110 protein-coding genes (2 of these 110 cut by a window edge) are annotated in these 114,413 nt (G+C 59.8%); 48 read left to right on the forward strand and 62 right to left on the reverse strand.

Annotated features, from left to right (window positions below):
• Positions 1-319, reverse strand: partial view of a DUF2868 domain-containing protein gene (locus BMZ24_RS00510; RefSeq protein ID WP_161948994.1) — the 5' end (the start) only. 1,196 nt of this gene lie to the left of the window's left edge; only the first 319 of its 1,515 coding nucleotides appear in the window; the start codon lies at positions 317-319; the stop codon falls past the left edge of the window.
• 156 nt (positions 320-475) lie between these two features.
• On the opposite strand from BMZ24_RS00510, the gene BMZ24_RS00515 reads away from it, so the two are divergent.
• The 11 genes from BMZ24_RS00515 (at position 476) to dapA (ending at position 12,404) form a co-directional block, all read left to right on the forward strand.
• Positions 476-2,359 (forward strand): ATP-binding protein, encoded by a 1,884-nt coding sequence (locus BMZ24_RS00515; protein WP_092188198.1) that lies wholly within the window; start codon positions 476-478, stop codon positions 2,357-2,359.
• A complete protein-coding gene (locus tag BMZ24_RS00520; protein ID WP_092188200.1) occupies positions 2,356-3,237 on the forward strand; it encodes a radical SAM protein in 882 nt (293 codons plus the stop codon). Before BMZ24_RS00515 ends, BMZ24_RS00520 begins: the two co-directional genes overlap by 4 nt.
• Before the next feature lie 256 nt (positions 3,238-3,493).
• Entirely contained in the window at positions 3,494-4,537 is a 1,044-nt protein-coding gene (locus BMZ24_RS00530; RefSeq protein ID WP_092188204.1) for a PilZ domain-containing protein, read from the forward strand.
• Between the two features lie 184 nt (positions 4,538-4,721).
• Entirely contained in the window at positions 4,722-5,411 is a 690-nt protein-coding gene (locus BMZ24_RS00535; RefSeq protein ID WP_225940159.1) for a hemolysin family protein, read from the forward strand.
• Between the two features lie 7 nt (positions 5,412-5,418).
• Complete coding sequence (gene lnt / locus BMZ24_RS00540) at positions 5,419-6,930, forward strand: apolipoprotein N-acyltransferase (RefSeq protein WP_161948995.1); 1,512 nt, start codon at positions 5,419-5,421, stop codon at positions 6,928-6,930.
• An 11-nt stretch (positions 6,931-6,941) separates the two neighbouring features.
• Positions 6,942-8,052, forward strand: a protein-coding gene (prfB, locus tag BMZ24_RS00545; RefSeq protein WP_192622514.1) for a peptide chain release factor 2 whose coding sequence is annotated in 2 segments (ribosomal slippage) — positions 6,942-7,016 and positions 7,018-8,052 — 1,110 coding nt in all. Because the reading frame shifts where the segments join, the coding sequence is not laid out codon by codon here.
• The gene (locus BMZ24_RS00550; RefSeq protein ID WP_161948996.1) at positions 8,039-8,881 is read left to right on the forward strand and encodes a GGDEF domain-containing protein; all 843 of its coding nucleotides are present in this window, start codon (positions 8,039-8,041) and stop codon (positions 8,879-8,881) included. Before prfB ends, BMZ24_RS00550 begins: the two co-directional genes overlap by 14 nt.
• A 13-nt stretch (positions 8,882-8,894) precedes the next feature.
• Positions 8,895-9,701, forward strand: coding sequence for a MinD/ParA family protein (locus BMZ24_RS00555; protein WP_092188213.1), 807 nt, complete (start codon positions 8,895-8,897; stop codon positions 9,699-9,701).
• A 10-nt stretch (positions 9,702-9,711) separates the two neighbouring features.
• Entirely contained in the window at positions 9,712-10,563 is an 852-nt protein-coding gene (locus tag BMZ24_RS00560; RefSeq protein ID WP_425266255.1) for a UshA-like (seleno)protein family 2, read from the forward strand.
• Between the two features lie 72 nt (positions 10,564-10,635).
• On the forward strand, positions 10,636-11,475 hold the full coding sequence (dapF, locus tag BMZ24_RS00565; RefSeq protein WP_092188217.1) for a diaminopimelate epimerase: 840 nt from the start codon (positions 10,636-10,638) through the stop codon (positions 11,473-11,475).
• 50 nt (positions 11,476-11,525) lie between these two features.
• Positions 11,526-12,404: a 4-hydroxy-tetrahydrodipicolinate synthase gene (gene dapA / locus BMZ24_RS00570; protein ID WP_092188219.1), complete on the forward strand. Its 879-nt coding sequence runs from the start codon at positions 11,526-11,528 to the stop codon at positions 12,402-12,404.
• A 78-nt stretch (positions 12,405-12,482) separates the two neighbouring features.
• Here dapA and pyrR read toward each other — a convergent pair whose 3' ends face one another.
• Complete coding sequence (gene pyrR, locus BMZ24_RS00575) at positions 12,483-13,013, reverse strand: bifunctional pyr operon transcriptional regulator/uracil phosphoribosyltransferase PyrR (RefSeq protein WP_092188221.1); 531 nt, start codon at positions 13,011-13,013, stop codon at positions 12,483-12,485.
• 116 nt (positions 13,014-13,129) lie between these two features.
• Here pyrR and BMZ24_RS00580 point away from each other — a divergent pair, with 116 nt between their 5' ends.
• Positions 13,130-14,266, forward strand: a complete 1,137-nt coding sequence (locus BMZ24_RS00580) for an SPFH domain-containing protein (protein WP_092188222.1) — start codon at positions 13,130-13,132, stop codon at positions 14,264-14,266.
• Positions 14,267-14,268: 2 nt separating this feature from the next.
• Positions 14,269-15,483: a TFIIB-type zinc ribbon-containing protein gene (locus tag BMZ24_RS00585; RefSeq protein ID WP_143077804.1), complete on the forward strand. Its 1,215-nt coding sequence runs from the start codon at positions 14,269-14,271 to the stop codon at positions 15,481-15,483.
• Between the two features lie 73 nt (positions 15,484-15,556).
• On the opposite strand, the gene BMZ24_RS00590 is transcribed toward BMZ24_RS00585, so the two are convergent.
• From BMZ24_RS00590 to deoC, 4 genes are all read right to left on the reverse strand, one after another.
• Positions 15,557-15,970 carry a response regulator transcription factor gene (locus BMZ24_RS00590; RefSeq protein WP_092188226.1) on the reverse strand — a complete coding sequence of 138 codons (414 nt, stop codon included), beginning with the start codon at positions 15,968-15,970 and terminating at the stop codon, positions 15,557-15,559.
• A gap of 86 nt (positions 15,971-16,056) precedes the next feature.
• Positions 16,057-17,229 carry an AI-2E family transporter gene (locus BMZ24_RS00595; protein WP_092188227.1) on the reverse strand — a complete coding sequence of 391 codons (1,173 nt, stop codon included), beginning with the start codon at positions 17,227-17,229 and terminating at the stop codon, positions 16,057-16,059.
• 9 nt (positions 17,230-17,238) lie between these two features.
• Positions 17,239-18,480, reverse strand: a complete 1,242-nt coding sequence (locus BMZ24_RS00600; RefSeq protein WP_092188229.1) for a phosphopentomutase — start codon at positions 18,478-18,480, stop codon at positions 17,239-17,241.
• On the reverse strand, positions 18,477-19,229 hold the full coding sequence (gene deoC, locus BMZ24_RS00605; protein ID WP_092188231.1) for a deoxyribose-phosphate aldolase: 753 nt from the start codon (positions 19,227-19,229) through the stop codon (positions 18,477-18,479). The genes BMZ24_RS00600 and deoC overlap by 4 nt, the downstream gene beginning before the upstream one ends.
• A gap of 211 nt (positions 19,230-19,440) precedes the next feature.
• Here deoC and BMZ24_RS00610 point away from each other — a divergent pair, with 211 nt between their 5' ends.
• Together BMZ24_RS00610 and BMZ24_RS00615 are read left to right on the forward strand one after the other, a co-directional pair.
• Entirely contained in the window at positions 19,441-20,190 is a 750-nt protein-coding gene (locus tag BMZ24_RS00610; RefSeq protein WP_092188233.1) for a type 2 periplasmic-binding domain-containing protein, read from the forward strand.
• A gap of 24 nt (positions 20,191-20,214) precedes the next feature.
• A complete protein-coding gene (locus BMZ24_RS00615) occupies positions 20,215-20,643 on the forward strand; it encodes a hypothetical protein (RefSeq protein ID WP_092188235.1) in 429 nt (142 codons plus the stop codon).
• Positions 20,644-20,661: 18 nt separating this feature from the next.
• On the opposite strand, the gene BMZ24_RS00620 is transcribed toward BMZ24_RS00615, so the two are convergent.
• The 3 genes from BMZ24_RS00620 to recQ are packed head-to-tail and all read right to left on the reverse strand — an operon-like array spanning position 20,662 to position 25,027.
• On the reverse strand, positions 20,662-21,618 hold the full coding sequence (locus tag BMZ24_RS00620) for a TolB-like translocation protein (protein WP_092188237.1): 957 nt from the start codon (positions 21,616-21,618) through the stop codon (positions 20,662-20,664).
• Between the two features lie 17 nt (positions 21,619-21,635).
• Positions 21,636-22,784 (reverse strand): hypothetical protein, encoded by a 1,149-nt coding sequence (locus BMZ24_RS00625; protein WP_092188239.1) that lies wholly within the window; start codon positions 22,782-22,784, stop codon positions 21,636-21,638.
• The gene (gene recQ, locus BMZ24_RS00630; RefSeq protein WP_092188241.1) at positions 22,781-25,027 is read right to left on the reverse strand and encodes a DNA helicase RecQ; all 2,247 of its coding nucleotides are present in this window, start codon (positions 25,025-25,027) and stop codon (positions 22,781-22,783) included. The genes BMZ24_RS00625 and recQ overlap by 4 nt, the downstream gene beginning before the upstream one ends.
• A 466-nt stretch (positions 25,028-25,493) precedes the next feature.
• Here recQ and BMZ24_RS00635 point away from each other — a divergent pair, with 466 nt between their 5' ends.
• From BMZ24_RS00635 to BMZ24_RS00670, 8 genes are all read left to right on the forward strand, one after another.
• Positions 25,494-25,937 carry a FecR family protein gene (locus BMZ24_RS00635; RefSeq protein WP_092188243.1) on the forward strand — a complete coding sequence of 148 codons (444 nt, stop codon included), beginning with the start codon at positions 25,494-25,496 and terminating at the stop codon, positions 25,935-25,937.
• A complete protein-coding gene (locus BMZ24_RS00640; protein WP_092188245.1) occupies positions 25,934-26,530 on the forward strand; it encodes an OmpA family protein in 597 nt (198 codons plus the stop codon). The genes BMZ24_RS00635 and BMZ24_RS00640 overlap by 4 nt, the downstream gene beginning before the upstream one ends.
• A gap of 26 nt (positions 26,531-26,556) precedes the next feature.
• Positions 26,557-28,521 (forward strand): CHASE2 domain-containing protein, encoded by a 1,965-nt coding sequence (locus BMZ24_RS00645; protein WP_092188247.1) that lies wholly within the window; start codon positions 26,557-26,559, stop codon positions 28,519-28,521.
• Between the two features lie 121 nt (positions 28,522-28,642).
• Positions 28,643-29,527 (forward strand): ABC transporter permease, encoded by an 885-nt coding sequence (locus BMZ24_RS00650; protein WP_092188249.1) that lies wholly within the window; start codon positions 28,643-28,645, stop codon positions 29,525-29,527.
• Entirely contained in the window at positions 29,524-30,315 is a 792-nt protein-coding gene (locus tag BMZ24_RS00655) for an ABC transporter ATP-binding protein (RefSeq protein WP_092188251.1), read from the forward strand. The genes BMZ24_RS00650 and BMZ24_RS00655 overlap by 4 nt, the downstream gene beginning before the upstream one ends.
• Positions 30,316-30,361: 46 nt before the next feature.
• Positions 30,362-31,669, forward strand: coding sequence for a sensor histidine kinase (locus BMZ24_RS00660; RefSeq protein ID WP_092188253.1), 1,308 nt, complete (start codon positions 30,362-30,364; stop codon positions 31,667-31,669).
• Positions 31,666-33,006 carry a sigma-54-dependent transcriptional regulator gene (locus BMZ24_RS00665; RefSeq protein ID WP_092188255.1) on the forward strand — a complete coding sequence of 447 codons (1,341 nt, stop codon included), beginning with the start codon at positions 31,666-31,668 and terminating at the stop codon, positions 33,004-33,006. The genes BMZ24_RS00660 and BMZ24_RS00665 overlap by 4 nt, the downstream gene beginning before the upstream one ends.
• 174 nt (positions 33,007-33,180) lie before the next feature.
• A complete protein-coding gene (locus BMZ24_RS00670) occupies positions 33,181-34,317 on the forward strand; it encodes a DUF6515 family protein (protein WP_092188257.1) in 1,137 nt (378 codons plus the stop codon).
• 58 nt (positions 34,318-34,375) lie between these two features.
• Here the strand turns inward: BMZ24_RS00670 and BMZ24_RS00675 are convergent, their stop codons facing one another.
• Together BMZ24_RS00675 and BMZ24_RS00680 are read right to left on the reverse strand one after the other, a co-directional pair.
• On the reverse strand, positions 34,376-36,175 hold the full coding sequence (locus tag BMZ24_RS00675; protein WP_092188259.1) for a bifunctional homocysteine S-methyltransferase/methylenetetrahydrofolate reductase: 1,800 nt from the start codon (positions 36,173-36,175) through the stop codon (positions 34,376-34,378).
• The gene (locus BMZ24_RS00680) at positions 36,172-37,011 is read right to left on the reverse strand and encodes a nitroreductase family protein (RefSeq protein WP_092188261.1); all 840 of its coding nucleotides are present in this window, start codon (positions 37,009-37,011) and stop codon (positions 36,172-36,174) included. Before BMZ24_RS00680 ends, BMZ24_RS00675 begins: the two co-directional genes overlap by 4 nt.
• A gap of 153 nt (positions 37,012-37,164) precedes the next feature.
• Here BMZ24_RS00680 and BMZ24_RS00685 point away from each other — a divergent pair, with 153 nt between their 5' ends.
• The 4 genes from BMZ24_RS00685 (at position 37,165) to BMZ24_RS00700 (ending at position 40,401) form a co-directional block, all read left to right on the forward strand.
• A complete protein-coding gene (locus tag BMZ24_RS00685) occupies positions 37,165-38,163 on the forward strand; it encodes a metal ABC transporter solute-binding protein, Zn/Mn family (RefSeq protein ID WP_092188263.1) in 999 nt (332 codons plus the stop codon).
• Between the two features lie 74 nt (positions 38,164-38,237).
• Positions 38,238-39,122 (forward strand): metal ABC transporter ATP-binding protein, encoded by an 885-nt coding sequence (locus BMZ24_RS00690; RefSeq protein ID WP_092188265.1) that lies wholly within the window; start codon positions 38,238-38,240, stop codon positions 39,120-39,122.
• A complete protein-coding gene (locus BMZ24_RS00695; protein WP_092188267.1) occupies positions 39,119-39,928 on the forward strand; it encodes a metal ABC transporter permease in 810 nt (269 codons plus the stop codon). The genes BMZ24_RS00690 and BMZ24_RS00695 overlap by 4 nt, the downstream gene beginning before the upstream one ends.
• Positions 39,925-40,401, forward strand: a complete 477-nt coding sequence (locus tag BMZ24_RS00700) for a Fur family transcriptional regulator (protein WP_161948997.1) — start codon at positions 39,925-39,927, stop codon at positions 40,399-40,401. Before BMZ24_RS00695 ends, BMZ24_RS00700 begins: the two co-directional genes overlap by 4 nt.
• Before the next feature lie 82 nt (positions 40,402-40,483).
• Here the strand turns inward: BMZ24_RS00700 and BMZ24_RS00705 are convergent, their stop codons facing one another.
• From BMZ24_RS00705 to BMZ24_RS00770, 13 genes are all read right to left on the reverse strand, one after another.
• Positions 40,484-41,881, reverse strand: a complete 1,398-nt coding sequence (locus BMZ24_RS00705; protein ID WP_092188271.1) for a TRAP transporter large permease — start codon at positions 41,879-41,881, stop codon at positions 40,484-40,486.
• Entirely contained in the window at positions 41,878-42,426 is a 549-nt protein-coding gene (locus tag BMZ24_RS00710) for a TRAP transporter small permease (protein ID WP_092188273.1), read from the reverse strand. The genes BMZ24_RS00705 and BMZ24_RS00710 overlap by 4 nt, the downstream gene beginning before the upstream one ends.
• Before the next feature lie 12 nt (positions 42,427-42,438).
• Positions 42,439-43,428 carry a TRAP transporter substrate-binding protein gene (locus tag BMZ24_RS00715; protein ID WP_092188275.1) on the reverse strand — a complete coding sequence of 330 codons (990 nt, stop codon included), beginning with the start codon at positions 43,426-43,428 and terminating at the stop codon, positions 42,439-42,441.
• Between the two features lie 1,837 nt (positions 43,429-45,265).
• Positions 45,266-46,666, reverse strand: coding sequence for an NADPH-dependent glutamate synthase (gene gltA / locus BMZ24_RS00725; RefSeq protein WP_092188279.1), 1,401 nt, complete (start codon positions 46,664-46,666; stop codon positions 45,266-45,268).
• The gene (locus BMZ24_RS00730) at positions 46,667-47,500 is read right to left on the reverse strand and encodes a sulfide/dihydroorotate dehydrogenase-like FAD/NAD-binding protein (RefSeq protein WP_092188281.1); all 834 of its coding nucleotides are present in this window, start codon (positions 47,498-47,500) and stop codon (positions 46,667-46,669) included.
• Between the two features lie 352 nt (positions 47,501-47,852).
• Entirely contained in the window at positions 47,853-48,557 is a 705-nt protein-coding gene (locus BMZ24_RS00735; RefSeq protein WP_092188283.1) for an ABC transporter ATP-binding protein, read from the reverse strand.
• Entirely contained in the window at positions 48,550-49,329 is a 780-nt protein-coding gene (locus tag BMZ24_RS00740; protein WP_092188285.1) for an ABC transporter ATP-binding protein, read from the reverse strand. Before BMZ24_RS00740 ends, BMZ24_RS00735 begins: the two co-directional genes overlap by 8 nt.
• A complete protein-coding gene (locus tag BMZ24_RS00745; RefSeq protein WP_092188287.1) occupies positions 49,326-50,363 on the reverse strand; it encodes a branched-chain amino acid ABC transporter permease in 1,038 nt (345 codons plus the stop codon). Before BMZ24_RS00745 ends, BMZ24_RS00740 begins: the two co-directional genes overlap by 4 nt.
• Positions 50,363-51,256: a branched-chain amino acid ABC transporter permease gene (locus tag BMZ24_RS00750; RefSeq protein ID WP_092188289.1), complete on the reverse strand. Its 894-nt coding sequence runs from the start codon at positions 51,254-51,256 to the stop codon at positions 50,363-50,365. The genes BMZ24_RS00745 and BMZ24_RS00750 overlap by 1 nt, the downstream gene beginning before the upstream one ends.
• 75 nt (positions 51,257-51,331) lie before the next feature.
• On the reverse strand, positions 51,332-52,471 hold the full coding sequence (locus tag BMZ24_RS00755) for an ABC transporter substrate-binding protein (RefSeq protein WP_092188291.1): 1,140 nt from the start codon (positions 52,469-52,471) through the stop codon (positions 51,332-51,334).
• A gap of 197 nt (positions 52,472-52,668) precedes the next feature.
• Complete coding sequence (locus BMZ24_RS00760) at positions 52,669-53,436, reverse strand: IclR family transcriptional regulator (RefSeq protein WP_092188293.1); 768 nt, start codon at positions 53,434-53,436, stop codon at positions 52,669-52,671.
• A 331-nt stretch (positions 53,437-53,767) separates the two neighbouring features.
• Positions 53,768-54,265, reverse strand: a complete 498-nt coding sequence (locus BMZ24_RS00765; RefSeq protein ID WP_092188295.1) for a hypothetical protein — start codon at positions 54,263-54,265, stop codon at positions 53,768-53,770.
• A 28-nt stretch (positions 54,266-54,293) separates the two neighbouring features.
• Positions 54,294-55,076: a C1 family peptidase gene (locus tag BMZ24_RS00770; protein ID WP_092188297.1), complete on the reverse strand. Its 783-nt coding sequence runs from the start codon at positions 55,074-55,076 to the stop codon at positions 54,294-54,296.
• A gap of 342 nt (positions 55,077-55,418) precedes the next feature.
• On the opposite strand from BMZ24_RS00770, the gene BMZ24_RS00775 reads away from it, so the two are divergent.
• From BMZ24_RS00775 to BMZ24_RS00785, 3 genes are all read left to right on the forward strand, one after another.
• Positions 55,419-55,883: an NfeD family protein gene (locus BMZ24_RS00775; RefSeq protein ID WP_092189492.1), complete on the forward strand. Its 465-nt coding sequence runs from the start codon at positions 55,419-55,421 to the stop codon at positions 55,881-55,883.
• A gap of 9 nt (positions 55,884-55,892) precedes the next feature.
• On the forward strand, positions 55,893-56,753 hold the full coding sequence (locus tag BMZ24_RS00780) for an SPFH domain-containing protein (RefSeq protein WP_092188299.1): 861 nt from the start codon (positions 55,893-55,895) through the stop codon (positions 56,751-56,753).
• A 161-nt stretch (positions 56,754-56,914) separates the two neighbouring features.
• The gene (locus BMZ24_RS00785; protein WP_092188301.1) at positions 56,915-57,535 is read left to right on the forward strand and encodes a DUF1294 domain-containing protein; all 621 of its coding nucleotides are present in this window, start codon (positions 56,915-56,917) and stop codon (positions 57,533-57,535) included.
• 136 nt (positions 57,536-57,671) lie between these two features.
• On the opposite strand, the gene BMZ24_RS00790 is transcribed toward BMZ24_RS00785, so the two are convergent.
• Both BMZ24_RS00790 and BMZ24_RS00795 read right to left on the reverse strand, forming a co-directional pair.
• Positions 57,672-58,895, reverse strand: coding sequence for a type II toxin-antitoxin system HipA family toxin (locus BMZ24_RS00790; RefSeq protein WP_092188303.1), 1,224 nt, complete (start codon positions 58,893-58,895; stop codon positions 57,672-57,674).
• On the reverse strand, positions 58,892-59,194 hold the full coding sequence (locus BMZ24_RS00795; protein WP_092188305.1) for a helix-turn-helix transcriptional regulator: 303 nt from the start codon (positions 59,192-59,194) through the stop codon (positions 58,892-58,894). Before BMZ24_RS00795 ends, BMZ24_RS00790 begins: the two co-directional genes overlap by 4 nt.
• A gap of 295 nt (positions 59,195-59,489) precedes the next feature.
• Between BMZ24_RS00795 and BMZ24_RS00800 the strand changes: the two genes are divergently transcribed.
• Both BMZ24_RS00800 and rsgA read left to right on the forward strand, forming a co-directional pair.
• Positions 59,490-59,765, forward strand: a complete 276-nt coding sequence (locus BMZ24_RS00800) for a CD3324 family protein (RefSeq protein ID WP_092188306.1) — start codon at positions 59,490-59,492, stop codon at positions 59,763-59,765.
• Positions 59,766-59,847: 82 nt separating this feature from the next.
• Positions 59,848-61,020 carry a ribosome small subunit-dependent GTPase A gene (gene rsgA, locus BMZ24_RS00805; RefSeq protein WP_244150255.1) on the forward strand — a complete coding sequence of 391 codons (1,173 nt, stop codon included), beginning with the start codon at positions 59,848-59,850 and terminating at the stop codon, positions 61,018-61,020.
• A gap of 10 nt (positions 61,021-61,030) precedes the next feature.
• Here rsgA and BMZ24_RS00810 read toward each other — a convergent pair whose 3' ends face one another.
• From BMZ24_RS00810 to BMZ24_RS00820, 3 genes are all read right to left on the reverse strand, one after another.
• Complete coding sequence (locus BMZ24_RS00810) at positions 61,031-61,900, reverse strand: 4Fe-4S binding protein (protein ID WP_341864724.1); 870 nt, start codon at positions 61,898-61,900, stop codon at positions 61,031-61,033.
• 444 nt (positions 61,901-62,344) lie between these two features.
• A complete protein-coding gene (locus tag BMZ24_RS00815; protein WP_092188308.1) occupies positions 62,345-62,845 on the reverse strand; it encodes a 4Fe-4S dicluster domain-containing protein in 501 nt (166 codons plus the stop codon).
• Between the two features lies 1 nt (position 62,846).
• On the reverse strand, positions 62,847-63,923 hold the full coding sequence (locus tag BMZ24_RS00820) for an FAD-dependent oxidoreductase (protein ID WP_092188310.1): 1,077 nt from the start codon (positions 63,921-63,923) through the stop codon (positions 62,847-62,849).
• Positions 63,924-64,136: 213 nt separating this feature from the next.
• Here BMZ24_RS00820 and hcp point away from each other — a divergent pair, with 213 nt between their 5' ends.
• From hcp to mdoH, 6 genes are all read left to right on the forward strand, one after another.
• Positions 64,137-65,744 carry a hydroxylamine reductase gene (gene hcp, locus BMZ24_RS00825; RefSeq protein WP_092188312.1) on the forward strand — a complete coding sequence of 536 codons (1,608 nt, stop codon included), beginning with the start codon at positions 64,137-64,139 and terminating at the stop codon, positions 65,742-65,744.
• A gap of 169 nt (positions 65,745-65,913) precedes the next feature.
• Entirely contained in the window at positions 65,914-67,287 is a 1,374-nt protein-coding gene (locus tag BMZ24_RS00830) for a YihY/virulence factor BrkB family protein (RefSeq protein ID WP_092188314.1), read from the forward strand.
• A 259-nt stretch (positions 67,288-67,546) separates the two neighbouring features.
• Positions 67,547-69,136, forward strand: coding sequence for a sigma 54-interacting transcriptional regulator (locus BMZ24_RS00835; RefSeq protein ID WP_092188316.1), 1,590 nt, complete (start codon positions 67,547-67,549; stop codon positions 69,134-69,136).
• 253 nt (positions 69,137-69,389) lie between these two features.
• Positions 69,390-70,952 carry an OpgD/OpgG family glucan biosynthesis protein gene (locus BMZ24_RS00840; protein ID WP_092188318.1) on the forward strand — a complete coding sequence of 521 codons (1,563 nt, stop codon included), beginning with the start codon at positions 69,390-69,392 and terminating at the stop codon, positions 70,950-70,952.
• A gap of 26 nt (positions 70,953-70,978) precedes the next feature.
• Entirely contained in the window at positions 70,979-71,446 is a 468-nt protein-coding gene (locus BMZ24_RS00845; protein ID WP_143077805.1) for a hypothetical protein, read from the forward strand.
• Positions 71,447-71,558: 112 nt separating this feature from the next.
• Positions 71,559-73,655, forward strand: coding sequence for a glucans biosynthesis glucosyltransferase MdoH (gene mdoH / locus BMZ24_RS00850; protein WP_092188322.1), 2,097 nt, complete (start codon positions 71,559-71,561; stop codon positions 73,653-73,655).
• Positions 73,656-73,903: 248 nt separating this feature from the next.
• Here the strand turns inward: mdoH and pal are convergent, their stop codons facing one another.
• The 9 genes from pal to cutA all read right to left on the reverse strand — a co-directional run bounded on the left by pal (position 73,904) and on the right by cutA (position 80,953).
• Complete coding sequence (gene pal, locus BMZ24_RS00855; protein WP_092188324.1) at positions 73,904-74,443, reverse strand: peptidoglycan-associated lipoprotein Pal; 540 nt, start codon at positions 74,441-74,443, stop codon at positions 73,904-73,906.
• Positions 74,444-74,482: 39 nt separating this feature from the next.
• A complete protein-coding gene (locus BMZ24_RS00860) occupies positions 74,483-75,802 on the reverse strand; it encodes a PD40 domain-containing protein (RefSeq protein WP_092188326.1) in 1,320 nt (439 codons plus the stop codon).
• Positions 75,803-75,815: 13 nt separating this feature from the next.
• Positions 75,816-76,787: a cell envelope integrity protein TolA gene (gene tolA / locus BMZ24_RS00865; protein WP_092188328.1), complete on the reverse strand. Its 972-nt coding sequence runs from the start codon at positions 76,785-76,787 to the stop codon at positions 75,816-75,818.
• A gap of 14 nt (positions 76,788-76,801) precedes the next feature.
• The gene (locus BMZ24_RS00870) at positions 76,802-77,212 is read right to left on the reverse strand and encodes an ExbD/TolR family protein (RefSeq protein ID WP_015772810.1); all 411 of its coding nucleotides are present in this window, start codon (positions 77,210-77,212) and stop codon (positions 76,802-76,804) included.
• Between the two features lie 3 nt (positions 77,213-77,215).
• A complete protein-coding gene (locus BMZ24_RS00875) occupies positions 77,216-78,007 on the reverse strand; it encodes a MotA/TolQ/ExbB proton channel family protein (RefSeq protein WP_092188330.1) in 792 nt (263 codons plus the stop codon).
• A 55-nt stretch (positions 78,008-78,062) separates the two neighbouring features.
• Positions 78,063-78,716, reverse strand: a complete 654-nt coding sequence (locus BMZ24_RS00880; protein WP_092188331.1) for a histidinol phosphate phosphatase domain-containing protein — start codon at positions 78,714-78,716, stop codon at positions 78,063-78,065.
• Positions 78,717-78,723: 7 nt separating this feature from the next.
• Positions 78,724-79,218: a bifunctional nuclease family protein gene (locus BMZ24_RS00885; RefSeq protein WP_092188333.1), complete on the reverse strand. Its 495-nt coding sequence runs from the start codon at positions 79,216-79,218 to the stop codon at positions 78,724-78,726.
• A complete protein-coding gene (gene miaB, locus BMZ24_RS00890) occupies positions 79,212-80,546 on the reverse strand; it encodes a tRNA (N6-isopentenyl adenosine(37)-C2)-methylthiotransferase MiaB (protein WP_092188335.1) in 1,335 nt (444 codons plus the stop codon). The genes BMZ24_RS00885 and miaB overlap by 7 nt, the downstream gene beginning before the upstream one ends.
• 77 nt (positions 80,547-80,623) lie before the next feature.
• Complete coding sequence (gene cutA / locus BMZ24_RS00895) at positions 80,624-80,953, reverse strand: divalent-cation tolerance protein CutA (protein ID WP_092188336.1); 330 nt, start codon at positions 80,951-80,953, stop codon at positions 80,624-80,626.
• Positions 80,954-81,045: 92 nt separating this feature from the next.
• On the opposite strand from cutA, the gene nth reads away from it, so the two are divergent.
• The 3 genes from nth (at position 81,046) to BMZ24_RS00910 (ending at position 83,806) form a co-directional block, all read left to right on the forward strand.
• Positions 81,046-81,726 carry an endonuclease III gene (nth, locus tag BMZ24_RS00900; protein WP_092188338.1) on the forward strand — a complete coding sequence of 227 codons (681 nt, stop codon included), beginning with the start codon at positions 81,046-81,048 and terminating at the stop codon, positions 81,724-81,726.
• 2 nt (positions 81,727-81,728) lie between these two features.
• Complete coding sequence (tgt, locus tag BMZ24_RS00905) at positions 81,729-82,841, forward strand: tRNA guanosine(34) transglycosylase Tgt (protein WP_092188339.1); 1,113 nt, start codon at positions 81,729-81,731, stop codon at positions 82,839-82,841.
• Between the two features lie 383 nt (positions 82,842-83,224).
• Positions 83,225-83,806, forward strand: coding sequence for a nitroreductase family protein (locus BMZ24_RS00910; RefSeq protein ID WP_092188341.1), 582 nt, complete (start codon positions 83,225-83,227; stop codon positions 83,804-83,806).
• A gap of 68 nt (positions 83,807-83,874) precedes the next feature.
• On the opposite strand, the gene BMZ24_RS00915 is transcribed toward BMZ24_RS00910, so the two are convergent.
• From BMZ24_RS00915 to BMZ24_RS00985, 15 genes are all read right to left on the reverse strand, one after another.
• Positions 83,875-84,291 (reverse strand): RrF2 family transcriptional regulator, encoded by a 417-nt coding sequence (locus BMZ24_RS00915; RefSeq protein ID WP_092188342.1) that lies wholly within the window; start codon positions 84,289-84,291, stop codon positions 83,875-83,877.
• A gap of 23 nt (positions 84,292-84,314) precedes the next feature.
• The gene (locus BMZ24_RS00920) at positions 84,315-85,838 is read right to left on the reverse strand and encodes a hybrid sensor histidine kinase/response regulator (protein WP_092188344.1); all 1,524 of its coding nucleotides are present in this window, start codon (positions 85,836-85,838) and stop codon (positions 84,315-84,317) included.
• 74 nt (positions 85,839-85,912) lie between these two features.
• On the reverse strand, positions 85,913-86,266 hold the full coding sequence (gene divK, locus BMZ24_RS00925) for a DVU0259 family response regulator domain-containing protein (protein ID WP_092189498.1): 354 nt from the start codon (positions 86,264-86,266) through the stop codon (positions 85,913-85,915).
• A gap of 26 nt (positions 86,267-86,292) precedes the next feature.
• Positions 86,293-87,213, reverse strand: a complete 921-nt coding sequence (locus BMZ24_RS00930; RefSeq protein ID WP_092188346.1) for a universal stress protein — start codon at positions 87,211-87,213, stop codon at positions 86,293-86,295.
• Positions 87,214-87,279: 66 nt separating this feature from the next.
• Positions 87,280-88,662, reverse strand: a complete 1,383-nt coding sequence (gene hmcF / locus BMZ24_RS00935) for a sulfate respiration complex iron-sulfur protein HmcF (protein ID WP_092188348.1) — start codon at positions 88,660-88,662, stop codon at positions 87,280-87,282.
• 17 nt (positions 88,663-88,679) lie between these two features.
• The gene (hmcE, locus tag BMZ24_RS00940; RefSeq protein ID WP_092188350.1) at positions 88,680-89,354 is read right to left on the reverse strand and encodes a sulfate respiration complex protein HmcE; all 675 of its coding nucleotides are present in this window, start codon (positions 89,352-89,354) and stop codon (positions 88,680-88,682) included.
• Between the two features lie 35 nt (positions 89,355-89,389).
• Complete coding sequence (gene hmcD, locus BMZ24_RS00945; protein ID WP_092188352.1) at positions 89,390-89,539, reverse strand: sulfate respiration complex protein HmcD; 150 nt, start codon at positions 89,537-89,539, stop codon at positions 89,390-89,392.
• 13 nt (positions 89,540-89,552) lie between these two features.
• On the reverse strand, positions 89,553-90,722 hold the full coding sequence (gene hmcC, locus BMZ24_RS00950; RefSeq protein WP_092188354.1) for a sulfate respiration complex protein HmcC: 1,170 nt from the start codon (positions 90,720-90,722) through the stop codon (positions 89,553-89,555).
• Between the two features lie 12 nt (positions 90,723-90,734).
• The gene (hmcB, locus tag BMZ24_RS00955) at positions 90,735-91,793 is read right to left on the reverse strand and encodes a sulfate respiration complex iron-sulfur protein HmcB (RefSeq protein WP_092188356.1); all 1,059 of its coding nucleotides are present in this window, start codon (positions 91,791-91,793) and stop codon (positions 90,735-90,737) included.
• A gap of 34 nt (positions 91,794-91,827) precedes the next feature.
• The gene (gene hmcA, locus BMZ24_RS00960; RefSeq protein ID WP_092188358.1) at positions 91,828-93,372 is read right to left on the reverse strand and encodes a sulfate respiration complex hexadecaheme cytochrome HmcA; all 1,545 of its coding nucleotides are present in this window, start codon (positions 93,370-93,372) and stop codon (positions 91,828-91,830) included.
• A gap of 457 nt (positions 93,373-93,829) precedes the next feature.
• Entirely contained in the window at positions 93,830-94,219 is a 390-nt protein-coding gene (gene tmcA, locus BMZ24_RS00965; RefSeq protein ID WP_092188360.1) for an acidic tetraheme cytochrome c3 TmcA, read from the reverse strand.
• A 9-nt stretch (positions 94,220-94,228) separates the two neighbouring features.
• Positions 94,229-95,545, reverse strand: coding sequence for an electron transfer complex ferredoxin TmcB (tmcB, locus tag BMZ24_RS00970; RefSeq protein ID WP_092188362.1), 1,317 nt, complete (start codon positions 95,543-95,545; stop codon positions 94,229-94,231).
• A gap of 15 nt (positions 95,546-95,560) precedes the next feature.
• The gene (tmcC, locus tag BMZ24_RS00975) at positions 95,561-96,220 is read right to left on the reverse strand and encodes a TmcC family electron transfer complex membrane anchor subunit (protein ID WP_092188364.1); all 660 of its coding nucleotides are present in this window, start codon (positions 96,218-96,220) and stop codon (positions 95,561-95,563) included.
• A gap of 11 nt (positions 96,221-96,231) precedes the next feature.
• Complete coding sequence (gene tmcD, locus BMZ24_RS00980) at positions 96,232-97,494, reverse strand: electron transfer complex subunit TmcD (protein WP_092188366.1); 1,263 nt, start codon at positions 97,492-97,494, stop codon at positions 96,232-96,234.
• A gap of 445 nt (positions 97,495-97,939) precedes the next feature.
• On the reverse strand, positions 97,940-98,716 hold the full coding sequence (locus BMZ24_RS00985; RefSeq protein ID WP_092188367.1) for a hypothetical protein: 777 nt from the start codon (positions 98,714-98,716) through the stop codon (positions 97,940-97,942).
• 236 nt (positions 98,717-98,952) lie between these two features.
• On the opposite strand from BMZ24_RS00985, the gene BMZ24_RS00990 reads away from it, so the two are divergent.
• From BMZ24_RS00990 to hrpB, 4 genes are read left to right on the forward strand one after another with little or no spacing between them, the layout of a single operon-like run.
• A complete protein-coding gene (locus BMZ24_RS00990) occupies positions 98,953-100,314 on the forward strand; it encodes a dihydrolipoyl dehydrogenase family protein (protein WP_092188369.1) in 1,362 nt (453 codons plus the stop codon).
• Complete coding sequence (locus tag BMZ24_RS00995; RefSeq protein ID WP_092188371.1) at positions 100,311-100,922, forward strand: Maf family protein; 612 nt, start codon at positions 100,311-100,313, stop codon at positions 100,920-100,922. The genes BMZ24_RS00990 and BMZ24_RS00995 overlap by 4 nt, the downstream gene beginning before the upstream one ends.
• Complete coding sequence (locus BMZ24_RS01000) at positions 100,915-101,403, forward strand: phosphatidylglycerophosphatase A family protein (RefSeq protein WP_092188373.1); 489 nt, start codon at positions 100,915-100,917, stop codon at positions 101,401-101,403. Before BMZ24_RS00995 ends, BMZ24_RS01000 begins: the two co-directional genes overlap by 8 nt.
• Positions 101,404-101,437: 34 nt before the next feature.
• Complete coding sequence (gene hrpB, locus BMZ24_RS01005; RefSeq protein WP_092189500.1) at positions 101,438-103,903, forward strand: ATP-dependent helicase HrpB; 2,466 nt, start codon at positions 101,438-101,440, stop codon at positions 103,901-103,903.
• Between the two features lie 469 nt (positions 103,904-104,372).
• On the opposite strand, the gene selB is transcribed toward hrpB, so the two are convergent.
• The 9 genes from selB to BMZ24_RS01045 form a co-directional block, all read right to left on the reverse strand.
• Positions 104,373-106,277, reverse strand: coding sequence for a selenocysteine-specific translation elongation factor (gene selB / locus BMZ24_RS01010; protein ID WP_092188375.1), 1,905 nt, complete (start codon positions 106,275-106,277; stop codon positions 104,373-104,375).
• 166 nt (positions 106,278-106,443) lie between these two features.
• Entirely contained in the window at positions 106,444-107,805 is a 1,362-nt protein-coding gene (locus BMZ24_RS01015; RefSeq protein ID WP_092188377.1) for an aminopeptidase, read from the reverse strand.
• Between the two features lie 97 nt (positions 107,806-107,902).
• Positions 107,903-108,061 (reverse strand): rubredoxin, encoded by a 159-nt coding sequence (locus tag BMZ24_RS01020; protein ID WP_092189501.1) that lies wholly within the window; start codon positions 108,059-108,061, stop codon positions 107,903-107,905.
• A 57-nt stretch (positions 108,062-108,118) separates the two neighbouring features.
• Positions 108,119-109,537: a 30S ribosomal protein S1 gene (locus BMZ24_RS01025; RefSeq protein ID WP_092188379.1), complete on the reverse strand. Its 1,419-nt coding sequence runs from the start codon at positions 109,535-109,537 to the stop codon at positions 108,119-108,121.
• Positions 109,538-109,566: 29 nt separating this feature from the next.
• Positions 109,567-110,067, reverse strand: coding sequence for a peptidylprolyl isomerase (locus tag BMZ24_RS01030; protein WP_092188381.1), 501 nt, complete (start codon positions 110,065-110,067; stop codon positions 109,567-109,569).
• A 262-nt stretch (positions 110,068-110,329) separates the two neighbouring features.
• Positions 110,330-110,482: a hypothetical protein gene (locus BMZ24_RS19625; protein ID WP_153304598.1), complete on the reverse strand. Its 153-nt coding sequence runs from the start codon at positions 110,480-110,482 to the stop codon at positions 110,330-110,332.
• 56 nt (positions 110,483-110,538) lie between these two features.
• Positions 110,539-111,480, reverse strand: a complete 942-nt coding sequence (locus BMZ24_RS01035; protein ID WP_092188383.1) for a cation diffusion facilitator family transporter — start codon at positions 111,478-111,480, stop codon at positions 110,539-110,541.
• Between the two features lie 11 nt (positions 111,481-111,491).
• Positions 111,492-111,842 carry a cupin domain-containing protein gene (locus BMZ24_RS01040; protein ID WP_092188385.1) on the reverse strand — a complete coding sequence of 117 codons (351 nt, stop codon included), beginning with the start codon at positions 111,840-111,842 and terminating at the stop codon, positions 111,492-111,494.
• Positions 111,843-111,877: 35 nt separating this feature from the next.
• A complete protein-coding gene (locus BMZ24_RS01045) occupies positions 111,878-112,456 on the reverse strand; it encodes a hypothetical protein (RefSeq protein ID WP_092188387.1) in 579 nt (192 codons plus the stop codon).
• Between the two features lie 245 nt (positions 112,457-112,701).
• On the opposite strand from BMZ24_RS01045, the gene BMZ24_RS01050 reads away from it, so the two are divergent.
• The 3 genes from BMZ24_RS01050 to BMZ24_RS01060 form a co-directional block, all read left to right on the forward strand.
• The gene (locus BMZ24_RS01050) at positions 112,702-113,286 is read left to right on the forward strand and encodes a TetR/AcrR family transcriptional regulator (protein ID WP_092188389.1); all 585 of its coding nucleotides are present in this window, start codon (positions 112,702-112,704) and stop codon (positions 113,284-113,286) included.
• Positions 113,287-113,396: 110 nt separating this feature from the next.
• Positions 113,397-113,720: a hypothetical protein gene (locus BMZ24_RS01055; protein ID WP_092188391.1), complete on the forward strand. Its 324-nt coding sequence runs from the start codon at positions 113,397-113,399 to the stop codon at positions 113,718-113,720.
• 259 nt (positions 113,721-113,979) lie between these two features.
• Positions 113,980-114,413: the beginning of a M23 family metallopeptidase gene (locus BMZ24_RS01060; RefSeq protein WP_092188393.1), read on the forward strand. Its footprint extends 973 nt past the window's final position; 434 of the gene's 1,407 nt are visible here — the first part of the coding sequence; it begins with the start codon at positions 113,980-113,982; its stop codon lies off the right edge, out of view.

Raw genomic sequence — 114,413 nt, forward strand, 5'->3', positions numbered from 1 at the left:
AATAAAGGAGCAGCGCCCGCACCAGGGATATGCCAGCCAAAAGGCCGCCGAAGCCGAACAGCAGACGCAGCGCGATCAGGACCGAGCAAAGCGAACGCGAGGGCAGCCCTCCGGAGCTGCCGTCCCGGCGACGTTCCAGCCAGTATGCGCCTTGCAGCTTTGGAGGCAGGGCGCCTGCCTGGGCCGCCAGCCCGATTTTACGATCCCGGTCCAGGATTTCTCCGGGGTCCAGGATCCTGTCCTTTTCCAGGAACCATTCCAGGTCGAGATAGTCGCCAAGGCGCATGCCGTGTTTCATGACCAGCAGCCTTACCAGCACACAGCCCTCTTGGCAAAAGAGAGACCCGGGCAAAAATTGCGCTCTTGTCAAAAAAAACATGAAACGCTAGCGTTCGCCTTCCCTTGAAACAGCGCACGCGGCAAGGACCCCGTTATCGCCGTTATCCCTCACTGGAGCACCACTCCAAGGATTTTCATGTTTTCTACCCGCCGCAGTCTCAGCCTGCGCCTGATCATCTCCATGGGGCTCTTGAGCCTGGCGGCCAGCACCATCCTGGCCGCCGCCCAGCTTCATTTCAAATACAAGAGCAACATCGCGGCCGTGCACGGATCGATGAATCAGGTCGCATCCGGCGATCTCAAGAGCATCTCCGCGAGCCTGTGGCAGCTCGACACAACGCTGCTGGACATCCAGCTACAAGGGCTCGTCGCGCGGCCGAACTTCGTGCATGCAGCCATTGTCCAATCCGGCAAGACCATCGCCGAGGCCGGCCGCGTCGATGCCAAGAGATCCATAAGGCGTGAATTCGAGCTCGCCTTTTCCTTCAATGATCAGCCCTATGCGCTTGGCAAACTCGTGCTGGTCGCGTCCCTCGACGGGATCAGGGCCCAGGTTGGCCGCGAATTTCTGGACCTCCTCATGGGCGAGGTCATTGTCGCCCTGGTTCTGGTCTCGGCCCTGCTTTTTCTTTTCCATCGCCAGGTGGGCATGCACCTGCACTCCCTGGCCGCCCAGGTCCGGGACATCTCTCCCGTTAACCTTGAGCAACCCATCGCCCTGGGTAAAAAATTTCGAAACGACGAACTTGATCAGGTCACCGCTTCGCTGGAGAAAATGCGACGCGGACTGCTGGAGGCCTTCACCAAACTGAGCGAGGAGGTCGAAGAACGGCGCATCGCCGAATCGAGACTTTCCCAGGCCAAGGAACAGGCCGAAAGCGCGACCCTGGCCAAGACACAATTCCTGGCCAACATGAGTCACGAAATCCGCACGCCCATGAACGGAGTCATGGGCATGCTCCAGCTGGCCATGGACAACTCCGATCCGGCCGTCATCCAGCAGTATCTGCAAACGGCCATGCGTTCCTCCCGCAGCCTGCTCCGGCTTCTGAACGACATTCTGGACCTGTCCCGGCTGGAGGCCTCCCGCATGCCCGTCATGCACGAGCCCTTCGACATCCGCGAACTCATGGAGGATTTGACGGACAGCTTTCAGGCCGTGGTTCTGGACCGGGGGCTTGCGTTGCGCGGCACTGTCGATGAAACCGTCCCCACGGCCCTGTTCGGGGACACGGTGCGCATCCGGCAGATCCTGACCAATCTCATCGGCAACGCGGTCAAATTCACCCTGCGCGGCAAGGTCGAGATTCGCGTCTCAAGCCTGACTCCCGTCAAACCCGGAGAGCACCGCATCTTCATCGAGGTGGAGGATACGGGGGTGGGCATCCCCGACAAGGCTCAGACCGGCCTGTTCGCGCCCTTTGCGCAGGCCGACTCGACTCAGACCCGCAAATTCGAGGGGTCGGGCCTTGGCCTCAGCATCACGCAACATCTGGTCGTGTTGTTGGGCGGCTCCCTTGCCTTTGAATCAAGCCCGAGCGGGTCGCTTTTTGCCGTCTGCCTGCCGTTGCAACCCGCGCCGCCGCTCGCGCTCAGAAACACTCCGGCGCCGCAACCGGACGACGCACAGCCCATGGCTCCTCTCAAGGTGCTCGTGGCCGAAGACAATCCCGTCAACAGCACCATCGCCATGAAGTTCCTGGAGGGCATGCGGCACACACCCACCCTGGCCACAACCGGGCTGAAGGTGCTTGAATACATGCGCCGCGAGTTTTTCGATCTGGTGCTCATGGACATCCAGATGCCGGAAATGGATGGATTGGAAGCGACCCGCATCATTCGGTCCTGGCCCAAATCCGAGGGTGGGGAGACGCCCATCGTTGCCATGACCGCCCATGCGTTCCCTTCCGACACCGAGCGTTTCATGGCCGCGGGAATGAACGGGCATCTGGCCAAACCCATCTCGCGCCAGGATCTGGAGCGGTTCCTGCGCTCAATGCCGACGGCGCGGCAGGCATGACCCAAAACGGACACACCATGTTCAGGCCTCCCGCCGAAGCAAGAAGCGCGCTCATCCGCGTGGCCGACGGCTGCCCGCACAATTCCTGCGCTTTCTGCGCCATGTACAGGGGCGTTGCCTACCGCGTGCACGACCAGGCGGCCGTGAGCCGGAGCATCGCCCTGGCCGCCGCGCGGGACCCGGGTACCCGACGGATTTTTCTGGCCGACGGCGATGTGCTGGCCCTGCCCGCCACGATACTGGAAACTATTCTGGAGACGGCGCACGCGGCCTTTCCAAGACTTTCAAGGGTCAACTGCTATGCCTCCGGGCAGGCCCTGGCGGGCAAGAGCGATGCCCAGCTTGAGCGCCTGCGCCAAAACGGCCTGCATACGCTGTATCTCGGCCTTGAAAGCGGTTCCGACGAAGTCCTGCGCCGCATGGCCAAGGGCGGCACGGTCCGCGAAATGATCGACGGCTGCCTGCGCGCCCAAAACGCCGGGCTGACCGTCTCGGTCATGGTCCTCATCGGCCTCGGCGGCCGGGAGCTGTCCGCGCTGCATGCCCGGCAGACCGCGGAGGCGCTGAACGCGATGCAGCCGTCACTCCTGTCCTGCCTGCGCCTGGTCCCCATTGCGGGCACGGCCCTTGCGCGCCGCATCGCGGATGGGAGTTTCACGGAACTCACCGAAGAGCAGTCCGTGCACGAGCTGCGCGACATCCTCCTGAACCTGGAGCTTGCGCGAACCGTGTTCCGGGCCGACCACAGCTCAAACATCCTGCCCCTCGCCGGCCGATTGCCCCGCGACAAGGCCAGACTTGTGGAGGAACTGAGCGAACTTCTTGAAACCGGAGCGCTGGACCGAAGCACTCCCGGAGCAATGCCTGCCCTGCTCTAGGATGCTTTTGCGCCCGCGCGCGCTCCCATCGCAAGCGGACACATTCTTTCGAGTCCGCCCCTTGTTGCTTCAATTCTTGCTTTTTTTCGCATATCCGGCCATGCAAAAGGGCCTGTGCAACTGCAAGAAAAAAGGGGCGCGCAACGGTGCGCCGGAGCATGATCCTCCTTTGGCCACCGCAAAACATTCGCCGGACGCCCCAGTATGCGCATAGGCCGCCATTCACCGACCGGAACAACCTTGAGCGAGACAGAAGATGATCGACCTGTTTTCAATTCAGGCCTCGGAAAACCCGCTGCGGCAGATATCCCTGGCCTTCTTCAATTCCGGCGGACATCAGCCTGAAGAAAGCCGCATCGTGACCACGGCAATCCTGGTCGGGGCGGCCATTCTGGTCTACATCATCTGGAAACGCCTCGGCGGAGGGGCGCCCTGGAACCGGCAGTCCGGGTCCACCGTCATACCCAAGGACATCTCCTCCATTCTGGAACAGGCCATGGTCCTGCGCAGCCGCATCGACATGAGCTTCCATCCCATAGCCACATCCCGCCAGACCATCTCGTGCACGCTTTTCGAACTGGCGGACACGGGCATCACCCTGGAGATGCCCCTTGGCGTGAACCCGTCAGACGCATGGATCGGCAAGCTCATGGTCTGCTATTTCCGCATTCCCCGGGAGAACAAACAGCCCTATTACTACACCTTCGTGGCCCCGGTGGTCGGCGTCTGGAAGAAAGGCGACATCTCCTATGTAATCCTCGGCCTGCCTCCCAAGGTCGAACTTGGCCAGAAACGCAGGCATCTGCGGCTGGAACTTCCGCCCAGAGACATAAAGGATTTTCGCATCTGGCCGGCAACCGAGGACGGCAGCTTCCACTTCGAGACAGACCCCAAAAACTGGCCCGCCCCCCTGGCCGTCTATACCCGGGACGTCCCTGTCGGGCTGAAGGTGCTTGACCTTTCCGGTGGCGGCATCAAGCTGTCCTTTGATCCGCACCTCTACGACGGATTGGATGATTTCGTGGCCAGGAATCCGGTCCTGTTCATGCGACTGGAGCTTGAGCAGACCGATCAAATGGAATTTCCGCCGTACTTCATGGCGGCCAGACTGCGCACCAAGGTCCAGGACCCCGAGCAGGGCGTCATGATGCTCGGCTACGAATTCGTGGAATGCTGCTCGACCGATGGCGCGGAAACCATCGACTGGGTCAAGATCGATCCCGACCGCGGCATCGACGACTTGGTCACCTGGGTTTTCAAGCGCCACCTGGAGCTTTACCGGGAACGGGAAATTGTTTAGATGAACAATCGTTTTTCAACCTGCAAACCTTCCATTGGAGGACAACGTATCTATGGATGAGGGCCCTGACAGTCGACTTTGGACTACACTGAGACGCTTTTTTTCACGCAGGGGCGAATGCCATCTGGAAGAAGCCATACAAGAAGCCAAAGACGGCGGTGAACTGCAGAACGACGAAATGTCCATGCTTTTGAACGTTCTGCAGCTTGATGACAAACAAGCATACGAAATCATGATCCCCCGCACGGACATTGTCTGTGCCGAAATCGACGAAACAATCACGGAAGTCGCCAGAAAGTTCTTTGAAAGCGGGCACTCACGCCTGCCCATTTACAAGGAAACCAAGGATCAGATTGTAGGCGTGCTGCACTGCAAGGAGCTGCTGCGCTTTTTTGTAGGCGACGAAGAGGCCCCGACGGACCTGGCGTCCGTCCTGCGGCCGCCATATTTCATTCCGGAAACCAAGAACGTCAAAAACATTCTGCTGGATTTCCAGAGCAACAAACAGCACATGGCCATCGTTCTGGACGAGTACGGCGGAACGGCGGGGCTGGTCACCCTCGAAGACGTCTTGGAAGAAATCGTCGGCGACATCGAGGACGAATACGATCCCATACGCCCCGAGGATATCCAGCCCATGGATGAAGGCACGTATCTGGTTTCCGGACGAACCATCCTTGAAGACTTGCACGAGGAATGCGGCATCCTGTTGGAATCCGAACAGGTTGAAACCGTGGGCGGTTACATCAGCGAACAGCTCGGCCGCGTTCCCGAGACCGACGAATCCCTGGAGTTGCAGGGTTACACGTTTCTCATCAAGGAAGCAGATGTCAAACAAATCCAATGGGTCATCGTCTCAAAGCCAGTGTCATGATTCTCTCTTGAACCGTTTCGGTCCCATGGGCATGGCGTTCATTGGGACCTGGTTCGGCTTTGCCAATCCGCTCCTGCACTTTCCCATGGCCATACTGCTGCTGCCCGCCGCGCTCATCCTGTCCGCGCTCTGGGCCAAAAGCCATGCTCAGGCCTTCAAAAACGGGTTCCAGACAGCGCTGCCCGGATATGCCGCCAGCCTTTACTGGCTGGCGATACCCGTGCACGACCACGGCGGATTGCCATGGGTGTTGGCCCTGCCCTGCCCGGTCCTGGTCGGAGCCCTGCTCGCCGCTTACGCAGGGGTCTTCTGCATGGGCGTGCACCTGATCAAACCCCAGATATTCCAGCCCCTGGCCATGCTCACCCTTGGGCTGCTGTGGGCCAGTCTGGAACTGGTTCGCAACCACTTCCTGACCGGCTTTTCCTGGCTGCCCCTGGCCCAGGCCCTGGCCCCCTGGCCTACTACCCTGGGTCTGGCCGCCTGGGTGGGCGGCTTCGGGATATCCGGGCTGATTGTGTGCGTGAGCCATAGCCTTCTCATCGGCAATAGTGCCGCACGCATGGCCATACTCCCCCTGATCGGCCTGTGCCTGCTGCCCGGGTTGACGTCCAGCCCCCGTAATCCCGAGGCCACGGCTTCGGTGTCCATGATCCAGGGCAACATCGATCAGGGCCTCAAATGGGATGTGGGCATGCAGGCGGACATCCTTAAAACCTATCTGGACCTTTCGTTCAAGGCCGTCGCCGAAAACGCGCCGGACCTTGTCGTGTGGCCGGAAACAGCCATGCCCTTCTATTTCCAGGACCCGTCCGACCTGACCACGAACATGCGCCTGGGCGTGGCGCGGATGCAGGTGCCGGTCCTGGCCGGAGCCCCGGCCTACTCCATCCCGATGGAACCGGACGCGCCCCCGTATGTCCTGCACAATCGCGCCTATCTTCTGGGCGCAAACGGGGAACCCCTGGCCGCCTACGACAAGGAGCACCTCGTACCCTTCGGCGAATACGTGCCCCTGGGCAAATGGCTGCCCTTCATCACCAAGCTGGTCCCGGGGCAGTTCGAATTCAGGCCCGGCCGCAACACCGAACCGCTCCAGTCCGGCCCGCTGGCAATGGGCCTTTTGATCTGCTACGAAGCAATCTTTCCGGAACTGGCCCAAAAGCAGGTCGAGCGTGGGGCCAACGTGCTGGTCAACATCAGCAACGACGCCTGGTTCGGCCACTCGTCGGCGCCGTGGCAACACCTGCATCTCTCCGTGCTGCGCGCCGTGGAACAGAACCGGGCCATCATCCGCTCCACCAACTCCGGCGTGAGCGCCTTCATCGGCCCTGATGGAAGCCTGCGCGGACCAACGACACTCTTCTCGACCAGTATCGCGCATGATCCGGCCATACCGCTCTTGACAGAGAAGACCTTTTACCACGAACATTTTTATTTGATTCACATGGCCTTTCCCATCCTGACGATCGCCTTTCTTTGGATGTTATGGCGGACAGGTCTAAAAATACACACATAAACGAGAACATCATGCTGCAATATTCAGAACTCAAGGCCAGGGCCGCGCAACTGGACGAACGCTTCAGCGACTTCTGGAGGCGGCTTTGACTTGCGCAGGAGCAAGGAACGCCTCAACGAAATTGAAAAACAACTGTCCTCGCCGGGAGCCTGGGACAAACCCGAACTGCTGACCCCGGTACTCCAGGAAAAAACCCAGCTTGAAAGCCGTGTTGACGAATGGGAAGCCCTTCTGCAAGCCCGTGACAACGCCCTGGAATGGGTCGAGATGGCCGCCTCGGAGCAGACCGAAGAGATGCTGCATGCCCTGGACGAAGCCCTTGAGGAATTGAGCGCCAAGCTGGAGGCCGCCCAGATGCGAACCCTGCTGAGCGATCCCGAGGATGTAAGCGAGGCCATCCTCGAAATTCATCCCGGCGCGGGCGGGACCGAGTCCCAGGACTGGGCCGAGATGCTGCTGCGCATGTATCGCCGTTTCGCCGAACGGACGGGTTTCAAGGTCGAGCTTCTGGATCTTCTGCCCGGCGACGAGGCGGGCATCAAGAGCGTGACTCTGCACATTCACGGCCCTTACGCATATGGCCAGCTCAAGGGCGAGAAGGGAACCCACCGCCTGATCCGCATCTCGCCCTTCGATTCCAGCGGTCGTCGGCACACCTCCTTCGCCTCCGTCGACGTCTACCCCGACGCGGGCCAGGACATCGAAATCGAGATCCGCGACGAGGACATCCGGGTCGACATCTTCCGTTCCAGCGGACCGGGAGGTCAGTCCGTGAACACGACGGATTCGGCAGTGCGCGTGACGCACATCCCAACGGGCCTGGTGGCCCAGTGCCAGAACGAAAAGTCCCAGCACAAGAACAAGGAGGCGGCCATGAAAGTCCTGAAAGCCCGCCTTTACGAGCTTGAACTGCAAAAAATAGCGAGCGAGCGGCAGGCCGAGTATATCGCCAAGGGAGCCATCGCGTTCGGCTCCCAGATCAGGACCTACACCCTGCAGCCCTACCGCCTGGTCAAGGACCATCGCACAGGCACGGACACAAGCAATGTCGACGCGGTCCTCGACGGCAACATTGACGCATTCATTCACAACTATCTCCTGTATCTGCATGGCAAATCATAATCTCCCCCCCGACGAAGCGTTGCTGGAAGAGCTGGAGACCCTGGAAAAGGAACTGCGCTTGCCTCAGGCAAGCTCCGAAGTGGCGGCCCTGGTCCGGCTGATCGGCTCCGACCCGTCCTGGACCGAACGGCTGCGTCAGAAAAAACTTGAACAGTGGGTCGTCCTGCCCCTGCAGGGCGACAAATTTCCGGCGCTGGTCGGACTCAAGAAGCACATCGAGCATCTGACCGTCCTGCAGGGCCAGGATGCATTGACCGGCCTGGCCAATCGCCGGGGATTCGACCAGGCCATGGCCATGGAGGTGGAACGCTCCTCGCGCTTCAAGACGCCCCTGACGCTGTGCATCATGGATCTGGACAACTTCAAGGCCGTCAACGACATTTACGGGCATCCCTGCGGAGACGATGTTCTAAAAGCCGTGGCGTCGATCTTGCTTACCGAAATGAGAATGATTGATACGGCGGCCCGCATCGGCGGCGAGGAGTTCGCACTTCTGCTTCCGGGCACGGGACAGGCACGGGCCCTGAAGCTCCTGGAGCGCGTCCAGGCGGTCATTCAGGACACCAGAATCATCTGTGGCGACACACAGTTCACCATGACCATGTCCATGGGCGTGGCGAGCTACAGGGGCAAACTCACGCCCGACCCGGTAAAACTTCTGGCCGAGGCGGACAAGGCCCTGTACCGCGCCAAACGGGCCGGAAAAAACAGGATCGAGACCTCGCCCATCCTGGACCTCGTCCACGGAGAGGAACAGTCGCTGGTGCACCAGAACGAAAAACGCTTTCTTTTTTCCTCATTCTCCGATCCATCTTCAAGCGCGGAGTAGAACAAGGACCGACATGACCGAAACCAACACGACACTCAGCATCTCAGTCGCCAGCGGCAAAGGCGGCGTGGGCAAAACCAATCTCGCCCTGAATCTCTGTCTTGCCCTACATGAACTCGGCAACACTCTCGTCCTGCTGGACGCCGACCTCGGACTGGCCAACCTGGACGTGCTCCTTGGCCTTTCTCCTGAAAAAAACCTGCAGGACCTGCTCGGCGACGCCTCGGCCGAAAACGTGGTCATTCCCCTGGCGGGAGACGGTCTTGTCCTGCTCCCTTCGGCCTCGGGCGTGGCCGAACTGGTGGAAATGGACGATGACGTCCAGAGTCTGCTGCTGGGCAAGCTCGACGCCCTGTTCCGGCGCTACGACTTCCTGATCCTCGATCTGGGCGCGGGCATCAGTCCGACGGTGCTCTCGTTCGCGGCCATGCCCCAGGAACGGATCGTGGTCATCACCCCCGAACCCACATCCCTCACGGACAGCTATGCCCTGATCAAGGTGCTCTGCACCCAGCGCCAGATCAGAAATTTCCAGGTCATCGTGAACATGGCCGAATCGCAAAAGGAGGCCAAAAACGCCTTCAACCGCCTGGCCCAGGCCTGCGAACATTTCCTGAGCCTGCCCATCAGCCTGCTCGGCGTGGTTCACCGCGACCCCATGGTCACGGAATCCGTTCGCCATCAGGTTCCGCTCCTGAAATTCGCCCCCACCTGTCAGGCGGCGCAGGACATTCGCGAGATCGCCAAGAAAATCATGGAACGCCGCATCAGACTAAAAGATCTCATCTCCCGCAGCCCAATTCTCAAACCCCTGATCTAAAGAGGCTTTCATGAAAAAAAGCATCCGCGCCGCACTCTGGATCATTGTGGCCCTGGGCCTTTTCGCGCCCCCCCTGGCCGGAGCCGAGACGACAATCATATTTTCCGCGAACAGCCTGGGCGAATTCGCCCCGTGTCCCAGTTGAGGGGGTAAAACCTACGGGGGGTTGGCCCGGCGGGCCACCTATTTCAAAACCGCGCGCGAGAACGCGGACACCGTCATGGTCAGCGGCGGATACGAGTTTTCCCCCTTCGGTCTGGAGAGGGACAGGCATCCTTCGGTCATCACGCAGCTCAAAAAGGCGTACGACCTGCTTGGCTACGATATCAAACTTCGCGCGCCCAACGACGCCGTCGCCTTTGAACACGCCGGTCTCGAAGCCGGTCAGTGGGTCGGACCGTTCAACGAACCGCAACTGGTCACCCGTAAAGTCCAAGGCGGCAGCCTGGCCTTCGTCCTTTTCCCCGACAGCGGACTGCACGACGCCGAAATCGAGAACAAGGCCGCCGCTTTGGCCGAGTCCGTGCGCAAGGACGGCAAGTACAACCTGATCATCGGAGTCAGCACCTGGGGCGCGAACCGGGAACAGGATTTCATCGACCGTCACGGCGCGGCTTTCGACATCATTCTCGGATCGGGCCCCGGTCCGGGCTATGCCGGCCTCTACATGCGCGAAAATTCGCTGCTCTGGGTGCGGGCCTTCACCAAGGGCAGAAGCATCCTCGCCGTGACCATCCCGAGTCTGCCCAAGCCCGGCACCAAGATCATCTGGGAACCGCAAACGACGGCTTTGACGGCGTCCGCGCCTCTTGGCGGCGACGTCGCATCGGACCCGGAAATCAACGCCATCTTCAATCCCTAGCCAATTCCTTGCATTTTGGCGCAATTCCCCATAATTTGACACGCATAATAAATTATATCTGAAGGAACACGCATGTCCATTTTCACGGGTCCGACCCAATTTTTTTACAAGATGCAAGGCAGCGGCAACGATTTCATCGTCATCGACAACCGCGCCAAGACCATATCCCCCGCCGAAATGCCCCGCTGGGCCAAGGCGCTGTGCCCGCACGCCTTCAGCATCGGTGCGGACGGCATCATATTTCTGGAAATCGACGACTCCGGCCAGGCCGCGACGCGCTGGCACTTTTTCAATGCCGACGGCTCCCGCGCCGAGATGTGCGGCAACGGCTCGCGCTGCGCCACCCTGCTGGCCCACAAGCTGGGCATGGCCCCGGCCGAACACCTCATGCTCACCGACGCCGGCACCGTGCACGCCCAGGTGTTCCCCGAAGCGGGCGAGGTCGAAGTGCAGCTGACCCCGGCTCGGGACATGGCCCTTGACTTCACCCTCGATCTTGGCGGTGAGACCTTCACGGCCCATTTCGCCAACACCGGCGTTCCGCATACGGTCATCGTCACCGACGACGTCAAGAATCTCGACGTAAAGGATCTTGGAGCCAAGGTCCGCTATCACGACCGCTTCGCCCCGGCCGGGACCAACGCCAACTTCATTCAGGTCTTAAGCCGCCAGGAGCTCCTGCTGCGCACCTATGAGCGTGGCGTGGAAAGCGAGACCTACGCCTGCGGAACCGGCGCCGCCGCTTCCGTGGCCGTGGCCCACGCGCTGAATCTCTGCGATGCCGAGGCCCGGGTGACCACCTCGGGATCCGAGGTGCTCGGAATCAAGGTTCAGGGCTCGGACATTTTCCTGCGCGGCAAAGCCCAGCTCGTCTACAAGGGCGAGTTCTGCCCCGCCGCCCTGGGCCTTTAAGGCGCAAGACGGCCAGCTTATAAACCACAGCCCCAATCCGGGAGGAAACGATGCAATTCAAAGGAGCGTTTACAGCCCTGGTCACCCCGTTTTCAAACGGCCAGCTTGACGAGGAAGCCTATCGACAACTGATCGAATGGCAGATTCAGAGCGGGATCAACGGCGTAGTGCCCTGCGGCACCACCGGAGAGTCCGCCACCATGAGCCACGACGAACACAAGCGGGTGATCCGAATTTGCGTGGACCAGGTCAAGGGCCGGGTGCCGGTCCTGGCCGGAGCCGGATCGAACAACACTGCCGAGGCGGTGGAACTGACCCGATTTGCCAAGGAAGCAGGCGCCGACGGCGCGCTGCTGATCACGCCCTACTACAACAAGCCGACCCAGGAAGGTCTTTACCAGCACTTCAAGCGCATCGCCGAAGAAGTGTCCATGCCCTTCATCCTCTACAACGTCCCCGGTCGCACCAGCGTCAACATGCTTCCGCACACCGTGGCCAGGCTGAACAAGGACATCCCCGACGTGGTCGGCATCAAGGAAGCCACGGGAGATCTGAATCAGGTTTCCCAGGTTCTGGAATTCTGCGGTCCCGACTTCCAGGTGCTCTCCGGCGATGATTTCACCGTGCTGCCGCTTTTGTCCGTGGGCGGATGCGGAGTCATCTCGGTGGTCTCGAACATTCTTCCGGACAAGATGAGCGCCCTGTGTTCGGCCTGGTTCGCGGCCGACCTGCCCACGGCGCGCGAGATGCACTTCCTGCTGGCGTCGTTCTCGCGCATGATGTTCATTGAAACCAACCCCATTCCGGTCAAGACGTCCCTCTCTCTCATGGGCCGCATCAACCTTGAGATGCGTCTGCCCCTGACCCCCATGAGCCCGGCCAACGCCGAGGCCCTGCGCGGGTTTCTGGCCGAGAAGGGACTGCTCTGATCCACTTGGCTCCACATGAAAAAAGGCCGCTTTCCCCAATGGGGAGGCGGCCTTTCTCTTTTTTGACGTGAAAAGAGTTCAGCTCAGCACGACCTGATCCTTGCCGTCGCGCTCCTGCAGGAAAACATTTATCTGCTGATCCCGCTCGGTGGGCACGCTCTTGCCGACAAAATCGGCCTGAATGGGCAGTTCGCGATGCCCTCGGTCAACCAGCACAAGAAGCTTCACGGCCTCGGGTCTGCCGAAATCCAGAATGGCCTCCAGGGCGCAACGGATGGTCCGGCCGGTGAAGAGCACGTCGTCGATGAGGATTATGGTCTTATCCTCCACGGAAAAATCGATGCGCGTGGCGTTGATGTTCGGAGTGGCCGTGGAAGAGGTCCAGTCATCCCTGTACAGGTTGATGTCCAGTTCACCGCAGGGAATTTTCCGCCGGGTGCGTTCCGACAGGAGGCCGCACAGCCTGCATGCGAGATCCGCGCCGCGCCGCTGGATGCCGACCAGGGCAATGGACTCGTGGTCCGTGATCTGTTCCAGAATCTGACAGGCGAGACGGTCAAGTGTGCGCTCGATATCGCGAGCGGCCATGATTTCCTTGCTGCGGTGCATGGGATCCCCTCCATTTCGTGTGACAAGCCTTGTTCACTAAGGGCCCCAAGTTGTAATTGCAAGTGAATCGTCCTATGGTTCCTGACGACAAATTTCCGGGACATTCAGGAGGATACATGGGCGTCGACAATCTTTTCTTTCTTGAGCTCATCGAGTGGTTTGACGACAGCGGGCAGGAATTCGCGCAGCGATTTCCAAAGGAGGGCTCCGGCGAAATCAAGTACGGCGCGCAGATGGTCGTGCGCGAATCCCAGGCCGGCATCTTCTTCTACAACGGCAAGGCAGTGCATGTCTTCGGTCCGGGCAGGCACACCCTGAAGACCGCCAACATCCCCATCCTGAACAAGATCATGGGCATCCCCTGGGGGCTTGAGAGCCCGCTGCGGGCGGAAGCCTACATGGTCAACACCAAGGTCTTCCCCAATCTCAAATGGGGCACCCGGGAGCCGGTGGCCTTCAAGGACTCGGAGCTCGGACTGATCCGCCTGCGCGCCTACGGCATGTTCAACATCCAGATCGTGCAGCCCCTGCTCTTCATCAACTCCCTGGTGGGCACCATGGGCTCTTTTTCCGTGACGGACTTAAGCGACTATCTGGGCAAGGTCATCGTCTCCAGGTTCAACGATTACCTGGGCGAAAACATGGACACCATCCTGAACCTGCCCAGCCGTTACGAAGCGTGGTCCGCAGGCCTGCGCGAACGGCTGCAGGATGATTTCCGCCATTTCGGGCTGTCGCTCAACCAGCTCTTCATCAACGCCATCACGCCGCCGCCCGAAGTCCAGAAGGCCATGGACGACAAGACCAAGCTCGGCATGTTCGACGACATGAACAAGCTGATGCAGCTCAAGGCTGCGTCCGCCATGGAAAAGGCGGCCGCGAACCCCGGCAGCGCGGGCGAGTCCATGGGCCTCGGGGTGGGCTTCATGATGCCCTCGCTCATGGCCCAGGCCATGCAGATGGCAGGGCAGTCCGCCACGGCGCCGACCGCGCAGCCAGACGGCCTCAAATGCCCGGAATGCAGCCAGCCCATCCGCCAGGACGACAAGTTCTGCCCCTCCTGCGGACACCAGCTGGTTGTTTTCGAACAGTGCAAGGGGTGCGGGAAAAACCTGGCTCCTGGCACGCGCTTCTGTCCCCGTTGCGGCAGACAGGCGGGCAGCGTCCGCGAAACGGCAAAATGCCCGTCCTGCGGTCAGGAAAATCTGGCCTCATCCACGTTCTGCAACCATTGCGGGGAGCGCATGGCCTGACCATGACCGGCCATCTTTCCCATCAATGCCCGCAATGCGGCGCGCCGGTGGCGCTTGAGGAAACGGACAGGATTTTTTCCTGTCCGTTTTGTCAGGTCCGCCTGTTCATCCACTCCAGTGGCCCCTTCGAATACCGCCTGAAGCCGCGCATCAGCCATCCTGGCACGCTCATTCATGTCCCGTACTGGCGGTTCAGGGGCAACGCCTTTGTGCTTGGGCCGCAAAACACGCAGCACAAGATTCTCGATTCGAATCTCCTGGCCGTGACCAACCCTGCCCTGCCGCCCTCTCTTGGGCTGCGCGCCCAGGCCATGGAGCTGTCCTTCGTGGAACCGGCTACGGAAGGCCTCTTCCTGCCCCCGACCATCCCAAGCGTTGATTTCAAGTCCCGGCTTCTGCGCGCCCTCCCCGGCCTGCCCGCCCAGCGGGGACCCAAACTCACGGCCTGCGTGGGCGACAATCTCTCGCTTGTCTACCAACCCGTCTTTCAAAGCCACGAGCTTGTGGACGCGATCACCGGCGAGCATCTGGGGCCAGCCTGTATCGACCCGGCCGAGGCGCAAAAGGCTCCCGGCAAGCTCAAATTCAGCTCGACCCTGTGCCCCAAATGCGGATGGGACCTGATCGGGGACCGCCAGAGCCTGGTGCAGACCTGCCCGCACTGCGACACGGCATGGGAGCCCGGCCCCGAGGGAGGCCAGCCCATCACCCCTCATTTTCTGCACACGCAGGAGAAACCGGACATCTACCTGCCCTTCTGGAATCTGAGCGTCCGGGCCAAGGGATTCAGGCTCCAGACCTGGGCCGACCTGATCCGTCTGACCAACCTGCCCCGCGCCCTTTTGCCCTGGATGGAATCGACGGCATTTTCCTTTCGAGTCCCGGCCTTCAAGATCAGGCCCGGACTTTTCCTGAACCTGAGCGCCCAGGTCAGCCTGTACCAGCCCGAGGCTCCGGCGCTTGAAGTCCTGCCCCGCACGCCCCTGCATCCCGTGACCCTGCCAAGGGAAGAGGCGTTCCAGGCCCTGCCCGTGGTTCTTGGTCGCCTGGCTCCGGCACGCAAGAACCTGTTTCCCAAAATCCAGGGCGGATCATTGCGCGCAGGCGAGGCAAGCATCGAATACCTGCCTTTTGTCGAAGGTCCCCGGGAATTCGTACAGCCCGAGATGAACATGGCGATCCAGAAAAACGCCCTCTTCTGGTCCACGACGCTCTGAAAAAAAGAGGCGAAATCCGCTGGCCCAGGGCCGGCTGATTTCGCCACAAGGTGAAAAAGGGAACGGGAGGGGATCAGTCCGGAAAAACGTCCCCTGCCGGTGACAGGCCCATGACCTTGGATGCCAGATGCAGCCGCACGCGCACTTCGTCGAGGTCATAGGGACGATAGACGTAATCGTCGGCTCCGGAAGAGATGCACTGGCGGATCGCCCCCACGGCCCCGCGCGGGATTCCGCCCAGCAGATACGCACCCTGCAAGGCCTGCTCGTTACGCACCCGCCAGAAAAACTCGTCACAGCCCATGAAGTCCGAATGCCAGTCCGCCAGAATCAGCACCGGAACAGTCGCGGCCAGGGCAGCTTTCCAGGCCCCGTCCTCGTCCTCGACAACCTCACACGAATAGCCCCAACTCCCGAGCGCCTTGACCAGAACATTGCGCGACAGACAGGGCTCCTCGACAATCACGATGTGCAGTGCATTTTCCACTCTTGGCTCCGTCGATATTTACCAGTCATGCGTCGTCCGCTGCATTTTTGCACAGGCTGTAGCGAACGCGCACGGCTGACCCGATTTCAATCCGGCATGTCTTCCCGGGCACACTCAAGGGGGGCTTGCGTCTCCTCTTCCTTGTGCTGGATGACATGTCCAAAAATATAGGTGCAGATGGGCACGCCCAGCACCAGGCCCCAGATCTGGAACAGCTTGGCCCCGATGGTCAGAATGACGAGCACGATGACGGGATTTATGCGCATGTAGGAGCCATAGATCCTGGGATTGAGCACGTATCCCTCAAGCAGGTGAATCACCGTGATCATGACGATGGCCAGCAGCATGGTGGTCAGCCCCGAACTCTGCAGGGCGATGAGGCAGATGGGCACCGAACTGATGAAAACGCCCAAGACCGGAATAAAGCTGCACAAAAAGACGATGACCGTCAAAAAGGCCATGGCCGACCCCAGACCCAGCAACGACACGCCTATGGCCGTGAGTACGGCGTTGACCAGGGCGATGACGAACTGCGCCTCCAAGGCCTTGCCCAGGACCATGGCGAAATCCCGTATGCTGCCGGCCACCTCGCGATAAACGAAACCGAGCTTGGAATTCTCAAGAGAGCACACGCTGGCCGATAGCCGGGGCAGATCGAGAACTATGAGAAAAGAGAAGAGCAGGGCCAATAGAAAGGCCGAGGCGATGGCCGCGATCCGGCCACCCACGCCGCGCACCAGATCAAGCAGCTGATTGACCTTGCGCTGCCCTTCGGGATGGTCGATCATGCCGAAGATCTGCTGCAGCAGGGCCGCGACCCTCGAACTGCCGAGGCTCGGCGAGGAGTGATCGGCCAGGGCCCCAAGCTCCGGGATGGCATTGGCGATCATGGGGTAGCGTTCGCCCAGGACGCCCAGTTCCTGGTCCAGGCGCTCCACATATTGGGGAAGTTCGGTGACGAAAAGAACGGTCTGATCCTTGGCCCGGGGCACCAGGAACACTCCCACGGTAATGAGCACGCCCAGGAATATGCTCGCCACCAGCACGACCCGAAGCGACCGGTTCGGAATCAGTCCCTGCAGCCTGTTCACGCCGCGATTCTGGATATAACCGAACACAAAGGTCAAAAAGAGAAGCAAAAAGAAGGAACGCAGGATGAAAACGACTGCGAACACGCCGCCCCAGACCAGGATTCTGATCAGCGCGGGCATGAGCCGTTCGGCAAAATTGGCCGGTCCTTGGCCGCAATCAGGGGTCATGAGTATTCCTTAGGAAATGTTTGAGAGCTCATCTTGAGCAAAAAACGACCGGCCATGTCCGGTTCCGTCGATACCGAAAAAATGCGCCACCGAGGCCCCGATATCGCTCAGCGAGTCACGGACGCCCATGCATCCGGGGGCAATCCCCGGACCCACCGCCAGAACAGGCACCCGCTCCCGGGTATGGTCCGTGCCGGGCCAGGTCGGGTCGCAGCCGTGGTCGGCGGTCAGAATGCACAGGTCCCCCGGCATGAGTCGCGACAGGAGTTCGGGCAAGCGGGCATCCAGGGACTCGAGCGCGCGGGCATATCCGGCCACGTCCCGACGATGACCATGAACCGAATCAAAATCAACGAAATTCGTCATGACCAGGGTCCGGTCCCCGGCGCCATCCCAGGCGGCCAGGGTCGCGTCCATGAGGCGGTCGTGGCCATGGGCGCGGATGCTTCTGCCTACTCCCCGATGGGCGAAAATATCTCCGACCTTGCCAACACACAAGACCGTTCCTCCAGCCGCCGTCAGAAGATCAAGGATGGTGGGCGAGGGGGCGGGAATGGAATAATCGCGACGGTTGCCGGTCCGCACAAAGGAGCCGCGATCCCGCCCCATAAAGGGCCGGGCGATAACCCGGGCGATGCGATATTTGTCGGCCAGTTCCCGAGCGATGGCGCAGACCTCGTACAGACGTTCAAGACCAAAGGCCTCCTCATGGGCCGCGATCTGCAACACGGAGTCCACGGATGTGTAGACGATGGGCCGGCCGCTGCGCAGGTGTTCCTCGCCGAGGCGGGTCAGGATCTCTATGCCCGACGCCTTGCAGTTGCCCAGCACTCCGGGCAGACCGGCGCGGGCCGACAGCTCGTCCAGCAGATCCTTCGGGATGGAGCTCGTGTCCGGCGTGAAGTACCCCCAATCAAGGAACACCGGAGCGCCGGTCATTTCAAAGTGACCGCTCGGAGTGTCCTTGCCCCGGCTGATTTCCGAGGCGCATCCATACCTGCCCAAAATACGTCCGGGCACCTCAAGGCCGGGAGGAAGCTCTCCCGTGGACAATTCGGCCGCCAGCCCCAGTCCCAGGTCAGAAAGCGTCGGGAGCCGAAGCGGCCCCTTGCGGCCGACGTCGGCCAATCCCTGGGCGCAGGCCGTGGCGATGTGCCCCAGCGTGTCCGCACCAAGGTCATTGAATTGTGCCGCGTCCAAGGCTCCGCCCACTCCCAGGGAATCAAGCACAAGCAGGCAGACCCGCCTCATGCACTCTCCGTCGAGTTTGTCCGGGCCAGGATATCATCCAGCAGGCTGCTGGCTCCGAAGCGAAAAGTATGTGGACCGATCCAGTCCTTGCCCATGATCTCTTCCGCCAAATCCAGATAGACTTGGGCATCGGCCATGGTGCGCAATCCGCCCGAAGCCTTGAAGCCTGTCGGGGTGCCCTTTTGGGCGATGACCTGGAGCATGACCCGGGCCGCCTCGGGCGTGGCGTGGACCGCGGCCTTGCCCGTGGAGGTCTTCAAAAAATCCGCGCCGTGATCCACGGCCAGACTGCAGGCCGCCTGGATCGCCTCCGGGCTCCCCAGCACTCCGGTCTCGAGAATGATCTTGAGCAGTACCGGACAGGCCCCGCGGCAGGCGTCGAGATATTTCGCCACCTCCTTTTCCCGGCCATCCAGAAACGCCCGGTAAGGAAAGACAAGATCCACTTCCGTGGCCCCAAGAACAAGGGCCTCTTCGATCTCGCGCACGCTCCCAGCGGGGTCGAGATCGCCTCCCGGAAAATTCACCACGGTGGCCAGCCCGATCCCCTCAAGAGACCTGCGCTTGAGCCCGGCCTTCGCCCAGGGAAGATGACGGGGAAAAACGCAGATGGCGGCAACCTGGCCGCACGGTCCGGACGCCCGGGAACAAAGCGCCTCGATATCGGCCTCGGTTTCGACGCCGGTCAGGGAGGTCAGGTCCAGAAGCGAAACCATTATCTGCCCGGATCGATTCAGAATATCCTGCATGCAAGCCTTCAACGGTTGAATGATGAAACAAGGGCGGCCTTGACCTTGGCGCAAAACAAATCAACGCCGACCGGGACCGATATGTCCCTTTTGGGGCGAGGCAAAACAAATCACGTCGGGAGCGCGGACGCAAGCCCGCAATGGCGACAATCCGCACAAAAGAGCAGATTCTTCTTGTTTGCGAAAGCATGGTGCGGTAGACGCACTGTTCATGATCATCCCCCGAAACCCGCACCTGCTCCTCCTTGCCATGCTCGTTTTCCTGGTGTTCCCTGCGTCCGTTCGCGCCGACCAGGTGCTCACCGGGTCCCCACTGTGGGATGGCTTCACCAGCGACGACGGCCAGGGACTATACCACGACCTGATGCGCGCCATCTACGGCCCCGGTGGAAATACGGTCCGTCACCTGGAGGTGCCGGCCAAGCGAGGGCTCATCATGGTCCGCGAAGGCACGATCGACATCTACACGTGCCTGCCGGACCCCGTGGACGGCCTGGAGCTGGCAAAAGAACCCATGTATGAAGGCGAGTTCCACGCCATCTTTCGCAAGGCCGCCTGCCCCTTCTGGGATGGAGTGTCTTCCATGACGAACAGACGTTTGGTCTGGAGGCTCGGGTATTACAGCCCCAAGGATTTCCCGGTGCCTATCGAGTTCAGCGAAACCACCAGCGGAACCGAAGCCCTGGAGCGGGTCGTTCGCGGCGGGGCCGACTTCTACGTCGACGACCGCAACCTCATCACTGAATCCATGCGGGGACTCAAAACGCCCCTCGATGAAAATGATTACCGCATCGAATCCGTGGGATTCCGCCAGTATTTCCCCGTCTTCTCCACATCCAAGCGCGGCCGGGAGCTGCGCCAGGTCTTTGAAGAGGGCATGCGCGGACTGGCCGATCAGGGCAAGCTGGCCCCGATCTACGAAAAATGGCGGCTGCCCATGCCGAGGACATATCAAAAATAGTCCTGGACTTCACAACAGAACGACATGCCCAAGACCCCGAAAAACACTCCCCTTCTCCCCAGGATCATCGTCTTTGTCGTGGGACTGCTCCTGACTCTTTACGGCGTGATAATTCCCCTGCTACCCGTGATCGGCGCCCGGGCGTCCGGCGAAATCACCGTCATCCGCCGCGAACTCGGCGACCGCCAAGCCCCAGTGGCCAACAGCTACAGCTACTCCGTGGGCTTTGAATTCACCCTCCCCGACGGACGGGTCATCCCCGGCAACACCAAGACCATCGGCACCGCCATGAGCGCAGGCATCTCCAAGGGCAGAAGCGCCGTTTTCTACCTGCCCGCCCTGCCCTACGTAAACGCCCTTGAAAGGGACGCCCGTTTTGACCTCGGCAAGGTCGCCATCCTGGCAGCGGGGCTGTTCCTGTGTTTCGCGGCCTTTAGACGCAAGATCAGATAAGAAAGACCAAAGCCCTGGTCATCGCCCGGCGGACCCTGACCCGACGCTTACGCTCTCCCCAGACACCAATTCCTTGAGCCCCGAACCGAAACGGTCGACACGCAAAATCCGGAACAGCTCCGCATCGGCGGCCTGGGTGTCCCGGTAGCCGACGAAATAGATTCGCTTGCCGTCCATGGACCAGACCGGATCAAAGGCCGTGATCTCACGCGGCGTGATCTGCATGTTCTTGCCCACGCCGACCCAGCTGTCATGCAGGGACAGGGCGGAACTTGGCTCGTGCATGATGCTCTCGAAACGCGGGGTGCCGGAAACCGCATGGCTGAAGACAAGCACCGTCGGGTCCGTCGGACAGACCGAAAAACTGTCCAGACTGGTGACGCCTTGCGCCCTTGAACCCATGATCTTCGCCAGCGGAACGCTTTTGCGCACCCCGCCGGCGGGGTCCACCCAGTAGGCATTGGCCATGTCGTGCACCAGCAGGGAGTCCTTCGGAGTGACGGACAGCGCGCAGAGAAACCCCACGTCCTTTCCATCCTCGCGCAAGGGCGTGCGCATTGCCGAGCCGTCGGCGGCCATGACCACAAGACTGGTGAGCGCGCGGGCGTCGCGGGCCAGGAAGGCAAGCCAGGCGCCCGTTCCGGACCAGACCGGAGCGGATGCGGCGAAAAGCGACGAAGCGATCCTCTTTTCTGTGCCGTTCCGTGGAGCGATGATCCACAAGTCGGACATCTCTTCATGCCCGGCCTCGCTTGGCCGGAAAAAGGCGATCTGCCCTCCGTCCGGGCTGACACCAGGCCTTGCGCCCCGGGTCAGGCGCTTCTGCTTCCCGCCTTCGCCATCGCAGCTCCAGATCCAGCCCTGACGCTCATAGACCAGGATATCGTCCGCCGCCCCCGGAGCAGCATGCCCCCCCAGCGCAAAAAGACAGAAAACAAGAATCACCGCCATGCCGCTTGCAACAGACCACTTCATGAAACCTCCTCCGGGATTCACCCCCGCATGCCAGCACTTCCATCTTCGCTCGCCCCTTCGGCCCTGAAATTTTCGCTGAGCGCCTCGCAACGCAGCATCAAAAGAATGTCCGCGCTCCTTGGACCCAGGTCGCGATGTTTTTCCGGCAGACGAACGGACTTGATCACAGCCAGTTCACGCCGCGCCAGTTCCAGCTGCTCGCCGCCACGATCCGCCGCCACCAGCCGGAAAAAATTCTTCATGATCCCGGCCTTGTCGAGTTCCAGCAGCAGGCGCACCCGGGTTGACGGCTTGAGGTCAGCGTAGCGTCCGGCGGCCATGTGCCAGCGCGCTGCCAACCGTCCGGCCGCGCCGTGACGGTTCGGAAGGCGCAAGCGCAGGGCCAGGCTTTGCGCCATGTCCGGACCGACCGCCTCGTGCCCGTGGTGCCGGGGCAGAAGCTCGGCTGGCGTCACGGTCTTGCCCAGATCGTGGCACAGCGCCATCCAGACCCCAAGGCCGTCTCCGGCGCACCTGTCCATGACCCTGGCGGTATGTTCCAGCACGCTCGCATCGTGAAACTCCGGAGGACCGGCCGGTATGGAGTGCGCGTCCGTGAATTCGGCCAGCCACGGCGCAAGCCTGTCCCCGGCCTGCAGCACGCGCAGGAAATTTCCCGGCGCGGGTGCGGCGCAGGCTTTGAGAACCTCCTGTCCGACCCTTTCCGCCGCCACGCGGCCAAGCGCATCCGGGGCGACACCGCGCATGGCCTCCAGCAATCGCTCGTGCACCGTGAAATCGGGAAACGCAGCGGCAAAACGGGCCGCGCGAATGACCCGCAAGGGATCGGCCAGAAAATTGGCCGGGGCCACGGGGCGCAGAATCTTATCGCGCAGGTCTGCAAGCGCCAGGGGATGGGCCACAATCTGGCCGGAATCATCCCTGGCCAGGGCATTTATGGTCAGGTCGCGGGAACACAGGTCGTCCTCGATGCTCGAAAACTCCGAGATCGTGTACTGGCTGCTCCCACGCACGAAAACCGGGATGCCCTGCCCGACCCTGGTCAGGCCCGGCACCCGCCTGCGCAGTTCGCGTTCATCTCCGCCGATGGCCACGAAATCGAAATCCACGGGGCCCTGACCCCGCACCTGATCGCGCACCGCCCCGCCGACAAGATAGATTTTCATGCCTGCTCCGCTTGTTCCCTCAGCATCCCGGCCTGGACGCAACGCAGGATCTCGTAGCTGAATTCCCCATCGAGCGCATCGATCACCGCGCCAAGAGAGGCCACGCCGCGCGCCCGCATGGACCCAATCATGTCCTCTATGCGCGAGAGCTGCCCACGGGTCAGGCCCGTGACCTCCGCCGCCGAGACATGTCCCAGGGCGATGGCCTTGACCAGATGGCCATAGATCGTGGCGGGCTTCAGCCCCCTGGCTCCGGCCACCGCCTCGACGCCCCCCTCTTCCCGGAACAGATCCAAGCTGGTCTGTTCCGTGCCGGACAGCACCTGCGCTCCAGATTTGGTCTTCTGGACGCGCGGCGCGGGAACGTCGGGCACGTCCTCGGGGCGGCCGTGTTCGGACTCGTGTTGTTGCAAGATCTCGACAAAGCGCTCCCCATAGGCCCCAAGCTTCATCCGCCCCACTCCACTGATGCCATGCAGGTCCGCAACAGCCCGCGGCCTGTAGCGAACCATCTCCAAAAGAGTCCGGTCCGAAAAAACCGCGTAGGGCGGCACGCCCTGTTCGCGGGAAATTTCCAGCCGCAACGCGCGCAGGCTTTCCCACAGTTCCCGGGCCTCGGGCGAGGACACCTCCGCCATCTTGGGCGCTAGGGGCTTTTGCGCTCCCCTGACCTGAACCGGATCGCGGCGCAGGGCCACGGTTCGTCCGCCCCTCATGACTTCCCAGCTTTGGGCATTGAGCTTCAGGGCCCCATACCCTTCCATGTCCACGTCGGCCAGCCCGGCCGCCACCAGTTGGCGGTAGACGCTGAGCCACTCCGGCCGGGACAGTTCCGTGCCGATGCCGAATGTCGAGACCGCCTCGTGACCCCAGCGTTCGACGGCCTTGGTCTGCTTGCCGACCAGCACGTCGGCCAGATGCCCCGCGCCAAAGCCTTCCTGGACCCGGAAGATGGTCGACAGGGCCTTCTGGGCCGCCACTGTTCCATCCCAGGACTCGACGGGGTCAAGGCAGATGTCGCAGTTTCCGCAAGGCTCGGGCAGCTCCTGGCCGAAATAGCGCAACAGCACCTGCCGCCGACAGTTGGTGGTCTCGCAGAATCCGAGCAGAGAGGTCAGCTTCTGCTGTTTGAGGCGCTCGTGCCGCACCCGGCTTTCCCCCCTTCCTTCCTGCGTGTCGGCGGGAAGGCGGGTCGATCCCGCGTCCATGGCCACCAGCCGGCGCAGCATGGCGATGTCGCCCAGGCCGTAGGTCATGAGGGCCACGGCAGGCAGGCCGTCCCGGCCCGCGCGGCCCGTTTCCTGATGATAGGCCTCAAGACTCGTGGGAGGATCGAGATGAACCACGAAACGCACGTTCGGCTTGTCCACACCCATGCCGAAAGCGACGGTGGCGACCATGATCACCCCGTCCTCGCGCATGAAACGCTCCTGGTTGCGCTCACGCGTGGCCGGATCCAGCCCCGCGTGGTAAGGCAGGGCCGTAAACCCCTGTTTGCCAAGGCTCGCGGCCGTGGCCTCGACCTTCTTGCGGGACATGCGGTAGACGATGCCCGCATCTCCGGCAGGCTGCGCGCGCAGAAAATCGGCAAGCTGCTGCTCGGGGTGGTCCTTGAGCGCGACAAGATAACGGATACCCGGCCGATCAAAACCCGAGGCAAAGACCCGCGCCGACTCCAGGCCAAGCTGGCGGATGATGTCCGCCCGGGTCAAGTCGTCGGCCGTGGCGGTCAGGGCCAGACGCGGGACCTCGGGGAAACGCTCGGCGATCATTCCGAGGCGGGTGTATTCGGGCCTGAAATCGTGGCCCCACTGGGACACGCAATGCGCTTCGTCGATGGCGAAGAGCGCCAGCGGGATACGCCCGAGCTGCTCCAGAAAACCGGCCAGGAACAGGCGTTCCGGGGCGACATAGATCAGATCCAGCCGCCCGGCCAGCAGCTCGGCCTCGACCCCCCGGGCCTCGGCCGCCGAAAGCGAGGAGTTCAGATAAGCCGCGCGCACGCCATTTTGAGTCAGACTCTGCACCTGATCGCGCATGAGCGCGATGAGCGGAGAGACGACAACGGCGGTGCCGGGCCGGATCAGGGCGGGAATCTGATAACACAGGGATTTTCCCCCGCCGGTGGGCATGAGCACGACGGCATCGCGCCCGGCCAGCAGGGTTTCGATTATGGATTCCTGCGGTCCGACGAACCCGTCGTAACCGAAAACCGTACGCAGAACATCAATGGGCTTGGGCATGAAGACCTCGGTCAAATGTGATTTGGGCTCTGCCCTACTCAAAGCGTTGAGCTTCTGTCAAAGTACGCAGGTCAAAACGGCAGGACATCCGCGTTGACCCCGCTTTATGGTCGCCGCACCCCACCATATATGCCCACGCGCCCCTTCTGTGGACCCCAAGGAACAATCTTGCGGATGATCCTTGGGCAAGGCGCTGGATGATCAAGGCTTTTAGACCCGGCGAGGGATCATTGCAAGGATTCCATCCCCTTGGCCTGGAATCCAAAAAATTCAACATTTCATGCCAACGATCAAAAATTAAACTATTGTCGGCAAATGAGTCATCGTGACCACGGTCCATCAGCGGTCTTCATCACAACCCAAAAAAACAGGGATACGCATAGTCTCGCACACATTACTTGAATAAAATCAAAGAGTGACGTATTGTGGAAAAATTATTGTCCAACCCAAACCCTCGGAGAACTCCATGCATCTTTTCATGCTCCTCATCCTGAGCATTGTTGTGCACACAGGCACGGTTTACGCGGAACCTGGCGTGGCAGGCTTCATCAAGGCCGCCGAGGGAAGCGGACAAATTGTGCGGGCGGGCAATACCATCCCAGCCAGGACTGGAGACATTCTTTACGTAGAAGACATTGTCATTACCTCGGATCAAAGCACTCTCGGGATCATGCTTGAAGATGACACGATTCTTTCTCTGGGTCCAAACAGCCGTCTCGAACTGAGCGACTTCGCCTTTGCTCCCCAGGAAGAGAAATTGTCCATCGCCATACGTCTGCTCAAAGGATCCTTCGCCTACATGTCCGGAGTCATCGCCCGCCTTGCTCCCGAGAAAGTTCATATCGAAACGCCGGATGCGGTCATCGCCGTTCATGGCACACGTTTTCTGGTCAAGGTGGTGGAACAATGATCGCGCGGACTCTCCTGCTCATCCTTTGTCTGGCCTTTGCCGGTTGCGCAACCAAGGGCACGACCGTAGTCCTGCTCGAAGACCCGGACGGCTCGGTCGGACAGGTAACGGTCAGCACTCCGACCGGAACGCAACAGCTTTCCGCTGCCGGACACAGCACAAGAGTCAGCGACGCCTCGGCCTCACCTGGCGCACTGCAAACCCTCGACCAGAAAAAGATCGAGCAGGAGTACGGCCAGATTCTCCAGGCGATGCCCAATCCGCCTGAAGCCTTCCTGCTCTATTTTGAATACGGCAGAGCGGAACTGACCGCCGAATCGAAGCCCGTTCCATCCATGATCATTGAAGCCATCAACCGACGCAATTCCCGCGATGTGCGCATCAACGGCCACTCGGACACGGTCGGACAGCGTGAGGACAACGCCCGCCTGTCTCTGGAACGTGCTGAAAGTGCGCGAGGTATCCTGGCCGGGCAGGGAATCGATCCGTCCATCATGAAAGTGTTTTCCCACGGTGAGGGCAATCTCCTCATCCCCACCGCCGACGATACTCCCGAACCCAGGAACCGTCGCGTGGAGGTACTGGTACGCTGACCACCCGCACGCCCAGGCGTCAATAAATGAAACGACAAAGATACCGCCGCAGGGACATCCTTCGCCTGCTGGGCACCGGGTGCGTCATCACGCTCTGCGTCGTGATCCTGCATGTCGTGCGCCCGGAGTTGCTCACCCATTTCGAGCGCAAGGTCTATGACGTACTGCTGTCCCAAACCAGTCAGCGGCCTCCGAGTCCTGTGCCGGTGCTCATTGCCATCGACGACAAATCCCTGACCGCTCTGGGTCAATGGCCTTGGCCGCGACATGTGCTTGCAAGCCTGATCACCCGCCTGCACGAAGCCGGCGCAGACATCGTGACCCTGGACCTGATCCTTTCGGCCCGCGACAGGACCTCGCCGCTGCTGGTGCAGGAAGAGTTGCGCCAAACAACAGGATTCTCGATTGATCTTGAAGGTTTGCCTCAGAACAGGCTGGACCATGACCGTCTGCTGGCGGAAGCTCTGGCGAAAATGCCGACCGTTCTGGGTCACAAGCTGCTCTTTACCCCCAATCACGACAAAGCCCCCTTCTGCGAAGTTCATCCGATTCTCTCCGGACAATCCATACCTGCCGGATTATCGCTGCACACGGCCGAGACCGCCGTCTGCCCCCTGACGATCCTGAACGCGGCCGCGACAAATTCAGGCTTCATCAACGCCCTGCCCGACTCCGACGGAGTCATCCGGCGGACCCCGCTCATTGCGCTGCACGCAGACAAACTGCTGCCAAGCCTGATCCTGGCCACGGTCATGACCCGGGGCGAAACCGCCGTTGGCCTGGGGCAAGATGCAGACGGAAACTTCGTCCAGTTAGGCCGCAAGCGCACGCACATCGACGCACAGGGCAACGTGCTGCTCAGATATCGAGGCCCAAGCGGAACCTTCACCACGTACTCCGCGACCGACATCCTCGGCGGCCCCCTGCCGGATTTGCAGGGACGCGTGGCCATTGTCGGACCCACAGCCTCGGGGCTTGGGGACAATCACGCCACTCCCGTGGACCGCGTCTTTCCGGGCATCGAAGTCCATGCCACCCTGCTCGACAACCTGCTCCAGAAAGACACCCTCATCCGTCCGGCCTGGGCCATCGGGGCGGAAGCATGTGCCATCGCGGCTGTAGGCCTCCTGTCGAGTCTGCTGATGATGTCCGCCGGTCCCTTGACTTGTGCGGCCGGCCTGCTCGTGGGGGCGACAGGGGTGTGGAGCGCCAGCCTCTGGCTCCTGAACGGCCCAGGCTACTGGATTTCGCCTTTGTCCACGGAAATAATCCTACTGGGCAACATGGCTCTTTTAAGCCTTATCAAATACGGCATGGAAGAGCGAGAACTGCGCATTCGCAGCCAGCAGCTGCTGCACGCCCAGGACGCCACCATCATGAGCCTCACCGCGCTGGCCGAAACCCGCGACCCCGAAACCGGCGGGCACATTCGGCGCACCCGCGAGTATGTCCTCGTCCTGGCCCGCGTCCTGGCCCGAAAACCAAAATTCAAAAAATATCTCGACCGGGATACCATCGAACTGCTCTACAAATCCGCGCCCCTGCATGACATCGGCAAGGTCGGCATAGCAGACAGCATCCTGCTCAAGCCAGGCTCGCTGACCCGTGAAGAATTCAAGGCGATGCAACTGCACACTCTCCTCGGAGCCGAAACCCTGGCCGAAGCAGAACGTCAGAGCACGGACAGCAGCGACCGTTCCTTCCTGGGCCTGGCGCGCGAAATCGCCCTCTCCCACCATGAAAAATGGGACGGCTCCGGCTATCCGCAAGGACTCAAAGCGGAGGCCATCCCCCTTGGGGGCCGGCTCATGGCGCTGGCCGATGTCTATGACGCGCTGGTCACAAAGCGCGTCTACAAGGACGCCATGCCGCATGAAGAGGCGCTTCAAATCATCCTTGCAGGACGCGGCGCCCATTTCGATCCGGACGTGGTCGATGCGTTCGAAGAAACACAGCTCGAATTCCTGGCGATCAGCAACCGTTACGACTAGCCCCTCTCCAGGCCAAAAGCATGGCTCCCCCACGGGCTTGTCCTTCCACCCGCCCCCATGTATGTCCCGCTCTGCGGGCGCACGCACGCTTTTCCATCCACATCCAGCACCAACACGAATCATGACCCTCTACGCCTTTCTCGGAGCCCTGGAACAGGGTTTTTTATACGGCATCATGGCCCTCGGGGTGTATCTGACCTTTCGGATACTCGACTTTCCGGACCTGACCGTTGACGGCAGCCTGCCTCTGGGGGCTTCGGTCAGCGCCGTGACCATCACCGCCGGATACAGCCCGTACCTGGCCCTTGCACTGGCCTCGGCGGCCGGCTTTCTGGCCGGAGCGGTGACCGCGATCCTGAACACCAAGCTCAAAATCCTGCATCTTCTGGCGTCCATCCTGACCATGATCTCGCTGTATTCCATCAATATCAGGATCATGGGCGGCCCCAACGTGGCGCTCCTGGGTACGCCCTCGGTGCTGACGGACCTCGAAAACCTGGGGCTGCCGCTCTATCAGCTCACCCCCGTGTTCTTTTTTGTTGTCGCGGTCCTCATCACGTCCGGGCTGATCTGGTTCCTGCACACCGAGTACGGGCAGGCCATGCTGGCCACCGGCGACAACCGGCAGATGATCACCTCCCTGGGCGTGAACACGGACAACGTCATCATTTTCGGCGTGGGCCTCTCCAACGCCCTGGTCGCGTTCAGCGGCGCGCTCATAGCCCAAAACCAGGGCGCGGCGGACGTGAACATGGGCGTGGGCACCATCGTCGCGGGGCTGGCCTCGGTCATCCTCGGCGAAACGGTCTTCGGCAAGGCGACCATCGCCCGGGCCTGCATCGCCGTCATCGTCGGCTCTATCCTCTACCGCACCGCCATCGCCCTGGCGCTGGGGTCCAGACTCGGCAGCTTCTCCTTCACCCCCAGCGACCTGAACCTGATCACCGCCTTTCTGGTCATCGCGGCCCTGACCTCACCGATGCTCAAGCGGAGGTTCACCCGATGATACGCGTCCAGGCCATCAACAAGTATTTTCATCGGGGCAGCGTGAACGAAGTGCACAGTCTCCGGGACCTGTCCATCGATATCGAGCAGGGTGACTTCATCACCATCATCGGCTCCAACGGCGCGGGCAAATCGACCTTCCTGTCCTGCCTGGCCGGGACCCATGCCCTCGATTCCGGGAGCATCTCCATGGCCGGAACGGACGTGACCCGCTGGCCCGAACACAAGCGCGCCCGCTTCATCGGGCGCGTCTTTCAGGACCCGCTCATGGGCACCTGCGCCAGCGGTTCCATTGCCCAGAACATGGCCCTGGCCCAAAAAAGGGGTCAGCGGCGCGGCCTGTCCCGGGGCGTCAAGACGGCCGACAGGGAAGCCTTTCGCCAGCACCTGCGCGTACTGGGACTGGGACTTGAAGACCGCCTCCAGGACCGGGCAGGCCTGCTCTCCGGCGGACAGCGTCAGGCTTTGACCATGGTCATGGCCACCCTGGTCCGGCCGGAACTGCTGCTCCTGGACGAGCACACCGCGGCCCTTGATCCCAAGACAGCCGGGCAGATCCTGGAGCTGACCCGAAGCATCGTCACCGAACACGGCCTGACCACGCTCATGGTCACCCACAACATGCATCAGGCCCTGACCCTGGGCAACCGGCTGATCATGATGCACCGGGGTCGCATCATCTTCGACGTGCGCGGACAGGAGAAAGAGGAGCTTACCGTCGAGGTCCTGCTGGACAAGTTCCAGAGCCAGGCGGACGCGGAAGTTTCGGACCGGATGCTGCTGGGCTAATCTTCAGCACACTCTTTGCTAGGCCAAAAGCCGGCAAGGAGGAAAAATGAAACACGACACTCGCCTGTACCGCATCCCGCTCTTGACGGCCCTTGTGCTGATCATGGCGCTGAGCGTCTGGGCCCTCTCGTCCTGGCAGGGGTATTCCGAACGCTCCATGGAGTGGCGGCGACAGCGCGCCCAGGACAGCTTCGCGACACTGAACGCGGTCATCGCATCCATGAGCAACGGCGAACTGACGGACTGGAAACAGGTCGAGACAGTGCTCTCAAGCGTCATTCGCGGTTCACGCACCCTCTTTGTCGTGGTCCAGGGCCGCCACGGCCGTCTGGTCCAGACCGGGACGATGCCGGAATTTCTGATGACCAACAGCACCCGGGGCGAAATCGACACCGACGACATGTATGTCATGTGGTCTCCCCTGCAACCTGCCCACATCCCCGCCAACTGGGCCGAAGCGCTTGAATCGACCAACCTTGGCCTTGGCCTGTGGCCGCGCAGCAACCCGGTCATGTACCTGGGTTTTCGAAACAACCCGGAAAACTTCATCTCATCCTGGTTCTGGCAGCGCCAGGGCCCCATCTTCGCCTCGGCCCTGGTCTGCATCCTGGCCGTCACGGCCGTCTGGATCACGGGCATACGCCGCCGCATTCTGGCCGGGGAACTGGCCGCCGAGCGCATCCGCAGCGCCCATCTGGAAGAACTCGGACTGGCCGCCGCCGGACTGGCCCACGAGACCAAGAACCCGCTCGGCATCATCATGGGCATGGCGCAGCAGATCGAAGCCCGGCATGACATTCCGGCCGAAAGCCGAACCATGCTCGGGCACATCATGGACGAGGTGGACAAGGCCTCGTCCCGCCTGGGAAATTTCATGAACTTCGCCCGCCAGCGCAAGCCAAGTATGGCACCCGTCCGCATCGACAAACTCTGCCGGGAAGTCGTCCACATCCTTGGGCCCGACTTCGACGCGGGCGGCGTGGACCTGCTCACCCAGGTCAAGGCCACGACCATCAGCGCCGACGAAGCCATGCTGCGCCAGGTGCTGGTCAATCTGCTGCTGAACAGCCTGCACGCCTCCCCGGCGGGCACGACGGTCAGGATCGTGCTCGGCAAACAGGAGCGCAAACTGTTCCTCGCCGTGGAGGATCAGGGTCGCGGCATCCCCTCCGATCTGCTGCCGGACATCTTCAAGCCCTACGTCAGCGGATCGCCCACGGGGCACGGACTGGGACTGGCCATTGTCAAACGCGTGGTCGAGGCTCATGGTTGGAAAATCAGCGCCGCCTCCACCCGGGGCCAGGGCACGACCATGACCATTTCCGGCATCAAACCCGCAAGAGAGGCTCCATGAAAAGATCCATTCTGGTCGTCGACGACGAGGTCCGTTACCGTGAACTCTATGCCCGCGTGCTGCGCGACGCGGGCCTTGAAGTGCTTGAGGCCGAAAACGCGGCCGACGCCCTGGACCTCTTGAGCCATGAGCCCTTGGACATGATCGTCAGCGATGTGCGCATGCCCGGAGAGAGCGGACTCGATCTACTCCGCCGGGTGCGGACAGAAAAACCGGAACTGCCCTTTCTTCTGGTCACTGCCTACGCCGACGTGCGCGAGGCCGTGGACGCCCTCAAGCTCGGAGCCGTGGACTATCTGGCCAAACCCGTGGATCTGGACGAACTTCTGGCGGCCGTGCGCGACACCCTGGGCGTGAGCGCGGACGCGGACCCGGAGATCCCCGCCGGATCTTTGGAGGGCATCGTGGCCGCAAGCCCGGCCATGAGATCCGTGCTGCGCGACGCCTACCGCGTGGCCCCAAGCGACGCCACGATCCTTCTGACCGGCGAAAGCGGCAGCGGCAAGGAGGTCGTGGCGCAGTTCATCCACCGCCACAGCGCCCGTCGCGACAAGCCGATGGTTCCGGTCAACTGCGCGGCCATCGCCCCGGCCCTTCTGGCCAGCGAGCTGTTCGGGCATGAACGGGGCGCCTTCACCGGGGCAGTGAACAAGCGCAACGGGTATTTCCGCGAGGCCCACGAAGGGACCCTCTTTCTCGACGAAATCGGCGACATGCCCCTGGAATTGCAGCCGTCCCTGCTGCGGGCCACGGAAACGGGACGCATCACCCCCGTGGGCTCGGACAAGGAGACCCTCATCGATTGCAGGCTCATCGCGGCCACCAACCATGACCTTGAAACCGACGTGGCCGAGGGTCGCTTTCGCCAGGATCTCTATTACCGCCTGAACGTCATCACCATCGACATCCCGCCCCTGAGGCAGCGCCCGGAAGACATTCCGCCCCTGGCGCGCGCCTTCCTGAACAAGGACAAGACCGAAGCACGACGACTCTCGCGCGCGGCAATGCAGGTCCTCGTAAGCCACCCCTGGCCGGGCAACGTGCGCGAACTGGCCAACGCCATGGCCCATGTGCGCCTGCTGAGCCAGACCGACGTCATCCTGCCCGAACATCTTCCGCCCGCCGTGCGCAAGGCCGCGGGCAAGGCAGCTCCGGCATCACGCAACGCCGAGCCGCAGGAAGCCCCGGCCCAGCCCAGGACCCTTGAACAGCACGAAATCGAGGCCGTCACCACCGCCCTGAAACAGACCAAGGGCAACCGCACCCACGCGGCCCAGCTGCTCGGCATCACCAGACGCGGACTCATCTACAAGCTCAAACGCCTCGGGATTGAATAGGAACGTTTTTTTCAGATGTGAAAAGAGTGCTCAAGCAGGCCTTAAGCGCACAAATTTTATCCACCCATCACTTTTTCCGGCGCCCCCCGGGGCCACATTTTTCCCGGAATGCGCCACCTCCCCGGCTTGGCACGCCCCTTGCCCCGGAATCCTTCCATAACCCCGGGAGGAACCATGAACACCTTATTCAAAAACACACGCCTGCCGCTCCTTGCGGCCCTGCTCTGTCTTCATTTTATCGCCGCGCCGGTCCAGGGGGCGCAAGGCTTGCCCCTGGATTCTCAAAATTCTGCCGAACAAAAAGTGGGAAAAAAGAATTCCCGCACGGACAACCGTAACCGCGCCGACTTCAAGGCCACGCGAAACGGCCACGACAGACAGGATCAGGGAGCAAGCCCAAAACAGCGCTCGCCGCGCGGCAAAAGCAGCCCTGACAACATGGGCAAGGCCCGGTCCAATGATTCTGCGGCAATGCAGCGTGCCTTGAGGGACACGCCAAAGTCACAGGCATCCGTGAGCCTCGGCACGGTGACTCCTCCGGCCGACTTGATGCGCCTTCACACGGGCCCGGAGTGGTCCAGGCATGATTCTTCCGATCAACACCGGGACAAGGATCGCCGCCACTCTCGTACCGTCGCCCCGAGACAGCAACCCCCGGTGCAGAAAAGCCTTGTCATCTCCCGCGAGACAACCAGGCATGATGACCGCCACGACGTAAGACGGCCGCAGGTCGACACGCGTTACGATTACCGGTCCCGGGGCGGCAGCGACAGGCACTCCACGCGGATTCGCCATGGCGGAAACAACCACCGGGCCGTGACCGTCAAGCACGTTGTCCACACGATCCCCTCACGCCACGCGGTAGTCCTGCACGGCCGGGACAGATATCATTATTATTCCGGCCGGTTCTACCGCCCCTGGAACAACGGCTTCATCCTGGTGCGCCCGCCGATCGGCCTGGTCGTGCTGAACATTCCGCTGGGCAGCCGCATGGTCATCTCGGCAGGCATCACCTACCATGTCTTCGGTGACGTCCATTACCGCCGCGTGCCCTCGGGCTACCAGGTCGTGGAACCGATACGCGGTCACGGCGCAAACCGGCCGGACCGGGTGGAAGTCATCATCGACCTCCTGAACATCCGCTACGGCCCGGACACCAGCGAGGCCGTCATCGCCCAGGTCGGACGCTACACGACATTGCGCGTGCTCGGCAGCGCGCCCGGGTGGTTCTACGTGGAAATGGACGGGGAGGAAGACATGCGAGGGTGGGTCATGGAGCGCTACGTCAGCCAGGGCAACGCCCGGGGCTGACGCTGTCCTTGATTGCAAAAAAAACGGCCGGGAAATAGTCCCGACCGTTTTTTTCATTTCAGCGCCCCAGCCGTCGCATCAACTCAAGGGCCATGGCGTGGCGGTTGAAGGGCGGGATGATGTACACCCCGGCGAAATGAGGCCAGGCATACTCCAGAAGTTCCCAGGCGATGTTCACGCCCTCCTCTTGACCATGCTCTCCGGCGCGGGCCATGCGCTCGCGGGTTTCGGACGGAATCTCGATGCCGGGGAACTCGTTGTGCAGAAACTCGGCGTTGCGGCTGCTGGCCAACGGCATGATGCCAAGCACTATGGGCGCTTTAATGTGCGCCGTCGCGGTCAGGATTTCGTCCACGCGCTCTTTGGAATACACGGGCTGGGTCAGAAAATAGCTTGCCCCGGCCGCCATTTTTTTCTCCATGCGCCCGACCTGCAGGGCCATGTTGCGTGTGTTCGGGTTGAAGGCGCCGCCGATGCAGAAATTGACGGGCAGACGCATGGAATCCCCGTAGTGGTTGCGCCCCTCGTTGAACCCGGCCAAAAGAGCCATGAGCTCCAGGGACCGCAGGTCGTAGACTCCCGAGACCCGCTCCGCGCTTCCGGCCGAAGGCGGGTCGCCGGTCACGGCCAGCACGTTGTGCAGATTCGACGCGGCCAGGCCCATGATGGTCGACTGCATGCCGACCAGGTTGCGGTCGCGACCCGTCATGTGCACCACGACCTCTACGCCGGTCCTGGCCCGGACCATGCCGGCCAGCACGATATTGGACAGGCGGGGCACGGCCAGCGGATTCTCGGCGATGGTGATGGCGTCCACCCCGGCGGCGCTCAAGGCCTCGGCCGCGGCCAGGACCGGCTCGACATCCAGATGCTTGGGCGGGTCGAGCTCCACCAGAATGACCTTGCCTTCGACAAGGCGGCGGGACAGGCGCGTCGGTGCGGCCGTCTGCGTATTGACCTCGTCCGGCGATGCGGAAACGATCCGCGCTTCAGGAGAACCAGCGTCGAGGGCACGCACCAGAGCCGCGATGTGCTCCGGCGCGGTGCCGCAGCACCCGCCCAACAGACGTGCCCCATGCGCCGCGCAGGCCGCCGTGCGCCGGGCGAAATACTCCGGAGAGGACGCATAGATGAGACGGTCGCCCGAGGACTCGGGAAACCCCGCGTTGGGCAGCACCGAAAGCGGGACCGTCACGGGGCCCAGCCCCTGCACCACCTCCAGGGCGTTCTTGGGACCAATGCCGCAGTTGAGCCCCACCACGTCGGCTCCGGCCCGGATCAGGGCGTCGAAACATTCACGGGCCGTGCGCCCGGAATGAGTGCGTCCGCGCTGGGTAAAGACCATCTGTGCGACCACGGGCACGGATACCGAGGCCTTGACCCCGCGCAGGGCGGTCAGGAGCAGCGACAGGCTGGCGAAGGTTTCAAGCATGATGAAATCCACGCCACCCTCCATCAGCGCCAGGGCCTGCCCGCTGAAAATATCCTCCAGCTCCTCCTGGCTGATCGGATCAATGCCCATGCGTCCCAGCGGGCCCATGGCTCCGGCCACCCAGCGCCCCGGTCCGGCCTGACTACGCGCCAATTCCGCGCCGCGCAGATTGATCTCACGGGCCCTGTGCGCCAGGTCGAAGCGCCCGAGCTTGACCCTGTTGGCTCCAAAGGTGTTGGTCTCGATAATCTCCGCACCCGCGCCCGCATAGGCCTTGTGGATGGATTGGACCAAAGCCGGATCGGTCAGATTCAGGACATCGTAGCAGGACGAGCTGTCCACGCCGCGATCGAACAGCAGCGAGCCCATGGCCCCGTCGGCCACCACCACCCGCTCGCCAAGAGCCGTCAGAATGTGCTGCTTCACCGTCCCCCCTCCAGATCGGCCGGGCCGACCCTGTGCACGCCCACGATATCGCGCTGCACGGCACGGGCGTAGCTGACCGCCGGGTAGCCGAACATCATGGCGTACATAGACCGGTGATCGGCCGGAATGCCAAGGGCCCGGCCAAGCTCCGGAACCACGCTCTGCAGGGCCCAGCGCGCAAAGCCGCACCAGACGGTGCCAAGGCCCAGACTCTGGGCCATCAGTTCGAAATAGGACAGGGCGATGAACGGATCCGCGTCCGGAGCGGCCGAATCCTTGGGAGCGGAAGCGATGATCATGTGCGGCGCCTTACGGTAGATGATGTCCTTGCCCTGATCGTATGGGGCGACCATCTTGGCGAAGAATTCCATGCCGTCGGGCAGGCTGTCGTCGATCACGGCCTTGCGGATTCCATCCATGGTCCCTACCCGGATCAATTCCATCACCTGCGGGTCGTCAACCAGGGTGAAACGAATCCTGCGCTGATTCTTGCCCGTTGGCGCATGGGCGACCACGTCCATGAGCCTGCCCAGGACATGCTCTTCAACGCATTCAGGGCGGAAGCGACGCACGGAGCGGCGGCTTTTGATCAGATTTTCCAGCGCATCCGGAGACGGGGGCAGAACGGGTGCGCTCTGATCGGGATTCTTGCCCAGGATGGAAAGGGCAGCGGTGGGACAGACGGCCAGGCAGTGCTGGCAGCCAATGCAATACGACTCCCGGTGCTCGGGGATGTGCGGCAGGCCGCCATCCATGTCTATGATGGACACCGGACAGTCGGCCGCGCATTCTCCGCACTGTACGCAAAGGGTTTCGTCGATGATGAAATCAAGCATGCTTCCTCCAAAAGTCGTGATCTGTGAACAATCCCCTCCTACGGCGTGATCGGTGGATGCACAAGTGCGGCAAGAACACGCAACTTTGTTGCATGCACCTTGACTTCGTGCAATCCTGTTGCATAAACATCCTTCCAAAATCATGGAGGAAAAATGAGAAATAATCTTTGCCTGTTCACTGCGTTGCTGAGTTTGCTCGCAGTCTCGGCCCAGGCCGCTCCAACCGCCTTCGTGACCATAACCCCGCAAAAATACTTTGTTGACAAGGTCAGCGGCGGCGAGGTTCCCGTTTCGATCATGGTCGAACCCGGAGCCAATCCCCACGCGTACGAGCCAAGGCCCAGACAGATGGCCGAACTGGCCAGGGCGAGCATCTACTTCACCATCGGCGACAGCTTCGACCAGACCTGGCTTGAGCGGATCATGGGCGCCAGTCCGGGAATGACCGTCGTGCACACGGCCAAAGGCATCGACAAGATCCCCATGAGCGAGGAACATGACCATGGCGAAGTACATCACGACGGCGAAATGCACCATGACGGCGACGAACATCATCATGAAGGGGAACACGCCGGGGAGGGGCACAAGGCGGAAGCGCATGATGCCCATGGCGCTCGGCACGACGACCATCACGACAATGAGCACGGCGCTGATCAGGGCACGCTTGATCCGCACATCTGGCTCGATCCCGCGCTGGTCAAGGTTCAGGTAGCCCACATCCGCGACGGGCTCAGCCTTGTGGATCCCGAGCGGGCGGCCTTCTACGCCTCCAATGCCGCCGCCTTCGACAAGGAGTTGGATGAGCTCGACCGGGAAATCCGGTCCATTCTGGAGCCGCTGCCCCAGGAAAATCGCACCTTCCTTGTCTTCCACCCGTCCTGGGGCTATTTTGCCAGGGCCTACGGGCTGACCCAGGCATCCATCGAGGTGGACGGCAAGGAGCCAAGTCCCAGGGATCTGGCGCGGATCATCGCAGCCGGCAAGGAATCAGGGGCCAAGGTTATTTTTGTGCAGCCGCAGTTTTCGCAGAAAAGCGCCGCCGTCATCGCCAAGCAGATCGGGGCCACGGTTGTGCGACTCGATCCCCTGGCTGAGGATTGGGCCGAAAACCTGCGCAGTGCGGCCCGAGCCTTTGCCGACGCGCTCAAATAAACGACTTCAAAAAGAATCATGACACCGGGCCGCTTGAGGGCCCGGCACTCTTCAACAAAGCAACCGGGAAGCGCATGAACACGCACGACCATTCCTGCTCCACCTGCTCCGGACACGGTCATCCGATCATCCCCGAGCCGCACTTCAGGCCCCTGCCGGGCACCGGAACTCCGATCATCGAGCTTCAGGGCGTGAGCTTCGCCTACGACGATCGGGAAGTGCTCTCCAGCGTCGACCTGAAGGTCTCAAGCGGCGACTTCATGGCCGTCATCGGGCCCAACGGCGGAGGCAAGACCACCCTCGTCAAGCTTATCCTCGGGCTGCTCGCGCCCAAGGCCGGAACGGTGCGGGTGCTCGGCGCCGATCCGCTCTCCGTGCGGCCCGCCGTGGGCTATGTGCCGCAGCACGCGCTCATCCAGCCGAGTTTTCCGGTCACGGTCCACGAGGTGGTCCTGCTCGGGCTGCGCCGCGAGGGCGGCCTGCTCTCCACAGGTCGCTGGCCCGGATACCGCGCCAGGGACAAGGCCAAAGCCATGGAGACCCTGCGCATGGTGGACATGGCCGAACTGGCCACACGCCGCTTCGACGCCCTCTCCGGAGGCCAGAAGCAGCGTGTGCTTGTGGCCCGGGCCCTGGTCTCGGACCCGGCACTCCTGCTCTTTGACGAGCCCACCTCAAACATCGACCCCCAGGGCAAGGTCTGCCTCTTCGACCTGCTCTCGGCGCTCAGTTCCTCCATCACCATCGTCATGGTCAGTCACGACCTCATCTCCGCCTCCACGCGCATCTCAAGCGTGGCCGTGGTCAACCGCACACTTATCCAGAACCAAAGCCGGAAACTCACGCCATCCATGCTCGAACTCATCTACGGCACTCACGACGCATCCTGCCCCTTAGACACCTACATCAAGGAGATGTCCTCCATCTTCGGCCAGGCCGGGCCAAGGGGTTCCATATGAATTCAGTGCTGAGCATGGAATTCATGCAAAACGCCCTTATGGCCGGAGTGCTGGCAAGCCTTGCCTGCGGGATCATCGGCTCTCTGGTGGTCGTCAACCGGCAGGTCTTCATGGCCGGAGGGGTGGCGCACACGGCATATGGAGGAGTGGGCCTGGCCTTTTTCCTGGGGCTTCCGGTGCTGCCCTGCGCCGTGGGATTCACGGTGCTGGCCGCCCTGATCATGGCCCTGGCCTCCTTTGGCCGTAGCGAACGCAGCGACGGCATCATCGGCATCATGTGGGCCGCGGGCATGGCCTTTGGAATCATCCTCCTGGACCTGACCCCGGGCTACAACGTCGACCTCATGAGCTATCTCTTTGGCAGCCTCCTGGCGGTACCCGCAAGCGACATCTGGATCATGCTCCTGCTCGATGTCTTCATTTTGGCCGTGGTCCTTTTCTGGTACAAGGACTTTTTGTCCCTGTCCTTCGACATGGAATTCGCCCGCTCCACAGGCGTGCCTGTGCGCATGCTCTACGTCCTGATGCAGGTCATGACCGCCGTGACCGTGGTCATGGTCATCCAGGTCGCGGGCCTCATTCTGGTCATCGCGCTTTTGACCATCCCGCCCATGCTGGCCGAGCTCTTCACCAACTCCCTGTGGAAAACCATGGTCCTCGCGACCCTGGCCAGCCTGTTCTTCTGCCTCTGCGGACTGGCGGTATCCTATCATCTGGACCTGACCTCCGGAGCGTCCATCATCGCCGTGGCCACGGCCGGATACGTCGTCGCCTGGGGATGCAAAACACTTTGGCGGCGGACATGAAAGCGCGCATGTCCGCAAAGGCGGCCGCAAACCGCTTGAAGGAAGCCGGTCTTGAGAGCACCGAACACCGCCTGCAAGTGCTTATGGCCGTCGGCAACACAGCGCACCCGTCCAGCGCTCAGGAAATTCTGGAAAAAATCAGCGCCAAGAACGACATCAACCGGGTCACGGTGTATCGCATCCTGGACCTGCTGGTGGAACACAACGTCCTGAATCGGCTTGGGCTCGGCGAAAAATCCCAGCGCTTCTGCCTGCGGGACGCCCACAAAGACGAGCACCCGCACTTCCACTGCACCCACTGCGACTGCTACCTGTGCCTTGATGTCCGGCAGATGCCGGTGGACCGCCACGCCCTGGACGATCTCTCTCTCGACATCCGCCACGTCGACATCCGCCTGGAAGGAATCTGCCCCGCCTGCCAGAAAAAATTGCGCAAGCGGGATAAAGCGACACCGGCGAACAAGCCGGCCTGAATCCCCTCCCAACAAAAAATGCATGAAAAAACCGGGCTCCTCGCGAAGCCCGGTTGCAAAACCTTTTTTACCGACAAATCCGTCAATACCCTTTGAGCTTGTCGATGTACTCGGGCAGCCACAGGGATATCTGCGGAATGTAGGTGACGAGGATGAGGAAGAAAAGCAGGATCATCAGCCACGGCAGCGCCGCGCGCACGACCCAGGTCAGATCGCGCTTGGTGATGCCCGCCGTGACAAAGAGATTGAGTCCGACCGGCGGAGTGATCAGCCCGATCTCCATGTTGACCACACAGATGACGCCCAGATGAATGGGATCGATGCCGAGCTTGACCGCGATGGGAAAGAGGATCGGAATCATGATCATGGTGATGGCCGAAGGCTCCATGAAATTACCCGCCACAAGCAGCAGGATATTGACGACGATCAGGAAGCCCCAGGCGGGCAAACCCCAGCCGACAATGGTCTCGGCGATGAGATGCGGAATCCGCTCCGTGGTCAGCACATGGGCGAAGAGCATGGCGTTGCCGATGATGAAGAGCAGCATGATGCTGACCTTTGCCGCATCCAGGACCACGTGGCGCACTTCCGGATGGACCCAGGATTTGGGAATGGCCACGAAAGTCTGCCACAACCCGCGAAACAGGGCCGAGGACAGGGGCTCGTCCACCTTGCGCAGGGGCACTTCCTTGAGCGGCCCCATGTCGCGATAGACGAAGACGGCGATCCAGTAGGCGTACACGGCCGAAATGGCCGCCGCTTCCGTAGGGCTGCAGATGCCGCCGTAGATGGATCCAAGCACGATGACGACCAGCATCAATCCGCCCATGGCCGTGAAACCGGACCTGAAAACCTGCCTGAATCCGGGCCAGGCCAGAGCCGGATAATTCTTGATCCGGGCCACGATGTAGATAGCGATCATGAGCAGCAGCCCCAGGCAGATGCCGGGAATGAATCCGGCCATGAACAGACGTGCCGCCGACTCCTGGGTCGCCGCCGCATATACGAGCATGACGATGGACGGCGGAATGAGAATGCCGAGCGTTCCGGCATTGCAGATGACTCCGGCCGCAAAGGATTCGGGATAGCCCGAACGGACCATGCCGCCGATGACGATGCTGCCGATGGCGGCCACCGTGGCCGGTGAAGACCCGGATACGGCGGCAAAGAGCATACAGGCCAGGACCGAGGCCATGGCCAGGCCGCCCTTGACGTGCCCGATGCAGTCGAGGGCGAAATTGATGAGACGCTTGGCCACGCCTCCCGTGGATAAAAACTGGGAGGACAGAATGAAAAACGGAATGGCCAGCAGGGTATAGTGTTCGGAAACCGATTCAAAAAGCTTCAAGGCTATGGACGCCAGGGAATCGTGGGAAAAGAACAGGATGGTCGTGATGCTCGAAAGACCCAGCGCAATGGCGATGGGCATCCCCGTGGCAATAAAGAGGAAGAGCAGGGTGAACAGTGCCGCAGTTGTCATTCGTCGTCTCCATCCAGGGAAGTACCCTCTTTTTGCGCCAGATACATGCTCTCCTTGGCCTCATCCAGAAGCTTGAACCCTTCCTGTTTGCCTCGGATGACCGCCCAGAGGAGATCCAAAAGACGGATGGCGAGCATGACCATGCCACCAAAGAGGATGCTGTTGGCGATCCATTTGGGGACGGGAATGTCCTCAAGGTGGATTCCTATGCTTTTGAGCTTCCCAAGATAGGTCCAACTGCCCACGAGAAAAAGCCCGCAATAGAGCAGGCACAGCAGAATGGCCACAATGGAGATGGCCCTGCGCACATTTACCGAAAACAGCCTGACCAAGGCGTCGACACCGATGTGCGACCCGACCTTGATGCCATAGGAAACCCCGAACATGACCATCCAGCCCGACAGCAGCAGGGTCAATTCCTGGGCCCAGTGGATGCCCACGTTGAACCCGAACCGCATGAGCACTTCCATGAAAACAAGCAGCGTCATGGAAGCAAGGAGGAGGGAAATGATCCCCTCCTCCACTTTGTTGATAAGTGTATTCATGATCTGACGGGACTAGTTGTTGGCGGCGATGGCTGCTTCGAGGTTTTCCTTGCCCACTGCGTCCTCGAACTTCTTCCAGACCGGTTTCATGGCTTCGACCCAGGCGGCGCGTTCTTCTTCGGTCAACGTAATGATCTCGCTGCGCTTGGAGTCGATAATTCTTTGCTTGTCGTTCAGATCCTTCCGAGCGGCTGCGGCGTTGCCGGCAACGATGGATTCTTTCAGGCATTCTTCAAGCACGGGGCGCACATCGGCCGGCAGGCCATCCCAGAATTCCGTGGAACTGATGACGAGATAGTCCAGGATGCCGTGATTGGTCTCGGTGATGTAGGGCTGCACTTCGTAAAACTTCTGGGAATAAATGTTCGACCAGGAATTTTCCTGACCGTCGATGGCCCGGGTCTGAAGCAGGGTGAAGACTTCGGCGAAGGGCTTTTTAAGCGGCATGGCGCCGACGGCTTCAAACTGGGCGGCCAGAACGTCTGAGGTCATGATTCTGAATTTCTTGTTCTTGGCGTCGCCAGGACCATGAATGGGGTCGTTGGCGGAAATCTGCTTCAAACCGTTGTGCAGGTATTCAAGTCCGATGATGCCCTTGTCCTTCATGGACGTTAGCAGCGCCCGGCCCTGGGGGCCCTGCTGAAACTTGTCGATGGCGGCCATGTCCTTGAACAGGAAGGGCAGATCGTAGATCTGCAGCAAGGGAGTGTATTTCTGAAATTTGGACAGGGCCGGAGCCAGCAGGTGCACGTCACCCAGAAGAAGGGCTTCAAGTTCCTTGCCGTCACCGAAGAGCTGGGAGTTGGGGTAGACTTCGACCACGACCTTGTCGCCCAGGCGCTCAGCCACAAGATCGCGGAATTTGTTGGCCATGATTCCCTTGGGGGTATCTTCGGCAACAACGTGGGAGAATTTGATGACGATGGGAGCAGCGATGGCGGACGCAGCACAAAGAAAAACCGCACCCACCGCAAACGCAAGAATGGTCTTCAGTTTCAACATTCCAAATACCCTCCAACGGTTAAATTAGTTTGGACGGAAGTACTCTTTGAGATGCTTTACTGCAAGAATTTATGAATAAATTGCCCTTTTTTTTCATAAATGAACAAAAAAAATCCGCTTTCCAAACTGTTCGCACAACCAGTTTTGTTCGTGATAAATTTATCAAAACGTACAATTATTTTGATTACAATTTAACCAAGAACAAAAAGCAAAAATTGTTTTAAAAAAAATCATAATATTACCATTATATATAAATTTTACGAACGTAATATTTGCAGAAAATTCAGCAGTACATAAAAAAATGACCTTTCTTGCCCCTGAAATATGTCCGATTTTTCAGACAAATTCCACTCTCAAAATAAATTTTTCCCTCTCAGCTGAATATTGATCACCAGAACACTGTATTCCCCGCGTAAAAATGAAAATAATTCAGACCCACTGCGCTTCATGTGCCACCCATGGCTCAAGGCGCCCACTTCACCCACCAAGCGGGCACAGCAAAAAAAAGCCGCCCAACACCTGAAGACCATCTCAACCCGGAACCGCGTACCGCACACAACTCCTGATGCCTCGCCAAACCAGCACAAAACAATCCCCCCCTGACCAACCGAAACAAAAAACACCGCCCACCAAAGCCTCAAGGCCATGGCGACCCCGGACCGCGTACCGCACACATCTCCTCAAGCCTTCCCAAACCAGCACAAAACGGTCTTCCCACAACCAACCGAAACAAAAACACCGCCTACCAAAACCTCAAGGTCAGGGGGCGTCATGGTCTTGAGGCGTGTCGGCTGTCTGACTGAGCCAGGCATCGTTTGCTGAATCGTTGCCGGGTGTGCAGCCACAATTTTCCGTCCTGTACGCAACGATTCAGCTCTACGAGGCCAGCGAAGGAGTTCCGGCGCGACTCAAGGCCATGGCGACCCCGGACCGCTTACCGCACACATCTCCTCAAGCCTTCCCAAATCAGCTCAAAAAAAATCCGCCAAGCAACCAATCAAAAACATCCCACCAAAACCTCAAGGTCCGGGGGCATCATGGTCTTGAGGCGTGTCGACTGTCTGACTGAGCCAGGCATCGTTTGCTGAATCGTTGCCGGGTGTGCAGCCACAATTTTCCGTCCTGCACGCAACGATTCAGCTCTACGAGGCCAGCGAAGGAGTTCCGGCGCGACTCAAGGCCATGGCGACCCCGGACCGCTTACCGCACACATCTCCTCAAGCCTTCCCAAATCAGCTCAAAAAAAATCCGCCAAGCAACCAATCAAAAACATCCCACCGAAACCTCAAGGTCCGGGGGCGTCATGGTCTTGAGGCGCGTCGGCTGTCTGACTGAGCCAGGCATCGTTTGCTGAATCGTTGCCGGGTGTGCAGCCCCAATTTTTCGTCCTGCATGCAACGATTCAGCTCTACGAGGCCAGCGAAGGAGTTCCGGCGCGACTCAAGGCCATGGCGACCCCGGACCGCGTACCGAACACATCTCCTCAAGCCTTCCCAAACCAGCACAAAACGCTCTTCCCACAACCAACCGAAACAAAAACATCGCCCACCAAAACCTCAAGGTCAGGGGGCGTCATGGTCTTGAGGCGCGTCGGCTGCCTGACTGAGCCAGGCATCGTTTGCTGAATCGTTGCCGGGTGTGCAGCCCCAATTTTTCGTCCTGCATGCAACAATCCAAAGCTACGAGTCTGGCGTACGCGATATTCCAAGGGAGATGGCGAACTGATGAAACAAAGCTGCTCCCGGCAGACGGACACAAGGCGGAAACATCCGTTGTGGCGCCTGCCGGGAGCAGCTTTTCGAGGTCGTGAAGGGTGTCTTATCTGAAAAGGATGATTCTACCAGCCCCAGGTCAAGTATTCGTGGATCGAATCCGCGGCCTTACGTCCCGCGCCCATGGCCAGGATTACGGTGGCCGCCCCGGTGACGATGTCTCCTCCGGCCCAGACGGCCTTCTTGCCGGTCTTGCCGGTTTCCGGATTGGCAAGAATATACCCGGATTTGCCGAGGGGCAGGTCGGGGGTCGAGCGTGTCAGCAGCGGATTTGCCCCGGAACCGATGGCCACGATGGCCAGGTCACACTCGATGACAAACTCCGAACCCTTCACGGTCACCGGACGTCTGCGCCCCGACGAATCCGGCTCGCCCAGTTCCATGCGCACGCATTCGATGCCCGTCAGGCGTCCCTTTTCGTCTCCAAGATAGCGCACCGGATTGGACAGCAACTCAAAATTGAGCCCCTCCTCCTCGGCGTGGTGAATCTCCGCGCTCCGGGCCGGCATCTCCGCCCTTGAGCGACGATAGACGATGCTGACCTTCTCCGCGCCCAGGCGCATGGCCGTGCGGGCACTATCCATGGCCACGTTGCCGGCGCCCAGCACCACCACATGCCGCCCCTGGGGGATGGGCGTGTCCACTTTCGGGAAAAGGTAGGCTTTCATCAGATTGGCCCGGGTCAAGTATTCGTTGGCCGAAAGCACCCCGACCAGATTCTCGCCGGGAATGTTCATGAACCGGGGCAGGCCCGCGCCCACTCCCAGATATACGGCGTCAAAGCCCAGCTCGAAGAGTTCGTCCACCGTCTCGGTGCGCCCCACGACCACGTCACACTCGATTTTAACACCCTGAGCCTGAAGGCATGACACCTCCGAGGCGACGATGTCCTTGGGCAGCCGGAACTCGGGGATGCCGTAGACCAGCACGCCGCCGGGCTTGTGAAAAGCCTCGAAAATGGTGACCTCGTGTCCCTTGAGGATCAGGTCTCCGGCCACGGTCAGGCCCGAGGGACCGGAGCCGACCACGGCCACCTTCTTGCCCGTGGCCTTTTCACGGGAGGGCAGTTCGCAGACATGATGGGCACGCTCCCAGTCCGCGGCAAAACGCTCCAGATTGCCGATGGCCACGGCCTCGCCCTTGCGGCCCAGGATGCAGTTGCCCTCGCACTGGATCTCCTGCGGGCAGACCCGGCCGCAGACTGCCGGGAGGCTGTTGCGCTCCCAGATCTTGCCGATGGCCAGATCGAACTTCCCGTCCGCGATGTGTTTTATGAAACCGGGGATGTCGACGCCCACCGGGCATCCCTGGACACAGAGCGGGTTCTTGCACTGCAGGCAGCGGCCCGCCTCGGCAATGGCCATCTCCGGAGTGTAGCCCAAGGGCACTTCCTCAAAATTCCTGGCCCGGACCTTGGGTTCCTGCTCCGGCATGGCCAGACGTGACTTCTTGTTCGTACCCTCCATCTAGCGCTCTCCTTCGCATTTGCACAGGTGCCGACTAAGCTTCTCCTGTTCCGTGTAGGCCTGCAGACGCAGGATCAATTCATCGAAATCCACCTTGTGGCCGTCGAACTCCGGGCCGTCCACACAGCCGAATTTTGTCTCTCCGCCGACGGAAACCCGGCACCCGCCGCACATGCCGGTGCCATCGATCATGATCGGGTTGAGGCTGACCAGGGTCGGGACACCGAATTCCTTGGTCAGAAGCGAGACGAACTTCATCATCGGCACAGGGCCGATGGCCACCACCTGGTCGATCCCGCCCTGCTCCAGGAGTTCCCGCAACACTTCGGTCACGAAGCCCTTGCGTCCGTGGCTGCCGTCGTCGGTGCAGACGTGCAGGTCATGGGAGGCTTGGCGCATCTTGTCTTCCAGAATAAGCAGATCCTTGTTGCGGGCCCCTATGATGGATGTCACCTTGCAGCCGGCGTCCTTCATGCCGCGGGCAATGGGATGCAGCACCGCCACCCCTGTCCCGCCGCCGACGCAGACGACGTTCTTGCCACCCTCGATGTGCGTCGGCTGGCCCAGGGGTCCGATGACGTTCTGGAAGGAATCCCCGACCTGAAGCCGGGAAAAAAGCTCGGTACTCTTGCCGACCACCATGTAGATGACCGTGACGGTGCCCTTGACCGGATCGGTCTCGGCCATGGTCAGCGGGATGCGCTCGCCGTCCTCGTTGGCCTTCAAGATAAGAAACTGGCCCGGTCGAGCCTTGGCGGCAATGCGCGGCGCGTCTATCTCATTCAGGATGACCGTGCCCCCGGCCATTTCCTCTCGTTTGACTATTTTGAACATACCATCGTCTCCCGTTACATTCGTGATAATGCGGACCGGAACAATGGATGTGTCGCGGTCGCCTCGATCATCGGATGGATCATCCTTCCGGCAGGCAAGCCTTTGCCTGAAAATGCGTCAATGCCGCACCATACCCGGTTGCGCCCCTCATGAGAAGTCCAATTTGACCATGCGGGAAACCAGGATTCACCTGGGTTTGGCTCGATGCGCTTGTACCTTGCTGGCGCAAATCGACACACGGTCCACATGAAAAAACCCTCCGACTCATAAGAGTGGGAGGGTTCGTGTTCGTTCTGAAGGCTGGCCGCGCACATGTTCCTTTTGGGATCATTGCCGCCGCACGGCATTGACGTCAGCCACCAAGATAGGCCTGGATGACACGATCGTCACTGAGCAGTTCCTCGCCGGACCCCTGCAGGACAATGGCCCCGGTTTCAAGCACATAGGCGTAGTGGGCAACCTTGAGGGCCGCGAAGGCGTTCTGTTCGACCAGAACGACGGTCTTGCCCTGGGCGTTGATAATCTTGATGATCTCAAAAACATCCTTGACCAGGAGCGGAGCCAGACCCAGAGAGGGTTCGTCGAGCATGACCACGTCGGGAGCGCTCATCAGCGCCCTGCCCACGGCCAGCATCTGCTGTTCGCCGCCGGACAGGGTGCCGCCCTTCTGGTTCTGGCGCTCACGCATGCGCGGAAAGAGGTCGAAGACCCACTCCTTGTCCCGCTCGATCCCGTCCTTGTCGCTGCGGCTGTAAGCCCCCAGATACAGGTTCTCGGTCACCGAGAGGTGCGGGAAGATGCGCCGCCCTTCCGGAGACATGACGATCCCACCCTTGACGATCTCCACCGGATCAAGGGTGGTGATGTCGCGATCGTTGTAGGTGATGGTGCCCTTCTTGTTCTTGATCAGCCCCGAGATGGCCCGAAGCGTGCTGCTCTTGCCCGCGCCATTGGCTCCGATAAGGGTCACAATCTGGCCCGTGGGCACATCGAGGGAAATGCCCTTGAGGGCATGAATGCCCCCATAATATACATGCAAGTCACTGATCTTAAGCATATTTCACGTACTCCTCACCCAGATAGGCTTCAATGACCTTGGGATTGGACTGGATGGATTCCGGACCGCCCTCGGCGATGGTCACACCGTAGTCCAGAACCCACATGTGCTCGCACACGCCCATGACCACTTTCATGTCGTGCTCGATGAGCAGGATGGTCAGGTCGAAGCGGGTCCGGATGGTGCGGATGAAGTCCATGAGTTCCATGGACTCCTGGGGGTTCATGCCCGCCGCAGGCTCGTCGAGCAGCAGGAAGCGAGGCCCGGTGGCCAGGGCGCGGGCGATCTCGAGGCGGCGCTGCGCACCGTAAGGCAGGCTGTTGGCCTTTTCAGCGGCAATGTCTCCAAGCCCGACGATTTCGAGGAGTTCCATGGATTTCTTGCGGATCTCCTTTTCTTCCCGAAGCGACGCCGGAGTCATGAGCACGGACTGGATCCAGCCTGTGCGCTGACGCACGAAACTGCCGATCATGACGTTTTCCAGCGCCGTCTCGTTGCCGAAAAGGCGGATATTCTGAAAGGTGCGGGCAATGCCGGCCCGGCAGACCTGATGCGGATTCATGCCGGTGAGTTCCTTGCCCTCGAAGAAGACCTGGCCCTCGGAGGGACGGTAAAAACCCGTGACCATGTTGAAGCAGGTGGTCTTGCCCGCGCCGTTGGGACCGATCAGCCCAGTGATGCTGCCCTGGGGCACGCTCGCGGTGAAGTCGGAGACGGCGACCAGGCCTCCGAAGCGCATGGTCAGATTTTTTGTCTCAAGAATCATGCTCATGCCTTACCTCGCTTCATGAACCTGGCCACGCCGTCCCAGGTGATTTCACGCATGCCCATGATGCCCTCGCGCCTGAAGAGGATGACCAGGATGAGCACCAGGGAAAAGACCACCATGCGCATGCCCGGAATGCCGTCCATGCTCCAATCGCCGATGGTGATGGGATTTTCCACGAACCTGAGCCATTCGAGCACCACGGTGATGCCCACTCCGGCGATGATGGAACCGGTGATGGAGCCGAGTCCGCCGGTGACAACGATCATGAGCACGTTGAAGGTCAGGGTGAAAAGAAACATCTTGGGATCGATGGTGGTCAGCAGGCTGCCCAGAAGCGCCCCGCCGACACCGGCGAAGAAAGCGCCGAAGATAAAGGACAGGAGCTTGACGCGAAAGACATCGACGCCCATGGCCTTGGCCGCGGTCTCGTCGTCGCGAATGGCCTTGAAGACATTGCCCGTGTTGCTGCCGAGAATCCGGATCACGAAATACAGGGTCAGCAGGCACCAGCCATAGTTCCACCACAGGTTCGCATGATCCGGGATACCCTTGAAGCCGAGGGCACCGTTGGTCACGCGGGGGATGTTGTTGGCGATGACGCGCACGATCTCCGCGAAGCCGAGAGTGGCGATGCCCAGATAGTCGTCACCCAGGCGCAGCAGGGGCGTGCCGATGACGAGCCCGAAGAGGGCAGCCACCAGACCGCCCGCGATCACGGCCACCAAAAATGGCGCATGGGAATTCTGCACCCAAGGATACGCTTCCTCCAGGATGAAGAGCGTGATCTTCTGGTCGGGAGTCATGATCAATATGGAGCAGACATAGGCGCCGATGGCCATGAAGCCCGCGTGTCCCAGGCTGAACATGCCGGTAAAGCCGTAGATGAGGTTGAGCGACAGTGCCAGGATGATGTTCACGGCGATGAGATTCAGGATCTGAATCTTGTAGCCGTCGAGGTTGCCCTCGGCCCACCACAGAAATAGACCCAGACAGGCCACCAGAACGAAGTTGAGAAAAATGGTTGTACTGCGGTTCATCAGACCTTGTCCTCCGTCTTGACGCCCATGATACCGGTCGGTTTGACCAGCAGGATGCCGATCAACAGGATGAAAGCGAATGCATCGCGGTATCCTGCCAGATCCGGAAAAAATGCCACGGTCATGATTTCAATGAAACCCAGGGCCAGACCGCCGATGACGGCGCCCTGGATGGAACCGATGCCGCCGAAAACAGCCGCGATAAAGGCCTTGAAGCCGGGGATCGTGCCCATGATGGGCTGAAGCTGGGGATAGCGCAGGGCCCACATGATGCCGCTGGCCGCGGCCAGGGCCGACCCGATGCCGAATGTCAATGCGATGACCTTGTTCACGGGCACGCCCATGAGATAACTGGTCTCGATATCCTTGCTGATGGCCCGCATGCCAAGGCCTGCCTTGGTGTGATAGACGATGTAGACCAGACCCATCATCAAAAAGAACGACAGCACCGGCACGAAAAGGGTCAAAGGCAGGACGCGCACGTCACCCCAGAGCATGGGCGTTTCCAGCCACAGAGGGCGGTACACCTGGCGCGGGATGGCCTGAAAGAAGACGATGGCCACGTTCTGCAGGAAAAAGGAAACGCCGATGGCGCTGATCAGAGCCGAAATGCGGGGCGCGTCGCGCAGGGGGCGGTAGGCGATACGATCGACCAGGATGCCTATCCCCGCGACAAAAATGATGGACGCGACCATGGCCACGGCCCAGGGCATGTGAAAAAGAGTGATGCCCCAGAAAACGAAGTAGGCGCCGAGCATGAAAATTTCGCTGTGCGCGAAGTTGATCAAACGCAAAATGCCGTAGACCATGGTGTAGCCGATGGCGATAAGCGCATAGAGGCTGCCCAGGGTCAGGCTGTTCAGGAAGTGCTGGATGAATGTTGCCAGATTCATGGACGATCCTTGTCTGAATACGGCGGCAGGGGTTTCCCCCTGCCGCTCACGCCAAAAAAGCGCTCATTCAGAGAATTAGAGTTCGGGAGTGATGGCACCGACGTACGTCTTCTTGCCGTCCTTGATCATGACCAGGCCAACGGGCTTTTCAGCGTCGTGGGTCTCGTTGATGGTCGTGGTGCCCGTCACGCCGACAAAGCCCTTGGTAGCGGCCAGGGCGTCGGTGATGGCCTGGGGTTCGGCGGAACCGGCGCGGGTGATGGCGTCCATGATGATCATGTAAGCGTCATAGCCCAAGGCGGCGTTGACGTTGGGATCCTTGTCGGGATTGATCTTGATCCACTCGTCGGTGAACTTGCGGGCCACGGGGTTCATATCGGGCATGGAAGGATCGTAAGGGAAGGTGGTGTGCATGAAACCTTCCACGGCAGAGCCGCCGATGGCGGTGATCTCCGGGTTGTCCATGGCGTCGCCGCCCATGATCCTGAAGGTTCCGCCCAGTTCCTGGACCTGCTTCATGATGATGGCGCCTTCGGAAAAGTAGGAAGGAATGAAGAGCACGTCAGGCTGCTTGCTCATGATTTCCTGCAACTGAGCAGTGAAATCCTGGTCGCCGGACTGGTAGTTCAGGGTTGCGACGACTTCGCCGCCGAGCTTGGTGAAAGACTTCTTGAAGAAGCTGGCCAGACCCACGGAATAGTCGTTGGCCACGTCGATCAGCAGGGCGGCCTTTTTCAGGCCCAGATCGCGGTAGGCATAGGTGGCTGCGCCGGCGCCCTGGAAGGGATCGATGAAGCACACGCGGAAGATGTACTTCTTGCCCTGGGTGACCAGCGGGTTGGTGCAGCTGGTGCCGACCTGGGGGATACCGGCCTTTTCGGAAACTTCACCACCGGCCATGGCCAGGGAAGAACCGTAGGTGCCGATGATGGCCTGGACTTTTTCCTTTTCGATCAGGCGCTTGACTGCGTTGGCGGACTCGACCTTATCGGACTTGTTGTCAACCACGAACAGCTCGACCTTCTTGCCGAGAATCTCGCCCATTTCCTTGTGGGCCATCTGCACGCCTTCCAATTCCAACTGGCCGCCAAAGGCATTCTGGCCGGTCAGGGGCAGAAACACGCCAATTTTCACAGTGTCGTCGGCTGCCACGGACATGCCGGCGAAGCCGCAAACCATGGCCAAAACCATGCACAGGACTCCTAGTCGTTTCATCAAAAACTCCTCCAAGGTGAACGTTGAATTCCGATAGATGACGTCACGCGATGCGCCACTCATCACCGGCTGCCGTTTGGCTTCGCGAAAACTCGTCGAAGCCTGCCATGAACCCGGAAACCCAACGCTTCCGGCTTCCCTTTCTCCTCGTCCAGGGTGGAGCCCATGCGGGCTCCGGGGCAGCGATGTTCCCGGATTTACCAGGACACCACCGCGGAAATTTTCTTGGCCAGTTCCACCAGATACCCGGCGAAACGGCTTTCAAACTCCTCCATGGAGAAGCGGTCCGTGGAGGAATCAAAGCTCACCCCGCCAACGACCTTGCCCGTGCGCAGGCTGTACAGCGGCGCGCCGATGGCGATGAGTCCGGGCACGAACTCTTCGCGGTTGCGGGTATAGCCGCGCTCGACGGACTGACGCAGATCCGCCAGCAGTTCCGGCGCTGAAGTGATTGTCTTGTCGGTTTTGGGGGTCAGATCCAGTCGCGAGACAAAGGCTTCAAGCTCTTCGTCGGTCATGAAGGCCATGGCCGCCTTGCCGGCGGCCAGGTAATAAGGCTCGGAGCCATAGCTGAACGAACGGAATGCCTTGGTGTCCTGGGATTCACGGCGGTAAATCAGGTAGATGGAGTCCCCGGACAAAAGGCCGACGTCGACATGCACTCCGTGGCGCTCATGGGCTGCGTCGACCTGAGTCTTGACGGCGCGCTCCAGCTCGCTTTTTTCAAGCATGGCGTGGGCCAGGGCCAACATGCGCACCCCCAGCCTGTACAGGCCGGTACGATCGTCGCGCTTCAGGAAGCCGAGGTCGCAAAAGGTGTTCACGTATCTGTATATGGAGGTCTTGTTGATGCCTGTGCGGCGGGAAATCTGGGCGAGAGTGTAACCGACGTCGTCATCGCCGAAAATATCAAGAATCCAGAGGCCTTTGGCCAATGTTTCGGAACTGTTGTCCTTGCCTGCCATGGATGATTCCGGTTGACGATGAAAATTCGCTGAACGATTGGGAATGTCGAAATAATGAACAACTCGTTCCGCTGAGAGAACCTATTCGTGAAGCTGCGAAACGGCTATGCGAAAAGACCATCGATTGTCAATATGGCGAAGACCGACTTGAGCGCCATTTCACAAACAAGCGCCATGGGGAATCGGAATCGGCTGGAATATCTTGGAATAAGCGATCCGGGCAAAATGGATGGGGCAATCTCTTCAGGGGGCGGCTCCTCGAAGCGGGATCGTCAGGATGTTGGGAACACAATTGTTGCGGCGTGACGCGATGTCTTGCGGGCGTCAGATTTCAGGCATCGTCCGCGCCTTGGGCCCGGAAGCCGGTCGTCGATTCCCTGAAACTGGCCGCTTCGGCCCTGTTCGTACGCAGTCTGGCCTCCGCCGTCTTCGCCTCTATGGCGGCCCTGTGGGCCTCCATCAGGCCCAGACGTGCGTCCCGGCCGAAATGCAGCACCCCTTGAAACAGGGTAATGGCCGCGGCGCTGCCCCCCGCCACCACGGCCGAAGTGATCAGCACCCCGATTTCGGTCGAGGAGGAAGCGTCCGGCGCGGGGGAAAACAGCCGTGCCAGGATGTCGAACCGGATGTGCCGACAGGTGAACCAGGACACCAGCAGCGCGATGGGAGTCTTGAGCCCGGGCACCCTGTCGGATAGCCTTCGAAACCAGTGATACTCGAAGACAAGGGCCAGAGCCCGCTCCAGCAGCATGGCCAACACGACCAGCAGGAGCAGGGCCCCCAGGACATCCAGCAGGCGATCATACGCGGCGTCGGGACCCGGGATCATGTTCTTTGCCTCCTGACCAAAACGTGCATCACATCACCACGCCATAGGCTTCGGTGAACGCGGCCACGACGTAGGAATCGCGGGCATGGGCGAACCCGGCGTCACCCCACTTCTCCCCCCAGCTGTTGCGCACAATGAAACCGTCACTGTCGTACCCAACCACGGCCACCGCATGCCCCCCTCTGGCGCTCTCCTTTTTGTAGGTTTCAAGAACACCTGCGCTGGCCGAGGCCTGATACCATGTGTCATCGACGTCAAGACGCGTGAGAATGGGACCGTTGAAGGCCAGCCACTCACGCCACTGGGACAAATCCACGCCCAGGGAAAAATACCCGGAGATCTTGAACCGGGCGGCCAGGGCGTAAAAGGAATTCGGCCTCCCGGAATACAGGCTGCCGTGCCGGAACGGCAACACGGACTCCGGCACCACGCCGAATTTCCTGGCGATATCCAGAGCCACCTTGATGCTGCTCCCGGCGTTCTCGATGAAGGTCGTGGGATATGACGTGAACATGTCCGTCTCCTTGGAAGCCATCCAGACATACCTTGCCGACAGCCTTTCGAACGCAGGCAGCAGGCCCGACTTCACATAGTGCCAGCGCAGCACCGAATTGGCCGTGGCCCATCCCACGCAGGAGCCCGTCTCTCCCTGATCATCAACTTCCCACCACGGCTCCCGCAGATCCTTCGCTTTCGGAACCGTGGGAGCCGTATCGAGCAGGGCCGCGTCCTCGGCGTCTTCAAAGGTCCAGTCGGCCTCGGTATTCCTGGATGGAATGCAATTGAGAATACGCGTCGTGAAATCTGTCATCACTCCTTCCTCCTCGAACCTGATTTTAACTTTCAGTATATGAGAAGGAACCAGATCATTAAATACACTAAGAAGTTTATAATGATCTTACGGAGGATAGGTATTTTCAGGGACAATGCTCACCGAAAAATACTGATTTCACAGGTCAGCGATGGACCCGCCCCAACCAGCGGACAGCCACTCCGGCTCCCGGTACAGGCGCGCGGGGAATCGAATTGCGACAAAATCCGCCGCACCGCCGTATCGCGCCGCCTTCCGCCTGAACCCGGCGCTGGCCTTACGGCCAGGACCCTGCTAGCAATGGGCAGCGCCAAAACGAATCACTTTTTTTCGGGAGCACTCATGGAACTTCAATATTGGCACTGGCTTGTATTCGGGATGATCCTGATCATCTCTGAACTGTTCATCCCAAGCTTCACCATTTTCTGGTTCGGGCTGGGCGCACTGGCAGTGGGCGGTCTGATCTGGTTTGTCCCGGCCCTGAGCCTGACCTTGCAGCTTTTGCTCTGGACCGCATTCTCAGCGCTTCTGACCGCATTCTGGTTTCTGGTCATGAAACCGCGCATGGTGGACAAGACTCGCGCCGGCATGTCCCGGGAGGCGCTCCTGGGCGAAACCGGCCAGGTCATCCGCACCCCCGAGGGCGACCGGCGCGGCGTCGTGCGCTTCTCCAAACCCCTGCTCGGAGACGACGAGTGGTCCTTCATCTGTGACGAACCCGTGCAGCTGGGAGACCGGGTCCAGATCCGCGACGTATCGGGCAACACGCTTGTGGTCGCCCCGAAAACCAACAAACAATCCCTCTAGGAGGTCATCATGTTCAGTCCAGGACTTATCGTCGTCGCATTCCTGCTTCTCTTGGTCATCATCACCATCAGCATGGGGGTGCGCATCGTACCCCAGGGCTTCAAGTTCGTGATCCAGCGCCTGGGCAAGTACCACAGCACGCTGGCCCCGGGCCTGAACATCATCATTCCCTACATGGACACCGTGGCCTACAAGGTGACCACCAAGGACATCGTCATGGACATCCCCTCCCAGGAAGTCATCACCCGCGACAACGCGGTCATCATCACCAACGCCGTGGCCTACATAAACATCGTGTCCCCGGAAAAGGCCGTGTACGGCGTCGAAGACTACCGCATGGCCATCCAGACCCTGGTCCAGACCTCGCTCAGATCCATCGTCGGCGAGATGGACCTTGACGATGCCCTGTCCTCTCGGGACAGGATCAAGGCCAGACTCAAGGAAACCATTTCCGATGACATCTCGGACTGGGGCATCATGCTCAAGACCGTGGAAATTCAGGATATCAATCCGTCGGACACCATGCAGCACGCCATGGAAGAACAGGCTGCCGCCGAGCGCGCCAGACGCGCCACCGTGACCAGGGCCGAGGGCGACAAATCGGCGGCCATCCTGCAGGCCGACGGCCGCCTGGAAGCATCCCGCCGCGATGCCGAAGCCAAGGTCGTGCTGGCCGAAGCGGACCGGGAGGCCATTGCCAAGGTCGCCGAAGCGACCAAGGGCGGCGAACTGCCGCTGGTCTTCCTGCTGGGCCAGCGCTACGTGGACGCCATGCGCAAGATGGCCGAGAACAACAACTCCAAGGTCGTCGTCCTCCCCGCCGACCTGCCCGCAGCCGTACGCGGCATCATGGGGACGCTGGGCAAATAGCCGACGCCGTCCCTTGCCCCAACCCCAAGAGGCGCGGTCGGAACCCTCCGACCGCGCCTCTTGAGAACATTGGCAAGCAATCGGCACTCGCATCTGGCGCGGCAGAAACGTTCATCCCGACAACACGTTCAGATCGCTGAACGCATACCATCATTTCAGACATGCTCACTCACACAGGAACCATTTCCGATTGGCACGAAGAGAAAGGCTACGGATTCATCGCTCCGGAACACGGCGGGAAATCCCTGTTCTTCCACATCAGAGACTACGACAGAACCTGCAAGCGTCCCGTGAACGGGCTCGCCGTGCGCTTCATGCCCTCCCGCGATGCGCAGGGCCGGCCGTGCGCCGTGGGTGTCACGCCGGTCAGCGGCCACAGAAACAACGGCCGGGAAATCCGGCAGCAGGCCCAGGCCGTGTTGATGTGCGCCTGCATCGGCTACGTCCTGTACTATCTGCGCACGTACCGGGCCGCCCCGCTGGAGCTTGGCTTGTGGTACGCTGGCATGAGCCTGCTGGCCGCGCTGCTCTACGCCAAAGACAAGCACGCCGCCGAACGCGGGGCATGGCGCACCCAGGAAAGCACCCTGCATCTGGCGGCCCTGCTCGGCGGCTGGCCCGGAGCGGCCCTGGCCCAGGCGTTCCTGCGCCACAAATCCCGCAAGACATCATTCCGCGTCATGTTCTGGGCCACCGTCTGCGCCAACTGCGGGGCGCTGTACTGGCTGTCCACGCCGGACGGCACGATCTGGCTGTACAGGGTCATCCGAGTGATCCATTGATTTCGGTTCGCCTCGGCGAGTCTGGTCCGGCTCTCCGGAACCGAATCAGATTGCAGACACCAGTCCGCGTGAGACCATGTCCGGCCGATTCGGATCAGACCGGCTCGACATGGGGCGTCAAGCATGCGTTGCGCCACTACAACGACAACGTACGAGCGAACACGTCCCGCAGCATCTTCACGTTTCCCCTCGTCACCCCGGCTTCGTCCGCCAAGGCAGGCCATTGCTGCACTGCGGCCCGGACCTCGTCATACATGCCTGCCATGTCCTTGTCCTTCAGGCCTTCACCCCGGCCTACGGCCCAGAGTTCGCGTCGCCCCGGCGCCTTGCCGTACCCTTGCACCGTCATGGAGTGCTCTCCTCCTGGGCCCGGAGCAAACGTCAGGTCATAGGCGGGAGCCAATCGCCAGTCTCCGGACTCGTCCAGGCAGAAGGAAACGTTTTTGACGTGATCGTCGCGGTTGTGGGTCAGGACGTTGAAAACCATGAGCTTAAAAGCCTGACGGAGATCCGGTTGTTTTTTGGTCAGGATGCGGACGACCTTTAGGAAATCGGCGTAATCGCAACTGGGAACGCGGAAGTTGGAATGGATCAGATTGCCCAGGGTGTGCGTGTGCACCCGGCGGTTGTCATGACGGTCAAAGCGCCGCACGCCAAAAAAGCGGTCACCTCCGGCCTCGAAAAGACGCGATTCCGTCATGACGAGTCCTGCGGCGGCGGCCATGCGAGCATAAGCGAACTCGATGGGCCCGGCGTCCCGGTCATCCTGCCGAGCCGGAAATTTGATGATCCAGGGCGAGAATCCCTCCGGCAGTTCCCCGTGCCCCGAGATCAGCCGATCCCCCTGCACGCCGACCAGCACCTTGGGACGCGCTCCGCCCGGGCTTCCTCCGGCCCGTTGCAGCAGGGGCAAAGCGGTACGCACATCCCCATCCAGAACCTGGGCCGCCTCCCGGGCCAGGCGGCCCAGATCGAAGCTTCCGTTCAGGTCGTCCTCGCGCGGCATGGTCGGTTCGTAGACCAGCGCACCCATGGTTTCGGAGCCCAGGTAGGCCAGACGCTCCAGAATGCCGACCTCGTGGGGATTGCGTCCGGCCCGGCGGAAGGCGCGATCCATGAGCAGAAGGCCCCATCCATCGGGCAGGGAGTCATCGAACAGGCCAAACAAAGGGCCAAAAGCACGGTCCGCGTGTTCATGCAGTCCTGGCGCTGGCGGCAACTTGAATGGCGAAAGCCATAGCGGGCTGCGCAAAAATTCCGGATCGTACTCAAAAAAGATGCCGCCTTGGCTTTCGGCCAACTGCCCCACCAGACGCCGTTCCTCAGGAGTGTACTGCAACAGGACCCGTAGCTTGTTCATAAGCGACCCCGCTTGGGTGCGTTGTCCCGCAGGGCTTCCAATTCCTTCATGGATGTGGCCGGAGCAGGGGTAAAAAGGGTGGCCAGCTCATCCAGCCTGTCCAGGGCGAAGGCCAGTTTCAGCAGGTTTTCCAGGGAAATCTGTCCGGTCCGCTCGAACCGCTTCACGGACGCCTCGCTCACGCCGGACCGCTCGGCCAGAGTGGCGCGTTTCCAGTTGCGGCGTAGCCGCAGGGCCTTGAGCCGTTCCGCCATCTGGCGGGCAACGTCTTCGGGAGTATGCAGGGAGAATACGCTCATTGGATAAAATAACACCCCTTTGTGGCGTTTTTTGCTCTTAATAGGCCATATTTTACCTCTTGTCCATCAGCCCCTTGAACCCAGCCGCCAAGAGGTGACAATCCGCCCCTCCCTGCGCTATGCGAATACCGGCCTGAAACACGAGGCCACCACGCAAACCCTCAACCCCGGAGTCTGGATGTTCAGCGCAGTTATGGATTTTGTCGGCACGCTCCGCAGGGGCGACGCCCGGTGATCTAGCCGGGTCCGTGGCCCCTGCCCCGTCCTCAATTGATTCATCACGAGGAGGAGCATCATGGGCTACACCAACGCCACGGAAGTCTTGCCGAAAACCGTTCTGGAGGCAGTGCAGAAGTATATCGATGGCCAGTGCGTGTACATCCCGCGCCGGGATGACCGCAGGCAGGCCTGGGGGGAGCGCACGCAGACGCGCGCGAACATCAGGGCCAGAAACCGCGAGATCCGCGCCCGGCACGACCGGGGCATGGGCGTGCGGGAACTGGCCAAGCAGTTCTACCTCTCGCCCAAGACCATCTCGAAAATACTCCGCGCACGAACCGCCGGAAGGTGAACACAGCGCCATGGGCCAGTCCCGTGGCGCTTTTTCGTTTCACAGCCGTTCGCGAGGCAGACATCGCCGCGGGCTTGGCTTAATGTCCCGCCAAACGAACGCCGACGTGCACTCCATTCATGTCCGCAGCCAGGGTAATTTCCGGCCCACGAACCGGACCAGCCCGCCCATCCAGAAACCTGAACCCTTCGATGAAATCATGACTCTCCATGACCTCGGTTTTGACCCATGGTTTGCGGCCCATGCCCCTGAATCACAGCCCGATGGATGCAGCTTTGCCCGCGTCTGCGCGGTCGATCGCGGCTCGTATTGCCTCGGAAACGAGTCGGGCGAAGTGCCGGCGGAGCTGTCCGGGAAGCTCTTGTACCAAAGCGACCGGAAGGCGGACCTGCCCTGCGTCGGAGACTGGGTCACGGCGCAGTATTACGACCAGGGCAAAGCCGCCATCATTCACCAGGTCTTTCCCCGCAAGACCTACTTAAGGCGCAGGGCCGCCGGCGGCAGCGTCGATCAGCAGATGATCGCCGCCAACGTCGATATCGCCTTCGTTGTCCAGTCAGGCCATTTCGACTTCAACCCCAACCGGCTGGAACGATACCTGTTCATGACCGCGGACGGACAGGTAGAGCCGATCGTCCTCTTGACCAAAACGGACCTGCTGACCCTGGAGGAACTCGAACAAAGGCTTTCGATCATCGCCTCCTTGACCACGGCCCGGACCCTCGCGCTAAGCGCCGTGACCGGCACCGGGCTCGACGAACTCCGGGACGTCCTCGCCCCCGGTAAAACCTGCTGCCTGCTCGGCTCATCGGGCGTGGGCAAGACGACGATCGTCAACCGCCTCCTGGGCCGGGACGCCTTCGATACCCGGACCGTCAGCGACTCGGGTGAGGGCGTCCATACCACCACCCGCCGCCAGCTCATCCTGCTCGACAGCGGTGCCATGCTGATCGACACGCCCGGCATGCGCGAACTTGGCGTCCTCGGACACGGGGACACCGTTGACGCGGGCTTCGGGGAACTGGGCGAACTGGCCGCGTCCTGCCGCTTCGCCGACTGCACGCACCGGCACGAGCCCGGCTGCGCCGTCCGCGCCGCCATTCAGCGCGGAGACTTGCAGGAAGAGCGCTATGCCAACTACCTCAGGCTCAAAAAGGAAGCGGAATACTTTGAGATGTCGTCGCTGGACAAGCGAAAGAAAGACAAGTCCTTTGGAAAACTCGTCAAATCGGTGAAAAAAGGGATGAAGGGCTAAACGGCTTTTTTCAGAGGGCCTGGCGATACAGCATGCGCAGCATGCCTTCGGGCAAATTCTGATGCCACAAGCCCTGGGAGTCGGCCAGGAGCCAGGCCGCAAGCAGCAGGAACACACATCCAAGCCCAATGCTCCAGAACGGCACTTCCCTGCCCCCGGCTCGCAGGGTCACGCATCCAGGCACCGGGCAGACGGATTGGCAGCGCATGCAGCCCACGCATTCCGGACTGCGCACATCCTCCTTCAGATGCACCGCAATGCCGCCGGGGCATGAGGCGCTGCACCGGCCACACTGGACACAGGCGTCCTTGTCCCGGCGGACGCGCACGGGACCGGCCCAGCTCAACAGGCCGAGCAACGCGCCATAGGGGCAGAGATAGCGGCACCACGCGCTGCGCAGAAATACTCCAAATGCGGCCAGTCCGGCCAGAATCATGAGGGTCAGCGCGGACGGCTCCAGAAAAAAGCCCAGCATGCGCGCATCGGCCACAAAATTGTACGGGCTCGACGCGAACTGCTCCACGGCCCGCAAGTCCATGCCCACGAAAACCGTATACAGAAAAAAAGCCAGCAGCACATATTTGGGCGCGGACAGCAGGATGTCGATCCACCGGCCAGGCACTTTGGACAGTTTCAGCGCCCTGCCCAGGCGGTTGAGCAGTCCGGACACAAGTCCCACCGGGCAGACGTAGCCGCAGAACCCCTTGCGCACGAGCAGGGCCATGCCCAGGGCCGCAAGAAAAATGGCCAGTCCCGCCGGATGGACCACGTCCCACACTCCGCTTTCAACCAAACGGCGCAGCCCCATCAGCGCCGCGATGGGCAAGAAGGCTTCGACAGACGGAGGCCTGGACACCTGGATTGCACTCTGTCCTGTCATCCACAGCACGAAGTGATGAAATTTCCAACCTGTGTACAGGCAAAGAATCAGAAATGCCGATTGGATCAGGCGTTGGAACAACGCAGGTGACGGCAGGGAGAAACGCACGGGATACCTCGTAAAAATCATGACGTGTTGCGGCTCGGTCCTGCACCCCGAACAGACCGCACGCGCAAGTGCATTGCACTAGCGCGCTTGTGCAGAACGGAATGTGCAACAAAGTCCCAAAAATCGGGGCATGGGTTGATTGACGGCGATCTGAAGCAAGATGAATGCCGCGTTCAGAACGACGAAGCCGGGAGCACGGTTAGGATTGCTGAAGGCAATCCGCGTTTGCGACACGCTTGTGTGACGTCCTAAGGGCACCATCCTGAAAATGGCAAAGGCCGGAATCTCTTCCAGCCTCTGTCTCTTTAAGGCCCGGTGCCTAACAGGGAACCTGTTTCAATCCTTTCCCGGCAATTTCAGGTGTTCGAGCACCTTCTGATGGGCCTGCCTGGACTTTTCCGTCTCCAGGGCCGGAATCTCGTCGCGGTCCACGTAGCGGATGGCCGCGCACGGGCACATTTCCACGCAGGCCGGGCCCATGCCGACCTGGCGTCGCTGGGCGCACATGTCGCACTTGGCGACCATGACCCCGCGATCGGTCTCGAACATGGCGCTGTGCGGACAGGCCAGGATGCAGTTCTTGGTCTGACAGCCCCGGCAAAGCATGGATTGCAGGATGATCGCGCCGTCCTTGTCTCTCTTCAGCGCCCCACGCGGACAGGCGTTGGCGCACTTGGGGTTTTCGCAATGCTGGCAATACAGTGGCACCATGACCCCGTCGATGGTCCTGGTCATGTGAATGCGCGAGGTGTCGTTGGTGAAGCGGCACACATACTCGCAGGTTTCGCAGCCGATGCACAGGCTGTAGTCGATATAAAGTGTCTTCTGCCCGCTCATGTCAGCTCCTGAATCCCGCTTCGTTGGTCACGAGGTCGTTGTAGTCGTAGGCGTCGAGCCTGTCCTGGGCCTTGAGGTCCAGCCAGTTGGCCAAAGAGCGGGCCGCGCGCAGGCCGCTGTAAACCGCCTTGCCGATCTTGCTCGGGCCGCTCAGGGCGTCGCCAGCCACAAACACGTTCTCGATGGCGGTCATGTGCAGCCAGCGCACCTCGCCCTTGCGCACGTTCTCAAGGCCCAGCTCCTTGGCAAAGGGCGGCGTGGCCGTCTCGCCGATGGCGGCGACCACCAGATCCACGGGCAGGACCGAGACCTCGGCCTCGTTCTGGCCGGGACGGGAAATCTCCAAACCCTCGACCTTGCCTCCGCCCAGGACCCGCAGCGGCGTGGTGCGATCCAGCCACTCCACGCCCATCTGGCGCAGCTGCTCGATCTCGAAAGCTCCGCACGGCGCTTCACGACTCGTGCGCCGATAAATATGATACACCTTGGCCGCGCCAAGATGGACCGCGCTGTGCGCCACATCCACGGCCGAATGCCCCGCGCCGATGACGGCCACGGTCTTGCCCGCCACGTCAGGCAGCTTCACATTGGGCGCGCTGTATTTGACGGCGCGGATGGGAAACAGAAATTCAAGGCCCGAAAAAACTCCGGGCAAAGTCTCGCCGGGGATGCCCAGTTTGCGCGAACGCCAGGAGCCGGTACAGATCATGATGGCGTCGTGCTTTTTGACCATGTCCCCGAAACCCAGAATCTCGCGGCAGAAATGATCCCCCTCCTCGTCATGCAGAGGGCCGCTGCAGCAGATTTTGGTGTGGGTATGGAAGATGACGCCGGCCTTTCTCTCAAGGTTGCGCGCGCCAAGATCAATGCGCTCCTTGGGGATGCGGTGACCTGGGATGCCGAACAGCATGAGCCCGCCGGGCTTGGGCAGCTTGTCGTAAACCTCGACCTGGTAGCCCAGGCAGGACAGGTAGCCCGTGGCGGCCAGACCGGAGGGGCCCGCGCCGATGATTCCGACGCTGCGGCCAACGGGAGCGGCCGGTTCGGAACACAGAAAATTGAAATTCATCGGGTCCATGGGCACTCCATTATGGTTTATGACCGTATTCGCATCGTCTCCTCCGGCGTGACGCCTTTGTCAAGATAGAGCAATCGTTCACAAAGACGGCGGTCGTGACGCCCGGAAAAAGTCGCGTTTTTTGACATGAGTCAAAGCTCGCGCGCCCGCTTCCCCGTAAACCCCTTCTCAACGGAAACGACAACAACACCCAACAAATGGAGGCTACCCCTCATGTTTTGCAACCAGTGTGAACAGACCGCCAAAGGAACCGGATGCACCCAGATCGGCGTTTGCGGCAAGCAACCCGACGTCGCGGCCCTGCAGGATCTTCTCATTTACGCGCTGCAGGGACTCTCCCAGATCACCGAGCAAGCCCGGGCCAAGGGCGTGTCCGACGCGGCCGTGAACCGCTTCATCAACGAAGGCGTCTTCTCGACCCTGACCAACGTGGACTTCGACCCGGCCCGCTTCCAGACCCTCATCAACGACACCGTCGCCCACCGTGAAGCCATCAAGGCCAAGACCGGCGTGACCGTGGACAGCCCCGCCGCCACCTTCACCCCGGCCGCGACCCTGGAAGGCCTGGTCGCCCAGGGTGAACAGCATGGCATCTCCGAAGCGCTGGAAGCGCACGAAGACCTGCGCTCCCTCAAGCAGATCCTCATCTACGGCCTCAAAGGCGTGGCCGCCTACGCGGACCATGCCGCCATTCTCGGACAGGAAGACGAGAGCGTGTACGAATTCGTGCAGCGCGCCCTGGTCAAGAGCCTGGAAAGCCTGGGCGTGGACGAACTGGTCGGGCTGTGCCTGGAATGCGGCCAGATCAACCTGAAGGCCATGGAACTCCTCGACACCGCCAACACCGGCACCTACGGCCACCCGGTCCCGACCGAAGTCCCGCTTGGAGCAAGGCAAGGCAAGGCCATCCTGGTCTCCGGCCATGACCTCAAAGATCTCGGCATGCTGCTGGAACAGACCGCCGGCAAGGACATCAACATTTACACCCACGGCGAAATGCTGCCCTGCCACGGATACCCGGAGCTCAAAAAGCACCCGCATTTCCATGGCCACTACGGCACGGCCTGGCAGAACCAGCAGAAGGAGTTCTCCGAATTCCCCGGCGCGATCCTGATGACCACCAACTGCATCCAGAAGCCGGTCGAGTCCTACAAGGGCAACATCTTCACCACCGGCCTGGTCGGCTGGCCCGGCGTGACCCACGTCGGCAAGGATTTCTCCAAGGTCATCGAGAAGGCTCTTGAAATGCCCGGCTTCGCGGCCGACGAAGACAAGGGCAGCGTGCTGACCGGCTTTGCTCGCAATGCAGTGCTCGGCGTGGCCGACAAGGTCATCGCGGCGGTCAAGAGCGGCGACATCCGCCACTTCTTCCTGGTCGCCGGTTGTGACGGCGCCAAGCCCGGCCGCAACTACTACACCGAGTTCGTGGAAAAGGTCCCCACCGACTGCATCGTACTGACCCTGGCCTGCGGCAAGTTCCGCTTCTTCGACAAGAAGCTCGGCGACATCGGCGGCATCCCTCGCCTTCTGGACATCGGCCAGTGCAATGACGCCTACTCGGCCATCCAGATCGCCTCGGCCCTGGCGAACGCCTTCGGCTGCGGCGTGAACGACCTGCCCCTGTCCATGGTCCTGTCCTGGTACGAGCAGAAGGCCGTGGCCATCCTGCTGACCCTTCTGTCCCTCGGCATCAAGGGCATCCGCCTCGGGCCCACGCTTCCGGCCTTCATCACCCCGACGGTCCTTGGCGTGCTGGTCGACAACTTCGACATCAAGCCGCTGACCACTCCGGACGAAGACCTGAAAGCCATCCTCGGCTGATCCTCTTCCTCATCGGCAAGGCCCCGCATCGCGCGGGGCCTTGTCCTTTTTTGTCCGCATCCCCTCTTTAGCCGCCATTTTTTTCCGCCACCCGGTTGACACCTTGCCCCGAACATGGCCACTGGATTGAAAAAAATCCCGGACAAGCTCAACCACCACGGATTTCAGCATGGAAGAAAGCGGCACACTCATGGATCGACTGATCCAGTTCCTGACTCAGCCCTACAGGCATGCCCGAAGCGAAGGCTCCGCCATCTCCTGGTTTCTGGTCCGCCTCGGCAGAACCATCGCCCTTGCGGTAGTCAACTTCAACCGCCGCCAGGGCTCCTCGCATGCCTCGGCGCTGACCTTCTACACCCTCCTCTCCCTGGTTCCCCTGGCGGCCATGGCTTTTGGCGTGGCCAAGGGCTTCGGGTTCGAGCAGTTGCTTGAAAAAGAGCTACTCACGCATTTCGCGGCCCAGCAGGAAGTGATCCAGCAGGTCATCGAATTCGCCCGCAACATGCTCGACAACACCAAAGGAGGGCTCATCGCCGGGATCGGCGTCATCGTGCTCTTCTGGTCCGTGATCAAGGTCCTGGGCAAGATCGAGGACAACTTCAACCAGATCTGGTCCGTGTCCTCACGCTCCATCGTGCGCAAGTTCACCGACTACCTCTCCATCATGATCATCGCGCCGGTGCTGCTCATCATGTCGGGCAGCGTCACCGTCTTCATCGTCTCTCAGGTGTCCGCCCTCACTTCCCAGGTCGGGCTGGAAGAAGTCGCAACCCCGGCCATCTCCCTGGGTCTCAGCCTTGCTCCCTACGTCCTGCTCTGGCTGCTGTTCTGCGTGGTCTACCTGATCATGCCCAACACCCGCGTCCACATCGGAAGCGCCTTCCTGGCCGCCATCCTGGCTGGTTCGGCCTACCAATTCCTGCAGATAGGCTATGTAAAATTCCAGATCTACGTGACCAGCTACAACGCCATCTACGGCAGCTTTGCAGCCCTGCCCCTCTTTTTGATCTGGTTGCAGCTGAGCTGGAGCATCGTGCTCTTCGGAGCCGAGATCGCCCATGCCTTTCCTCAATCGAAAGTGGCCGATCCCAAATCGGGCCTTCATCCCCGGAGCGCTTCCCAGACCAGGCTCCTGGCGCTTGGAATCTGCCACGCCGTGGTACAACGCTTTCACCGCGATGAACCCGCCATGACCGAAGAGGAGATCGCCCAGAGGCTCGCCATCTCCCCGCGCGAAACCCGGGAAATGGTCGACATGCTGATCCGGGCGCGCCTCTTGAGCCGCGTTCAGGACGAAGATCAAGGTACCGCCCTGCTCCTGCCAGCCCGCGACAGCGCCCACATCAGCGTGCAAAATGTCGTCGCCGCCATCGATTCCATCGATGAAAATCCGCGCTTCACCGAACAGCACCCAAACCTGGCCAACCTTTCCGCCTGCCTGGACGCGTTCCAATCCCGAAAGGATCCCGGCATGGCCGATACACTGCTGCGTGACATAGACTCGGCAAAGTGCACAAAGAACCCTTCCACCGACCCTTCATAAAATAACCAATTTTGTATAAAAAAGATTGATACCCGGACACCTTTGCAAACAGTTGTTACATTAATGTAAACAATTCCTTCCGATGTTTCGCAGTAAAAATCCACGCCGAAGAATTCCTGCTTTCTCCCTGTCTTAAAAAAAAGAATCCAACCTGCTGATTTATTGAATTTTAATACCTATGAAATCCAGATCGTCCGCAATCGGACATTTTCCTTGCAATCTTGGATTGAAGCGGCATCCTTGTTGCTTCATACCCGCCATGAGCACCTCAACCTGTTCCACCGAATTGCGCGTCCTGCTGGCCATCAGCAAGGTCATCGATCAGGCCCTGGACCTGGAGAGCGCTCTGGAATCAATCCTGAAGATCCTCTCCGACACCATGAGCATGCGCAGGGCCACCGTCACCCTGTACGACCCGCTCTCGGGCCGCCTGGCCATATCCACGTCGTACGGCCTTTCGGACCTTGAGAAGCAACGCGGCGTATATCGCATGGACGAAGGAATCACGGGGATCATCTTTCGCACGGCAAGGCCCTACGTGGTTCCGGACATTTCCCTTGAACCCCTCTTTCTGGACAAGACGGGCACGCGCCGCATCAGCCACGAACGCATCTCGTTCGTGGGCGTGCCCATCCTGCTGCACGGCAGCCCCATCGGGGTCATGAACGTGGACCGTGTTTTCACGGGCCAGGAGCAGCTCGATGCCGACACGGAATTCCTGACCGTGGTGGCCACCCTCATTTCACAGTTCCTGAGTCTTAACGAAAAAGTAAAAAAGCGGGAGGCCGCGCTCAAGCAGGAAAACACCTCGCTCAAGTACCAGATCGCCAGGGAGAATCACGGCCCCTACATCGTGGGCAAGAGCCAGGCCATGCTTGAGGTGGAGCAATACGTGGCCAAGGTCGCCATCACCAAGGCCACAGTGCTGCTCCTCGGGGAATCGGGGACGGGCAAGACCCTCATCGGACGCATCATCCATGAACTGTCCGACCGCAAGACACACCCATTCATCAAGGTCAACTGCGCCGCCATCCCCGAAAACCTGCTGGAAGCGGAACTCTTCGGCTATGAGAGAGGAGCGTTCACCGGGGCCAACAGCACCAAACCGGGCCGCTTCGAAGATGCGCACCTGGGCACGATATTTCTGGATGAAATCGGGGAACTGCCCCTCACGCTGCAATCGAAACTGCTGCGCGTGCTTCAGGAGCGCGAATTCGAACGCATCGGCAGCAACAAGACGCGCAAGGTAGATGTACGCATCATCAGCGCCACCAACCGTGAACTAGAGCTTCTCGTCGGCCAGGGCCTCTTCCGGGAAGACCTCTACTACCGATTGAATGTCTTTCCGGTGCATGTCCCGGCGGTGCGAGAGCGCAAGGAAGACATCCCGCGCCTGCTGAATCACTTCCAAAAGGAAATGGAGCGCGAATACGGGCGCGGCCTAACCCTGACCACGGGCGCCTTGGACCTGCTTTTGGCCTATGACTGGCCCGGCAACGTACGCGAACTCGAAAATCTGGTGGAACGCCTGGTCATCCTGACCGACGACAAGCCGGTGGAATCCGAGCTGGTACGCAGCTTCCTCACGCATGAAACACACCGCCCCGGATCTGCAAGGCAGGCTCCCCAACCGTTCACTCCCCCGGAGCAGGAAAATCTTTGCCAGCCACTCAAGGAAACCGAACGCAGGGAAGTTCTGGCGGCCCTCAAACGAAACGCCTGGATTCAGTACAAGGCGGCGCGGGAACTGAACCTGACACCCCGCCAGATGGGATACCGGGTGCGAAAATTCAACCTTGAGGAGCTCATCGCCAAGGGGCGAGTCGAGCACCGCAGACAGCAATCATAAGACCCCTCGGCCCGGCCGGAAGCAATCCCTCCGACACGTTTCCGGCCGGGCCACTCCTCCCGCCTTCCTCCCTTCTGGTTCATTGCCGCGCTTCTTGGCGCAGAGCCCACGAAACGAATGGCGCAAGCCCCGGTTACCAAGGGCTGCCGAGACATTTCTTAGCTCTTGACGAGCGCCAGCGAAAAGCACAAGTGGAAATACCGAAATTGCCCCATCCAATCGTGGGCAACATTTCCCAGCAGGAGAACCAAGCATGTTCAGACATAACGGATTGTGCGGCCTTGTGGCCGGACTCTTCCTCTTCTTTTCCACCGTCCAGGCCCAGGCCCAAACCCAGCCCCAAGCCCCCGGCTTCGGCCTGCAGGATGTCGCGGCCATGGCGCAAGAGCTCGCGGGCAAACCTTACGAAGACAACGCGGGCCAGGTGCCCCAGGTTTTAAAAACCATCTCGTACGACCAATGGCGGGACATCCGCTTTGTCCCGGAGAAAAGTCTGTGGCGAAAAGAGAAGTTGCCCTTTGAACTGCAATTCTTTCACCCGGGCCTGTTTTACGACCGGACGGTGGCCATCAACGTGGTGGAAAAGAATGTTCCCACCCGTCTGGCCTTCGACACCGAAGCCTTCGATTACGGGAAAAACGTTTTCGCCGCCCAAATTCCGGCGGAAATGGGCTACGCGGGATTTCGCGTCCACACGGCCATCAACACCAAGAACTATCTGGATGAATTCCTGGTCTTTCTCGGGGCCAGCTATTTCAGGGCCGTTGGCAAGGGACAGAACTATGGTCTGTCCGCCCGTGGCCTGGCCATCGACACGGCGGAGCCCTCGGGCGAGGAATTCCCTTTTTTCAAGGAATTCTGGATCGTGAAGCCGGGCAAGAAAGACAAGTCCCTCGTCATCTATGCCCTGCTGGATTCACGCAGCGTAACCGGCGCCTATCGTTTCGAGACCACGACGGGAGCGGAAACCGTGCTCGACGTCGAGTCCATACTTTTCCTGCGTGAACCCGTGACAAAGCTGGGTATCGCACCCCTGACCAGCATGTTCATCTTCGGAGAAAACTCCAATCCTCGCGTGAGCGACGACTTCAGGCCCGAAGTGCATGACTCCGACGGCCTCATGGCAGCCCTTGAAAACGGGGAATGGATCTGGCGGCCGCTGCAAAATCCCAAGTCCCTGTCCGTCAATGTCTTCAGCGCGCCCAACATCCGCGGCATGGGACTCATGCAGCGCGACACGGAGTACGCAAACTACCTCGACCTCGAAGCCAAGTACGAGGCCAGGCCCAGTGCCTGGATCGAACCCAAGGGTGACTGGGGGCCTGGAAAGCTGCATCTGGTGCAGATTCCTTCTCCGGAAGAGATTCATGACAACATCGTCACCTTCTGGACGCCGGAAACAAATCCGCAGCCGGGACAGGCCATCGCCTTTGATTACAGGATGCGCTGGGCGCCGCCCAAACGCGTGGCATCTCCGGAGGGTCAGGTCATTTTCACGCGCACCGGAAAGGGCAAAAAGCCCAATTCCAGACTGTTCGTGCTTGAGTTCCAGGGAGGCAAGCTTGAGGACCTCCCGGATGACGCGGCCCTTGACGCCAATGTCTGGGTCGGCATGGGCGGCAAGCTCCTGGAAAAACGCGTTTACAAAAATCCTGTCACCGACAGCTGGCGTCTGGTATTTGAAATCGAACCCGACTCGACCTCGGCCCTCTCCATGGTTCTGCCGGACAAGAGGCCAAGCATAGAAATGCGGGCAATCCTGCAACACGGCGTAACTCCGCTAACCGAAACATGGACCTACGCCATAAAGCTCTGATGAAAAACAAACACCCGGAGCCCCCTTTGCCGCACGATGACTGCATTGCAGGCCTCTACAGCCCGCCAGTGGAAACGGCGGCCACGATTCTCGAGACCCGGCTGGAAGCAGCCGGAAGACGGGTCGCGGCTTATCTGAGGCATCTGCCGCTGCCGGAGAGAAGCCGTCACGAGCTGGCCCTGAAAACGCTGACAACGCTGGCCGAAGATCCCGGCAACAATCCGTCGCAGGCCGAAGCCAGGGCCATGACCATCCTGCGGGAACTCCTCGCCGAGCAGCCGGTCCCTCTTTTCGTGGTGCCCGGCCCTCCTGTGCAACGCGTGCACATGAAACCCGAAGAGATGGACAGACGGCCGTGGGTGCGAGTGTTCCTGCGCCTTGGCCGGCCTCTTTGGAACATGACCGCGTACTTTTTCAACTCGCGCCTGATCGATATCCTGATGTACGCGCTCCTGCTCGCGGGACTCCATGTTCTCGACGCAAGTCTGCCGTAACGCCGGGACAGACATACAGGACCTTTAAAATACCAGTCTGGCGAATTGCCCGGACTTTCATATTGCCGTCCATGCTTCTCCCCATGGCCCGGCCGCCTCATCAAGGAAATTCATGAAACGAGAATTCTTGAACGAACCCTGGCGCAAGATCGCCAGCCGCCGCAGACTCCTACTCCTCATCCTGGTCCTGACTCCGGCCCTGGTTGCCGCAAGCGTCATGGGATCGCTGCTCCCGCATCGCGGCACCACCTACCTCGAAGCGAGCATCATTTTTGTCTACTGCGTGCTCTTCATCTGGATCTCGCTCGGATTCTGGACCGCCCTGGCCGGATTCTGGACCCTGCTCAAGAAAGACGACCGCTTCGCCGTGACGCGCTCACGCGGGGAACTCGACGCGCCCATCCGCGCGCACGTCAAAACCGCCATCCTCTTCCCAGTCTGCAACGAGGATCCGGAACGGATCATGGCCGGCATCCAGGCCGTCTGGCGATCCCTGGTCAGACTCGGCGCGGCGGACAGGTTCGACATTCACATCCTGAGCGACTCAAACGATCCCGACCGCTGGGTGCAGGAAGAGGCGGCCTGGAACAGGCTGTGCGAAGATCTCGGTGCGCATGGGCACATCTTCTACCGTCGCCGCCGCATCAACCTGAAGCGCAAAAGCGGCAACGTCGCCGATTTCTGCCGTCGCCACGGGGCCCATTACACCTACATGATCGTCTTTGACGCCGACTCCGTCATGTCCGGGGAAACACTCATCCGCATGGTGCGCATCATGGAACGCAGGCGGAACGTCGGTATCCTGCAGACCGCTCCGGCCTGCACGGGGCGCGAGACCCTCATCGCCCGCGCCCAGCAGTTCGCCAATCGGGCCTACGGGCCCATGTACGCGGCAGGACTGCATCACTGGTTCCTGGGAGACGCACAGTTCTGGGGCCACAACGCCATCATCAGGGTCAAGCCATTCATCAAGCATTGCGCCCTTTCGCGCTTGCCGGGCAAGCCGCCGCTCGGCGGCGACATCCTGTCCCATGACTTCGTGGAATCAGCCCTCATGCGCCGCGCGGGATACTCCGTCTGGCTGGCCTACGATCTGGAAGGCAGCTACGAGGAAGTCCCACCCAACCTGCTGACCGAGCTCAAACGCGACCGCCGCTGGTGCCAGGGCAACCTGCAGCATCTGCGGCTGGTCTTCACCCGCGGCATCTTTCCCGGCCACCGCGCCCTGTTTCTGAACGGAGTCATGGCCTACGGCTCGGCCCTGCTCTGGTTCCTGTTTCTGGCACTGGCCACAGCCGAAGCTATCTCCGAGGCTGTGATCCAGCCCGACTATTTCACCCCGGCCAAGTCCCTCTTTCCCGTCTGGCCTGTCTGGGACCCGATGCCGGCCCTGACCCTGCTGGCCGCGACAGGCGTCATCCTTTTCCTGCCCAAGGTCTGCGCCCTGCTCCTGGCCCTGATCAAGGGACGCCGCAAACAGTTCGGAGGATTCTTCGCCCTGTGCGGCAGCATCCTGACGGAAGTGGTGCTGTCCACGCTGCTCGCCCCGGTGCGCATGCTCTTTCACAGCAAGTACGTCTTTTTGACCCTCATGGGCATGGGCATAGGCTGGGGCACACAGCAGCGCGACGACGAAGGCACACGCTTCTGGGACGCACTGCGCTTTCACGGCGGCGGCACGCTACTGGGCCTCATCTGGGGTGCGACCATGTTTCAGATCAACCGGGTCTTTTTCTGGTGGAGTTCGCCCCTGGTCTTCTCCCTCTTGCTCTCCATACCGGTGTCCATGCTCACCAGCCGCGCCGAACTGGGCCGTTTTTTCCGCGCCATGCGGATCTTCAAGACGCCGGAAGAAGTCCGTCTCCCGCGCGAGTACGAGGACATTGAACGCTACATGCAGAGCATCGCCGAAGACAGATCCGGCTTCGGCATTCCAGCCGAGGAAGGTTTCCTGAGAGCGGCCGTGATCCCGGGCGTCAACACCCTGCACCGCACCCTGCTGCGCGGCCCCCGCACCCTGGCACCCGAGATAGAGGGACGCCGCGACGCCATCCTTGAAAAAGCCATGGACAACGGCCCTCAGGCCCTTTGCAAAAAGGAAAAGAAGGAACTGCTGTACGACGCGCGACGCATGAAAAGGCTCCACGAACACATCTGGGAACTGCCTCAGGACGAGCTGGAAAGACGCTGGAAAGTCAGGCTGGATTGATTCGAAGGCAAGAAAACACAGAAGCCACAAAACAACTCTTCAGCTGACCACGTTATTTCATAGGTCCTATAGGTCCCATAAGTCCTATAGGGCCTATTCTTTTTCCATGGCGCCTACTCTGCGCCGGGCAAGTTCTTCAGTCTTGCACCCCATCCTGCCCTGGTCGTCATAAGGCCCAAAAAAAGCCCCGCGTGAGCGGGGCTTGAAAAAAGGATGGGATTGCTCCCTCCTTTTGGAATCTTTTTTAACTAGTTGGCGCTGGCCTTGAATTCATCGCGTCTGTTCTTGGACCAGGCTTCCTCGTTGGAACCCTGAACAGCGGGGTATTCTTCGCCGTAGCTGATGATCTGCAGCTTGGACGAATCAATTCCCAAAAGAACGAGAAACTCATAGGCAGCACGGGCTCTGCGTTCGCCAAGAGCCAAGTTGTACTCGTTGGTTCCGCGTTCGTCGCAATGTCCTTCGATCAGCAGGGACAATGCCGGATTGGCCTTCAACAGCTCGGCCTTCTCCGTCAAAACCTGGCGGGATTCCTGAGTCAACTCATTGGAATCAAAAGCAAAATAAATCTTGTCTGCACCGATCTTTTCGATAGCCTGACGCTGCAGTTCAGCAAGGCGCTGCGCTTCGAGCTGCTCCGCCGTCAAGCCACCCTGAGCACCGGAACCGTCTCCAGCACCAGCAGCGGTCGCGCCGGCAGGGGTGGAGCTCACTTTTTTGGAGCAACCGCCAGCCATGGCCAAACAAAAAACCAAAACGATCAATCCAAAAACGCCTAACTTCTTCATAACTTCCTCCATTAACGAAAAAAAAACACGCCTCTGCCATTATAATTTCCCCCAGGCCGGAGAAGTTGCTTCCCCAGGTCCGGTTGGAATCAAGATTGGTTCGTCTCCATGCTTGGTGGTCAGATAGATCTTGCTCGGACCGGATCTGGTTGAAGCAAAAGCTATGAAATAACCATCGGGAGACCAAGTGGGATCTTCATCACTACCGGGGCCAAATGTCAACTGGCGCTCGCGCCCGGAAGCCAAATCCACCAAAAATAACTTATGTTTACCGTTCACCATCTGGGCAAAAACAACCTGGGAACCATCGGGACTGATGCTTGGGCCGGTGTTGTATTTTCCGGTCAGGGAGATGCGCTTGCTAGTACCATTCACCAGATTTTTCAAGAACACATGTGGATTTCCCAACCTGTTGGAAACAAATACCATTTTTTCGCCGGCCCGATCAAAATCCGGTCCGATGTCTATGCCCCAGTTTTCTTCCAGGGCGCGCACGACCTTGTACTCGGAATTGAGTTCATAAATATCCGGGTTACCGCGCATATCAAGACTGATCGCCACGTTTCCGGCCTTGGTGAAGGCCGGCGCTATCAGCGTGTTTCCGGGAAGTCTCTTTTTCTCCAGGGATCTGGTCTGTCGATCCCAGACGCACAGATTGTGATATTTCTTGTCCAGAAAGACAAAGACCAGCTTTTGCCCGTCGTGAGACCAGGCGGGACTGACGGCAATGCCATCGAGGTTGGTGATTTTTTGCAGATTGAGGCCCTGGGCCGTGGCCATGTAGACCTGTTTGCGCTGCCCTTCCTTCTTGATGAAGGCGATGTTCGAGCGGAAAAAATCCCCCTGCCCGGTCAGCGCTTCCATGAGGTCCGCGCAAAAGCGGGCGGCCACCTCGGGAATCTGCTGCTTGTTGGCCACGCCGTAACCTTTGCCCACAATCAGGCGGCCGGTGTAGACCTCGTAGGCACGCAGCTCCACTTCTCCGACTCCGCCGGGACGCGGGGCCCAGGCAGCAGTGACCAGCACGTCCGTACGCGAGAGCTGAAACTTGTTGAAGTCAATGTTCTGCGCGACATAGCCGCCCGGATTGGGACCGCCGACGATATCCTTGCCGGAAAGCATGTTAAAAAAAGGCAGGAAGGCGCAGTTGGCATGGATGCGCTGCTGCAATTCCGCCGGAGCGTTTTCGGGGATGCCTCCCACCGGACCAGCCCCGTCCTTGGACAGGGCCTCGGCCACGAAAAGATTCACCCGGGACTGACCCGGTCCATAGATGTCGATGTTCAGCACTCCGGCGGCCAGCACGGGACCGGAGAAAACGAACAGCGCTAGCAGAATGAGAAGGAATTTTTTGATCAAGGCAGTCTCCTGCTCAATTTTCCGTATTATAAAAAGTTATGACCAAAGTCGCATCCAGAGTTTCCGGCAATGGAGGCAACTTCTTGGTGTCCTCGATGGCGCGCATTACCGACGCGTCAAAATCGGATCGTCCGGATCCGTTCAACATGCGCGCTCCAAGAATTTCTCCGCCCTTGTTCACTTTGAGTTCCACCGTTGTGGCCAGCACAACATTCGACAACCTGGGGAATCTCCAATTCTGGCGGATGGCCCGCACGACCTGCGTGGCGTAGAATTGATCCAGGCTGCCGGAGGAAACCCCTTCGCCGTCCCCATCCTCGGCCGTTCCGTCCCCGCGCGTGCCGCGCCCCGAGACTTCCCGTCCAAGATCGGCCAGGGCGTCCGCCAAGGCGTCCTTGGAACCACTCTTGTTACCCTTGGCCGCACCTTCCGTGCCGCTTGAGGAAGAAGACTTGGCGACCTTGGTCGCATCGCCCAGAGCCTGCGCCAGAATTTCTTCCTTGGTAGGCTTCTTTTCGACCTTGGGTTCGCTTTTCGGCTCTTCCTTGGCGGTCTTCTTGGGTTCTTCCTTTTTGGGCTCTTCCTTCTTGGGAGCTTCCTTCTTGGGCTCAGGCTTTTTCGGTTCCTCGGGCTTGGCCTCGGCCACCTTGGTGGCGTTCACCGTGTCCGAGGGAATCGCCTTGGCCGTTTCGCTTGGCGCAGCCTTCTTGTCCGGTTTTTTCGGCTCATCCGGAGCCTTGACCGCCTTGGCATCCTTGGGAACGGGCTTTTGAGGGCTCGCTTCCTTCTCGTCAGCCTTTTTTGGCGCGCTCTTGGCGCCGGGCTTGCCCTTGTTCGGAGGACCGACCAGGTCGACCTCGTACATTCTTTTGTTCAGATTAAGTTTTATGTGGGTGTCCGTGGACACATAGGCTCCGCCGAGCAGCACTATCAAATGCAGCACAATGGAGAAAACCCAACTCAAATGACGCAGCGAATTAAACACTTAAACGCCTTATCCTAGGGGTTCTCTTCCTCAGGTTCCGCGACGACTCCAAGCTTTTGCACGCCTGCAGCCCTGACTTCCGCCATCACCTTGACGACCACGCCGTATGCGACATCCTTGTCGGCCTGCAGATAGAGCAGTTTTCCTTTCTCAAATTCCATTCTCTTGAGATAATTACCGAGTTCGTCGACCTTGACCTCATACTTGTCGAGCTTGATGGTCCCGTCCTTGAGCACGTGCAACACCACGGTGTCGCTGTCCTCGGGCAGGGTCTCGACCGCTTTTGTCTCAGGCAGGTCGACTTCGACGCCCTGTGTCAGCATGGGCGCCGTCACCATGAAAATGATGAGCAGCACCAGCATGACGTCCACAAAGGGCGTGACGTTGATCTCCGCCAGAAAGCCTTTTCCCGAATTTACCTGCATGATTTATTCACTCCGCTTGTTCATCCATGGGAGTTCAAGCTGGGCGCGATTCAGAAATTCGCTGGCGAAGCACTCCATCTCCGTATGCACGGTGGTGATCATGCCCAGAAAGGTATTGTAGGCGATGGTCGCCGGAATGGCCACGGCCAGACCGATGGCGGTGGCCACCAGAGCCTCGGAGATGCCGGGCGCGACTGCGGCCAGCGCCGCCGTCTTCATTTGGCCGATGGCGTGAAATGAGTTCATGATGCCCCAGACTGTGCCGAAAAGCCCGATGAACGGGGCCGCATTGGCGCATGTCGCCAAAAACGACAAGGACCGGGACATCTCCCCAAGCCCCTCGCTCACCCCCTGTTCGAGCACCCGGCGCAAATTGTCGCCGGCGACGCGGAACTTCAGGTTGGGATGAATCACGGATTGCTCCAGACGACGAAATTCCTGCAGCCCCCGCTTGGCGATGGGATACAGGGCCGAGTTGCCCTGCTCACGCAGGGTCTGCACACCGTCGGCCAGGTTGGTGGCGTTCTGGAATAGCGCACGCTCGCGCAGGGCCTTGCGCCGTCCGACATTGATCTGAATTATCTTGAAGAAAATGATCGACCAACTGATGAGCGACATGATGGCCAGTAGGCCCATGACGCCCTGCACAACCACGGTCGCATTGGAAATCATGTCCCAGAAACCCATCTGCGACATGCCGCCAAGCTGAGTGGCGGCTCCCAGGGATTGAATGGAATCAATCGGCTGCGTAACATTCATCTGCTCAACAACGCCCGTCTGAGCTACTGCGTCCATATCTGTCACCTTTTACACTACGAGATTTAACAGGGCACAACAAATTCTTGGTTCACTACAGGTAAAGACTCCGGGACACAAGAGCCCAGGCATCCCCGTCCGCCTGCCGATACTCTTCGGGGGTCATGCCGCACCCAAGGGCGATCTTGCGGCGCAACTCCGCGCAGACCAGATCGCGTGGAGCATGGGCGTCGTTGTTGACCACCATCCTGGCGCCATGCGCACGGGCCAGGGCCAGGACATGTCCGTTGGTGTATCCGTGTCCGGCCCGGGTCGTGATTTCGAGCAGCACGCCCTTTTCCGCCGCGAGCCGGACCTCTTCCGCCGTAATCAGTCCGGGATGGGCCAGCACGTCAACCCCGGCCTCAATGGCAGCGAGATTCGTGCCAGTCTCCACCGGCTCGACGATGGTCTCTCCATGAACCACGACAATTCCCGCGCCCAGGGCGCGGGCGCGCCGCACCTCCTGCTCCATGAGAGCGGGCGGTACGTGCGTCAGCTCGACCCCGGCCACGATGACGATATCCATGTAGATGGAATACTCCTTCGCCATGGCGGCCACACGCGGCAGCACGAAGTCCATGTTGGAGGCGTCGGCGTGATCGGTGATGGCCAGCGCCCGATACCCGGCCACCTTGGCCCGGCGAGCCAGCTCGGCCGGGACCAGCTCCCCGTCGCTGAAGCTCGAATGGGTGTGCAGATCGATCACGGGCGCGTCACATCTTGTACTTGAGATCGTCCAGGCTGTACTTGGAAAGGATATCCGTCCACTTGTCGCTGTCCTCGCCCGTGACAACCTCCTGAAAAGCGCCTTTCTGCAGGGTCTTGTTCAGAGCGATGACTTCCTCCGAGACACGGATGGGCACCTGGGCTCTGAGTGCCAATGCGATGGAGTCCGAGGGGCGGCAATCGACGCGACGTTCGCCGGTCTCGCCTTGCAGCACAAGTTCGGCATAATACGTACCTTCGTGGATGGAGATGATCTCCACCGCGACAAGCCGCGTTTCCATCTTTTCCAGTATGCCCAGGATCAGATCATGCGTCATGGGCCTCGGCACGGCGACCTTGTTCAGGGCCATGGAAATGGACATGGCCTCCATGGCGCCGATCCAGATGGGAAAAATGATATCTTCCGAAGTATCCTTTAAAATGAGGATCGGCATCTGCGAATCCTCGTCCAATGCCAGTCCGAAAACTATCATGTCTACCACGGTTCACCTCGAATCTCTCCCACGAGGGAGTGTTTCTTCGCGTCCACGATGCGCACGCGAACCATTCTGCCTGTCAGGCAAGGTATGGGCGATGAGAAATTGACAATCCGTCCGCCCCCGTCACGGCCTCTCCAAAAAATATGTTCACTGTCCTGCATCTTGCTCGGCCCTTCGACCAACACCTCGGCTTCCGCCCCCACCTGCGCGGCCAACTCCTCGACGGTGATCCGGTCCTGCATTTCCTGCAATACCGCCAGGCGTCGCGACTTCTCCTCTTCGGGAACCTTGAAGTCCATCTTCTCGGCCCGCACCCCGGGCCGGTCCGAGTATTTGAAGGAGAAGCTCGACTCATACCGCACTTCGCGCATGAGTTCCAGGGTATCTTCAAAATCCTGAAGAGTCTCCCCCGGGAATCCGACAATGATGTCGGTGGTCAGGGTAATCTGCGGGCAAACCCGGCGCAGCTCCCGGATCGTGTCCAGATAGCGCGCCTTGGTGTATTTGCGCCCCATGGCCTTGAGAACCGCGTCGGACCCCGACTGCACGGGCAGATGCAGCTGGGGGCAAAGATTGGGCAGCTTGCCGAAAGCGGTTACGACCTCGGGGGCGATGTCCTTGGGGTGCGATGTCGTGAATTTCAGACGCATGAGACCCGGAATGGCGGAAATCCGCTCCAGCAGGGAAGCAAAGGATGTTCCATCGCCATGCTTGTCCTGGCCGTAGCTGTTCACGTTCTGCCCCAACAGGGTCAGCTCGCGGGCGCCACGCCGCACCAAGGCTTCGCATTCGGCCACGACGGCGTCCGAGCCGCGCGACTTCTGCCGTCCTCTGGTGAAGGGCACGATGCAGTAGGTGCAGAAATTGTCGCACCCCTGCATGATGTTCACGAAGGCCTGAGCCTGTACCGTGCCGCCTTCGGGCTGTTCGCGTTCGGGGTAATGGTCCAGGAAATCCAGCAGGCTTATGCGCAGTGCCGGGTCCGCGACCAGACGCTCCAGGGCCTGGGGCACCATGGCGGTTCCGTCGGTTCCGAAAACCAGACGGACGAATGGAAAGCGATTCCAGAATTCCTCGCCGATCTGCTGGGCCACGCAGCCGCCAACGGCCACGAAAGCCTCCGGGTTCCGATCAGTGTAGCTCTTCAGGCGGCCGAGCAGGGAGTACACTTTCTGCTCGGGCTTTTCCCGCACGCTGCACGTGGTGACCACGAAAATTTGAGCGTCTGCTTCAGACGCCTCTGTCCAGCCTCTGGAGACCAGGGATTGGGTCAACCAGTCGGCATCAGCCACATTCATCTGGCAACCGAAAGTCAGTATGTGAAACCTCACGAAAAAGGGTAGCCTCCTCAATTATGCGTTGCGCATTGCTATGAACGTTTTTTTGACCCAGTCAACTGATTTTGGGGTCATTTCTGCGAACGGTCACGGGTCTGCTCGTCGATCCATTGCAAAAAGGGCGTGTGTCCTTGGTCCAGGGCCACTGCCACGATACAAGGTACTTCATAAGGATGCAGGCCCAGAACGCAAGCCTTGAGCGGTTCGAACAGGGCCGAGTCGGTTTTGGCCAGCGCAGCCACCTCGGTCTCGTGCTGAATTTCGTCTTCCCACCAGTACATGGATTCCACCCGCGGCAGGATGTTCACGCAGGCGACCAGACGCTGTTCGAGCAGGGCGCGCCCTATCCGCGTGGCCGTCTTCTCCTCCGGGAAGGTCATGTAAACCAGAATCTGTTCCATTCTTGCCTCCATGCAAAAAACTTGAGGTTGCGAAAAAAAACTGTCAGGCAAGGCTCGGCGTCTTCAGACCCGTCCGCATCTGGGAGCATCGCATGAGAGTTTCATCCATCACCGCACGCGCCCGAGCCGTTCGCGAGCGGCTGGCCCGGCGCTATCCCGCGCCCCGGACCGAGCTTTCCTGGTCCACCCCGTGGGAGCTGCTCGTGGCCACGATCCTGTCGGCCCAGTGCACGGACGCGCGGGTCAACATGGTCACGCCCGGTCTCTTTGCCACCTGGAAAACCGTGGAACAGATGGCCAAGGCCGACCCCGCGCAGATCGAGGGCGTCATCCGCTCCACCGGCTTTTTCCGCAACAAGGCCAAGAACCTGCACGCCTCGGCAGTGCGCATCGTGACGGAATTCGGCGGCCAGGTGCCGCGCACCATGGAAGAGATGCTGACCCTGGCCGGTGTCGCCCGCAAGACGGCCAACGTCGTCCTGTCCAACGCCTTCGGCGTGCACGCGGGCATCGCCGTGGACACCCATGTCAAACGGATCAGCTTTCGCCTCGGGTTGACCCGGCAAACCAACCCGGACAAGGTCGAACAGGACCTGCTCAAACTTTTCCCGCAGGACAGCTGGGGCGCGGTAAACCATTATCTCGTCCTGTTCGGCCGGGAGGTCTGCACCGCCCGCAAGCCAAACTGCGAAGCCTGCGAACTCGCCGACCTTTGCCCGCGGACCGGAGTCACCTCCCGCTCCGCTTCACCCACAACGAAACACAAAGCGTGAACATGCACATCGGAAAATTCAGCATACACAATACGGACGGCAAGGCCCGCGCAGGGGAACTGCACACCGCCCACGGCGTCATTCCCACTCCCATCTTCATGCCCGTGGGCACCCAGGGCACGGTCAAGGCGGTCTGCCCCCAGGATTTGAAAGACCTCGGCGCGCGCATCATCCTCGGCAACACCTATCATCTGTACCTGCGGCCCAATGACGAGATGATCGCCCGCCGGGGCGGACTGCACAAATTCATGAACTGGGACCGCCCCATCCTGACCGACTCCGGCGGATTCCAGGTCTTCAGCCTCTCGGGGCTACGCAAGCTGAGCGAGGACGGGGTGACCTTCTCCTCGCACATCGACGGTTCCAAGCACGTATTCACTCCCGAGAAGGTCGTCTCCATCCAGAAAAACCTGGGTTCGGACATCATGATGGTGCTCGATGAATGCGTGCCCTACGGCGCGGATCACGAATACACCAAGAAATCATTGGGCCTGACCACCCGCTGGGCCGCGCGCTGCCGCGCCGCCTATCCGCAGGGCAGCGGGGACCAGCTTCTCTTCGGCATCGGTCAGGGCGGATTCTTCAAGGACCTGCGGGAAGAGAGCATCCGTCAGCTCCTGGACATCCCCTTCGACGGCTACGCGCTGGGAGGCCTGAGCGTAGGGGAATCCAAGGCCGAGATGATGGACATTCTCTACCACAGCGCCCCGCTCCTGCCGGCAGACAAGCCCCGCTACCTCATGGGCGTGGGCACTCCGCTGGACATAGTGCGCGGCATCGACGCCGGCATCGACATGTTCGATTGCGTCATGCCCACCCGCAACGCCCGCAACGGGACCCTGTTCACATCGCAGGGCAAGGTCAACATCAAGCGGGCCCAGTACACCGAAGACGACAGCCCCCTTGACCCCGAATGCTCCTGCTACACCTGCCGAAACTTCAGCAAGGCCTATCTGCGTCACCTTTATCAGGCCCAGGAAATTTTGTCATATCGCCTCAACACCATCCACAACCTGGCATTTTTCCTGACCGTGGTCACGGATGCCAGAAAGGCCATCGAGGAAGGCACATTTCAGGCCTACAAGGCGCGCTTCGAGAATATCTACGACACGTAGGCGTCACGGCAAATAGTCCGCTTCCAGGAGACGGGAATCCGCACTTAAAAAATGGATTCCCGCCTGCGCGGGAATGACGTTCAGGTTCCATCGCAACATTTTTGCGGTGGGTACAAACGCAGCGAAAATACATGCCCCTCCGGACAAAATCCAAGGCGGGTCGGTCCGGGGGCATGGCCGGGTCGGCTGTCTGACCGAGCCAGGCATCGTTTGCCGCATCATTGCTCCCCCGCCCGAAGCGCCGTAGAAGATTCATGCACGCAATGATGCGGCTCTACGAGGCCGACGAGGGAGTTCCGGCCCGGCCATGCCCCCGGACCGACCCGCCGCTTTACACCTAACCGCCATTCCAGATTATCTTACATCCCAACAAGGAGGCCCACATGCTCAAGGATCTGACCCTCAAAAGTCGCAGCTACCGCAGATTCGACAACTCCGTCGCCATCCCCATGGCCACCCTGGAGGAACTCGTCGACCTGGCCGGGATATGCCCTTCCGCAGCCAACAAGCAGCCCCTGCGCTTCATTTTGTGCAACTCGCCTCAGGACAACGAAGCCATCTTCGACTGTCTGAAATGGGCCGCCTACCTGAAGGATTGGGACGGTCCCGCGCCGTCGGAACGGCCCTCGGCCTATATCGTCATGCTCAACACGGCCAAGGACTGGGATTTCGCCAAATTCGACCTGGGCATCATGGCCCAGACCATGATGCTGGGCGCTGTGGAAAAGGGATTTGGCGGATGCATGATCGGGGCAATCGACCGCGACAGGCTGCGCGCGCATTTATCCCTGCCGCCGGAGCTTGAAATCAGTCTGGTGCTGGCCCTTGGAAAACCCGCCGAAGACGTGCGCATCGTGGACATGCCCGCGGACGGGTCGGTCAAGTATTACCGGGACGAAGCAGGGGTGCATTACGTTCCCAAACGCAGTCGCGACGAGCTTGTTCTGCAAAAAACAGAAAAATGACAAAAAAAAGCCGCAAGCCCTCCGAAATGGAAAGGCTTGCGGCCATGAACTCCGCTCAACGACGCATCCTACCCCTTGCGGGAAATCAGCTCTCCAAGTCGATAGGAATCAAGGGTCTGCATGAGCACGTTGCTGGCTTCTATCCAGACGAACTGCGTCACGCATTCGCCCGCCAGGGAACATTCCCCGCAAATTGGCTCCCCCTCGGCGCACTGGGTCAGGGCCACTTTCTCTTCCAGGGCGCGGACCACGTCGCCGACCGTGACGTCCATGGCGGGCTTGGCCAGCTTGTGCCCGCCAAAAGGACCGCGTTTGCTCTCGATGAGCCCCCCACGCCGAAGCCCCGTGATCAATTTTTCAATATATTTCTGAGAAATATTCTGCCGCCTGGCGATGTCTGTCGTGTTGACCCAACCCTTGTCCTGATTCAAGGCAATATCGAGCAGCAGTCGAGTTCCATACCGGCTTCGCGTGGTCAAGCGCATGCGGTCCTCCAAATTTTCAAGATCTAGCCGTCGCCTCCGGATTTTCCGGACTCATTCTGGCCACCATTCACCCGATTTTCCGCTCGTACATGCTTTCTGGGCAAAACCACCCGGAATTCGGTTCCCTCACCCGGCGTCGAATCGACGTGGATCTGTCCGCCATGCTGATGAACGACATCATTTGCTATATAAAGCCCAAGCCCCGTCCCCTTGCTACCCTTGGAAGAGAAAAACAAGGAAAACATTTTTTCCTGCGTGGAACGATCCATTCCCGGGCCGTTGTCTCTAATGACGAACGAAACGCTGTCCTTGCCGCCCTCGATCAGGAAGGAGACAATGTGCCGATCCTTGCCTTCATCCTCGATGCACGCGTCCACCGCATTCTCGAGAATGTTGACCAGACCGGCGGAGATGACTTCCGGATCAATTTCAAAACGCCCCAGCTGGCCGTGAAATTCCTTTTGAAAACGGACATCGTGCTTGGTGGCCTTGGGTTCGACGAAATTGGCCACCCCGTCGCCGAAGCTCTGAACGTCAATGAGTTGGATGTTGAGATCCCTGTCCTTGGAATAATAAAGCATCTCCAGAACGGAATTGCGAATCCGGGAGATCATCAGCTTGACACGCTCGGCGCCGTTGGTCACGAGCTCCAGGTCCTGGTTCTGGATACCCTTTTCCAGCCGGTACAGCCCGCCGTCGAGAGCAGTCAGCATACCGCGCACGCCATGCGAGATGGAACCGATGAAAAGTCCGAGTGAAGTCAGGCGGTCCTGCAGTTCGCGGATCTGCGTAATGTCCGTTGCAAGTTCCATGACTTCATGAATCTCACCCTTCTCGTCGCGCAAGGGTGCGGTCAGGGTCAGCACTACCTTCTGCTGACCGCCACGCGTGGTGACGACTTCTTCGGTCTGATGCACCATGCCGTCACGAAAGGTTTCCTCCACGGGGCACTGCGGGCAGGGATGGGTGCGATGCTTGTAGATCTCATAGCAGCGCTCGCCAAGGCAGGAGCCGAAATCAAGCTTGAATTGCCTGTTGGCCCTCACTATGCGGCGGTCCCTGTTCTGGACCGAGATGTAACAGGGGACTTCATCGAAAAGCTGACGACAAAGCTGATGACTTGATTCGAGGATCTTGCCCTTTTCCTTCAGGATCCCGTTTTCCTGCTGAAGGTCCAGAAAAGTCAGAGCCCGGTCCAGGCTGACGCGCAGGGCCCTCTCCGACACCGGTTTGTAGAGGAAATCCGAAGCTCCATCGGCCAGAAAATCCAGGCCCAACTCGTATTCGCCTTCGGGAACCAGGACGATGATGCGCACTTCAGGATAACCGGCGCGAAGCCGCCTCAGCAGTTCCTGCCCGAGCCGGCAGTCGCAGATCCCCATAACCGCCAGACGCGGTCGAACCAGGCCCACGGTGACAAGAGCGTCGTCATAATCGCAGTTGGATGACTGATAGCCGTATTCGCTCAAGATATGCGCCAGGACCCTGCCGTGTTCAGGATCCTGGGTTATGATCACGATGGATTCGGAAATTACGATGTCATGCATATGTTTTGCCACAAAAAACCCTTGCACGTTTCACCTAGGCGCCCGGGCAAGGGTTTTTCAAGTTTGAGTTGCGGCTAACCAATCGTTTCCTTGATGACCTTCAGGAGATCTTCGCGATCGAAAGGCTTGGTAAAGGAAGCCACGGCCTTCTGAATTGCGTATTTGTTCCCGGAAAGACCGCTGATGACGATCACGGGGATGTTGCTGCATTCCTCGTCCTGACTCAATTCACGGTAAAAACGCGGACCCCATTCCTTTGGCATCTCAAGATCCAAAGTGATCAAATCGGGCTTCTCAGCCTTGACCACGGCCAAGGCATCGGCTCCGTCGGCAGCCTTGCAGGTGGCGTAGCCTGCGTCCTGAAAAATGTCTTCCAGATACGTGACGATGTTGGGATCGTCATCAATGATCAGAATCTTCTTGCCCATCATACACCCCCAATCATGATTACACGTTACACAGTTTGAATTTTATCCGGACGATTGACCGAAGCAACGGGACAGGTGGCGCGCAGCAACACCTGCTCCAGGGTATGTCCAAACGCGGAATCCTCGTCGCCGACATCCTTGGAATGATGCGCCATGACGATCAGGTCGGCCTGCTTCTCTCTGGCATACTTGACGATTTCTACATACGGGATGCCTTCCCAGATGTCGGCCGTTACATTCTTGAAATCTCCGGTCTGGATGAGATACTTGCGACGCATCCGGTCCCTGGCCTCGATCATCTGGTCATCAAGCTGCTTCTGGGAAATGAGACTGTGTGTGGAACCGATGTCGATGGCATGGAAAACGTGCAGCTTGGCATCCAGTTCCTTGGCCGTGTTGAGAGCGAACTTGAAAGCATGCTCGGACGCCTTGGAAAAGTCCGCGCCAAAGACGATATTGGTGAAACCACCCCAAAAAGAGGCCACGGGACGGTTGACTACCAGGACCGGAGCCTTGGAGGCCTTGGCCACACGCTGCAGGGTGGAGCCGGCGAAGTGACGCTGATAGGCATCGGCATCGGCTTCGCACCCGGTGGTGCTCGCACCCATGACGATCAGATCCACGTCTTCCTGACGAGCCTTGCGCAGCACCTCGCGATGCGGAATGCCTACGGCGGTCTCGATCTCGCAATCGACCCCGCTCTTCATTTGACGGTCATAGGTATTGGCCAGTTCATCCTTGACCCACAATGTATAATCCTCGTCCAACTCCACCTTTTCGCCGGTTCGCACGTCGACAACGACCTGACTGAAGCCACGACTGGGCACGCCCAGCACATGATGGACAAAAAGCTTGGCATTATAACGCGCTGCCAAATCGAACGCGACACGCGCTGCGGCATCACAACAGGGAGAGCCGGAGGTGGCGAACAGAATCTTTGTAAACATATGTCAACTCCCGTTCTGTTTGCGGCATGCCGCCTTTCATGGCGGCATGCCGTTGTCTGGACAGACTTATTCCTGCGGCAAGAGATGCTCCGGAACAACCAGCATCTTGATCAGAAGCGGCTTCAGGAAGCTCCAGCGAATGCCGATCTCGAACTCCTCTTCCAGATCTCGGATGGCATCCCAACAGTTGTGGCAGGGGGCGATAACGAACTTCGCTCCCGTGGCCAGAATCTGCTCACGCTTCATCTTCAGCGCGACGTTGCGCTGTTTCCGATAGCGTCCGATACCATTGAACCCGCCACCACCGCCACAACAATAGTTGTGCTCCTTGTTGGGGGACATCTCGCGGAAGTCTTCCGCGATATGCTTCATGATGATTCGACCGCAGTCACGCAGTCCCGCATTACGCACATAGTTGCAGGAATCCTGCAGCGTGACGGGCTCTTTTATCCTCTTGGCCGGATCGATCTTGAGCTTGCCTGTTTCGAGAGCTTCGGCCACCCACTCGACGTAGTGCAGGCACTCCACGGGCGGTTGTCCATCCGGCCGTCCGGCCCAGTACGGACCTTCGATGACCGTGGCGCGATAGGCGTGACCGCATTCGGTCGCGACCATGCGTTTGGGACGCAGGCGCTCCATGGCGCCGTAAACGGTTTCAACCTGCATCTTGCAGGCTTCCCAGTCACCGGCGAACATGGAGAGGCTGGTCATCTCCCAGCCCTCGGAGGGCATGGTCCAATTCTCACCGGCCACGTGAAACAGGATGGCCGCCTCGACTATGTCTTCAGGGTAATGCTTGGCCTCGCGGGCGTTGATCATGTAGACGATGTCGGCATCTTCCTTGTCCACCGGAATCTCCAGACAAGGCCATTCCTCCAGCGCTTCGTCCACCATCCATTCGCAGGTATCCACGAACTCCTCGACGGTGACGTCCATCTGGGCGCGGAAGAGGCGATGCATGCCGGAACCGATCTTGAGTTCCCACGGCACGAAACCCTGGGAGTGCAGCAGTCCGCGCAGGTAGCCGAACATGACGCCCATGTCGATGCCGTAGGGGCAAAAGGATCCGCAACGGTTGCAGCAGGTGCACTTGGACCAGGCCGTATCCATGCACATGCGCATGAATTCGTTGGTCACGTTGCCCTTCTTCTTGACGATTTCGCCAAGGGTGGACTGAATCTTGTACGAGGGGACCTGCTTGGGGTCACGCCCGTTCACGCTGTACAGAAAGCAGCTGTCGGCACAGAGCCCGCAATGGGCGCAGATATCCAGCCAGGTTTTGGTTCGTGACTTCATGGTCTTCTGGATGGTCGCCCAGAGCTTCTCGGCATCCACATCCAACTGTTCCATTTCCGCATAGTATTTCTTGCCGTTGCTGTCCGCCAAGAGGGCGTCGAGGTCCTCTCGGGTGGCAACGGGTCTCTTATTACAAATTGTACCTTCGGGCATATCGTATTCCTCTTGGCTTACCAGTCAAAATTGGACTTCATTCCGCCGCGCTTGATCCCGAAATCCATGCCGATCTGAATGCGCGTACAGAAAAAGAGCGCAATGTGAGACAGCTTGGTGAAGGGAGCGGCCAGCAGCACAATCACGCCGCAGAGCACGTGCAGGGTGATCCAGAACGAATAGTTTGCGGTATGGTAGGTGGCGATGATGCCGGAGCCCAGCAGGGTCAGAATCAGCACCAGCAGCATGATATCCTTGATGTCGGTCAGGATGCGCACTTCCGGCAGAAGCAGACGGCGCACGGCGATACCAAGGCCGGCCAGAAAGGCCGCAATGGCCAGAACATCCGCGAGCAGTTGCGGCATTGCCGGCCAATCGATCCCAAGGCCGTTTCTGATCATGACCGCGTGTCCTTCCAGGAACAGGGGCACGATGACAAGGCCGATGTGAAAGGCGAAGAACATGATCGTAAAGATGGGCTTGGCTCTCCAGCTGTACGTCCCGAAAGGCAACAGCCAGCGATAAACGGACCGGAAAGCGCCCTTGAGGCCGTAGCCCATGTGCGGTTTGTAGGCCACACGGTCCAGTCTCCAGTCGAGACCCATGAAATACATCACCACCCGGGCGGCCAAGCCGACAAAGAATACCGCAAAGGCAATCCAGAGCAGCGGACCAGTCAATATCTCATACATAGATTACTCCTTCATTGGTCGGATAAGGCCCGAGCCTATTCTTCTTCCGTGTCAGCGAACTTGTCCACGTCCCTCTCGGACACGAACAGCCAGAAGGCCACGAATGCCACCAGACCAACGCCCATACCCACATAGGCCATGCCTTTGGTCCAGAACATGAAGTCATGAAGCGTCATGAATTCCATTTTTCCGCCTCCTTTAGTGCGCGCCCTTGAATTCAGGGTGTTCATGCAGGATCGGCAGCTTGTTCAGGCAGATCCGCAACACGGTGATTTCAAGGGTGACGATGAATACGGTGATCATGATCTCTTCCCAGGAAGGGACATAACGTAACTCGGACGGAAGCTGCCAGTTGAAGGCCACCAACGAGATATTGAGCCTGTTGAGCACAATGCCCAGCACGGTGACGATGGACGCATAGAAGGCCAGCTTCTGGTTCTTTTCACGCGCCGCGACCGCGTACATCATGCAGGGAACGAGTACGAAACCGAACATTTCGACCAGGAACCAGGTGCCCCAGCCCGTTGCGAGATGGTGCCAGTTGTTGTCCAGTGCCACGCCGATCCACTTCAGGTTGAAGTAGGCGAAGAGGACCACGGCTGCGGCCTTGGCAAAACCCAGAGTCACGCCAGGGGCTTCCTTGATGTGAGTCTCGTCCATCTTGTGATGCAGGAACTTGTGCGACAGCCCACCTTCGAAAATGACCATGGAAAGGCCGGCCGGGATGCTCGACAGGAAGAAGAAGAGCGTCAGATAGGGCGAATACCACAGCGGGTGCAGCTTGGAAGGCGCGAGCAAGTACAGTCCGCCCAGCGAAGACTGGTGCAGGGTGGACAGGACAACGCCGAAGATGGTCAGCACCAGGGTCAGGCTATGCGCCCAGAACCGAAGCTTCTTCCAGCGCAGGGTTTCCCACAGCGCGGGCGAGAATTCGATGGCCAGGACAGTAAGATACAGGGCCACACACAGACCTACCTCGAAAAGGAAGGAAGTGGGACCGGGATAGATGGTCAGCGGATAGGGCAACCGGTAATAGCGGCCCAGGTCGTAGAGCAGGGCGAAGACGACGAATGCGTAGCCCAGAAATGCGGTGGTGATGGCCGGGCGCACCGCGGAATGGTATTTCTTCATGCCGAAGAGATACACGGCGGCGGAGGTCGTGTATCCGCCGGCGGCCAGGGCGACGCCGCAGAGCAGGTCGAATCCGATCCAGATGCCCCAGGGATTGTCGTCGGTCAGGTTGGTCACCGACCCGATGCCCATGGTGAATCTCTTCACTGTCAGAGCCAGGCCGACGGCCAGGATGACGGCGGTCAGTATATTCGCCGGAGTCCAGAATGTCTTGTTTGGTGTGGTGTGGTGAGACATCAACACTCCTCCTTATTGCTCGCTCGGATCAGCGGGAGTTTCGGCCTTGAGCCGTGCCTCTTCCGCTTCCTTGAGCGCTTTTTTCACTTCACGATCAATGGCGGACTGCTTTTCGCGTTCCGCCTTGTCCATGGCCGCTTTCGCCTTCTTCGCCGCTTCGGCCTGCGCCTCGGCCACGGCTTCCGCCACGGCATGGTGCTGCTCTTCCTCGGCAATCTTGTCCCGGCGCTTGGTCAAGGCGTAGGCTCCAGTCAGAAACACGGGCCACAGACCGACGATGGCCGGAACAATGGACAGTGCGCCGGAAGTGAGTTCCGGAGCAGGAGTGATGCCCAGATCCTCGCGCATGCCGATTTTTTCGAACGGCACGCCGGAAATGTACATCCAGCTCGTTCCGCCCATTTCGCGTTCACCGTAGATGTGATCGACGTAATTGTTCGGGTGCTTGCGGATGCGTTCCCGGGCAATGTTCAGCAGATCCTCACGACGGCCGAAGACCAGGGCGCCTTTGGGGCAGTCTTCGACACATCCCGGGAGCTTGCCCTCTTCGATCCGCGGCTGGCACATGGTGCACTTACGTACCCGGGGCGTGATGGGATCATGATATTCGTAAGTCGGAACTTCAAAAGGACAGGCGATCATGCAGTAACGACAGCCCACGCACTTGGAGGCGTCATAACTGACCGCGCCGGTCTTGTCCTTGACGAAGGCGCCGACAAAACAGGCCGAAGCGCAGGCAGGCTCAAGACAATGATTGCACTGCTGCTTGCGATATACCGGCTTGTTGCCGATTTCGTACTTGTTGACCACGGTGAAGGTGTCGTGATGCGTACGCCGTCTCTTGTCCAATACTGTCAGGTCATCGAAGGGGACCGGCTGTGCGGGCAATTCGTTGACCTTGTTGCATGCGGCTTCGCATTTTCTGCAGCCGATGCACTTGGTGCTGTCGAACAGGACCCCGAAACTTTCGGGATATCCCTTAAAATGGTGTGTTCCACCGGCTGTGGCCGAAGACGCCGCCAAACAGGCTCCTGCGCCAGCCAGCATGCCAATGAATTTTCTGCGTTTCATAGTAGCTCCTCGTTATTGCGACCTTCCGGGCAGGTTATTGCTTTACGGCATGACATTCCGCGCAGGCAGTGGCCGCCGGCTTCTGGATGCCCATTTCGCTATGACAACCAATGCATTGCTGGTGATAGGCGGTCTTCAGATCAGGCTTGGCTCCACCCTGGGCACTCGCGACCTTGCCATGGCAACTGACGCACTTGGGAGGATTGGCCGAAGCGGGGCTGTTGTGATGACAGCCGGAACAGACAGCGTTGGGACTGGAGTGGAAATACGCAGCCATGGCGTCGTCCTTCATGCCATCCATGATCTTCTGCACGATCTTGCGATGCGGGAACTTGCTGACCTCGTACTCGTTTGCCAGGACGCCGATCTCCACGATCTCGGGAATCTCGTTGACCTTGATTTCAGGATCGGTCTTGACGCGGGTGTTCATCAGCATCGCGGCGGTGTTGCTCCGGGCGTTCTTGTCATTGACCAGTTCGGCCCCGGGCGTGATGTCGACATGGCACTTGGCGCAGCTGGCATCGGTGCCCTGACCGGTTCTGCCCATGAACGTATGGCATCCGGCGCACTCAGGCTTGGCCTGAGACTGGGCATGACATCCCACGCAACTGGCCTGGGCGGTCACGCGGTGCATGGCCTGCTCGGTAGTTACGAATCCGCCCTCTTCCTTGCCCAGCGAGGTGTGGCACTGCGAACAGGGGATCACGCCCTTGGAAGAAGCGTTGTGATGGCAGACCGAGCAATTCTCGTTCTTTTCTTCGTGCAGCTTGTGATTGAAAGCTACGGCGCTGACCAGTTTGGGCTCGGTTCCGGCCTTGGCCGTGGCGGCCATCAGCAGCGCGTAATCGGTCTGTCCGGCTTCAAGCCTTGGCACATCCGCGACCTTCTTGAATCCGGCGCGAACACCGGCGTCGTGACAGCCGGCGCACTCCACGGGACCGGTAGGCTGCTTGGCCTTGCCGATTTCCATATGGCAGGACATGCATTTTTCATGTGCCTGATCCTTGTTCTCGGCAAAGGCGAGATTGCGCTCTTCGGGCTTGTCCTGGGAGTGGCACTTGGAGCAGTTCTCCTTCTGCCCCGGGGCAGGAAGAACCATCTTCGAGGACGAGTGACGGTAATGAAGGGATTTATCAAACGAGATCAAAGTCCGTGACGACTCCGTGGGTCCAGCGTGACAGGTCCGGCACTGTTCGCTGCCGGGACCGCTTTTCTTGCCGGCCTTGGTCGTATCCGTGTGACACTTGATACAGTTGTCGTGATAAATGGCCTTGATTTCCGCGGCATTCGTATCTTCCTGACGCTTGAACTTGGCCGTGACCGTATTGCCGGTCACAGTATGGCAGGATTCGCACTTGCCCTCCACAGCCTTGGTGTGCTTGTCGTGCTCGAACTGGACCACAGGATAATCGAGATCACCGAACTTCTTGAGCGTGTCGATGGAAATCAGATCCGCGCCCATCGTCTTCGTTTCGATCGATGCCTGTTTTCCCCCAAGAGCGTTCAGACCGAATCCAGCCACAGCCATGCTTACGCACAGGATTCCAACCCATCGCAGCATTGGTCTTCCCTTCTCCATGTGAAAATTCCTTTGTTGAAATCCGCTCCGGAAAATTCCGGAAACCTCCCAAGCCCGGAGGCTGCGCCCCCCAGCACCTTCCTTGAAAAGAAAAAATCAAACCCGGTGCATTTGACGCATGAGGTCCGCGAAAAAGGTCTCGATACTAAGCAGACCATTTGGGTATGATTTATTCCGACCTAGGAGGTATAGAATTACGACAACCTCGTCAATAGCTAATCCATTTTTTCACAATCACTTGAGATTGCTGACTTCCACTGCCAAGTGGCGTTCCTTAGCAATCAAAAGCAACAACAACTCACCGTATTTATGAATTTTCTTATCTGAACTTTGTAGCTGCAAAGAGTGAAAAAAATCGTCAATGCCGTGCGGAGGGATGGTCCCAAAACGAAATTTACTAATAAAAAAACCGGCCCTCAAACGAGAGCCGGTTGCAAAGTCGAAAAACAGGAGCCGATTATTTTTTTACATGACATTCGCCACAAGCGACGGGACCTTTCTTGGACTCGATGTGACAGCTCTTGCACTGCCTGTGATAAGCCATCATGAGCCCAGGCTGGCTGCCTTGCGCCTTGAGCGTATGGCAGTCGGCGCAAGCCTGATCCTCGGAGCTTTCGCCTTCGACCAATTTTCCATCCTCGTAGACATGATGGCAAACTGAGCAATCTTCCAAGGCAGCCTTGTCGTTGTGATCATCATGATCAAACGCACTGATCGGGCGTTCCAATTTTTCAAAGGCATCAACCTTCAAGTAGGTGTCGTCCTGGGAAAAAGCCGAAATACTGCAAAACGTGACGCAGAGCACGACAGAGCAGAAAATGAAGTATCTGTATAGTATATGTCTCATTGCTCACCCCTAGACAGCATTTGGTTTTTCCATGCAATCATAGATAATTTCCCCAAGGAACTTGAGCTCGATGCCAAGTTTGTACTTGTGGATAATATCTTCAAGACCACCATGACAGTTATGGCATGGAGCTATGCAGACCTTGACTCCGGTGGCCTGCAACTGCTCAGCCTTGACCCTGTTGCTCTCCACGCGAGCGTTTTTGAACGGCGGGCCGCAGTTGATAACTCCGCCGCCTGCGGCGCAGCAATAGTTGTGCTCTTTGTTGGGGGTCATTTCGATGAAATTGGGACAGAAAGCCCGCACCACTTCACGCGCCTTTTCGTGCAACCCGCGCCCGCGCACCACGTTGCAGGGGTCATGAAAGGTGACCGGCTCCTCGAATTTCTTGGCGACCTTGATTTTGCCTTCGTTCAAGAGGTCCCAGTAAAATTCAAGAGCGTGAACAACCTGTATGGGCGGCATCTGCCAGCCCAGCACGCGGTTGCCGGTATCGTACACGGAGCGGAAGGCGTGGCCGCATTCACCCATGACGATTTTCTTCACGCGCAGTCTGGCCGCGGTGTCGAAATGCATTCTCTTGAGGCGGCCCATCATTTCCGAGTCGCCGGTGTACATGGCCATGTCGGAGTTGTCCCAGCCGGGAGTCGCCGGCATGGTCCAGTCGCAGCCGGCTTCATTCATGATGGCTGCGGCCTGGTAAATGAGCTGGGTACGAAACTTGGGTTCCGGTCCGATCACGGAATACATGATCTCCGCGCCTTCCTTTTCCAGCGGAATGCGCGCAGTGGGCAGCTCCTCGCGCAACTCGTCTTCCTGCCAGATCAGGGCGTCTATCCATTCGTCATCCTTGACCCACATCTGATTCATGGTGGCGGCATGTGAATGAGCCGTATCCTGAATATAGAGGGGCGTGATCTCCAGTTTGTGACCAATCCGGCGCACCAACGACATCATGTACGCGATATCGATACCAAACGGACAATACTGAACGCACCTGCGGCACATGTTGCATTCCGTCTGCGCAACCTGAATGGCCTGTTTCATGAACTCGGCCGAAACCTTGCCTTTCTTGTCAAGCATTTCCCAGATGGTCTGTTTGACCTTGCCCACAGGGGAAAACCGCGGATCGCGATCCCGGGACAAAAAGAAATGACAGGCATCAGAACACAGGCCGCAGTGGGCGCAGGTCTCGACGTATGCCTTGAGACGGGCACCGGCCTCATTGTCGAAAACTGCATTGATCGTCTTCTCGATCCTTTCCGGGGTCAGCTTTTCCGCTCCCCGTTCAACACCTTCGTCTTTTATCCAGACGCGTTCTTTCATAGCGTTCTCCTCTTTTTACCAATCCTTGACGTGGCGCACCATGCCGAATTCAGACCCGATATATGCCCTGGTCAAGGGAGCCAGCAGCATATGACTGAGACGCGTGAAGGGAATGGCCACGAGCAAAAGCTCTGCCGAGACCATATGCAGCACGACCATGAGCATGTAATCGCCAAGCTGATGGTAGGCCAGAACTCCCGTCACAAAGGGCGCCGCCACAAGGGCGAGCAGGCCGAAATCCGTCCAGTCGGTGACATAGCTCACTTCAGGACGAATGACCCGACGCACGGCAAAGAAGATGCACGCGCCAATGACCGCAAAGGCCATAATGTCGGCCACGAAATCAGGAATGGTGAACCAGCCGATACCGAATCCTTCCTCGATCATGATTTGATGTGCGGAAACAAAAATGAGCAGCACAAAAAAAGCGATGTGGAAGAAAAACGCGACACCGGTAAAAATGGGGTTCAACCTCATGTTGACCGTATTGAACGGAATCGACCAGTTGATGATGGATCTCATTCCATATTTGAATGAAACATAATTAAGCAAAACCTGATCTTTCTTTTTAGCGGTATTCAGTGTCGACCATATTTTGTATATTGATCCAAGAACAAAAATAGTCCAGGCAGCCCAAGCCAGGGGGCCAGATACCAATAAATAGACATCCTGCATGTCTAGCCTCCTTATCCGATGATTTTTGCTACGGACTCGACAATTCTTTGGTACTTTCCGTCCACGATGGCGCGAATGAGAATTCGGCTTCCATCAGGACTGAACGTCGGGTCAAAGCATTGATCGAAACCCTGGCCATATTCCTTGCCATCCACCGCAATGGTGAAACGGCCGTTCTTTTCCACTCTTGCGGCAACATGCTTGCTGTCCGGAGAGAAGACCGGAGCATAGCACATGTCGTAATGGCTGTTCCAAGCCCTGTCGTCAGAGAATACGGTCCACTTGCCATCCTGCTTGCCAAGAGCGGCCAGACGCTTGCCGTCGGGGCTGAAGGTCATGTCCATGACCATGTCGCCAAAAGTCGTGTTCCAGGGATTGCCGTCCACTGCCAGAGTCCAGCGCCCGTAGTTGGGGCAGACTATGGCGGCGAGCTTGTCTCCGGAAGGACTGAACTGCTGCTGCCATACCTGGAAGAAGGTAGGCTGCCAGATGATCTTGCCGTCCAGGGCCATGCCCCACTTGCCGGACAGACGCACCGGCGCGACCACCGAGTTCTTGGTCGGATGGAAGAGCGGCTCCCAGACCTGGTTGAAATTCTCCGTCCAGGGCTTGCCGTCAATGGCAATGGTGTAATCGAAGAGCGTGTGTCGAATCTGGGCCGCGACCGAGGAGTTGTCGGCATTGAATCGTGGAGTCCAGACGTTCACGAAGTTCACGTCCCAAGGCGTACCGTCTACCGCGACGGAGTATGCGCCTTCCTTGAACTTGAACACTTCGGCCTGCCCCAAAGGCACGGTCTGAACCACGGCGGCGCTGCGCTTGCCGTCGGAGCTGAGAATGAAATTGTTGGCGTTTGGAAAGAGCGTTTCCCAGACCACGCCTTCGACCACCATTCCGTAGGTCATGGAATCGGCTACGCTACAGGCGATGACCGAGCCATCCTTCGAAAAAAGCGTGTTGAACAGAAAACTGTAGGTATCTTCCCAAGGCTCGCCGTCCACGCACATGGTCCAGTCGCCGTCGCAGGCCAATCCGGCCAGGCGCCCGTCGGGAGAATAGCGCAAATACCAGATGCGCTCATATCTGGGCTCCCAGCATGTGCCGTTGACACAGACGCTGAATTCCATCTCACCGGTCTTGACCACGGCCGCCACCTTTTCGCCATCGGGACTGACCTGATTTTCCTCGCGCCATTCAACGTCGCAATCACACTCGGATAGGTCGGCCACGGTTCTGGAGCCTATGCCCCAATCCCAGGCAGAATACTCACTCATACACGCCCTCCTTACCAACTAGGTTACGCCAAAAGCCAATCTTGAACATGATGCCGGTATGAATTCAGGCGAGCAGTCCAAATTTCTGAGCCTGCTAACTCATGCCAAAGACTCACTTTACTAGCTAAATTTTCTTGCAAACCGGCTAGCCTAGAAATGACACTGTGTAAATATCATTTTGATTTCAGACCCAATAAGTCGACAAAATATTTCGGACTGTTTTCATACACAATATTGCAAGAGTTGGTAAACATTCATTACTTTACATCCAGGCGTGCTCTACGCCTCCGCAAGTCGATCCTCAAAAGATGATAATTGCGACCGAAACGATTTCGCCGTCCATCGCAAACAATCCGGCACCCAATCCTCTGGGCGCAAAAAAACCCGGATATACCGGGTTGTTATGCAAGGAAATACTTCCTCTTGGGCGGCGGTCAAAGGCTTTTCAGCGACAATCCGGTTTTTCGGACACCGCGGGTTCCGTCGTCGCGGGCGGCAACACATCCTGTTCAGTGGCGGATATCTCGATATTTCGGGGCCCGACCACCTGGCCCTGCCTGTCGATCATGGTGCGCTCGTCAAGAATCGCGATGCCCAGCCGATCCATGACCTCCCGTTTGTAATCGTACTCCATGTTCTTTTTGCGCAATTTGTAGTTGAGAACCATGCGCACGATCCCGAATATGGTCCCGACCACCAGGACACAGCCCAGCCCGATCAGAATGACTTTGGCCGCGGCCTCGCCGAACCGGCCAAGATATTCCATGATCGCCCCCAGATTGTAGACGATCCCCATGAATACGCCGAGCAGCAGAAGCGTCAGCAAAAACGGGAGCTGAAAACAGAAATTTGCCGCCTTGACCAGTTTGCTTGCGGCTCCTTCGGTGGAAGTTTCCTTGAAAACAGGGCCTTTTTTCTGCCCGTAAAGAAAAGAATTGAAGGCTACGACCACTATGCCGACCAGAAACGTCACTGCAACCGGGGCCGAAAAGGAGACCAGGAAATAGGCCTTCCAGGGGAAAGGGACATCCACGGGCTTGCCTGTCACCGCGACCTCGTCAATGCCCAGCTGGTAAACCCAGCAGACCAGAAAGATAAGCACCTCGACCACTATCAAGAGCTGGATGTATCTGCGAAAAAGGTCCTTGATCTCGTAATCGTCAAAAAGCGAGGCGACTCCCTTTCGTTTTCCCCCGCTCCGACTCTTCAAATTCTCCTGCATCGTATCTCCATATCCCCCTGCGCCATGGCGTAGAGGCAATCGACTTGTAAATCCGAGTATTTTGGTATTGGAATCCCCGCCAAGCCGCCCCGCCAAACAAAAAGGCCGGACACCTGTCCAGCTCCGATTTGGCCTGAGCGCACAGGCTACGCCAAGGGTTGAGTTCCGCCCTGCTTCCGATTAGGATTTCGCGTTTCAGCTTGAACGCCCATCAATTAAGCCACACGGGAACCCACATGAGCCATTTTGACATCATTGTCATAGGAGCAGGTCCGGGCGGTTATGCCGCAGCTCTGCTCGCCAGTCAAAGAGGAAAAACGGTCGCTCTCATCGAGAAACAAAACCTCGGCGGGACGTGCCTCAACTGGGGGTGCATCCCCACCAAGCTCTACCTTGGAGCCACCGCTCATCTGGAAGGGCTGCACTCCCAGTCGCGCTTGCGCCTGTGCAGCGGCTCCGTGCAGATGGACATGGGCGCGCTCAAGAAACGAAAGAACGCATTTGTCGCGGCCACCCACAAGGCCATGGCCTGCTGTCTTGATAAACATGGGATCGCCCTGGTCCAGGGTCAAGCTGCCCTTTTGGATAAAAACACGGTGCGCATCGACGGCGAGGCCGGACAAACCCTGACTTTCGAGACTCTGGTCATCGCTACCGGATCCTCCACGAACTGGTTTGCAGGGCTTGAGCCGGATCACAAACGGATCCTCGACTCCACCGACCTTCTTGATCTCGACGAGGCGCCCGAAAGCCTCGCGATCATCGGAGCCGGGGCCATCGGCCTTGAAATGGCCGATTTCTGGCACCGCCTGGGGGCGACAATCCATGTCATCGAAGCCGCGCCCCGCATCGCCCCCGCCGAAGACGAGGAAATCGCCCAGACCCTCCACGGCATGCTCAAGCGCAAAAAATGGAACATCGTCACGGGCAAGCGCGTGGCCGGACTGGCCAACGAGGACGAATCGGTTCTGGTGCGACTGGAAGACGGCGCTGAAATCCGTGTCGAAAAGGCGCTGGTCGCCGTCGGACGCAAACCGAACACTCCCGGCCTTGGCCTTGAAAACGCAGGCGTCGCCCTGACCGGCGCTGGCTGGGTCATCACGGATGACTTCCTCCGGGCCGCGCCAAACATCTACGCCATCGGAGACGTCAACGGCCGCACGCTGCTGGCCCACGCCGCCGAGCACCAGGGACGCCACGCCATCCTGCACGCCCTTGGCGAAACGTCCGCGCCCTACGCGCCCGGCCCGATCCCCGGCTGCATCTATGGATCGATCGAGGTCATGCGCGCCGGGCACACCGCAGCCGAACTGACGGCTCAGGGCAAGACCGTGACCGTTACCCGCGCCAACCTCGGCGCCAACCCGATTTCCCAGGCCCACGGCCAGGCCCAGGGGCTGGTCAAGGTCGCCTGGGTGGACGGCGTCGTGCATGGCGTGACCGCCGTCGGCCATGGCGCATCCCACCTGGTCACCCTGGCGGAAATCATGGTCCGCGACCGCTGGACAGCCCACACCGCGCACGAACACATCTTCGCCCATCCCACCCTGGACGAGGCCCTGCGCGACGCGCTCATCGCCCCCCCGGAGGACAAATGAACCAGGGCCCGTTCCACGCGCGCAGGCCCCTGCTCCTGGCCTCGGCCTCGCCCCGGCGGCAGGCGCTCCTGGCCGGACAGGGCCTTGGATTCGAGGTCATACCCAGCACCCTGAAGGAACCAGCTCCCGAACCGGGAGAGGCCCCGGCGGACTACGCGGCGCGCATGGCTCACATCAAGGGTCAGGACCTCGCGGCCAGACACCCGGACAAGGTGATTATCAGCGCCGACACCATCGTGGTCGAGGGCGAAAGCATCCTGGGCAAGCCACGAAACATAGACGATGCCCTGGCCATGCTTTCATCCCTCTCGGGACGCTGGCACCAGGTCATGACCGGCTTCTGCGTGCTTCACCACGGCGACGGAATCTCTCTTTGCCAAACAGTGACCACGCGGGTCCACATGGCGGAAAATTCGCGGGCCATGCTCCAGGCCTACATCGACACGGGCGAACCCATGGACAAGGCCGGAGCCTACGGAATCCAGGGCATCGGCGCTTTTCTGGTCGACGAGGTACAGGGGTCCTACACCAATGTCGTCGGCCTGCCCCTGCGTTCGGTGCTCAATTGTCTGCTCGAAATCGGAGCCATCGGAGTGGCCAATGCCTGACCCGTCAAACTGCAAGACAAGCTGGCTCGAAACGCTGCCGCTGAACCTGGCCACCCTCGGCGCGGCCGGACGCATGCCCAAGGCTCCCGGCACCTGGGGCTCCCTGGTCGCGGCGATCCTCGCACCATTTCTCTTTCTGCCGTTGCCGATGTGGGGACGCGTCGCAGTCCTTATTCTGCTCTTCCCTCTGGGCAGCTGGTGTGCCGGCCGGGCCGAAAAAAGCATGTGCCGCAAGGACCCATCCTGCGTGGTCATCGACGAACTCTGGGGGCAATGGATCACGCTGCTGCCGCTGCTCGCCTCCGACACGCTCTGGATCATCCCGGCCTTTGTGTTCTTCCGCCTTTTTGACATCACCAAGCCCTGGCCGGTGCGGGCCTCGGAGCGCTGGCTGCCCGGCGGCTGGGGCATCATGATCGACGACGGGCTGGCGGGAATCTACGCGATGATGGCGCTGCTCGCATGCCGCGCCGTCTTCTAAAGCCATGTCCGCTTCCCAACGCGATCCGTCGCCCATGCCCACTCTTCCTCCAACTCTATCCCCCAGTCTTCCGATTGACGCGCTCCTGCCCGAGCTTACGCGCACCCTGAGCTCAAAAACCGCCTGCCTGGTCCACGCACCCCCAGGCAGCGGCAAAACCACGCGCATTCCCCTGGCCCTGCTCGATGCGGCCTGGCTGGGCAAAAACAAAATCCTCATGCTCGAACCCAGACGCCTGGCTGCACGCGCCGCTGCCCGCCACATGGCCGGGCTCCTTGGTGAAAAAGCCGGTGAGCGCGTGGGCTACCGCACCCGGCTCGATATCAGGGTCTCAAGCGCCACGCGGATCGAAGTCGTGACCGAAGGCATCCTGACCCGAATGCTGCAACACGATCCCGGGCTTTCCGGCTACGGCTGCGTAATTTTCGACGAATACCACGAGCGCAGTCTGCAGGCCGACCTGGGTCTGGCCCTGTGTCTTGAGATTCGAGACGCCCTGCGCCCGGACCTGCGTCTGGTGATCATGTCCGCCACCCTGGACGCAGCTGCCGTGGCCGAGCTCCTTGAGCCATGCAGAATCCTGAGCTGCCCGGGACAGCCGCATGAAGTGGAAACCCGCTACCTGCGCCTGTCCGGGCGCTTTCTTGAAGAACGCATGGCCCGGGCCATCCGCCATGCCCTGGCCACGGAGCGGGGCAGCATCCTGGCCTTCCTGCCCGGAGCCCGCGAAATCAGGCGCACCGCGGAACTGCTCGAAAATCCCGGAGCCGGAGTCGAAATCCACCCCCTGCTTGGCGCCCTGACCGCCACAGAGCAGGACAAGGCCATCGCCCCCCCGATGCCCGGTACGCGCAAAATCGTCCTGGCCACGGCCATCGCCGAGACTTCGCTGACCATCGAAGGAGTGCGCATCGTCGTCGACAGCGGCCTGGCCCGATTGCCGCGCTTCGACCCCAAGAGTTCCATGACGGTTCTGGTCACGGAACCCGCCTCCCTGGCCACCCTGACCCAGCGCCGGGGCCGCGCCGGGCGCACGGAACCCGGCATCTGTTTCCGCATCTGGGACCAGGCCGACGAGGTCAGCCGCAAGCCCTTCCCCGCGCCGGAGATGCTGGAAGCCGATCTGGCCCCACTGGTGCTCGACCTGGCCCTGTGGGGCGCCACCGACCCCGGCACCCTGTCCTGGCTGACGCCGCCCCCGGCCGGGCATTACAGGAGCGCCCTGCATTTGCTGCAAAGCCTGGAGGCCGTGGACGACAAGGGACGCATCACCCCCCACGGCCGTGAAATGGCGCTCCAGCCCCTGCATCCGCGCCTCGGACACATGGTGCTCACGGCCAAAAAGCACGGCCTCGCCCCAACCGCCGTCTATCTGGCCGCAATCCTGGGAGAACCGGGCCGAAGTATGCGCGGTTCCTCGGATCTGCGCGATACGCTGCGCACTCATCCCAATTCCCTTTCACGCAAAGACACCCTGCGCGCCAGCATGGAACAGATCGCACGACTGGCCTCGGTCAATCTGGAACAAACCGACCCCGAGGCCGCCGGAATTCTTACCGCCCTGGCCTACCCGGACCGCATCGCCCGCCGCCAGCAGGACGGAACCTATCGTCTGGCCAGCGGGCGCAAGGCCATGTGGCCCGGACCAAGCGCCCTGGCAGGTCACGAATTTCTGGCCATCGCCGATCTGGACGGAGACGCGGCCGGAGCAAAAATCTGGCAGTCTGCCCCGATTTCGCTGGATGAACTGGAAAAACACTTTGGTGATCAGCTACGTGCCGTCGAGGAAGTCCACCTGGACCAGGTCAGGGACCGCGTCATCTGCCTGCGCAAAATCATGCTCGATGCGCTCTGCGTAAAAGAAGAAAATCTGGCAACCGACCCGGAAACCATGACCCGTGCCTTGCTCCAAGGACAACGGGATCTTTCGCGACTGACCTGGACCGGCGAATGCCAAAACCTGCGAGACAGGGTACGCTTCCTGCGCAGCCTGGATCACGGGGCCTGGCCCGACATGTCCGACCAAACGCTCCTTGAAAACATCGAGCAATGGCTCGGGCCCTTCGCAACCGGGGCACGCTCCGGTACGGATCTCGGCAAAATCGATTTGCTGCAGGCGCTTAAAGCGCTGCTGGGTTGGGAAAGATTGAGGGAACTGGACCGGCTTGCGCCCGAATTCATGACCGTGCCCACGGGGGCGAAACGCAAGATCGACTACAGCCCCGAGTCCGGGCCCGTCCTTCCTGTCAAATTGCAGGAAATGTTCGGCTGCGCCACCACACCCACCCTGACAGACGGTCGCCACCCCCTGGTCCTGCACCTGCTCTCCCCCGCCGGCCGACCCCTGCAAGTCACCCGCGACTTGCCCTCGTTCTGGAAAAACGCCTACCCCCTCGTCCGCGCCGAGATGCGCGGCCGCTACCCCAAACACCCCTGGCCCGAAGACCCGGCCACAGCCATGCCCACCACCAAAACCAAGAAGGCCATGACCCCAAGATAAAGCCATGCCTCCGGCGGGCAGGGGACACGCCCCCTGCACCCCTTGCAATCCTGCTTCAACTTTCCCGCACCAGCTCAAACGTCCCGGCGTGGGCCGGGCAAGGGCTGTCGGCTGTCTGACCGAGCGCAGGCATCGTTTGCTTCCCGGCCGTGATACGCACAACGCGCTGTTCCCTGCCCGAAACTCAAGGCCGGGAAGCATTACGAGGCCCGCGAGGGAGTCCCGGCAGACCTTGCCCGGCCTGCGACGGATCGCGCCTCCCGCAAAAGCCATGCCTCCGGCGGACAAAAGCCATGCCCCCGGCACCCCTTGCAATTCCAAATTTTCCTTACGCTTAACCTCAAGCGTCCCGGCCCACGCTGGAACGCCCCTCCAGCCAGAAGTCCCCTCCGCCACCACCAACAAAAAAATCCCCACCGAAGCGAGGATTTTTTCAATGACAAAACAAAACGAACCGTAATCAAGCCCCTTACCTCTTCCTGATCTGCCTCTTGTCCCCAATGCGCATGGTGATCTTTTCCTTGTCCAGGTATTCGAGCACCGGGATGGCGAATTTGCGGGTCAGGGCGGTGATGTCCCGGAAATCCTGGGGCCCCATTTCCTGATTCGAGGCAAAGAACTCCCGGACCCGGCCGATCAGATCGTCCATGGCCGTCTTGGCGTAATAGAACTCCTCGCTGACCTTGATGAGCACGCCCTCTTCCATGAGCAGCCGGTACATCTGCGCCACATCCTTGGCGGTCAGCCCGTTCTCCTCCAGAAAAGCCTTGGTGGTCGGCGGCATGAGCCCCGCCTGTACATAGGTCGTCTCCATGAGCGTACGCAGGCCCGACTGATCCGAGGCCAGGGAGACCACATGTCCGGGCAGGCGCAGGATGTCGGCTTCGAGCAGCACCTGGCCTGATTTGACCAGCCGCTCGACCAGAAAATGCACCAGTTTCGGGTGCATGCCCCGGCCGAATCCGGAAATCAGCTCGGCCCGTGACAAGCCCTGACGCATGGGCTCGCGGCGATGGTATTCGCCCAGGTATTCGAGACAGGCCCCGGCCAGACCGTCGAGCACGTCCGCACCCACGAAGCGTTTGTCGTCGCGGTCGAACTGAAAGGCCAGCTGTTTGCCGCCCAGAATCTGCAGGGTCTTGTCCAGGAGCTTGGACTCCATGTCGGTCATGATGCGCAGCTCGGCCACGGTCAGCCCGCCGCGCCCGGCCAGCCGCAGCTGTGCCAGAAGAAGCTCCTCTCCCGTGGCGGAACCCAGGGTGGACAAGGTTTCCATATCCTTGGAATGACGGCGGACCTTGCGGCCCAGAGGGTTGATGATTCGACCGCCGGCCACGGTCTGCAGGGGCGAGAACGAGCGCACGATGCAACGGTCCCCGTATACGCCGGGCAATGGACGGGGAAAGCGGACCTGGCAGACCGCCGTTTCGCCGGGTTCGAGCTTGTCACGGTCGAGAAAAAAGAGCTTGGCCAGGATCTCGCGCGAACCGTGATGAAAATGGACTTCCGTACGGTGCTTCAACGGGTTGGGCGAAGACGACAGGCAGGTCATCTCCACGTCCCAGACCGGCGACGGAAAGAGGGTCTGCGGATGGGCCAGCACTTCGCCGCGCTCAAGCTCCGCCACCTCCAGGCCATAGAGGTTGACGGCGGTGCGCTCGCCGGCCCGGGCCACTTCGGCGGCCGTGCCATGCACCTGCAGACCGCGCACCTTGGAGCGGTGCCCGGACGGGACGATCTCGATCTCTTCGCCCAGACGTAATGCCCCGGAAATGGATGTGCCGGTCACGACCGTGCCGTGGCCTTTCATGGTGAAGACGCGGTCCACGGGCAGGCGAAACAGATCCGAGCGCCGGTCCGGGGCAAAGGTCGAGGACAGTTCGGCGATATAGCCTTTGAGCTTTTCCAATCCCGCACCCGTATGGGCCGAAACCGGGACGATGGGCGCGCCTTCCAGAAACGATCCGGCCAGATACGTCTGAACCTCCTCGTGCACCAGTTCAAGCCAGTCTTCCTCGACCATGTCCGTCTTGGTCAGAGCCACAAGCCCGGCCCGGATGCCAAGGAGCGAACAGATTTCAAGATGCTCCCGGGTCTGGGGCATGATGCCTTCGTCGGCGGCGATGACCAGAAGCACGAAGTCGATGCCCGCCGCACCGGAGACCATGTTCTTCACGAAGCGTTCGTGGCCCGGCACGTCGATGATGCCGAGGCGCACTTCCGGGGTCAGGTCCAGGTAGGCGAAGCCAAGCTCGATGGTGATGCCGCGCTTCTGCTCCTCGGCCAGGCGGTCGCAGTTGATGCCGGTCAAGGCCTTGATGAGGCTCGTCTTGCCGTGGTCGATATGTCCGGCCGTACCCATGATGACAGGCATGCGTCTCTCCTAGCAGGCCACTGAAAAACGGCGATCTGCGGCGTCAGCGAAAAAATCCAGACCGCTTATGTATGTCACAATACACCGCGCGTCCTGGATTTTTTCGCTTCCTTGCATCTCACCATTTTTCAGCAGCCTGCGAATTATTTGATTTTAGGGCGACCTGCTAGCTGCGGTAAAAAGCGTTGTAAGCCTGCACCGTGGCCAAGAGATCGGCCTTGGAACTGATTTCGAACGGGCTGTGCATGGACAGGACTCCGGGACCGAAATCGATGATCTCCATGCCGTAGATCGCCAGCTCCTTGGCCACCGTTCCGCCCCCGCCCTCGTCCACCTTGCCCATCTCGGCCATCTGCCACGGGATGTTTTCCGCCGCCAGCAACGCGCGAAACCAGGCCACGTACTCGCAATCGGCTTCGCTGGCGCCGTACTTGCCGCCGTGTCCGGTGAACTTGGAAAAAACGGGGCCGAAGCCAAGCAGCGAGGCGTTGTATTTGTCGTGCACATCCTGATAATCCGGGTCCATGGGGCAGTGCACGTCGGCGGAGACGGCCTTGGTCCGCGCCAGGACATGCCGCAGCCGGGTGCCCGGCTCCCAGACATCCAGGATGTCGGCCAGGGCGTATTCCATGAAGCGGGACTTGGCGCCGGTGGCGCCGTCAGAGCCGATCTCCTCCTTGTCCCACAACAAGAGAATCTGGGTGTGCTCCCCTCTTGGTGCGTCCATGAACGCCTTGAAGGCCGCGAACACGCACAGGCGGTCATCCTGTCCGTATCCGCCGAGAAGCGCGCGGTCGAGGCCCACGAATCGGGCCCTGCCCGAGGGCACGATCTGCAACTCGGCGCTGTAGAGGTCTACCTCGCGAATGGCGTAACGCCCGTAAAGAAGTTCCAGGACCCGCTGCCGAACCTTGGCGTCCTCGTCGGTCTCTGCCGGTTCATGGCCGATGGCGATATTGAGCTTCTCGGCCACGAAAGCCTTCTCCACCGTCTCCTCGCGCTGCTTGCGGGCCAGATGCGGCAGCAGGTCCAGAACCGTGAAGACCGGATCAGCCTCGTCCTCGCCGATGCAGACCGGGATGACCCGGCCGTCCATGGCCACAATGGTGCCGTGCAGCGCCAAGGGCCTGGCCAGCCACTGATATTTCTTGAGGCCGCCGTAATAATGCGTCTTCATGAGCGCGACCTGACATTCCTCGTGCAATGGATGCTGTTTGAGATCCAGATGCGGAGTGTCGGCGTGGGCCGTGATCAGGCGCAGGCCCTCGGCCAGGGGCTTCGCGCCCCGCCGCGCCAGGATGGCGGCCTTGGAACGAAAAGGCAGGATGACCAGCTCCTGGTGCAAATCATCGGAAAATCCGCTGGCCGCAGCCTGCTCCGCCACCCAGGCGATGGTTTCGCGTTCGGTCTTGCACCGGGTCAGAAAGTCAAGGAACTCGTTGGCCAAAAGATCCATGGCAGCCCTGTCATCGCTCGCCATGTAGCGTTCCCAGCAACTTGCCGCCTTGTGCTTCAACACCTCATCCATCGTAAGCCTCCCCTTTCAACACGGGCAAGCGCCCGGAAACGAAAAAAAGGGAGCGGAATCACTTCCTGCTCCCCACAAAACCGAGGACAATCCGGCATCAACCCATCTTGTCGAAAAACTCTTTTTCCGCGCCACACTTGGGGCAAACCCAATCCTCGGGCAGATCCTCGAAAGCGGTGCCGGCCGGAATGTTATTTTCCGCATCGCCTTCCGCCGGATCATAAACATAGCCGCACGGACATTCCCATCGTTCCATGGCCATATGAGCCTCCATTGAATTTAAGGTGAACGAGTCTACTCTCGTAAAAAAAGCCTAGCTTTTCTTCTTCAGAGCCTCGGCCAGGGCGCTACCCAAAGAGCCCATGTCGGCACCTGAAGACTGGGGCTTGTAGCCCTTCCAGTCCGACACTTCCTCTTTCTTGCCGGTTCCAAGGCTGATCTTGCGCTCGCGGGTGTTCACGCTCTCGATGCTGACCACCACGGTATCGCCAGGAACCAGCTTGTCGTATTTGACCTCGCCGTCAGCCCGGGACATGACCGACTGGGGCAGAAGTCCGGTCACGCCCGGCTCCAGGGAAATGAAGAGCCCGAACTGCTGGCGTTTCTCCACGGTGCCCTGCACGGCCTGGCCCACGGGATATTTCTCGGCCACATTGAGCCACGGATCGCCTTCGGCGTCACGCATGCTGAGCGAAATGCGCTGCTTCTCCACATCGACCTGCTTGATCACGGCCGCGACCATGTCGCCGACCTGGACCACATCGCCGGGCTTGTTGATACGCTTGGCGTAGCTCATCTCGCTGACGTGAACCAGTCCTTCGATGCCGGGAGCGATCTCCACGAAGGCGCCAAAATCCATGAGCTTGACCACCTTGCCAGTGACCTTGTCGCCATCCTTGAAGCGATCGCCCACGGTCTTCCAGGGATCATCCTGCGCCTGTTTGATGGACAGGGACAGACGGGTCTCGCCGGGCTTCTTGCCCGCGCTTGTGCCCAGATACTTGACCCGCACCTTGTCGCCCATGCTCAGGATCTCCTCGGGGCTCTGAATTCTGGCCCAGGAAATCTCGGAAATGTGCACCAGCCCTTCCACGCCCGGAACCAGCTCCACAAAGGCTCCGAAAGCGGCCAGACGAGTGACCGTACCCTCGACGATGTCGCCTTCGCTGACCGTCTCGAAAAAGCTGGCGCTAGCCTGCTTCTGCTCCTCTTCGAGCAGGGCCCGGCGGGACACGACGATGTTGCGCCCGTTCTCGGAAACCTTGGTGATCCGAAACTGCAGAGTCTGCCCGACATAATCCTCGGGGGTCGCGACGTAGCGCGCATCGATCTGGGAAACCGGGCAGAAGGCACGATGCTTCAATACCTCTACATGAAAGCCGCCCTTGATCTGCTCGCGCACTTTCCCTTCCACCGGCACGCCGCTGTTATAGGCGTCTTCGAGCATATTGAGGCCGCCGATGCCGGTCAGTGCCTTGGACAAACGCACGCTGTCGTCGGTCACGCCCACCACGTAAAGTTCCAGCGTATCGCCTTCGGCGACACTCAGCTCTCCGTCGTCGTTCAGCAATTCCTCGCGGTCCACGATACCATCCACTGCCGATCCGCAATCAATGAAAGCGGCCTTCTGACCAATGGAAATCACTGTACCGGAAATCTTGTCCCCTGCCTTGAGGGCTGTCTTGCGCTGGGATTCATAGGATGCGAACAGCTCGGCAAAATCTTCACTCATGATTGACTACCTTACTTCACCGTAAACCGTCATTCGAAACGGGTAATGGAGTTAATGGACACCTGATCGGCGGGTGCGTGTTCGTGATCGCCCTGGGCCTTGACCCGGACTTTTTCAATTTTCTTGACCACATCCATCCCGTCAATGACCTGACCGAAAACGCAATAGCCGAACTCGTCCTCTCCCTGATGATCAAGGTCCGGGTTATCGACCGTGTTAATAAAAAACTGGGCGCAGGCGCTGTGCGGATCGGCGGTGCGAGCCATGGCCACGGTGCCCTCGACATTTTTGAGACCGTTGGCGGCCTCATTGGCGACAGGCGGCCGGGTAGGCTTTTCGCGCATCATGTTGTCGAGTCCGCCGCCCTGAACCATGAACCCTTTCACGACCCTGTGAAACAGGGTGCCTACATAGAAATCATCGTCCACATAACCCAAAAAATTGGCCACGGTCAGCGGCGCCTTGTCCGCGAACAGTTCAACCAGAAATTCTCCTTTGGTCGTGTCCACCAGGACCACCGGATTGCTCATTCTTTCCTCCAGAAAATGGTCTCCAATAAAGGAGCATAAAAATATACGGCTCTCCCCAATTTGGCAAACTCTTTGCCGTGTCCCGGCCAAATGGTTTCCTGGGAGCAGCAGGGCCCCGAAACGATGCGAATATCGCATGGCACGCGCATTCCCGCCAAGCGGGGCAACATGCCTGGATCATTCGTCAAAAAAGGTCAAAAGATCATCTTCAAGGCCGCGCGGGCGTGACTTCAACCCGAAGCCGCCGCACACCGCCGGGCCCTCACTCGCTCTTGCCCTTGCGATATCCTTCCTTGAAATCGTCGGCCGCGTTTTCAACGCCCTTGACCGTCTTGCCGGTCACCTCACCCACGGTCGAGCACCCGGCGCCCAAAAAGGCCGCAAGACAGACCAGCACCACCAATTTTTTCAACATCAAAACCTCCATCACGGACATGCGCCGGGACTTCAAAGCCCCGCCACGCGCTTCGTTCAATCCTGCCGGCCTTTTTGGCAGGCGGACCTGTCGCAGAGACCTCCCACCTTCCAGCCGTCAAACGAGGCATAGTCCTCGCGGGGCTCCACATGGATGGTGGTCTGGCTGCCCGGCAGGCCTGCCTTTATGGCTTCCTCGATCTCGCAGCACAGGTCGTGCGACTCCTGCACCGTCATGGCTCCGGGCACAAGCAGATGAAAATCCACGAATCTGACGACTCCGGATTTGCGTGTGCGCAAAGCGTGAAAACCCGATTCAATCCCGCCGATACGCCTTATGGCATCCGTGATCAGGACAACTTCATCCGCGGGCAAACCGGCGTCCATGAGCCCCGCTACCGACTTTCGAACCAGGCCCAGTCCGGTCCAAACGATGTTGACGGACATGATGAGACCCAGGATCGGATCAAGTATCTGCCAGGACGGTGGCGCGAAATGCATGACCGCCAGGGCGACCACCAGCCCGGCCGAGGTCCAGACGTCGGTCAGCAGATGCCTTGCGTCGGCCTCGAGAACGATGCTGTCGTAATCGCGGGCAGCCCGGAGCATGATCCTGGCCACCGCGAAATTGACGACACCGGCCAAGGTGGCCACGACAATGCCCGTGCCAAGGAAATGCAGCTCCTGCGGGTGCAAAAAGCGCTGTACCGAGGCGTAGGCGATACCCAGCGCCGCGATACAGATCAATATGCCTTCCATGCCGCTGGAAAAATACTCGACCTTGCCATGCCCGTAGGCATGGCTCTGATCGGCGGGACGATATGCCAAGACAATGGCCATGAGCGCAATGAGTCCTGCGGTCAGGTTGACCACGGACTCCACGGCATCGGAAAAAAGCCCCACCGACCCGGTCAGGAAAAACGCCCCGAATTTCAGGGCCATGGTCAAAAGCGAGGCGCCTATGGAAAGATAGGCATATTTCCGGGCTTGGGCCAACATCGCGGACCTCTTTAGATTTCAGGCGCTCCGGCGGGAACCAGACAAATGAATGTCAGCGCCGCGTCTCCGGCGTTGCGGATTTGATGCTCCTGGTCCCCGGGCACGAAGACGGCGTCTCCCGGAGCGACACGGATCCATTGACCATCGTGGTAAACCTCGCCTTCGCCCGCGTGAAAAAAGATCTCGTGCTCCCAGGCGTGGGCATGGCGCGGGGTATGTCCGCCCGGCGCAAGATCAAAGCGACGCATGCAGAAATTGTTTGCGCCATCGACTCGCCCGATGACCACCCTGCCCGTCACCCCACGGGCGACTTCCGAATCGAAATGCACGGCCTGTGCGGCCTCGGTAGGCATGATTTTCATTTTACCCTTTCCTTCCGGCGAATTGCAAAGCCGGCTCAATAATTCCAGACATCAAAAAAATTGAATCCGATGAGCACATGCACATCCTTGCGCACGGACAAAAAAACGCTTCCGCGTACCGGACAGTAGGAAAATTTTCCGTTGTCCAGCATCCAGAAATCATCCGCGAGATCCTGAACTATGGCGAAGGAGTGCCGTCTGCCTGCGAATTCGACCGAAACCACGCCCAGGGAATCGTCGGGAAAACCGGCGTCACGCAACCGGTGCATGATGGCGATGGACTGATCCAGGCTGATCCCGCGTCCCTCGTTCATGGTCACCGACGAAGGACGCCAGAGATCTCCGAGCTCGTGCCTGATCTCAAGCAAGGTGCGCCGATGGATGCGACGCATGAGCGGCAGGTCCACCGCGCCCTTGAACTCCTTGGTAGGGCGGTCGTTTTCAAACGTCATGGACTCCATCTGCGCCTTTTGCCAAGCACAGACGTCGTCATAAAGGGGACTGTTGCGAACCCGGTCGTTCTTGACCAAGGACCTCCTGCCCGGCCGCAATCCGTAAAGACGGGCGCGCAGGGCCGACAGCATGTACCCGGACCAGTATTTCAAGGCATTCATTCATTGCTCCTCGTCGACGGTGGACGCTTCTTATTCAAGATCAGAGCGTTGTTTGTCAATTTATGCGAAATCCCGTGCCGCGTTGACAAAAAACTAGACGGCGCATATTGATTGGGTATTCAATTTAAAGAGTTAGCCTGTTTTTTCGCCTTCGCGTTCTCCACTGTCCGCCGGGGCGGACATTTTTCAAAGCTTCGGATCACCCTATTTTGTTACCCACCATCAGACGCACGAGAAAAACCATCATGGCCACGGGACCGACAAAAAAAGAACTGCTGCTCAAGGCTGCCAAGGAACTGTTCAGCGAACACGGTTATTCGGAAACGACGTTCAAGAAAATCTCGGAACGGGCCGGCGTGGCTCTCGGGCTTCTGACCCATCACTTCGGCAACAAGGAAAAGCTCTTCCTCACGGCCGGGCTCGATGTCGTGCATGAACTCGTCCAGACCATGCGCACCAACCTGCAAGGCGTCCCAAATGGCCTTGAAGCGGTCCGCACCTTCGCCAAGACATATTTCGACTTCGCCCGCAATCCCCGTCAGGATTTCATGGTCCTGGTACGCTGCTCGCCATTCAGCGATCTGAAGACCGTCGAAGACAAGGACGTGATGATCCGCAACTTCTCGGAACTCTACGAAATTCTGGAAGAATGCGTGGACCGCGGGGTACGGGACGGCAGCATCCGCGAACTCGACCCTCACGAAACCTCGGTCGTCGTTTTCTGCAACCTGGTCGGCGGCATCCGGCACGGCCTCTTGACCCCCTACGGGGACGACGGCCTGTTCGACGATATCGTCGATTTCGTCATTTACGGACTGAAAGCCCGCTAGCAGGGAGCTTCCCCCGTTTTCCAATTGGCCTTTTGCTCCGGCAAGGTATATCGGGAATCAATCTCCCGGACACTTTTTCACCATCCGCACGGACGGTGCAGGAGCAGACCATGCTTGAAAAAAGAAAATGGCCACGATTCGCATGTCTGGAACCTTGCGACTTGCTCCCTGTCACGAACAATGCCGCCAAGCGCCCCTCGCGGATTCTCAACTACTGCTTCAACGGACTCCTGCTCGAAACGGACATACCGCTTGGAACCGGGCAATACATCAAGGTTGATGTACAGGGGAATGCCCTCGGCAACAAAGTGACCGGGATCGGGAAACGGGTGGGACTTGTACGCTGGTGCTCGACCCGCCCAGTACAATCTTCCGACTGTTTCGAAATGGGCATCGAGATGCTCGGCGGTGTCAGCGACGAAGTCCTCGGCTGAAAAACTCCCCGCTGGGCAAGCCGGTACCGGGCGACCTGAGCGACTCTTCGCCGGACGGCCAAGCATCCAGGCATCAGACCCGCGGCAAACCGGCCAAAAATTGACAACTACCAAAAGCATCCTTGCGGGAAACAAGTGCTTGAGCTTGACGTCTTACGCGGCTATGAGGGCAGCATCAATTCCTCGCAAAGCCCGGGCGTGGCCGTGCATCGCCGATTGAAGCATCATCTGGGCCATCGCCTAAACCGCAAATGGACGTATGACAAAAAAGAATCGACATAAAATCCACCGGCCGGCCAACCTGTCCCTGAAGCGCAAACCCGCGCCGTCCAGGCTGACCATGCCCTTCTTCGCCTTCATGGGCGCGCTGCTTATCGGGGCCGCCATTTTTTTCAACTTTCTCTCCCCCAACGAAACTCAGTCCAGCATCGACTGGAGCGCTCAAGGCATAGCCACCCGCCACGAATACCAGGACATTAAAGAAGACGGAGCATTCGCCGAGCAGGAGCATGAGAGCGAGGAACTGCCCGAGGCATGCGCCCCACGGGAGCCTGAAATCACCCGCATGAGCGACACGATAAAGCGCGGCGATACTCCTTCGACCCTCCTGGAAGGACACCTAGGACTCTCCGAGATCTATTCCCTGTGCAACGAAAGCAAGGACTTCTATCCCCTGGACAGTCTCAGGGCAGG

Origin of the sequence: Desulfomicrobium norvegicum, assembly GCF_900114595.1 — a bacterium.
In the GTDB taxonomy this organism is placed as follows: domain Bacteria; phylum Desulfobacterota; class Desulfovibrionia; order Desulfovibrionales; family Desulfomicrobiaceae; genus Desulfomicrobium; species Desulfomicrobium macestii.

What these genes read in the sequence shown, in the direction of transcription:
- BMZ24_RS00515 (WP_092188198.1), top strand. Translation starts at nt 476, where the DNA reads ATGTTTTCTACCCGCCGCAGTCTCAGCCTGCGCCTGATCATCTCCATG.
- BMZ24_RS00520 (WP_092188200.1), top strand. Translation starts at nt 2,356, where the DNA reads ATGACCCAAAACGGACACACCATGTTCAGGCCTCCCGCCGAAGCAAGA.
- BMZ24_RS00530 (WP_092188204.1), top strand. Translation starts at nt 3,494, where the DNA reads ATGATCGACCTGTTTTCAATTCAGGCCTCGGAAAACCCGCTGCGGCAG.
- BMZ24_RS00535 (WP_225940159.1), top strand. Translation starts at nt 4,722, where the DNA reads ATGCTTTTGAACGTTCTGCAGCTTGATGACAAACAAGCATACGAAATC.
- BMZ24_RS00550 (WP_161948996.1), top strand. Translation starts at nt 8,039, where the DNA reads ATGGCAAATCATAATCTCCCCCCCGACGAAGCGTTGCTGGAAGAGCTG.
- BMZ24_RS00555 (WP_092188213.1), top strand. Translation starts at nt 8,895, where the DNA reads ATGACCGAAACCAACACGACACTCAGCATCTCAGTCGCCAGCGGCAAA.
- dapF (WP_092188217.1), top strand. Translation starts at nt 10,636, where the DNA reads ATGTCCATTTTCACGGGTCCGACCCAATTTTTTTACAAGATGCAAGGC.
- dapA (WP_092188219.1), top strand. Translation starts at nt 11,526, where the DNA reads ATGCAATTCAAAGGAGCGTTTACAGCCCTGGTCACCCCGTTTTCAAAC.
- pyrR (WP_092188221.1), bottom strand. Translation starts at nt 13,013, where the DNA reads ATGCACCGCAGCAAGGAAATCATGGCCGCTCGCGATATCGAGCGCACA.
- BMZ24_RS00580 (WP_092188222.1), top strand. Translation starts at nt 13,130, where the DNA reads ATGGGCGTCGACAATCTTTTCTTTCTTGAGCTCATCGAGTGGTTTGAC.
- BMZ24_RS00585 (WP_143077804.1), top strand. Translation starts at nt 14,269, where the DNA reads ATGACCGGCCATCTTTCCCATCAATGCCCGCAATGCGGCGCGCCGGTG.
- BMZ24_RS00595 (WP_092188227.1), bottom strand. Translation starts at nt 17,229, where the DNA reads ATGACCCCTGATTGCGGCCAAGGACCGGCCAATTTTGCCGAACGGCTC.
- BMZ24_RS00600 (WP_092188229.1), bottom strand. Translation starts at nt 18,480, where the DNA reads ATGAGGCGGGTCTGCCTGCTTGTGCTTGATTCCCTGGGAGTGGGCGGA.
- deoC (WP_092188231.1), bottom strand. Translation starts at nt 19,229, where the DNA reads ATGCAGGATATTCTGAATCGATCCGGGCAGATAATGGTTTCGCTTCTG.
- BMZ24_RS00610 (WP_092188233.1), top strand. Translation starts at nt 19,441, where the DNA reads ATGATCATCCCCCGAAACCCGCACCTGCTCCTCCTTGCCATGCTCGTT.
- BMZ24_RS00615 (WP_092188235.1), top strand. Translation starts at nt 20,215, where the DNA reads ATGCCCAAGACCCCGAAAAACACTCCCCTTCTCCCCAGGATCATCGTC.
- BMZ24_RS00620 (WP_092188237.1), bottom strand. Translation starts at nt 21,618, where the DNA reads ATGAAGTGGTCTGTTGCAAGCGGCATGGCGGTGATTCTTGTTTTCTGT.
- BMZ24_RS00625 (WP_092188239.1), bottom strand. Translation starts at nt 22,784, where the DNA reads ATGAAAATCTATCTTGTCGGCGGGGCGGTGCGCGATCAGGTGCGGGGT.
- recQ (WP_092188241.1), bottom strand. Translation starts at nt 25,027, where the DNA reads ATGCCCAAGCCCATTGATGTTCTGCGTACGGTTTTCGGTTACGACGGG.
- BMZ24_RS00635 (WP_092188243.1), top strand. Translation starts at nt 25,494, where the DNA reads ATGCATCTTTTCATGCTCCTCATCCTGAGCATTGTTGTGCACACAGGC.
- BMZ24_RS00640 (WP_092188245.1), top strand. Translation starts at nt 25,934, where the DNA reads ATGATCGCGCGGACTCTCCTGCTCATCCTTTGTCTGGCCTTTGCCGGT.
- BMZ24_RS00645 (WP_092188247.1), top strand. Translation starts at nt 26,557, where the DNA reads ATGAAACGACAAAGATACCGCCGCAGGGACATCCTTCGCCTGCTGGGC.
- BMZ24_RS00650 (WP_092188249.1), top strand. Translation starts at nt 28,643, where the DNA reads ATGACCCTCTACGCCTTTCTCGGAGCCCTGGAACAGGGTTTTTTATAC.
- BMZ24_RS00655 (WP_092188251.1), top strand. Translation starts at nt 29,524, where the DNA reads ATGATACGCGTCCAGGCCATCAACAAGTATTTTCATCGGGGCAGCGTG.
- BMZ24_RS00660 (WP_092188253.1), top strand. Translation starts at nt 30,362, where the DNA reads ATGAAACACGACACTCGCCTGTACCGCATCCCGCTCTTGACGGCCCTT.
- BMZ24_RS00665 (WP_092188255.1), top strand. Translation starts at nt 31,666, where the DNA reads ATGAAAAGATCCATTCTGGTCGTCGACGACGAGGTCCGTTACCGTGAA.
- BMZ24_RS00670 (WP_092188257.1), top strand. Translation starts at nt 33,181, where the DNA reads ATGAACACCTTATTCAAAAACACACGCCTGCCGCTCCTTGCGGCCCTG.
- BMZ24_RS00680 (WP_092188261.1), bottom strand. Translation starts at nt 37,011, where the DNA reads ATGCTTGATTTCATCATCGACGAAACCCTTTGCGTACAGTGCGGAGAA.
- BMZ24_RS00685 (WP_092188263.1), top strand. Translation starts at nt 37,165, where the DNA reads ATGAGAAATAATCTTTGCCTGTTCACTGCGTTGCTGAGTTTGCTCGCA.
- BMZ24_RS00690 (WP_092188265.1), top strand. Translation starts at nt 38,238, where the DNA reads ATGAACACGCACGACCATTCCTGCTCCACCTGCTCCGGACACGGTCAT.
- BMZ24_RS00695 (WP_092188267.1), top strand. Translation starts at nt 39,119, where the DNA reads ATGAATTCAGTGCTGAGCATGGAATTCATGCAAAACGCCCTTATGGCC.
- BMZ24_RS00700 (WP_161948997.1), top strand. Translation starts at nt 39,925, where the DNA reads ATGAAAGCGCGCATGTCCGCAAAGGCGGCCGCAAACCGCTTGAAGGAA.
- BMZ24_RS00705 (WP_092188271.1), bottom strand. Translation starts at nt 41,881, where the DNA reads ATGACAACTGCGGCACTGTTCACCCTGCTCTTCCTCTTTATTGCCACG.
- BMZ24_RS00710 (WP_092188273.1), bottom strand. Translation starts at nt 42,426, where the DNA reads ATGAATACACTTATCAACAAAGTGGAGGAGGGGATCATTTCCCTCCTC.
- BMZ24_RS00715 (WP_092188275.1), bottom strand. Translation starts at nt 43,428, where the DNA reads ATGTTGAAACTGAAGACCATTCTTGCGTTTGCGGTGGGTGCGGTTTTT.
- gltA (WP_092188279.1), bottom strand. Translation starts at nt 46,666, where the DNA reads ATGGAGGGTACGAACAAGAAGTCACGTCTGGCCATGCCGGAGCAGGAA.
- BMZ24_RS00730 (WP_092188281.1), bottom strand. Translation starts at nt 47,500, where the DNA reads ATGTTCAAAATAGTCAAACGAGAGGAAATGGCCGGGGGCACGGTCATC.
- BMZ24_RS00735 (WP_092188283.1), bottom strand. Translation starts at nt 48,557, where the DNA reads ATGCTTAAGATCAGTGACTTGCATGTATATTATGGGGGCATTCATGCC.
- BMZ24_RS00740 (WP_092188285.1), bottom strand. Translation starts at nt 49,329, where the DNA reads ATGAGCATGATTCTTGAGACAAAAAATCTGACCATGCGCTTCGGAGGC.
- BMZ24_RS00745 (WP_092188287.1), bottom strand. Translation starts at nt 50,363, where the DNA reads ATGAACCGCAGTACAACCATTTTTCTCAACTTCGTTCTGGTGGCCTGT.
- BMZ24_RS00750 (WP_092188289.1), bottom strand. Translation starts at nt 51,256, where the DNA reads ATGAATCTGGCAACATTCATCCAGCACTTCCTGAACAGCCTGACCCTG.
- BMZ24_RS00755 (WP_092188291.1), bottom strand. Translation starts at nt 52,471, where the DNA reads ATGAAACGACTAGGAGTCCTGTGCATGGTTTTGGCCATGGTTTGCGGC.
- BMZ24_RS00760 (WP_092188293.1), bottom strand. Translation starts at nt 53,436, where the DNA reads ATGGCAGGCAAGGACAACAGTTCCGAAACATTGGCCAAAGGCCTCTGG.
- BMZ24_RS00765 (WP_092188295.1), bottom strand. Translation starts at nt 54,265, where the DNA reads ATGATCCCGGGTCCCGACGCCGCGTATGATCGCCTGCTGGATGTCCTG.
- BMZ24_RS00770 (WP_092188297.1), bottom strand. Translation starts at nt 55,076, where the DNA reads ATGACAGATTTCACGACGCGTATTCTCAATTGCATTCCATCCAGGAAT.
- BMZ24_RS00775 (WP_092189492.1), top strand. Translation starts at nt 55,419, where the DNA reads ATGGAACTTCAATATTGGCACTGGCTTGTATTCGGGATGATCCTGATC.
- BMZ24_RS00780 (WP_092188299.1), top strand. Translation starts at nt 55,893, where the DNA reads ATGTTCAGTCCAGGACTTATCGTCGTCGCATTCCTGCTTCTCTTGGTC.
- BMZ24_RS00785 (WP_092188301.1), top strand. Translation starts at nt 56,915, where the DNA reads ATGCTCACTCACACAGGAACCATTTCCGATTGGCACGAAGAGAAAGGC.
- BMZ24_RS00790 (WP_092188303.1), bottom strand. Translation starts at nt 58,895, where the DNA reads ATGAACAAGCTACGGGTCCTGTTGCAGTACACTCCTGAGGAACGGCGT.
- BMZ24_RS00795 (WP_092188305.1), bottom strand. Translation starts at nt 59,194, where the DNA reads ATGAGCGTATTCTCCCTGCATACTCCCGAAGACGTTGCCCGCCAGATG.
- BMZ24_RS00800 (WP_092188306.1), top strand. Translation starts at nt 59,490, where the DNA reads ATGGGCTACACCAACGCCACGGAAGTCTTGCCGAAAACCGTTCTGGAG.
- rsgA (WP_244150255.1), top strand. Translation starts at nt 59,848, where the DNA reads ATGTCCCGCCAAACGAACGCCGACGTGCACTCCATTCATGTCCGCAGC.
- BMZ24_RS00810 (WP_341864724.1), bottom strand. Translation starts at nt 61,900, where the DNA reads ATGACAGGACAGAGTGCAATCCAGGTGTCCAGGCCTCCGTCTGTCGAA.
- BMZ24_RS00815 (WP_092188308.1), bottom strand. Translation starts at nt 62,845, where the DNA reads ATGAGCGGGCAGAAGACACTTTATATCGACTACAGCCTGTGCATCGGC.
- BMZ24_RS00820 (WP_092188310.1), bottom strand. Translation starts at nt 63,923, where the DNA reads ATGGACCCGATGAATTTCAATTTTCTGTGTTCCGAACCGGCCGCTCCC.
- hcp (WP_092188312.1), top strand. Translation starts at nt 64,137, where the DNA reads ATGTTTTGCAACCAGTGTGAACAGACCGCCAAAGGAACCGGATGCACC.
- BMZ24_RS00830 (WP_092188314.1), top strand. Translation starts at nt 65,914, where the DNA reads ATGGAAGAAAGCGGCACACTCATGGATCGACTGATCCAGTTCCTGACT.
- BMZ24_RS00835 (WP_092188316.1), top strand. Translation starts at nt 67,547, where the DNA reads ATGAGCACCTCAACCTGTTCCACCGAATTGCGCGTCCTGCTGGCCATC.
- BMZ24_RS00840 (WP_092188318.1), top strand. Translation starts at nt 69,390, where the DNA reads ATGTTCAGACATAACGGATTGTGCGGCCTTGTGGCCGGACTCTTCCTC.
- mdoH (WP_092188322.1), top strand. Translation starts at nt 71,559, where the DNA reads ATGAAACGAGAATTCTTGAACGAACCCTGGCGCAAGATCGCCAGCCGC.
- pal (WP_092188324.1), bottom strand. Translation starts at nt 74,443, where the DNA reads ATGAAGAAGTTAGGCGTTTTTGGATTGATCGTTTTGGTTTTTTGTTTG.
- BMZ24_RS00870 (WP_015772810.1), bottom strand. Translation starts at nt 77,212, where the DNA reads ATGCAGGTAAATTCGGGAAAAGGCTTTCTGGCGGAGATCAACGTCACG.
- BMZ24_RS00875 (WP_092188330.1), bottom strand. Translation starts at nt 78,007, where the DNA reads ATGGACGCAGTAGCTCAGACGGGCGTTGTTGAGCAGATGAATGTTACG.
- cutA (WP_092188336.1), bottom strand. Translation starts at nt 80,953, where the DNA reads ATGGAACAGATTCTGGTTTACATGACCTTCCCGGAGGAGAAGACGGCC.
- nth (WP_092188338.1), top strand. Translation starts at nt 81,046, where the DNA reads ATGAGAGTTTCATCCATCACCGCACGCGCCCGAGCCGTTCGCGAGCGG.
- tgt (WP_092188339.1), top strand. Translation starts at nt 81,729, where the DNA reads ATGCACATCGGAAAATTCAGCATACACAATACGGACGGCAAGGCCCGC.
- BMZ24_RS00910 (WP_092188341.1), top strand. Translation starts at nt 83,225, where the DNA reads ATGCTCAAGGATCTGACCCTCAAAAGTCGCAGCTACCGCAGATTCGAC.
- BMZ24_RS00915 (WP_092188342.1), bottom strand. Translation starts at nt 84,291, where the DNA reads ATGCGCTTGACCACGCGAAGCCGGTATGGAACTCGACTGCTGCTCGAT.
- BMZ24_RS00920 (WP_092188344.1), bottom strand. Translation starts at nt 85,838, where the DNA reads ATGCATGACATCGTAATTTCCGAATCCATCGTGATCATAACCCAGGAT.
- divK (WP_092189498.1), bottom strand. Translation starts at nt 86,266, where the DNA reads ATGGGCAAGAAGATTCTGATCATTGATGACGATCCCAACATCGTCACG.
- BMZ24_RS00930 (WP_092188346.1), bottom strand. Translation starts at nt 87,213, where the DNA reads ATGTTTACAAAGATTCTGTTCGCCACCTCCGGCTCTCCCTGTTGTGAT.
- hmcF (WP_092188348.1), bottom strand. Translation starts at nt 88,662, where the DNA reads ATGCCCGAAGGTACAATTTGTAATAAGAGACCCGTTGCCACCCGAGAG.
- hmcE (WP_092188350.1), bottom strand. Translation starts at nt 89,354, where the DNA reads ATGTATGAGATATTGACTGGTCCGCTGCTCTGGATTGCCTTTGCGGTA.
- hmcD (WP_092188352.1), bottom strand. Translation starts at nt 89,539, where the DNA reads ATGGAATTCATGACGCTTCATGACTTCATGTTCTGGACCAAAGGCATG.
- hmcC (WP_092188354.1), bottom strand. Translation starts at nt 90,722, where the DNA reads ATGTCTCACCACACCACACCAAACAAGACATTCTGGACTCCGGCGAAT.
- hmcB (WP_092188356.1), bottom strand. Translation starts at nt 91,793, where the DNA reads ATGAAACGCAGAAAATTCATTGGCATGCTGGCTGGCGCAGGAGCCTGT.
- hmcA (WP_092188358.1), bottom strand. Translation starts at nt 93,372, where the DNA reads ATGGAGAAGGGAAGACCAATGCTGCGATGGGTTGGAATCCTGTGCGTA.
- tmcA (WP_092188360.1), bottom strand. Translation starts at nt 94,219, where the DNA reads ATGAGACATATACTATACAGATACTTCATTTTCTGCTCTGTCGTGCTC.
- tmcB (WP_092188362.1), bottom strand. Translation starts at nt 95,545, where the DNA reads ATGAAAGAACGCGTCTGGATAAAAGACGAAGGTGTTGAACGGGGAGCG.
- tmcC (WP_092188364.1), bottom strand. Translation starts at nt 96,220, where the DNA reads ATGCAGGATGTCTATTTATTGGTATCTGGCCCCCTGGCTTGGGCTGCC.
- tmcD (WP_092188366.1), bottom strand. Translation starts at nt 97,494, where the DNA reads ATGAGTGAGTATTCTGCCTGGGATTGGGGCATAGGCTCCAGAACCGTG.
- BMZ24_RS00985 (WP_092188367.1), bottom strand. Translation starts at nt 98,716, where the DNA reads ATGCAGGAGAATTTGAAGAGTCGGAGCGGGGGAAAACGAAAGGGAGTC.
- BMZ24_RS00990 (WP_092188369.1), top strand. Translation starts at nt 98,953, where the DNA reads ATGAGCCATTTTGACATCATTGTCATAGGAGCAGGTCCGGGCGGTTAT.
- BMZ24_RS00995 (WP_092188371.1), top strand. Translation starts at nt 100,311, where the DNA reads ATGAACCAGGGCCCGTTCCACGCGCGCAGGCCCCTGCTCCTGGCCTCG.
- BMZ24_RS01000 (WP_092188373.1), top strand. Translation starts at nt 100,915, where the DNA reads ATGCCTGACCCGTCAAACTGCAAGACAAGCTGGCTCGAAACGCTGCCG.
- hrpB (WP_092189500.1), top strand. Translation starts at nt 101,438, where the DNA reads ATGCCCACTCTTCCTCCAACTCTATCCCCCAGTCTTCCGATTGACGCG.
- selB (WP_092188375.1), bottom strand. Translation starts at nt 106,277, where the DNA reads ATGCCTGTCATCATGGGTACGGCCGGACATATCGACCACGGCAAGACG.
- BMZ24_RS01015 (WP_092188377.1), bottom strand. Translation starts at nt 107,805, where the DNA reads ATGGATGAGGTGTTGAAGCACAAGGCGGCAAGTTGCTGGGAACGCTAC.
- BMZ24_RS01020 (WP_092189501.1), bottom strand. Translation starts at nt 108,061, where the DNA reads ATGGAACGATGGGAATGTCCGTGCGGCTATGTTTATGATCCGGCGGAA.
- BMZ24_RS01025 (WP_092188379.1), bottom strand. Translation starts at nt 109,537, where the DNA reads ATGAGTGAAGATTTTGCCGAGCTGTTCGCATCCTATGAATCCCAGCGC.
- BMZ24_RS01030 (WP_092188381.1), bottom strand. Translation starts at nt 110,067, where the DNA reads ATGAGCAATCCGGTGGTCCTGGTGGACACGACCAAAGGAGAATTTCTG.
- BMZ24_RS19625 (WP_153304598.1), bottom strand. Translation starts at nt 110,482, where the DNA reads ATGTTGAAAAAATTGGTGGTGCTGGTCTGTCTTGCGGCCTTTTTGGGC.
- BMZ24_RS01035 (WP_092188383.1), bottom strand. Translation starts at nt 111,480, where the DNA reads ATGTTGGCCCAAGCCCGGAAATATGCCTATCTTTCCATAGGCGCCTCG.
- BMZ24_RS01040 (WP_092188385.1), bottom strand. Translation starts at nt 111,842, where the DNA reads ATGAAAATCATGCCTACCGAGGCCGCACAGGCCGTGCATTTCGATTCG.
- BMZ24_RS01045 (WP_092188387.1), bottom strand. Translation starts at nt 112,456, where the DNA reads ATGAATGCCTTGAAATACTGGTCCGGGTACATGCTGTCGGCCCTGCGC.
- BMZ24_RS01050 (WP_092188389.1), top strand. Translation starts at nt 112,702, where the DNA reads ATGGCCACGGGACCGACAAAAAAAGAACTGCTGCTCAAGGCTGCCAAG.
- BMZ24_RS01055 (WP_092188391.1), top strand. Translation starts at nt 113,397, where the DNA reads ATGCTTGAAAAAAGAAAATGGCCACGATTCGCATGTCTGGAACCTTGC.